The 113,623-nt window shown below is 75.3% G+C and carries 106 protein-coding genes and 1 riboswitch (1 of these 107 cut by a window edge); of the genes, 69 read left to right on the top strand and 37 right to left on the bottom strand.

Translation table 11 applies throughout. The features are described from left to right. Positions 1-19 precede the first annotated feature (19 nt). The 20 genes from pyrR to AC6CH9_RS05145 all read left to right on the top strand — a co-directional run bounded on the left by pyrR (position 20) and on the right by AC6CH9_RS05145 (position 22,245). A complete protein-coding gene (gene pyrR, locus AC6CH9_RS05240; RefSeq protein ID WP_498153961.1) occupies positions 20-682 on the top strand; it encodes a bifunctional pyr operon transcriptional regulator/uracil phosphoribosyltransferase PyrR in 663 nt (220 codons plus the stop codon). Then, the gene (locus AC6CH9_RS05235; RefSeq protein WP_498153960.1) at positions 679-1,773 is read left to right on the top strand and encodes an aspartate carbamoyltransferase catalytic subunit; all 1,095 of its coding nucleotides are present in this window, start codon (positions 679-681) and stop codon (positions 1,771-1,773) included. The genes pyrR and AC6CH9_RS05235 overlap by 4 nt, the downstream gene beginning before the upstream one ends. Then, a complete protein-coding gene (locus AC6CH9_RS05230) occupies positions 1,770-3,134 on the top strand; it encodes a dihydroorotase (RefSeq protein ID WP_498153959.1) in 1,365 nt (454 codons plus the stop codon). The genes AC6CH9_RS05235 and AC6CH9_RS05230 overlap by 4 nt, the downstream gene beginning before the upstream one ends. Continuing rightward, entirely contained in the window at positions 3,131-3,811 is a 681-nt protein-coding gene (locus AC6CH9_RS05225) for a PH-like domain-containing protein (RefSeq protein ID WP_498153958.1), read from the top strand. Before AC6CH9_RS05230 ends, AC6CH9_RS05225 begins: the two co-directional genes overlap by 4 nt. After that, positions 3,808-5,067, top strand: a complete 1,260-nt coding sequence (gene carA / locus AC6CH9_RS05220) for a glutamine-hydrolyzing carbamoyl-phosphate synthase small subunit (RefSeq protein WP_498153957.1) — start codon at positions 3,808-3,810, stop codon at positions 5,065-5,067. The genes AC6CH9_RS05225 and carA overlap by 4 nt, the downstream gene beginning before the upstream one ends. 2 nt (positions 5,068-5,069) lie before the next feature. Next, complete coding sequence (carB, locus tag AC6CH9_RS05215) at positions 5,070-8,441, top strand: carbamoyl-phosphate synthase large subunit (protein WP_498153956.1); 3,372 nt, start codon at positions 5,070-5,072, stop codon at positions 8,439-8,441. After that, positions 8,438-9,307: an orotidine-5'-phosphate decarboxylase gene (gene pyrF / locus AC6CH9_RS05210; RefSeq protein WP_498153955.1), complete on the top strand. Its 870-nt coding sequence runs from the start codon at positions 8,438-8,440 to the stop codon at positions 9,305-9,307. The genes carB and pyrF overlap by 4 nt, the downstream gene beginning before the upstream one ends. A gap of 136 nt (positions 9,308-9,443) precedes the next feature. Continuing rightward, a complete protein-coding gene (locus AC6CH9_RS05205) occupies positions 9,444-10,340 on the top strand; it encodes a tyrosine-protein phosphatase (protein ID WP_498153954.1) in 897 nt (298 codons plus the stop codon). Between the two features lie 222 nt (positions 10,341-10,562). Beyond that, positions 10,563-10,874 carry an integration host factor, actinobacterial type gene (gene mihF, locus AC6CH9_RS05200; RefSeq protein WP_021482878.1) on the top strand — a complete coding sequence of 104 codons (312 nt, stop codon included), beginning with the start codon at positions 10,563-10,565 and terminating at the stop codon, positions 10,872-10,874. Positions 10,875-10,935: 61 nt separating this feature from the next. Further along, positions 10,936-11,622 carry a guanylate kinase gene (gmk, locus tag AC6CH9_RS05195; protein WP_498154123.1) on the top strand — a complete coding sequence of 229 codons (687 nt, stop codon included), beginning with the start codon at positions 10,936-10,938 and terminating at the stop codon, positions 11,620-11,622. Positions 11,623-11,796: 174 nt separating this feature from the next. Then, positions 11,797-12,075 carry a DNA-directed RNA polymerase subunit omega gene (gene rpoZ / locus AC6CH9_RS05190; RefSeq protein ID WP_047234226.1) on the top strand — a complete coding sequence of 93 codons (279 nt, stop codon included), beginning with the start codon at positions 11,797-11,799 and terminating at the stop codon, positions 12,073-12,075. A 104-nt stretch (positions 12,076-12,179) separates the two neighbouring features. Next, positions 12,180-13,466 (top strand): bifunctional phosphopantothenoylcysteine decarboxylase/phosphopantothenate--cysteine ligase CoaBC, encoded by a 1,287-nt coding sequence (gene coaBC, locus AC6CH9_RS05185; RefSeq protein ID WP_498153953.1) that lies wholly within the window; start codon positions 12,180-12,182, stop codon positions 13,464-13,466. A 63-nt stretch (positions 13,467-13,529) separates the two neighbouring features. After that, positions 13,530-14,726, top strand: a complete 1,197-nt coding sequence (gene metK, locus AC6CH9_RS05180; RefSeq protein WP_378218308.1) for a methionine adenosyltransferase — start codon at positions 13,530-13,532, stop codon at positions 14,724-14,726. Then, complete coding sequence (locus AC6CH9_RS05175) at positions 14,723-14,866, top strand: hypothetical protein (RefSeq protein WP_498153952.1); 144 nt, start codon at positions 14,723-14,725, stop codon at positions 14,864-14,866. Before metK ends, AC6CH9_RS05175 begins: the two co-directional genes overlap by 4 nt. Continuing rightward, positions 14,863-17,190 carry a primosomal protein N' family DNA-binding protein gene (locus AC6CH9_RS05170; RefSeq protein WP_498153951.1) on the top strand — a complete coding sequence of 776 codons (2,328 nt, stop codon included), beginning with the start codon at positions 14,863-14,865 and terminating at the stop codon, positions 17,188-17,190. The genes AC6CH9_RS05175 and AC6CH9_RS05170 overlap by 4 nt, the downstream gene beginning before the upstream one ends. After that, positions 17,187-17,846, top strand: coding sequence for an HAD family hydrolase (locus AC6CH9_RS05165; RefSeq protein ID WP_498153950.1), 660 nt, complete (start codon positions 17,187-17,189; stop codon positions 17,844-17,846). Before AC6CH9_RS05170 ends, AC6CH9_RS05165 begins: the two co-directional genes overlap by 4 nt. Before the next feature lie 96 nt (positions 17,847-17,942). Continuing rightward, positions 17,943-18,896: a methionyl-tRNA formyltransferase gene (fmt, locus tag AC6CH9_RS05160; RefSeq protein WP_498153949.1), complete on the top strand. Its 954-nt coding sequence runs from the start codon at positions 17,943-17,945 to the stop codon at positions 18,894-18,896. After that, positions 18,893-20,602: an RsmB/NOP family class I SAM-dependent RNA methyltransferase gene (locus AC6CH9_RS05155; RefSeq protein ID WP_498153948.1), complete on the top strand. Its 1,710-nt coding sequence runs from the start codon at positions 18,893-18,895 to the stop codon at positions 20,600-20,602. The genes fmt and AC6CH9_RS05155 overlap by 4 nt, the downstream gene beginning before the upstream one ends. Before the next feature lie 132 nt (positions 20,603-20,734). Continuing rightward, positions 20,735-20,962 carry a helix-turn-helix domain-containing protein gene (locus AC6CH9_RS05150; protein WP_237842640.1) on the top strand — a complete coding sequence of 76 codons (228 nt, stop codon included), beginning with the start codon at positions 20,735-20,737 and terminating at the stop codon, positions 20,960-20,962. Next, the gene (locus AC6CH9_RS05145; protein WP_498153947.1) at positions 20,959-22,245 is read left to right on the top strand and encodes a type II toxin-antitoxin system HipA family toxin; all 1,287 of its coding nucleotides are present in this window, start codon (positions 20,959-20,961) and stop codon (positions 22,243-22,245) included. Before AC6CH9_RS05150 ends, AC6CH9_RS05145 begins: the two co-directional genes overlap by 4 nt. Positions 22,246-22,859: 614 nt before the next feature. Here the strand turns inward: AC6CH9_RS05145 and AC6CH9_RS05140 are convergent. After that, complete coding sequence (locus AC6CH9_RS05140) at positions 22,860-23,447, bottom strand: GNAT family N-acetyltransferase (protein ID WP_498153946.1); 588 nt, start codon at positions 23,445-23,447, stop codon at positions 22,860-22,862. 53 nt (positions 23,448-23,500) lie between these two features. On the opposite strand from AC6CH9_RS05140, the gene rpe reads away from it, so the two are divergent. The 8 genes from rpe to AC6CH9_RS05100 all read left to right on the top strand — a co-directional run bounded on the left by rpe (position 23,501) and on the right by AC6CH9_RS05100 (position 30,124). Next, complete coding sequence (rpe, locus tag AC6CH9_RS05135) at positions 23,501-24,169, top strand: ribulose-phosphate 3-epimerase (RefSeq protein ID WP_498153945.1); 669 nt, start codon at positions 23,501-23,503, stop codon at positions 24,167-24,169. Between the two features lie 216 nt (positions 24,170-24,385). Beyond that, positions 24,386-24,511, top strand: a riboswitch (FMN riboswitch). Between the two features lie 159 nt (positions 24,512-24,670). After that, entirely contained in the window at positions 24,671-25,795 is a 1,125-nt protein-coding gene (ribD, locus tag AC6CH9_RS05130; protein ID WP_498153944.1) for a bifunctional diaminohydroxyphosphoribosylaminopyrimidine deaminase/5-amino-6-(5-phosphoribosylamino)uracil reductase RibD, read from the top strand. Then, positions 25,795-26,418 (top strand): riboflavin synthase, encoded by a 624-nt coding sequence (locus tag AC6CH9_RS05125; RefSeq protein ID WP_498153943.1) that lies wholly within the window; start codon positions 25,795-25,797, stop codon positions 26,416-26,418. Before ribD ends, AC6CH9_RS05125 begins: the two co-directional genes overlap by 1 nt. Further along, a complete protein-coding gene (ribA, locus tag AC6CH9_RS05120) occupies positions 26,415-27,800 on the top strand; it encodes a GTP cyclohydrolase II (RefSeq protein ID WP_498153942.1) in 1,386 nt (461 codons plus the stop codon). The genes AC6CH9_RS05125 and ribA overlap by 4 nt, the downstream gene beginning before the upstream one ends. Then, positions 27,797-28,264, top strand: coding sequence for a 6,7-dimethyl-8-ribityllumazine synthase (gene ribH / locus AC6CH9_RS05115; protein ID WP_205204177.1), 468 nt, complete (start codon positions 27,797-27,799; stop codon positions 28,262-28,264). Before ribA ends, ribH begins: the two co-directional genes overlap by 4 nt. Before the next feature lie 74 nt (positions 28,265-28,338). Next, complete coding sequence (locus AC6CH9_RS05110) at positions 28,339-28,602, top strand: phosphoribosyl-ATP diphosphatase (RefSeq protein ID WP_024839663.1); 264 nt, start codon at positions 28,339-28,341, stop codon at positions 28,600-28,602. A 109-nt stretch (positions 28,603-28,711) separates the two neighbouring features. Next, entirely contained in the window at positions 28,712-29,566 is an 855-nt protein-coding gene (gene hisG, locus AC6CH9_RS05105) for an ATP phosphoribosyltransferase (protein ID WP_047234218.1), read from the top strand. Between the two features lie 63 nt (positions 29,567-29,629). Next, the gene (locus tag AC6CH9_RS05100) at positions 29,630-30,124 is read left to right on the top strand and encodes a PH domain-containing protein (RefSeq protein ID WP_336722892.1); all 495 of its coding nucleotides are present in this window, start codon (positions 29,630-29,632) and stop codon (positions 30,122-30,124) included. Between the two features lie 101 nt (positions 30,125-30,225). Here AC6CH9_RS05100 and AC6CH9_RS05095 read toward each other — a convergent pair whose 3' ends face one another. Beyond that, positions 30,226-32,139: a DEAD/DEAH box helicase gene (locus AC6CH9_RS05095; RefSeq protein ID WP_498153941.1), complete on the bottom strand. Its 1,914-nt coding sequence runs from the start codon at positions 32,137-32,139 to the stop codon at positions 30,226-30,228. A 399-nt stretch (positions 32,140-32,538) separates the two neighbouring features. On the opposite strand from AC6CH9_RS05095, the gene clsA reads away from it, so the two are divergent. The 10 genes from clsA to AC6CH9_RS05045 all read left to right on the top strand — a co-directional run bounded on the left by clsA (position 32,539) and on the right by AC6CH9_RS05045 (position 43,157). Then, complete coding sequence (clsA, locus tag AC6CH9_RS05090; RefSeq protein WP_498154122.1) at positions 32,539-33,156, top strand: cardiolipin synthase ClsA; 618 nt, start codon at positions 32,539-32,541, stop codon at positions 33,154-33,156. Then, positions 33,153-34,124, top strand: coding sequence for a DUF881 domain-containing protein (locus AC6CH9_RS05085; protein ID WP_498153940.1), 972 nt, complete (start codon positions 33,153-33,155; stop codon positions 34,122-34,124). Before clsA ends, AC6CH9_RS05085 begins: the two co-directional genes overlap by 4 nt. After that, entirely contained in the window at positions 34,121-34,453 is a 333-nt protein-coding gene (locus AC6CH9_RS05080; RefSeq protein ID WP_021483549.1) for a small basic family protein, read from the top strand. The genes AC6CH9_RS05085 and AC6CH9_RS05080 overlap by 4 nt, the downstream gene beginning before the upstream one ends. Beyond that, positions 34,450-35,826, top strand: a complete 1,377-nt coding sequence (locus AC6CH9_RS05075) for a DUF881 domain-containing protein (RefSeq protein ID WP_498153939.1) — start codon at positions 34,450-34,452, stop codon at positions 35,824-35,826. The genes AC6CH9_RS05080 and AC6CH9_RS05075 overlap by 4 nt, the downstream gene beginning before the upstream one ends. A gap of 176 nt (positions 35,827-36,002) precedes the next feature. Continuing rightward, positions 36,003-36,485 (top strand): FHA domain-containing protein, encoded by a 483-nt coding sequence (locus AC6CH9_RS05070; RefSeq protein WP_047234767.1) that lies wholly within the window; start codon positions 36,003-36,005, stop codon positions 36,483-36,485. Continuing rightward, positions 36,482-37,243, top strand: coding sequence for a transcriptional regulator FtsR (gene ftsR, locus AC6CH9_RS05065; protein ID WP_498153938.1), 762 nt, complete (start codon positions 36,482-36,484; stop codon positions 37,241-37,243). The genes AC6CH9_RS05070 and ftsR overlap by 4 nt, the downstream gene beginning before the upstream one ends. A gap of 88 nt (positions 37,244-37,331) precedes the next feature. After that, positions 37,332-37,823 carry a bifunctional nuclease family protein gene (locus AC6CH9_RS05060; protein WP_021482354.1) on the top strand — a complete coding sequence of 164 codons (492 nt, stop codon included), beginning with the start codon at positions 37,332-37,334 and terminating at the stop codon, positions 37,821-37,823. 216 nt (positions 37,824-38,039) lie between these two features. Then, complete coding sequence (locus AC6CH9_RS05055; RefSeq protein WP_047234765.1) at positions 38,040-38,630, top strand: MerR family transcriptional regulator; 591 nt, start codon at positions 38,040-38,042, stop codon at positions 38,628-38,630. A 206-nt stretch (positions 38,631-38,836) separates the two neighbouring features. After that, the gene (locus AC6CH9_RS05050; protein ID WP_498153937.1) at positions 38,837-42,235 is read left to right on the top strand and encodes a pyruvate carboxylase; all 3,399 of its coding nucleotides are present in this window, start codon (positions 38,837-38,839) and stop codon (positions 42,233-42,235) included. Positions 42,236-42,314: 79 nt separating this feature from the next. After that, on the top strand, positions 42,315-43,157 hold the full coding sequence (locus AC6CH9_RS05045; RefSeq protein ID WP_498153936.1) for an MBL fold metallo-hydrolase: 843 nt from the start codon (positions 42,315-42,317) through the stop codon (positions 43,155-43,157). A 37-nt stretch (positions 43,158-43,194) separates the two neighbouring features. Here AC6CH9_RS05045 and AC6CH9_RS05040 read toward each other — a convergent pair whose 3' ends face one another. The 7 genes from AC6CH9_RS05040 to AC6CH9_RS05010 all read right to left on the bottom strand — a co-directional run bounded on the left by AC6CH9_RS05040 (position 43,195) and on the right by AC6CH9_RS05010 (position 49,713). After that, on the bottom strand, positions 43,195-44,448 hold the full coding sequence (locus tag AC6CH9_RS05040; protein WP_498153935.1) for a phospholipase D-like domain-containing protein: 1,254 nt from the start codon (positions 44,446-44,448) through the stop codon (positions 43,195-43,197). 103 nt (positions 44,449-44,551) lie between these two features. Further along, positions 44,552-44,821 carry a DUF7218 family protein gene (locus AC6CH9_RS05035; RefSeq protein WP_498153934.1) on the bottom strand — a complete coding sequence of 90 codons (270 nt, stop codon included), beginning with the start codon at positions 44,819-44,821 and terminating at the stop codon, positions 44,552-44,554. Positions 44,822-44,950: 129 nt separating this feature from the next. Then, on the bottom strand, positions 44,951-46,414 hold the full coding sequence (locus AC6CH9_RS05030) for an outer membrane protein assembly factor BamB family protein (RefSeq protein ID WP_498153933.1): 1,464 nt from the start codon (positions 46,412-46,414) through the stop codon (positions 44,951-44,953). Positions 46,415-46,447: 33 nt separating this feature from the next. Continuing rightward, positions 46,448-47,509 (bottom strand): tyrosine-type recombinase/integrase, encoded by a 1,062-nt coding sequence (locus tag AC6CH9_RS05025; RefSeq protein ID WP_498153932.1) that lies wholly within the window; start codon positions 47,507-47,509, stop codon positions 46,448-46,450. A gap of 113 nt (positions 47,510-47,622) precedes the next feature. Then, entirely contained in the window at positions 47,623-48,327 is a 705-nt protein-coding gene (locus AC6CH9_RS05020) for a histidine phosphatase family protein (RefSeq protein WP_498153931.1), read from the bottom strand. Positions 48,328-48,548: 221 nt separating this feature from the next. Further along, positions 48,549-49,022: a hypothetical protein gene (locus AC6CH9_RS05015; protein WP_498153930.1), complete on the bottom strand. Its 474-nt coding sequence runs from the start codon at positions 49,020-49,022 to the stop codon at positions 48,549-48,551. Positions 49,023-49,140: 118 nt separating this feature from the next. Further along, on the bottom strand, positions 49,141-49,713 hold the full coding sequence (locus AC6CH9_RS05010) for an NUDIX domain-containing protein (protein ID WP_498153929.1): 573 nt from the start codon (positions 49,711-49,713) through the stop codon (positions 49,141-49,143). A 227-nt stretch (positions 49,714-49,940) separates the two neighbouring features. Here AC6CH9_RS05010 and AC6CH9_RS05005 point away from each other — a divergent pair, with 227 nt between their 5' ends. Continuing rightward, positions 49,941-50,363: a hypothetical protein gene (locus AC6CH9_RS05005; RefSeq protein ID WP_498153928.1), complete on the top strand. Its 423-nt coding sequence runs from the start codon at positions 49,941-49,943 to the stop codon at positions 50,361-50,363. 46 nt (positions 50,364-50,409) lie between these two features. Here AC6CH9_RS05005 and AC6CH9_RS05000 read toward each other — a convergent pair whose 3' ends face one another. After that, positions 50,410-50,934, bottom strand: coding sequence for a putative immunity protein (locus tag AC6CH9_RS05000; RefSeq protein ID WP_498153927.1), 525 nt, complete (start codon positions 50,932-50,934; stop codon positions 50,410-50,412). A gap of 262 nt (positions 50,935-51,196) precedes the next feature. Between AC6CH9_RS05000 and AC6CH9_RS04995 the strand changes: the two genes are divergently transcribed. Continuing rightward, positions 51,197-51,955 (top strand): DinB family protein, encoded by a 759-nt coding sequence (locus tag AC6CH9_RS04995; protein WP_498153926.1) that lies wholly within the window; start codon positions 51,197-51,199, stop codon positions 51,953-51,955. Between the two features lie 25 nt (positions 51,956-51,980). Here AC6CH9_RS04995 and AC6CH9_RS04990 read toward each other — a convergent pair whose 3' ends face one another. Together AC6CH9_RS04990 and AC6CH9_RS04985 are read right to left on the bottom strand one after the other, a co-directional pair. Further along, entirely contained in the window at positions 51,981-52,457 is a 477-nt protein-coding gene (locus AC6CH9_RS04990) for a hypothetical protein (RefSeq protein WP_498153925.1), read from the bottom strand. A 12-nt stretch (positions 52,458-52,469) separates the two neighbouring features. Next, positions 52,470-53,255, bottom strand: a complete 786-nt coding sequence (locus AC6CH9_RS04985) for a class I SAM-dependent DNA methyltransferase (protein ID WP_498153924.1) — start codon at positions 53,253-53,255, stop codon at positions 52,470-52,472. A 98-nt stretch (positions 53,256-53,353) separates the two neighbouring features. Here AC6CH9_RS04985 and AC6CH9_RS04980 point away from each other — a divergent pair, with 98 nt between their 5' ends. Next, entirely contained in the window at positions 53,354-53,794 is a 441-nt protein-coding gene (locus tag AC6CH9_RS04980) for a pyridoxamine 5'-phosphate oxidase family protein (protein WP_498153923.1), read from the top strand. Between the two features lie 25 nt (positions 53,795-53,819). On the opposite strand, the gene AC6CH9_RS04975 is transcribed toward AC6CH9_RS04980, so the two are convergent. From AC6CH9_RS04975 to AC6CH9_RS04965, 3 genes are all read right to left on the bottom strand, one after another. Further along, the gene (locus AC6CH9_RS04975) at positions 53,820-54,569 is read right to left on the bottom strand and encodes a hypothetical protein (protein WP_498153922.1); all 750 of its coding nucleotides are present in this window, start codon (positions 54,567-54,569) and stop codon (positions 53,820-53,822) included. 151 nt (positions 54,570-54,720) lie between these two features. After that, entirely contained in the window at positions 54,721-55,359 is a 639-nt protein-coding gene (locus AC6CH9_RS04970) for a CE1759 family FMN reductase (protein WP_498153921.1), read from the bottom strand. A gap of 172 nt (positions 55,360-55,531) precedes the next feature. After that, complete coding sequence (locus AC6CH9_RS04965; RefSeq protein ID WP_498153920.1) at positions 55,532-56,719, bottom strand: LLM class flavin-dependent oxidoreductase; 1,188 nt, start codon at positions 56,717-56,719, stop codon at positions 55,532-55,534. A 362-nt stretch (positions 56,720-57,081) separates the two neighbouring features. Here AC6CH9_RS04965 and AC6CH9_RS04960 point away from each other — a divergent pair, with 362 nt between their 5' ends. Beyond that, positions 57,082-57,426: an RNA polymerase-binding protein RbpA gene (locus AC6CH9_RS04960; RefSeq protein WP_021483180.1), complete on the top strand. Its 345-nt coding sequence runs from the start codon at positions 57,082-57,084 to the stop codon at positions 57,424-57,426. 126 nt (positions 57,427-57,552) lie between these two features. Here the strand turns inward: AC6CH9_RS04960 and AC6CH9_RS04955 are convergent, their stop codons facing one another. The 10 genes from AC6CH9_RS04955 to AC6CH9_RS04910 form a co-directional block, all read right to left on the bottom strand. Further along, on the bottom strand, positions 57,553-58,365 hold the full coding sequence (locus AC6CH9_RS04955; RefSeq protein WP_498153919.1) for a polyprenol monophosphomannose synthase: 813 nt from the start codon (positions 58,363-58,365) through the stop codon (positions 57,553-57,555). Next, positions 58,362-59,945, bottom strand: a complete 1,584-nt coding sequence (gene lnt / locus AC6CH9_RS04950) for an apolipoprotein N-acyltransferase (protein ID WP_498154121.1) — start codon at positions 59,943-59,945, stop codon at positions 58,362-58,364. The genes AC6CH9_RS04955 and lnt overlap by 4 nt, the downstream gene beginning before the upstream one ends. A 418-nt stretch (positions 59,946-60,363) precedes the next feature. After that, entirely contained in the window at positions 60,364-62,004 is a 1,641-nt protein-coding gene (locus AC6CH9_RS04945; protein WP_498153918.1) for an amidohydrolase, read from the bottom strand. A gap of 128 nt (positions 62,005-62,132) precedes the next feature. Beyond that, positions 62,133-65,126 carry a DEAD/DEAH box helicase gene (locus AC6CH9_RS04940; RefSeq protein WP_498153917.1) on the bottom strand — a complete coding sequence of 998 codons (2,994 nt, stop codon included), beginning with the start codon at positions 65,124-65,126 and terminating at the stop codon, positions 62,133-62,135. A 109-nt stretch (positions 65,127-65,235) separates the two neighbouring features. Continuing rightward, entirely contained in the window at positions 65,236-66,342 is a 1,107-nt protein-coding gene (locus AC6CH9_RS04935; RefSeq protein WP_498153916.1) for a diacylglycerol/lipid kinase family protein, read from the bottom strand. A 43-nt stretch (positions 66,343-66,385) separates the two neighbouring features. Continuing rightward, complete coding sequence (tatC, locus tag AC6CH9_RS04930) at positions 66,386-67,129, bottom strand: twin-arginine translocase subunit TatC (RefSeq protein ID WP_498154120.1); 744 nt, start codon at positions 67,127-67,129, stop codon at positions 66,386-66,388. 36 nt (positions 67,130-67,165) lie between these two features. Then, positions 67,166-67,456: a Sec-independent protein translocase subunit TatA gene (gene tatA, locus AC6CH9_RS04925; protein ID WP_498153915.1), complete on the bottom strand. Its 291-nt coding sequence runs from the start codon at positions 67,454-67,456 to the stop codon at positions 67,166-67,168. Positions 67,457-67,564: 108 nt separating this feature from the next. Further along, positions 67,565-67,891, bottom strand: a complete 327-nt coding sequence (locus tag AC6CH9_RS04920; RefSeq protein WP_498153914.1) for a hypothetical protein — start codon at positions 67,889-67,891, stop codon at positions 67,565-67,567. A gap of 10 nt (positions 67,892-67,901) precedes the next feature. Continuing rightward, entirely contained in the window at positions 67,902-68,903 is a 1,002-nt protein-coding gene (locus AC6CH9_RS04915) for a helix-turn-helix transcriptional regulator (protein ID WP_498153913.1), read from the bottom strand. Then, entirely contained in the window at positions 68,896-69,870 is a 975-nt protein-coding gene (locus AC6CH9_RS04910; protein WP_498153912.1) for a helix-turn-helix transcriptional regulator, read from the bottom strand. Before AC6CH9_RS04910 ends, AC6CH9_RS04915 begins: the two co-directional genes overlap by 8 nt. Positions 69,871-70,031: 161 nt before the next feature. Between AC6CH9_RS04910 and AC6CH9_RS04905 the strand changes: the two genes are divergently transcribed. The 10 genes from AC6CH9_RS04905 (at position 70,032) to AC6CH9_RS04860 (ending at position 79,770) form a co-directional block, all read left to right on the top strand. Beyond that, positions 70,032-71,201, top strand: a complete 1,170-nt coding sequence (locus AC6CH9_RS04905; protein ID WP_498153911.1) for a DUF3866 family protein — start codon at positions 70,032-70,034, stop codon at positions 71,199-71,201. After that, positions 71,198-72,001 (top strand): DUF4129 domain-containing protein, encoded by an 804-nt coding sequence (locus AC6CH9_RS04900; RefSeq protein ID WP_498153910.1) that lies wholly within the window; start codon positions 71,198-71,200, stop codon positions 71,999-72,001. The genes AC6CH9_RS04905 and AC6CH9_RS04900 overlap by 4 nt, the downstream gene beginning before the upstream one ends. Beyond that, on the top strand, positions 71,998-72,543 hold the full coding sequence (locus tag AC6CH9_RS04895) for a hypothetical protein (RefSeq protein ID WP_498153909.1): 546 nt from the start codon (positions 71,998-72,000) through the stop codon (positions 72,541-72,543). Before AC6CH9_RS04900 ends, AC6CH9_RS04895 begins: the two co-directional genes overlap by 4 nt. After that, complete coding sequence (locus AC6CH9_RS04890) at positions 72,540-73,547, top strand: AAA family ATPase (protein ID WP_498153908.1); 1,008 nt, start codon at positions 72,540-72,542, stop codon at positions 73,545-73,547. Before AC6CH9_RS04895 ends, AC6CH9_RS04890 begins: the two co-directional genes overlap by 4 nt. Further along, entirely contained in the window at positions 73,544-74,899 is a 1,356-nt protein-coding gene (locus AC6CH9_RS04885; RefSeq protein ID WP_498153907.1) for a DUF58 domain-containing protein, read from the top strand. The genes AC6CH9_RS04890 and AC6CH9_RS04885 overlap by 4 nt, the downstream gene beginning before the upstream one ends. Then, positions 74,896-75,450 (top strand): hypothetical protein, encoded by a 555-nt coding sequence (locus tag AC6CH9_RS04880; RefSeq protein WP_498153906.1) that lies wholly within the window; start codon positions 74,896-74,898, stop codon positions 75,448-75,450. Before AC6CH9_RS04885 ends, AC6CH9_RS04880 begins: the two co-directional genes overlap by 4 nt. Positions 75,451-75,553: 103 nt before the next feature. Then, positions 75,554-76,132 carry a Dps family protein gene (locus AC6CH9_RS04875; protein ID WP_498153905.1) on the top strand — a complete coding sequence of 193 codons (579 nt, stop codon included), beginning with the start codon at positions 75,554-75,556 and terminating at the stop codon, positions 76,130-76,132. A gap of 177 nt (positions 76,133-76,309) precedes the next feature. Continuing rightward, a complete protein-coding gene (locus tag AC6CH9_RS04870) occupies positions 76,310-76,798 on the top strand; it encodes a VOC family protein (protein WP_498153904.1) in 489 nt (162 codons plus the stop codon). A 735-nt stretch (positions 76,799-77,533) separates the two neighbouring features. Then, positions 77,534-78,982, top strand: a complete 1,449-nt coding sequence (gene argG, locus AC6CH9_RS04865) for an argininosuccinate synthase (RefSeq protein ID WP_498153903.1) — start codon at positions 77,534-77,536, stop codon at positions 78,980-78,982. A gap of 131 nt (positions 78,983-79,113) precedes the next feature. Further along, positions 79,114-79,770 (top strand): YigZ family protein, encoded by a 657-nt coding sequence (locus tag AC6CH9_RS04860; protein WP_498153902.1) that lies wholly within the window; start codon positions 79,114-79,116, stop codon positions 79,768-79,770. Between the two features lie 176 nt (positions 79,771-79,946). On the opposite strand, the gene AC6CH9_RS04855 is transcribed toward AC6CH9_RS04860, so the two are convergent. Together AC6CH9_RS04855 and AC6CH9_RS04850 are read right to left on the bottom strand one after the other, a co-directional pair. Continuing rightward, on the bottom strand, positions 79,947-80,510 hold the full coding sequence (locus AC6CH9_RS04855) for a hypothetical protein (protein WP_498153901.1): 564 nt from the start codon (positions 80,508-80,510) through the stop codon (positions 79,947-79,949). A gap of 282 nt (positions 80,511-80,792) precedes the next feature. Then, on the bottom strand, positions 80,793-82,214 hold the full coding sequence (locus AC6CH9_RS04850) for a UTP--glucose-1-phosphate uridylyltransferase (RefSeq protein ID WP_498153900.1): 1,422 nt from the start codon (positions 82,212-82,214) through the stop codon (positions 80,793-80,795). 94 nt (positions 82,215-82,308) lie between these two features. Between AC6CH9_RS04850 and AC6CH9_RS04845 the strand changes: the two genes are divergently transcribed. Continuing rightward, positions 82,309-83,847: a lipase maturation factor family protein gene (locus tag AC6CH9_RS04845; RefSeq protein ID WP_498153899.1), complete on the top strand. Its 1,539-nt coding sequence runs from the start codon at positions 82,309-82,311 to the stop codon at positions 83,845-83,847. Between the two features lie 30 nt (positions 83,848-83,877). Here AC6CH9_RS04845 and AC6CH9_RS04840 read toward each other — a convergent pair whose 3' ends face one another. Both AC6CH9_RS04840 and AC6CH9_RS04835 read right to left on the bottom strand, forming a co-directional pair. Beyond that, positions 83,878-84,498 carry an L-threonylcarbamoyladenylate synthase gene (locus tag AC6CH9_RS04840; protein WP_498153898.1) on the bottom strand — a complete coding sequence of 207 codons (621 nt, stop codon included), beginning with the start codon at positions 84,496-84,498 and terminating at the stop codon, positions 83,878-83,880. Positions 84,499-84,563: 65 nt separating this feature from the next. Beyond that, complete coding sequence (locus tag AC6CH9_RS04835) at positions 84,564-85,544, bottom strand: threonine ammonia-lyase (protein ID WP_498153897.1); 981 nt, start codon at positions 85,542-85,544, stop codon at positions 84,564-84,566. Between the two features lie 94 nt (positions 85,545-85,638). Between AC6CH9_RS04835 and AC6CH9_RS04830 the strand changes: the two genes are divergently transcribed. From AC6CH9_RS04830 to AC6CH9_RS04820, 3 genes are read left to right on the top strand one after another with little or no spacing between them, the layout of a single operon-like run. Next, entirely contained in the window at positions 85,639-86,547 is a 909-nt protein-coding gene (locus tag AC6CH9_RS04830) for a LysR substrate-binding domain-containing protein (RefSeq protein ID WP_498153896.1), read from the top strand. 47 nt (positions 86,548-86,594) lie between these two features. Continuing rightward, positions 86,595-87,707, top strand: coding sequence for a Dyp-type peroxidase (locus AC6CH9_RS04825; protein WP_498153895.1), 1,113 nt, complete (start codon positions 86,595-86,597; stop codon positions 87,705-87,707). After that, positions 87,704-88,564, top strand: coding sequence for a family 1 encapsulin nanocompartment shell protein (locus tag AC6CH9_RS04820; protein WP_498153894.1), 861 nt, complete (start codon positions 87,704-87,706; stop codon positions 88,562-88,564). Before AC6CH9_RS04825 ends, AC6CH9_RS04820 begins: the two co-directional genes overlap by 4 nt. 43 nt (positions 88,565-88,607) lie before the next feature. Here the strand turns inward: AC6CH9_RS04820 and AC6CH9_RS04815 are convergent, their stop codons facing one another. Continuing rightward, positions 88,608-89,462 carry a UbiA family prenyltransferase gene (locus AC6CH9_RS04815; RefSeq protein WP_498153893.1) on the bottom strand — a complete coding sequence of 285 codons (855 nt, stop codon included), beginning with the start codon at positions 89,460-89,462 and terminating at the stop codon, positions 88,608-88,610. 109 nt (positions 89,463-89,571) lie between these two features. Here AC6CH9_RS04815 and AC6CH9_RS04810 point away from each other — a divergent pair, with 109 nt between their 5' ends. The 4 genes from AC6CH9_RS04810 (at position 89,572) to AC6CH9_RS04795 (ending at position 92,824) form a co-directional block, all read left to right on the top strand. Further along, on the top strand, positions 89,572-90,708 hold the full coding sequence (locus tag AC6CH9_RS04810) for a type III polyketide synthase (RefSeq protein WP_498153892.1): 1,137 nt from the start codon (positions 89,572-89,574) through the stop codon (positions 90,706-90,708). Further along, positions 90,705-91,265, top strand: a complete 561-nt coding sequence (locus AC6CH9_RS04805) for an isoprenylcysteine carboxyl methyltransferase family protein (protein WP_498153891.1) — start codon at positions 90,705-90,707, stop codon at positions 91,263-91,265. The genes AC6CH9_RS04810 and AC6CH9_RS04805 overlap by 4 nt, the downstream gene beginning before the upstream one ends. Before the next feature lie 10 nt (positions 91,266-91,275). Next, complete coding sequence (locus tag AC6CH9_RS04800; protein ID WP_498153890.1) at positions 91,276-92,376, top strand: NAD(P)/FAD-dependent oxidoreductase; 1,101 nt, start codon at positions 91,276-91,278, stop codon at positions 92,374-92,376. Between the two features lie 85 nt (positions 92,377-92,461). Next, positions 92,462-92,824, top strand: coding sequence for an ACT domain-containing protein (locus AC6CH9_RS04795; RefSeq protein WP_498153889.1), 363 nt, complete (start codon positions 92,462-92,464; stop codon positions 92,822-92,824). Positions 92,825-92,887: 63 nt separating this feature from the next. On the opposite strand, the gene AC6CH9_RS04790 is transcribed toward AC6CH9_RS04795, so the two are convergent. Genes AC6CH9_RS04790 through AC6CH9_RS04770 form a run of 5 tightly spaced genes read right to left on the bottom strand, consistent with a single transcriptional unit; the run spans position 92,888 to position 101,441 of the window. Continuing rightward, positions 92,888-93,616 (bottom strand): GNAT family N-acetyltransferase, encoded by a 729-nt coding sequence (locus AC6CH9_RS04790; protein ID WP_498153888.1) that lies wholly within the window; start codon positions 93,614-93,616, stop codon positions 92,888-92,890. Next, positions 93,613-95,907, bottom strand: coding sequence for a penicillin acylase family protein (locus AC6CH9_RS04785; RefSeq protein ID WP_498153887.1), 2,295 nt, complete (start codon positions 95,905-95,907; stop codon positions 93,613-93,615). Before AC6CH9_RS04785 ends, AC6CH9_RS04790 begins: the two co-directional genes overlap by 4 nt. Position 95,908: 1 nt before the next feature. Then, positions 95,909-98,389 carry a GNAT family N-acetyltransferase gene (locus tag AC6CH9_RS04780; RefSeq protein ID WP_498153886.1) on the bottom strand — a complete coding sequence of 827 codons (2,481 nt, stop codon included), beginning with the start codon at positions 98,387-98,389 and terminating at the stop codon, positions 95,909-95,911. Then, positions 98,386-99,873, bottom strand: coding sequence for a lysine N(6)-hydroxylase/L-ornithine N(5)-oxygenase family protein (locus tag AC6CH9_RS04775; protein WP_498153885.1), 1,488 nt, complete (start codon positions 99,871-99,873; stop codon positions 98,386-98,388). Before AC6CH9_RS04775 ends, AC6CH9_RS04780 begins: the two co-directional genes overlap by 4 nt. Next, positions 99,870-101,441, bottom strand: coding sequence for a pyridoxal phosphate-dependent decarboxylase family protein (locus tag AC6CH9_RS04770; protein ID WP_498153884.1), 1,572 nt, complete (start codon positions 101,439-101,441; stop codon positions 99,870-99,872). Before AC6CH9_RS04770 ends, AC6CH9_RS04775 begins: the two co-directional genes overlap by 4 nt. A gap of 185 nt (positions 101,442-101,626) precedes the next feature. On the opposite strand from AC6CH9_RS04770, the gene AC6CH9_RS04765 reads away from it, so the two are divergent. From AC6CH9_RS04765 to AC6CH9_RS04745, 5 genes are all read left to right on the top strand, one after another. Then, positions 101,627-103,303 (top strand): NAD(P)/FAD-dependent oxidoreductase, encoded by a 1,677-nt coding sequence (locus AC6CH9_RS04765; protein ID WP_498153883.1) that lies wholly within the window; start codon positions 101,627-101,629, stop codon positions 103,301-103,303. A 50-nt stretch (positions 103,304-103,353) separates the two neighbouring features. Then, positions 103,354-104,877, top strand: a complete 1,524-nt coding sequence (locus AC6CH9_RS04760; protein ID WP_498153882.1) for an ATP-binding protein — start codon at positions 103,354-103,356, stop codon at positions 104,875-104,877. After that, on the top strand, positions 104,874-106,208 hold the full coding sequence (locus AC6CH9_RS04755; RefSeq protein WP_498153881.1) for a low temperature requirement protein A: 1,335 nt from the start codon (positions 104,874-104,876) through the stop codon (positions 106,206-106,208). The genes AC6CH9_RS04760 and AC6CH9_RS04755 overlap by 4 nt, the downstream gene beginning before the upstream one ends. Positions 106,209-106,496: 288 nt before the next feature. After that, a complete protein-coding gene (locus AC6CH9_RS04750) occupies positions 106,497-106,970 on the top strand; it encodes an HNH endonuclease (RefSeq protein ID WP_498153880.1) in 474 nt (157 codons plus the stop codon). A gap of 205 nt (positions 106,971-107,175) precedes the next feature. Continuing rightward, the gene (locus AC6CH9_RS04745; protein WP_498153879.1) at positions 107,176-108,315 is read left to right on the top strand and encodes an endonuclease/exonuclease/phosphatase family protein; all 1,140 of its coding nucleotides are present in this window, start codon (positions 107,176-107,178) and stop codon (positions 108,313-108,315) included. Here AC6CH9_RS04745 and AC6CH9_RS04740 read toward each other — a convergent pair. After that, on the bottom strand, positions 108,291-109,016 hold the full coding sequence (locus AC6CH9_RS04740; protein ID WP_498153878.1) for a nucleoside/nucleotide kinase family protein: 726 nt from the start codon (positions 109,014-109,016) through the stop codon (positions 108,291-108,293). The two genes, AC6CH9_RS04745 and AC6CH9_RS04740, sit on opposite strands and share 25 nt — an antisense overlap. A 133-nt stretch (positions 109,017-109,149) precedes the next feature. Here AC6CH9_RS04740 and AC6CH9_RS04735 point away from each other — a divergent pair, with 133 nt between their 5' ends. Then, positions 109,150-109,728, top strand: a complete 579-nt coding sequence (locus tag AC6CH9_RS04735; RefSeq protein ID WP_498153877.1) for a dihydrofolate reductase family protein — start codon at positions 109,150-109,152, stop codon at positions 109,726-109,728. Position 109,729: 1 nt separating this feature from the next. Here the strand turns inward: AC6CH9_RS04735 and AC6CH9_RS04730 are convergent, their stop codons facing one another. Next, positions 109,730-110,515 carry a helix-turn-helix domain-containing protein gene (locus tag AC6CH9_RS04730; protein WP_498153876.1) on the bottom strand — a complete coding sequence of 262 codons (786 nt, stop codon included), beginning with the start codon at positions 110,513-110,515 and terminating at the stop codon, positions 109,730-109,732. A 170-nt stretch (positions 110,516-110,685) separates the two neighbouring features. Here AC6CH9_RS04730 and AC6CH9_RS04725 point away from each other — a divergent pair, with 170 nt between their 5' ends. The 3 genes in view from AC6CH9_RS04725 to AC6CH9_RS04715 are tightly spaced (at most 43 nt apart) and all read left to right on the top strand, a layout consistent with a single transcriptional unit that may run on beyond the window. After that, the gene (locus AC6CH9_RS04725) at positions 110,686-111,729 is read left to right on the top strand and encodes an ABC transporter substrate-binding protein (RefSeq protein ID WP_498153875.1); all 1,044 of its coding nucleotides are present in this window, start codon (positions 110,686-110,688) and stop codon (positions 111,727-111,729) included. Next, a complete protein-coding gene (locus tag AC6CH9_RS04720) occupies positions 111,729-113,513 on the top strand; it encodes an SIP domain-containing protein (protein WP_498153874.1) in 1,785 nt (594 codons plus the stop codon). The genes AC6CH9_RS04725 and AC6CH9_RS04720 overlap by 1 nt, the downstream gene beginning before the upstream one ends. Before the next feature lie 43 nt (positions 113,514-113,556). Next, a protein-coding gene (locus AC6CH9_RS04715) for a nuclear transport factor 2 family protein (RefSeq protein ID WP_498153873.1) crosses the window boundary here: on the top strand, positions 113,557-113,623 show its start. 299 nt of this gene lie beyond the right edge of the window; 67 of the gene's 366 nt are visible here — the first part of the coding sequence; it begins with the start codon at positions 113,557-113,559; its stop codon lies off the right edge, out of view.

Genomic DNA, 113,623 nt, shown 5'->3' with positions numbered 1-113,623 from the left:
GGGAAGGAGGTCGCCGGACATGAGCTCTGGCGCTGCTGTGCCCGCACCACCCCCATCGACCCCTGAGGCGACGCCCGAAGTCGGGACCGTCGTCCTGACGGCCGCCGACATCTCCCGCGCGCTGACGCGCATCGCCCACGAGATCGTGGAGCGCAACAAGGGGGCCCACGACCTCGTCCTCCTCGGGATCCCGACGCGCGGCGTCCCGCTCGCGACGCGGCTCGCCGAGCGCCTCGCCGCGATCGAGGGGACGCCCGCCGACGGCGCGCCCGACCCCCACGACATCGTCGGCGAGCTCGACGTCACGATGTACCGCGACGACCTCCACCGGCACCCGACGCGCACGATCGGCGCGACGCGGCTGCCCGCGTCGGGCATCGACGGCAAGGTCGTGGTCCTCGTCGACGACGTCCTGTACTCCGGGCGCACGATCCGGGCCGCGCTCGACGCGATCAGCGACCTCGGCCGCCCGCGCGCCGTGCAGCTCGCCGCGCTCGTGGACCGCGGCCACCGCGAGCTGCCGATCCGGCCCGACTTCGTCGGCAAGAACCTGCCCACCTCGACGTCCGAGCGCGTCAGCGTGCGCCTCGCCGAGATCGACGGCGCGCCCGCGGACGGGGACGCCCCGGCGGACGCCGTCGTCATCCGGTCCGCCGTCCCCGGGACGGAGGCCCGCGCATGAGGCACCTGCTGTCCACCCAGGACCTCGCCCGCGCCGACGCGGTGCGCATCCTCGACACGGCCGCGCAGATGGCCGCGACGCAGGCACGCGAGATCAAGAAGCTCCCGACGCTGCGCGGGCGTACCGTCGTCAACCTCTTCTACGAGGACTCGACGCGCACCCGCATCTCGTTCGAGACGGCGGCCAAGCGCCTGTCGGCCGACGTCATCAACTTCTCGGCCAAGGGCTCGAGCGTGTCCAAGGGCGAGTCGCTCAAGGACACCGCGCTGACCCTGCAGGCAATGGGCGCGGACGCGGTCGTCGTCCGCCACCAGGCCTCCGGGGCCCCGCACCTGCTCGCCCACGCGGGCTGGCTCGACGCCGCGGTCCTCAACGCCGGCGACGGCACGCACCAGCACCCGACGCAGGCGCTGCTCGACGCGTACACGCTGCGCCGCCACCTTTCCGGGACGGGGCTCACCGCCCCCGGCGCGAGCGGGCCGGACGACGCGGCCGCGCGCGGCGCGGGCCTCGACGGGCGGCACGTGGCGATCGTCGGCGACGTGCTGCACTCGCGCGTCGCGCGCTCCAACGTGCACCTGCTGCACACGCTCGGCGCGCGCGTGACGCTCGTCGCCCCGCCGACGCTCCTGCCGGTCGGCGTCCAGACGTGGCCGTGCGAGGTCTCCTACGACCTCGACGCGACCCTGGCGGGCGACACCGCGCACGGCGGCCCGGACGCCGTGATGATGCTGCGCGTCCAGCGCGAGCGCATGAGCGGCTCGGGAGCGGGCGGGGGAGCGTTCTTCCCCAACCCGCTCGAGTACAGCCGTAAGTACGGGCTCGACGCCCGGCGCCTCGGGCTGCTCGCCGAGCACGCGATCGTCATGCACCCCGGCCCGATGAACCGCGGGCTCGAGATCTCCGCGCAGGCGGCGGACTCGCCGCGCGCCGTCATCGTCGAGCAGGTCGCGAACGGCGTCGCCGTGCGCATGGCCGTGCTGTACCTCCTCCTCGCGGGCAGCGACGAGGCCGACGCCGCCCCGGCGGCCGCCGCGCCGCTGTCGCCCGCCCAGCCCGTCCCCGCCGTCGAAAGGGTCCCCGCCTCGTGAGCAGCGCCGCAACCACCACGTACGTCCTGCGCGGCGCGCGCCCGCTGGGCGGCGACCCCGTCGACCTCGTGCTCTCCGGCGGCGTGATCGCCGAGATCGCGCCGGTCGGCGCCGCGCTCGCCGGGTCCGAGTACGGCGAGACCGTCGTCGTCGACGCGACCGGCCTCGTGGCGCTGCCCGGCCTGGTCGACCTGCACACCCACCTGCGCGAGCCGGGCCGCGAGGACGCCGAGACGATCGAGTCCGGCACGCGTGCCGCCGCGGCGGGCGGGTTCACGGCCGTCCACGCCATGGCCAACACGACGCCCGTCGCGGACACGGCCGGCGTCGTCGAGCAGGTGTGGCGCCTCGGGCGCGACGCGGGCTGGGTCGACGTGCACCCGGTCGGGGCGGTCTCCGTCGGGCTCGCGGGCCAGCAGCTCGCCGAGCTCGGGGCCATGGCCGACTCCGCGGCCCGCGTGCGCGTGTTCTCGGACGACGGGAAGTGCGTCGACGACCCGATCCTCATGCGCCGGGCCCTGGAGTACGTCAAGGCGTTCGACGGCGTCGTCGCCCAGCACGCGCAGGAGCCGCGCCTCACCGAGGGCGCCCAGATGAACGAGGGCGTCATGTCGGCCGAGCTGGGCCTCGCGGGCTGGCCCGCGGTCGCCGAGGAGGCGATCATCGCGCGCGACGTGCTCCTCGCGGAGCACGTCGGGTCGCGCCTGCACGTGTGCCACCTGTCGACCGCGGGCTCGGTCGAGATCGTGCGCTGGGCCAAGGGCCGCGGCATCGACGTCACCGCCGAGGTCACGCCCCACCACCTCGTCCTCACCGACGACCTGGCGCGCGGCTACGACCCGACCTTCAAGGTCAACCCGCCGCTGCGCACCGCCGCGGACGTCGAGGCGGTCCGCGAGGGTCTCGCGGACGGGACGATCGACATCGTCGCGACCGACCACGCGCCGCACGCGCGCGAGGACAAGGACTGCGAGTGGGCCGCGGCCGCGTTCGGCATGACGGGCCTCGAGACGGCGCTGAGCGTCGTGCAGCAGACCATGGTCGACACCGGACGCATGACGTGGGCCGACGTCGCGCGCGTGCTGTCCGGCGCACCCGCCCGCATCGGTCGGATCGACACCGGCGAGCGCGCCCAGGGGCGTCCGCTCGAGGTCGGCGAGCCGGCGAACGTCACGCTCGTCGACCCGGCCGCGCGCCGCGTCGTCGACGGCGGGGGCCAGGTCACGGCGAGCACCAACACGCCGTTCCAGGGCCGCGAGCTTCCCGGCGCCGTCGTCGCGACGTTCCTGCGTGGGCGCGCCACGGTGCTCGACGGCACGCCCGTCCCGGCGGGTGCCGGCACGCGGGGGGTGCGGGCGTGAACCTGCCCCAGCCCGTCGCGGTCGGCATCTGGGTCGTCCTCGGCGTCGTCCTCCTGACGCTCGTCCTCGTCGGCCGCGGCCGGCTCGTCCGGCGCTCGGCAGGCGTCGTCCCGACGCCGCCGGCGGCGCCCGCCGAAGCGGCGCGGGGCGCGGTGCTCCTCGGGCCGCTCGACGCGCTCTACGTGTCCAGCACGCTCGCGGGCGACTGGCTCGCCCGCGTCGGTGCCCACGGCCTCGGCGACCGCTCCCAGGCCCAGGTCACCGTGCACGACGGCGGCCTGCACGTCGCGCGCAGCGGCGCCCCGGACGTGTGGGTGCCCGCCGCCGCGGTCGGGGGCGCGGCCCTCACGCCGGGCATGGCCGGCAAGTTCGTCGGCAAGGAGGCCATCGTCGTCGTGACGTGGACCGTGCCCGCGGAGCCCGTCCCCGCCGACGCCACCGAGGCTCCGGCGAACCCCGAGGTGCGGCTCGACACCGGCCTCCTGCCCCGTCACGACCACGACGTCGCGCGTCTCCTGGAGGCCGTCCAGGGCCTCGCCGGACGAACCGACGGCGGGTCCCACGAGCGACGACCCGGGGCGCCGCGCGGCGCCGCCCCCGCAGACCCCGCAGACCCGGCGCCGACGCGCGAGAGCGCGACACCCGGCACCGACGAGAACGACGAGGAAGCACCGTGACCGCCTCAGTGAACACAGCGACCACCCAGGTCTCCGCCACCGCACCGCCCGCCGACCGGGCCCTGATCGTCCTCGAGGACGGGACCGTGCAGACCGGGCGCGCCTACGGCGCGCGCGGCACCACGGTCGGCGAGATCGTCTTCAACACCGGCATGACCGGCTACCAGGAGACGCTCACCGACCCGTCCTACCACCGCCAGATCGTCGTCATGACGGCCCCCCACATCGGGAACACGGGCGTCAACGACGAGGACCCCGAGTCGGGCAAGATCTGGGTCGCCGGGTACGTCGTGCGCGACGCCGCCCGTCGTGCGTCGAGCTGGCGCGCGCAGCGGACCCTCGACGAGGAGCTCGCGGCGCAGGGCGTCGTCGGCATCAGCGACGTCGACACGCGCGCCCTCACGCGCCACCTGCGCGAGCTCGGCGTGATGCGCGCCGGGATCTTCTCGGGCGACGCGCTCGTGCGCGACGGCTACCCGCGCACGGTCGAGGACCTCGTCGCCGAGGTGCAGGCCGCGCCCGCGATGGCCGGCGCAGACCTGGCGCGCGAGGTGAGTACCGAGGAGGCGTACGTCGTCGAGCCCTTCGAGGGCACGACGCCGGACGGCGAGCCCGTCGCGACGGTCGTCGCCGTCGACCTCGGCATCAAGTCCATGACCCCGCAGCGCCTCGCCCAGCGTGGCGTGCGGGTGCACGTGGTCCCCGCCGCGTCGACGATCGAGGACATCGAGGCGTACGCGCCCGACGGCGTGTTCTTCTCCAACGGCCCGGGCGACCCCGGGGCGGCGACGCACGAGGTCGAGCTGCTGCGCGGCGTCCTGGACCGCGGCACCCCGTTCTTCGGCATCTGCTTCGGCAACCAGATCCTCGGGCGCGCGCTCGGCTACGGCACGTACAAGCTCGCGTACGGCCACCGCGGCATCAACCAGCCCGTCATGGACCGCCGCACCGGCAAGGTCGAGGTCACCGCGCACAACCACGGGTTCGCCGTGGACGCGCCGCTCGACGGCGAGTCCGTCGCCCCGCACGACGGCGGGCGCTACGGGCGCGTCGTCGTGTCCCACGTCGGGCTCAACGACCAGGTGGTCGAGGGGCTCGAGTGCCTCGACCTGCCCGCCTTCTCCGTCCAGTACCACCCCGAGGCCGCGGCCGGCCCCCACGACGCCGCGTACCTCTTCGACCGCTTCGTCGAGCTCATGGCGTCCCGACGCGCCGAGAGCTCCGCAGCCGCCGACCAGAACACCAAGGAGAGCTGACCGTGCCTCGCAGAACCGACATCTCCAGCGTCCTGGTCATCGGGTCCGGCCCGATCGTCATCGGCCAGGCGTGCGAGTTCGACTACTCCGGCACCCAGGCGTGCCGCGTGCTCAAGGAGGAGGGCCTGCGGGTCGTCCTCGTGAACTCGAACCCGGCCACGATCATGACCGACCCCGAGTTCGCCGACGCGACCTACGTCGAGCCCATCACGACCGAGGTGCTCACCTCGATCATCGCGAAGGAGCGCCCGGACGCGCTGCTGCCCACGCTCGGCGGGCAGACCGCGCTCAACGCGGCGATCGCGCTCGACGAGGCGGGGGTCCTCGCGGAGTACGGCGTCGAGCTCATCGGCGCGAACATCGAGGCGATCCAGAAGGGCGAGGACCGCCAGCAGTTCAAGGACGTCGTCGAGAAGTGCGGCGGCGAGTCGGCGCGCTCGGTCATCGTGCACACGGTCGACGAGGCGATCGCGGCCGCGGGCGACCTCGGCTACCCGATGGTCGTGCGGCCGTCCTTCACGATGGGCGGCCTCGGCTCGGGCTTCGCGTACGACGAGGAGGAGCTGCGCCGCATCGTCGGGCAGGGCCTGCACTACTCCCCGGTGACCGAGGTGCTCCTCGAGGAGTCGATCCTCGGCTGGAAGGAGTACGAGCTCGAGCTCATGCGCGACAAGCACGACAACGTCGTGGTCGTGTGCTCGATCGAGAACGTCGACCCCGTCGGTGTGCACACGGGCGACTCGATCACGGTGGCGCCGTCGCTGACGCTCACGGACCGCGAGTACCAGAAGCTGCGCGACATCGGCATCGCCGTGATCCGCGAGGTCGGCGTCGACACGGGCGGCTGCAACATCCAGTTCGCCGTCGACCCGGACACGGGCCGCATCATCGTCATCGAGATGAACCCGCGCGTCTCGCGCTCGTCCGCTCTCGCGTCCAAGGCGACCGGCTTCCCCATCGCGAAGATCGCGGCGAAGCTCGCCGTCGGCTACACGCTCGACGAGATCCCCAACGACATCACGCAGGTCACGCCGGCCTCGTTCGAGCCCACGCTCGACTACGTCGTCGTCAAGGTGCCCCGGTTCGCGTTCGAGAAGTTCCCCGCCGCGGACCCGACGCTCACGACGACCATGAAGTCCGTCGGCGAGGCCATGGCGCTCGGGCGCAACTTCACCGAGGCGCTCGGCAAGGCGCTGCGCTCGATCGACAAGGGCGGCTCGGTGTTCCACTGGGACGGCGAGCCCGTCTCGGGCGCGGACCTCGACGAGCTGCTCGTGCGCATCGCGCGCCCCACGGAGAACCGCATCATCGGCGTCCAGCAGGCGCTGCGCGCCGGCGCCAGCGTCGAGCAGGTGTTCGAGGCCACGAAGATCGACCCGTGGTACCTCGACCAGATCCAGCTGGTCAACGAGGTCGCGGCGGCAGTCGCCGACGCACCCGCGCTCACGGAGGACGTGCTGCGCGAGGCGAAGAAGCACGGCCTGTCCGACGCGCAGGTCGCGCGCCTGCGCGGCATGGGTCCGGCCGGCGAGGCCACGGTGCGCGAGGTGCGCTACGCGCTCGGCGTGCGCCCCGTCTACAAGACGGTCGACACGTGCGCGGCCGAGTTCGCCGCCCGCACGCCGTACCACTACTCGTCGTACGACCTGGAGACCGAGGTCGCCCCGCGCGAGCGCGAGGCCGTGATCATCCTCGGCTCGGGCCCCAACCGCATCGGCCAGGGCATCGAGTTCGACTACTCGTGCGTGCACGCCGCGCTCACGCTGCGCGAGCGCTACGAGACGGTCATGGTGAACTGCAACCCGGAGACGGTCTCGACGGACTACGACACGTCCGACCGCCTCTACTTCGAGCCGCTGACGTTCGAGGACGTGCTCGAGGTCTACCAGGCCGAGCTCGCCGCCGGGCCGGTCAAGGGCATCATCGTCCAGCTCGGCGGGCAGACGCCGCTCGCGCTCGCGCAGCGCCTCGCGGACGCGGGCCTGCCGATCCTCGGCACGAGCCCCGAGGCGATCGACGCCGCGGAGGACCGCGGCGAGTTCGGCCGCGTGCTCGTCGAGGCGGGCCTGCCCGCCCCGGCGTTCGGCACGGCGCGCTCGCTGGACGAGGCGAAGGACGTCGCGGCCGGCATCGGCTACCCGGTGCTCGTGCGCCCGTCCTACGTGCTCGGTGGGCGCGGCATGGAGATCGTGTACTCGGCCGAGCAGCTCACGGGCTACGTCGAGCGCGCGCTGGCCGCGGCCGCCGCCGAGGACCGCACGGCCGGGACGCTGCCCGCGCCGCTGCTCATCGACCGCTTCCTCGACGACGCGATGGAGATCGACGTCGACGCGCTCTACGACGGCACCGAGCTGTTCCTCGGGGGCGTGATGGAGCACATCGAGGAGGCGGGCATCCACTCGGGCGACTCGGCGTGCGTCCTGCCGCCCGTGTCGCTCTCGGAGCAGGAGATCGAGCGCATCCGCCGCTCGACCGAGGCCATCGCGAAGGGCGTCGGCGTGCGCGGCCTGCTCAACGTGCAGTACGCGCTCGTCTCCGACGTGCTCTACGTCCTGGAGGCCAACCCCCGCGCGTCGCGCACGGTGCCGTTCGTCTCGAAGGCGACGGGCACGTCGCTCGCGAAGGCCGCGGCGCGCGTGATGGCGGGCGAGTCGATCGCCGAGCTGCGTGCCGCGGGCGTGCTGCCCGCCGACGGTGACGGCGGCACCCTGCCGCTGGACGCGCCGATCGCGGTCAAGGAGGCGGTCCTGCCGTTCAAGCGCTTCCGCACCGCGGACGGCGTGGTCGTGGACACGGTGCTCGGCCCGGAGATGCGCTCCACGGGCGAGGTCATGGGCTTCGACCGCGACTTCCCGCACGCGTTCGCCAAGTCGCAGGCCGCCGCGTTCGGCGGGCTGCCGACGTCGGGCCGTGTGTTCGTCTCCGTCGCCGACCGCGACAAGCGCTCGATCGTCTTCCCGGTCAAGCGCCTCGCGGAGCTCGGGTTCGAGATCCTCGCGACGGACGGGACGTCGAGCGTGCTGCGCCGCAACGGCATCGCGTCGCGCGTGGTGCGCAAGTTCTCCGCGGGCCGCGGGGCGGACGGCGAGCCGACGATCGTCGACCTCATCACGGCCGGCGAGGTGGACATGGTGATCAACACGCCGTCCGGCCAGGGCGCGCGCGCCGATGGCTACGAGATCCGCGCGGCCACGACGGCGGCCGACAAGCCGATCGCGACGACGGTCGACCAGCTCGCCGCGGCGGTGCAGGGCATCGAGGCGGTCCTCGCGGGACCGTTCGCGGTGGCCAGCCTCCAGGAGCACATGGCGGGCGAGGGCCTGACGGCCGGCGTGACGCTGCCGGCCGCCGCCGCGGAGCGGGTGGGCGCGTGAGCGGGGGCTTCGGCGCGCGCCTCGCGGCCGCGACCGACGACCACGGTCCGCTGTGCGTGGGCATCGACCCGCACCCGGGCCTGCTCGCGGGCTGGGGCCTGACCGACGACGCCGCGGGGCTGCGCGAGTTCGGCCTGCGGGTCGTCGAGGCGGTCGGCGGGCGCGTGGCCGCGGTGAAGCCGCAGTCGGCGTTCTTCGAGCGGCACGGGTCGCGCGGCGTCGCGGCGCTCGAGGAGGTCCTCGCGGCGGCCCGCGCGGCGGGCACGCTCGCGATCATGGATGCCAAGCGCGGCGACATCGGCTCGACCATGGCCGCGTACGCCGACGCGTACCTGCGCGACGGCTCCCCGCTGGCGGCGGACGCCCTGACGGTCTCCCCGTACCTCGGGTTCGGCTCGCTCCAGCCCGCGGTGGACGTCGCGCTGGAGACCGGGCGCGGGCTGTTCGTGCTGTGCCTCACCTCGAACCCCGAGGGGGCCGAGGTGCAGCACGCGCGGCGCGGCGCCGGCGCGGGCGTGGAGTCGGTCGCGGCGCACGTGGCACGCGAGGCCGCGCGGGTCAACGCGCCGGTCGTCGAGTCGGGCGCCGTGCTGGGCCCGGTGGGGCTCGTGGTCGGCGCCACGATCGCGGACGCGGCGGCCCGCACCGGCACGGATCTCGCGGCGGTGCAGGGCCCGCTCCTGGCCCCCGGCGTGGGTGCGCAGGGCGCGGGAGCGGCCGAGCTCGCGGCCGTGTTCGGGGAGGCGCGCCGCCAGGTGCTCGCGTCCTCGTCGCGCGGCGTCCTGCGCGCCGGACCGACCGTCGACGCCCTGCGCGCCGCGGCACGCGCGGCCACGGACGAGGCGGCGCAGGCCCTGCGCGGCTGAGAGGCCGACCCGGGCGGCGGGGCCGGCACCTGCGGGTGCCGGCCCCGTCGTCGTGCCGTCGTCAGGGCGTGGGCGTGGGCGTCGTCGTCGCGCCAGAACCGCCCTGACCGTCGTCGTGCCGTGCGAGACTGCGCCCATGACCTCCCACGACACCTCCCGCGACGCGGGCCCGAGCACCTCCGGCGCGCCCACGGAGGCGGCTGCCGTCGTACCAGCGTCCGAGGCCGCTGCGGTGCCGGGCGCCCTCGACGTGCCGGGCACGTGGAACGCGCGCGACGTCGGAGGACGCGCGGTCCCGGCCGGCCACGACGAGCCTCTGCGCACCGGCGTGCTGCTGCGGACGGCGAGCCTGTCGCATCTGACGCCTGCAGGCCAGGCGGCGCTCTCCGACCTCGGGGTGACGACGGTGCTCGACCTGCGCGGTGACGACGAGCTCGAGCGCGACGGCGCCGACGCGGTGCCGGGCGGCGTCCGGGTGCTGCGCCGCGGCATGGACCCCGCGCGGGGCATGCAGGTCGGGGGCGGTGACGGCGGGGGAGCGTCGGCCGACCCCGCGGCGCTCATCGCGGGCCTGCTGGCGGCGGACGACCCGACGGCGGTCGCGCGCCGCATGATGCACGGCGTCTACGCGACGTTCGTCCAGGACCCCGGCATCCGCGCGACGGTCGGGCGCGTGCTCGGCGAGGTCGCGTCGTCGCAGGGGGCCGCGGTCGTGCACTGCTCGGCGGGCAAGGACCGCACCGGGTGGGTGGTCGCTCTCGCCCAGTACGTCGCGGGCGTCGGGGAGGAGGACCGCCTGGCGGAGTACCTTGCGAGCCGCGCTGCCGTGGGGGGCCTCGCCGCGCTCGTGCCGCCCATCCCGGGTCTGTCCCCGGACGCCCTGGCCCCGGTCCTCACCGTGGAGCCGGAGTACCTCGAGGCCGCGTGGGAGCTCGCCGCCCGCGAGCACGGGAGCGTGGACGGCTACCTCGTCGCGTGCGGGGTGACCACGGCCGTGCGCGACGCGCTCGTCGCACGCCTCGTGGAGTCCTGAGGGTCTCTCGCGGACGCGTCACATCGCCGCTCGCCGCGCCGACGGCGCGCGACGCGCCCTGCCCAGTCGTTGCCCGATCGGTCGAGGCTCGCTACTTTCGAGGGGTCGGCTCCGTGCGTCGGCGCAGGTCGCCCGGGTGATTCACCCGATTAGGGCTCCTCGTCGGGGAACGCCGGGACGACTGAGTGGGCCCATCCGCCTGACGACGAGTAGGTGACTTGCGTGGCACTTCCACCCTTGACCCCAGAACAGCGCGCGGCGGCGCTCGAGAAGGCCGCAGAGGCCCGACGCGTGCGCGCCGAGGTGAAGAACAGGCTCAAGTACTCCCAGGGCTCCCTGAAGGAGGTCATCGAGCGCGGGCAGACGGACGACATGATCGGCAAGCTCAAGGTGGTCTCGTTGCTGGAGTCGCTGCCCGGCGTGGGTAAGGTGAAGGCTCGGGCGATCATGGAGGAGATCGGGATCGCCGAGACACGTCGTGTCCGCGGCCTCGGCCCCCACCAGTCCGCGGCCCTCATCGAGAGGTTTGGCTGACATTTCCGCGCACCCGTCCGAGCCGACGCCGTCCGTCCCCGCCGAGGGGGCGACGGCGCCGGTGGTCTCACCCAGCCCTGCCCGTCTGACCGTCCTGGCCGGACCGACCGCCGTCGGGAAGGGGACGGTGTCGGCCGACATCCGCGCCCGGTACCCGGAGGTGTGGCTGTCCGTGTCGGCGACGACGCGCGACCCGCGGCCGGGCGAGGTGGACGGGGTGCACTACCTGTTCGTCGGCACGGACGAGTTCGCCCGCATGGTCGCGGAGCGCGAGCTGCTCGAGTGGGCGGTGGTGCACGGTCGCAACAGCTACGGCACGCCCCGGCGCGCGGTCGAGGAGAAGCTCGCCGCGGGCGTGCCGGCGCTCCTGGAGATCGACCTCCAGGGTGCGCGCCAGGTCCGCGCCTCGATGCCCGAGGCGCGGTTCGTGTTCCTCGCCCCGCCGAGCTGGGACGAGCTGGTGCGCCGGCTCGTGGGCCGCGGCACGGAGGACGCGGAGGAGCGCGAGCGCCGGCTCACGACGGCGCGGGTCGAGCTCGCGGCGGAGTCGGAGTTCGACCACGTGATCGTCAACGACGAGGTGCACCGCGCGACGGACGAGCTCGTGCGCGTCATGGGGCTCGAGCCCCGGCCCGTCGAGGGCGGGACGGGCGGCGCCGCGCGAGCAGCGGATCCTGCGCCGTCCGCGCGCACCGAGCAGCGCACCGAGCAGCGCACCGAGCAGCGCACCGAGCAGCGCACCGAGTAGACTGTCCTGCGGTGCCCGCGCGCGGGCCCGCTCCCCGGTGGGCCGCAGGCCCGGTCCGCGGACCCGGCGGCTGCCGGGGCCGCGCCGCCCGGCCCCGGACGGAGCGGTCGCCGCGCCGCCGCCATCGACCAGCTGTAGCCGCGGCTACAGACCCTTGAACCCACGGAGCGAACTGTGTCCGGAACCGTCGCCGCCCCCGAGGGCATCACCGACCCGCCGATCGACGACCTGCTGGAGCACGTCGACTCGAAGTACGCGCTCGTCATCTACTCGGCCAAGCGTGCGCGCCAGATCAACGCGTACTACTCGCAGCTCAGCGAGGGCCTGCTGGAGAACGTCGGGCCGCTGCTCGAGACGCGCAACCAGGAGAAGCCGCTCTCGATCGCGATGCGTGAGATCAACGCGGGCCTGCTGACGATCGAGGCCGAGCCCGACGAGGCCGACGAGGCCTGAGCCCGTACGCCGCGCACCTCCGCAGGAGGGCGCGGCGTTCGTGCGTCCGCGGCCGTGCACGGCCGGGCGGGCGCGGTGTGGAGCCGGACGGCGGGAGGAGCGACATGCGGATCGTGCTCGGGGTGAGCGGCGGGGTCGCGGCGTACAAGGCCGTGCTGCTGCTGCGGCTGCTGCGCGAGCAGGGTCATCGGGTGCGCGTGGTGCCCACGGCGTCGGCCCTGCGGTTCGTGGGCGCCCCCACGTGGGAGGCGCTGTCGGGCGAGCCGGCGACGGACCAGGTGTTCGAGGACGTCGAGCACGTGCCGCACGTCGCACTGGGCCAGGGCGCGGACCTCGTCGTCGTGGCGCCGGCGACCGCGGACCTCCTCGCGCGGGCGGCGTCGGGTCGGGCGGACGACCTGCTCACCTCGACGCTGCTGACCGCGCGCTGCCCGGTCGTGATGGCGCCGGCGATGCACACCGAGATGTGGGAGCACCCGGCCACGCGCGCGAACGTGGCGACGCTGCGCGAGCGCGGCGTGCACGTGATCGAGCCGGCGTCGGGCCGCCTGACGGGCGCCGACACGGGCCCGGGCCGCCTGCCGGAACCGGACGAGATCGCGCGCGTCGCACTGGCCGTCGCGGAGGGCTCCGGTGACGGTTCCCGCGCCGGGGACGACGCTACGGTCCGCGACCTCGCGGGCCGACGGGTCGTGGTGTCCGCGGGCGGCACGCGCGAGCCGATCGACCCGGTCCGCTTCATCGGCAACCGGTCCAGCGGGCGCCAGGGGGTCGAGCTCGCGCGGGCGGCTCGGGCGCGGGGCGCCCACGTGACGCTCGTCGCGGCGAACCTCGCCCCGGACGTCGCCGCGCTGGTGCAGGGAGCCGACCTGGACGACGTGGTCGGGGTCGAGACGACGGCCCAGCTGCGCGACGCGGTGCGCGCCGCGGCGGCGACGGCGGACGTCGTCGTGATGGCTGCGGCGGTCGCGGACTTCCGGCCGGCGCACGCGCCCGGGGCGAAGATCAAGAAGGTGCCGGGTCGTGGTCCCGAGCCGATCGCGCTCGTCGAGAACCCGGACGTGCTCGCCGAGCTCGCGCACGACCGGCTGCGCGCGGGCCAGGTCGTGGTGGGCTTCGCGGCCGAGACGGGGGACGCGGACGGGTCGGTCCTCGACCACGGCCGGGCGAAGGCGCGCCGCAAGGGCGCCGACCTGCTCGTCGTGAACGCGGTGGGTGAGAGCCTCGGGTTCGGCGTCGACGCGAACGACGTGACCGTCGTCGACGGGGCCGGCGAGGTCGTCGCGACCGCGGGTGGCACCAAGCGCGCGGTGGCGGACGCCGTGTGGGACGTCGTCGCGGGCCGGGTGGCCGCGGGGTCCCCGGGCAGCGGGGTCGCACGGGCCGAGTGACCCGCGTCTCGTCTCGCCTACCGGATGCCCGCGCCCACGCCTCGGGACAGTAGGCTGTGCGGCATGGCTGATCTGCGTCTGTTCACGTCCGAGTCCGTCACCGAGGGGCACCCGGACAAGGTGTGCGACCAGATCTCCGACTCCATCCTCGATGCGCTCCTGGCGCAGGACCCGACGTCCCGCGTGGCGGTCGAGACCATGGTCACCACGGGCCTCGTGCACGTCGCGGGCGAGGTGACCACCGACGCGTACGTCGAGATCCCGCAGATCGTGCGCGACGTCGTGCGCCGCATCGGGTACACGTCCTCGGCGATCGGCTTCGACGCGGACTCGTGCGGTATCTCGGTGTCGATCGGGCAGCAGTCGCCCGACATCGCGCAGGGCGTCGACAAGAGCCTGGAGGAGCGCGACGACCAGCGCGACCACGACCCGCTCGACGCGCAGGGCGCGGGCGACCAGGGCCTGATGTTCGGGTACGCGAGCGACGACACCCCGAGCCTGATGCCGTTGCCGGTCTGGCTCGCGCACCGCCTCGCGGAGCGCCTCGCGCTCGTGCGCCGCGACGGGACGGTGCCGGGCCTGCGCCCGGACGGCAAGACGCAGGTCACCATCGGATACGACGGCGACCGTGCGGTCACGCTGGACACCGTGGTCCTGTCCACGCAGCACGACCCGGACGTGCGCCAGGACGCGCTGCACCGGCTCGTCGCGGACGACGTCGTCGCACCGGTCCTGGAGGCCGCGGGGGTGGACCTCGACACCCGCGAGACGCGCCTGTTCGTCAACCCCACCGGGACGTTCGTCGTCGGCGGGCCGCAGGGCGACGCCGGCCTGACGGGCCGCAAGATCATCGTCGACACCTACGGCGGCATGGCCCGCCACGGCGGCGGCGCGTTCTCGGGCAAGGACCCGTCGAAGGTCGACCGCTCTGCCGCGTACGCGACGCGCTGGGTCGCGAAGAACGTGGTGGCGGCGGGCCTCGCGCGCCGCTGCGAGGTGCAGGTCGCGTACGCGATCGGCAAGGCGCACCCCGTCGGCCTGTACGTCGAGACGTTCGGCACGGAGAAGGTGCCGGTCGAGCGCATCACCGCGGCGATCCGCGAGGTGTTCGACCTGCGCCCCGCGGCGATCATCCGCGACCTGGACCTCCTGCGCCCCATCTATGCCGCGACGGCCGCGTACGGGCACTTCGGGCGCGAGCTGGAGCAGTTCACGTGGGAGCGCACGGACCGCGTCGCGGACCTGCAGTCCCAGGTGTGACGAGCCCGGCCCGGCCTCGCACGGCCGCGCCGGTCCGCCTGCTGGTCAACCTGCTGGCGTGCCCGATCGTCCGTGTGCTCGTCGAGGCGCTGCCCGACCGCCCGGTCGTGACGGCGGCGCGTGGTTCGATGACGTCGTGAGAGAGCCGGAGGACACGTCGCAGGCGGTGCAGGACACCCTGCCCGGAGTCTCCGTGGCCCCCGCGCCGCGGCGTCCCGCCGCGGCGCTGTCGCAGGAGGTCGCGGCGCACCTGCCCGTCGCGCGGCTCGCGCTCGACCTGGCGCCCCCGCACCTGGACCGCGCGTTCGACTACCTCGTGCCCGCCACGATGTCCGACGACGCGCGGCCCGGCGTCCGGGTCAAGGTGCGGTTCGCGGGCCGCGACGTCGACGGGTACGTCCTGGAGCGGACCGAGCGGTCCGACCACGACGGCCGTCTGCTGCCGCTGCGCCGCGTCGTCTCTCCCGAGCCGGTGCTCTCGCCTGCCGTGGCCCGGCTCGCGCGCTCGGTCGCCGACCACTACGCGGGCACCCTGTCGGACGTGCTCCGGCTCGCCGTCCCCCCGCGGCACGCGCGCGCGGAGCAGTCGCTCAAGGCCGCGGTCGCCGCGGCGCCCACGAGCGACGCGCGCGGGGGCACGGTTGGGGCCGGCGGGGCGCATCTCGCCCCGCCCGACGCCGAAGGGCCCGGGGCAGCGTCCGGCGGTTCCGTGTGGGCCCCGTACCGCGCCGGCGCGGCGTTCCTCGCGCACGTCGCGGGCGGGGGCGCCCCGCGGGCCGTATGGACCGCGCTGCCCGGCCTCGCGCCGCCCGCCCCTCCTGGCTCGGGCGCAGGCTCGGTCGAGCGCGGGCGTGGCGCCGGGCGGGCGCGCCGGGGCGCGGACCCCCTGCCCGTGACGCACTGGGCCGCCGCGGTCGCGGAGGCGGTGCGCGCCGCGCGGGCAGGCGGGCGAGGGGCGCTCGTCGTCGTGCCGGACGCGCGGGACGTGGACCAGGTGTGCGCCGCCCTGGACGCCGCGGGCCTGCCCGCGTGGGACGCGGCCTCAGGGGGCGAGGTGGTGCGTCTGACCGCGGACGAGGGGCCGGCCCCCCGGTACCGCGGGTTCCTCGCGGTGCTGCACGGGCGGGCACGCGTGGTCGTGGGGACTCGGGCGGCGGCCTTCGCCCCGGTCGCGGACCTCGGCCTCGTGGTGTGCTGGAACGACGGCGAGGACACGCTCGCCGAGCCGCGCGCCCCCTACCCGCACGCGCGCGAGGTGCTCGCGCTGCGCAGCGACCAGGAGGGCGCGGCGTTCCTTCTCGGGTCGCACGGCCGCACGGTCGCGGCGCACGCGCTCGTCGCGCGGGGCTGGGCGCACGACCTGGCCGCGCCGCGCGACGTCGTGCGGGCGCGCGCGCCCCGGGTGCGCGCCCTGACGTCGGTGGAGCTCGCGGCCGAGGGCCCGGGCGCCGCAGCCCGCATCCCGACCGCCGCGTGGCGCGCGGCACGTTCCGCGCTCGAGCAGGGACCGGTGCTGGTGCAGGTGCCCCGCTCCGGGTACGTGCCCGTCGTCGCGTGCGGGCGCTGCCGCACCCCGGCGCGCTGCACCGTGTGCCACGGCCCGCTCGCGCTGTCGGGAGCGGGCGCGACGCCGCAGTGCGCGTGGTGCGGGGCGCTCGCGGGCGGCTGGTCGTGCGCGGAGTGCCACTGGACGGGCCTGCGGTCGGTGCGGGTCGGTTCGCAGCGCACGGCGGAGGAGCTGGGACGCGCGTTCGCGGGCGTTCCCGTGCAGGTGTCCGGCGCTGCCGCCGCGGGCGGGGTGCTGGGCGCGGTGTCCTCGCGTCCGGCGCTGGTCGTCGCGACGCCGGGTGCCGAGCCGGTCGCCGAGGGCGGGTACGCGGCCGCGCTGCTGCTCGACGCCGCGGTGAGCACCGCGCACGTCGGGCTGGACGTCGCGCAGGACGCGCTCGCGCGCTGGCTCGCCGCGGCGGCCCTCGTGCGTCCGGCGACGGAGGGCGGGCAGGTGCTGCTCGTCGGCGACGCCGCCCCGGCACCGACGAACGCGCTCGTGCGCTGGGACCCGGCGCTCCTCGCGGACCGCGAGCTCGACGAGCGGGCCGAGCTGTCGCTGCCGCCCGCCGTGCGGGTGGCGGCGGTGACGGGGGACCGTCCGGCGGTCGCGGCGCTGCTGGGGCGGATCGAGCTGGCGCGGCCCGACACCGTCCTCGGACCCGTGGAGGTGCCCGCGCCCCCGCCGCGCGGGCGTGCGCCGGGAGTCGGGCCGGGCACTGGATCGGGCACGGTGACCGGCGACGGCGCGGGGCCGGGGTTGCTGGACGCCCCACCGGTGCGTGCCGTCGTGCGCGTGCCGGTGCGCGACGGTCGGCGGCTCGCGCGCGAGCTCGCCGCGTCGCTCGCGGTGCGCTCGGCGCGCCGCGAGCCGGGTAGCGTGCGGGTGGAGCTCGACCCGAAGGAGATCTTGTGACGCACCACCCCGCGACGGCTGACGGCACCCCCGCAGGCGCCCCGGCGCGCGCGATCGACGCCGTCCTGTACGACTTCGGCAACGTGCTGGTGGGCTGGGACCCGTACGGCGCGTACGACGGGCTGGACCGGACGGTCGTCGACGCGTTCTTCGCCGACGTCGACTTCCGCGCCCTCAACCACGAGCGCGACGCCGGCGCCACGTGGGCCGACGCCCGCGCCGCCGTCGCGGCCTCCCACCCGCACCACGTCAGGCTCCTGGACCGGTACGTCGCGGAGTTCCCCGCGACGCTCACCGGTCCCGTCGAGGGCTCGGAGGAGCTCGTGCGCGAGCTGCGCGACCTCGGGCTGGGCCTGTACGGCCTGACCAACTGGTCCGCGGAGCTCTACCCGCACGCCGCGCACGCCGCGCCCGCGACGACGCTCATGGACGACGTGCTCGTCTCGGGACGCGAGGGGCTGGCCAAGCCGGACCCCGCGATCTTCGCGCTCGCGCTCGAGCGCTTCGGCGTGGATCCGGCCCGCACGCTCTTCACCGACGATAGTGCCGCGAACATCGACGCGGCGGCCCGGCTCGGCCTGCGCACCCACCTCTTCGACGGCACGCCCGGCCTGCGTGCCGCCCTGCGAGCTCTCGGCGTCCACGTCGCGCCGTGACGGTGACGACGGGCGGTCGGCGGCGGTGCGAGGACGGCGACCGCGACCGGCGACCGTCTGCGGGGCGGGAGCGGTGCGGCACCTAGACTCGGGCCCATGCGCCTGCTGTTCGCCGGGACCCCGGATACCGCGGTCCCGTCCCTCGACGCCCTCCTCGACTCCCGCCACGACGTCGTCGCCGTCCTCACGCGCGCGGACGCGCCGTCGGGCCGGGGACGGCGCCTGACCCCGAGCCCTGTCCGCGTACGCGCCGAGGAGGCAGGGATCCCCTTGATCACCGACCGTCCCCGCGGCGAGGACTTCCTCGCGCGCCTGGCCGAGCTCGGCGTCGACGCGGCGCCCGTCGTCGCGTACGGGGAGATCCTGCGCCCCGACGTGCTCGCGGTGCCCCGGCACGGGTGGGTCAACCTGCACTTCTCCGTCCTGCCCGCATGGCGCGGCGCCGCGCCCGTGCAGCGCGCGATCATCGCCGGGGACGAGGTCACCGGCGCCACGACGTTCCTCATCGAGGAGGGCCTGGACTCCGGCCCCACGCTCGGCACGACGACCGAGACCATCCGTCCCCGGGACACCGCCGGGGACCTCCTGGGTCGTCTGGCCGTGTCCGGCGCGGGCCTGCTCGTCGCGACGCTCGACGCGCTCGAGGACGGGACCCTGCGCCCGCAGCCCCAGCCCGCCGACGGCGTCTCCCACGCCGCGAAGCTCACGCCCGCCGACGCGGAGGTCCGGTGGGACCACCCGGCGCTCGCGGTCGACCGCCTCGTGCGCGGCTGCACCCCGGCGCCGGGCTCCTGGACCTCGGTCCCCGGTCCCGACGGCGCGCCCGTCCGCCTCGGGCTCGGCCCGGTGACGCCGCGCCCCGACGTCACCGACCTCGCCCCCGGGCACGTGCGGGCCGGGAAGAAGGAGGTGCTCGTCGGCACCGCGACGCACGCCGTCCAGCTCGGGGACGTCGCGCCCGTGGGCAAGAAGCAGATGCCCGCCGCCGACTGGGCGCGCGGGGCCCGCCTTCCCGAGGATCTCGTGCTCGGCGCGGAGGTCGCCCGATGAGCGGCGGCACGGCCGCGGACCGCGACGACGCGGCCCGCCGGCCGTCGCCCGGCCGATCGAATGAGCATTCGAACGCGCGTTCGAATGCTCCGGCGAGCGGGGCTCGGCGTGGGGGGCGCGACTCGAACGCGCGTTCGAACGCGCCCGGAGCGACCGGCGACAGCGACTCGAACGCCCGTTCGAACAGCGCGGGCGGTGGCCGGGACAGCCGCGACGACGAGCGCCGCGACGCGCGCGGCCGTCAGCGCGGTGCCGCCCGCTCGCGCGGCGAGACGTCCCGCAGCGCGAACGCACCCTCCGAGCGCCGCAAGGGCACCGACCCGGCCCGCGCCGTCGCGTTCGACGTCCTGCGTCAGGTCGACGGCTCCGACGCCTACGCCAACCTCGTCCTGCCGCCCCTGCTGCGCGAGCGCGGCATCCGCGGCCGCGACGCCGGGTTCGCCACCGAGCTCGCCTACGGCACCCTGCGCCTGCGCGGCCGCTACGACGCGATCCTCGCGCTCTGCCTCGACCGCCCCCTCGACCGCCTCGACCCGCCCGTGCTCGACGTCCTGCGGCTCGGTGCCCACCAGCTCCTCGGCATGCGCGTGCCCCAGCACGCGGCCGTGTCCGAGACGGTCGGCCTGGCCCGGGAGCGCACCGGCGCCGGCAGCGCCCAGCTCGTCAACGCCGTGCTGCGCCGCGTCGCCCGCACCCCCCTCGACGACTGGCTCACCGCGATCGCCGACGACGCCCCCGACGACCTCGCGGCGCTCGCGGCCACCCAGAGCCACCCCGTCTGGATCGCCCGCGCCCTGCGCGACGCCCTCGCGGGCAACGGTCGCCCCGTCGCCGAGCTCGACGCGCTCCTCGCTGCCGACAACGACGCCCCGCGCGTCACCCTCGTCGCCCGCCCCGGCCTCGCCGACCCCGACGAGCTCTCCGGCGGCGACGACCGCGTGACGCCCTCCCGGTGGGCCCCCACCGCACTGCGCCTCGAGGGCGGCGACCCCGCCGCGTTCGGCGCCGTGCGCGACGGGCGCGCCGGCGTCCAGGACGAGGGCAGCCAGCTCGTCGCCCTCGCGCTCGCTGCGGCGCCGCTCGCCGGGACCGACGACGCCCGCTGGCTCGACCTGTGCGCCGGCCCCGGCGGCAAGGCCGCGCTCCTCGCGGCGCTCGCGGCCGAGCGGGGCGCGCGCCTCGTCGCCAACGAGGTTCAGCCGCACCGCGCCCGCCTCGTGGAGAAGGCCCTCGCCGCCGTCCCGGCCGACGCCGTGGAGGCGGTCCGCACGGGCGACGGCCGCGCCGTGGGGCAGGACGAGCCGGGCGCCTACGACCGGGTGCTCCTGGACGCCCCCTGCACGGGCCTGGGGGCGCTGCGCCGTCGCCCCGAGTCCCGCTGGCGCCGCACCCCCGCGGACCTCGCGACCCTCACCGGGCTCCAGCGCGAGCTCCTCGACTCCGCCCTCGACGCCGTCCGGCCCGGGGGAGTGGTCGGCTACGTCACGTGCTCGCCCCACCTCGCCGAGACCCAGGTCGTCGTCGCCGACGTGCTGCGTCGCCGCGACGACGTCGAGCTCCTCGACGCCCCGGCGGTCGTGCGCGACGTCGTGCGTCCCGAGGCGCGCGACGCCATCGAGCTCGGCGACCGCCAGGACGTCCAGCTCTGGCCGCACGTCCACGGCACCGACGCCATGCACCTGACGCTCCTGCGCCGGACCGTGTGACGGCGGAGCCCTCGAAGGGTGTCGGCATATCTCGACAACACCAACGTGTCGGAGTAACCTGACACCCAGGAGCGTCAGGGAATCCTGACGCCGCAGCGCGCGCCCCGTGCGCCCACGGCAGGAGAGCGAAGCATGGCCGACACCTGGACCACCCCCCGCAGCCCCCGCGACCTCGGCGCCTACCTCAGCCGCGTCCGCCGGACCCGAGGGCTCACACAAGCACAGGTCGCCGACGAGCTCGGCATCACCCGCCAGTACCTCTCCGAGCTCGAGAACGGCGTCGAGAACCTCTGGGTCCAACGCCTCTTCGAGCTCCTCGACACCCTCGACGTCGACCTGCGCCTCCAGGAACGCCCATGACCACCGTCACCGCCTGGCTCTACGGCACCCCCGTCGCCACGCTCGCACCCGCCGGCACACGCACCACCGACGGCACCCCCCGCGTCACCCTCACCTGGACCACCGACGCCCTCGACCGCTGGGGACACGACGCCCGCGTCCTGTCCCACCTGCTCCCCATCACCCCACCCGACGAGCCCTCGCCCCACCCCGCGCGCGTCGCAGCCTGGCTCGACGGCCTCCTCCCCGAAGGCCGCACCCGCGACGCCATGGCCATCGACGCCGGCATCGACCCCGACGACGCCCTCGCCTTCCTCGTCCACTACGGCCACGACACCGCCGGCGCCGTCCTCCTCGCGCCCGAAGGGCAGCCCCTCCCCACCCCCGGCACACCCGAACGGCTCGACGACGCCGCCGTCGCGCGACTCCTGCGCGCCGCCGTCGCCCGCAGCGGGGGAGAAGGCCGCAGCGACCACCTCACCAGCTCCCTGCCCGGCATGGAACCCAAGATCACCCTCCTCCACGACGAGCACGGCTGGGCCCGCCCCCACGGCACCGCACCCACCACCCACATCCTCAAGGTCGCGCGCCCCTCCGACTCACCCACCGCCGACCTCGTCAACACCGAAGCAGCCGCCCTCGACCTCGCCCGCCGCGTCGGCCTCACCACCGTCGACGCCCACGTCACCGAGCTCGACGGCGAACGCGCCATCGTCGTCACCCGCTACGACCGCGTCCCTGACCCCACCGAACCCAGCGGTACCGCACGCCTCCACCAGGAGGACACCGCCCAGGCCCTCGGCATCAACACCCGCGACCCCGAACGCAAGTTCCAGCACGGGCGCCGCTTCCCCTCCCTCGCCGCCATCGCCCGCACCCTCCGCGACGACGGCACCCGCCCCGACCCCCTCCTCGCCCTCACCACCTTCAACCTCGCCATCGGCAACACCGACGCCCACGCCAAGAACATCTCCGTCCTGCGCCACGCCGACGGCACCGTCCGCCTCGCCCCCGCCTACGACGTCTCCATGCACCTCCACCACGACCACGCCTCGCGCGTCTTCGCCATGGACGTCGCCGGAGAACGCGACATGGACCGCCTCACCGCCGAGGACCTCGTCACCGAAGGCACCGCCTGGGGACTGCCCCGACGCCGCGCCCAGCGCGCCGTCGCCCAGACCCTCGACGGACTCCTCGCGGCGCTCGCGGACGTCGACCGCGACGCCCACCCCGGCGTCAGCCGCCACGCCTGGCGCACCGTCGAGCAGCGCACCACCGACCTCCGTCGCGGCCTCGTGGCCTGAGCCTCGTCGTCGAGGTAGAGCCGTGGTTGCGCGAGGTAGAGCCGTGGTTGCGCGAGGTAGAGCCGTGGTTGCGCGAGGTAGAGCCGTGGTTGCGCGAGGTAGAGCCGTGGTTCTTGTGCTCGACGGCGTGTGGTCGCCCTGGGTGGGCGGGGTGGGTGGTGGTGCCGCGTCTACCATCCGCCGCTCGTTCCTCGCGGCTCCCGCCAGGCCCGCCACGACGCGGCACCACCACCCACCCCACCCGGCGTCGTCTCGCCCTGGTTGGTGCTCGCCCCGGGGACCGCCCGCTTTGCCGGGATCGCCTCGCCTCGCCTCGCCGTCCGTGCCGTCGTGCACCGACCATCTAGACCCCCAGGCGCGCTGTCTGCCCTGCCAACCCAGTCCGCCGGCGGGATCGACCGCGCCGAGCCGCGTCGCGCAAGCCGCCGACCGTCGTCGGGCACTGTGACCACCGCTCTACCTCGGGCTACCCGGCCTCTACCTCGGCGAGCTGCCGTTCTCCCTCGACCGTCCACGTTTCTCTCGGCGAGCCCCGGGCCCCGGGTTGCGCCTCTGCCGACTTCCACCGCGAGCCCCGACCACGGGTTCTCCCTCGACCGGTCGCGCGGCCCGGGTCAGAGGGAGCGCTGGAGGAGGATCGTGTCGACCCAGCGGCCGTGCTTGTGGCCGACGGCGGTGAGACGGCCCGTCTCGACGAAGCCGAACCGGCGGTGGAGGGGGAGCGATCCCGCCGCCTCGGGGACGTCGGCGACGACGGAGACGACCTGGCGGATCCCCGCAGCTGCACAGGCCCCCAGGAGCGCTGCGAGGAGAGCGGTGCCGACACCGCGCCCTGCATAGGACGGATCGAGGTAGATCGTGTCTTCTGCGGTGTGCCGGTAGGCAGGCTTCGGGCGCCACGCGGACGCGTAGGCGTAGCCCGCGACCACCGGGTCGCTCGTGCCGTCCGGTCGTGTCGGGCCGTCGACCTCGGCGACGAGGAACGGCAGGCCGCGCGCGGTGACGTCGTCGAGCTTGCGCTGCCACGCCGGGACGTCCCAGACCTCCTCCTCGAACGTCACGCACGTGTCGCGGACGAACGGGGCGGCGATCTCGGCGATGCGCCCGAGGTCGTTCGCGGTGGCGGGTCGCACCGCCGCCGGGTGCTCCCCGGTCGACGTGGACGGCGAGGCGGTCGGGCCGGGGGAGGGGAGGGTGCTCACGGGAGGAGCCTACGAGCGCGGCGACCGGCCGGGCGCGCCCTAGGCTGGAGCCCATGGCAGCCCTCATCGCACCGAGCATCCTGTCCGCCGACTTCGCGAACCTCGAGCGCGACCTGAACGCGATCTCGACCGCGGACTACGCGCACGTCGACGTCATGGACAACCACTTCGTGCCGAACCTCACGCTCGGGCTGCCGGTCTTCGAGCGTCTGGCGCAGGTATCGCCCGTCCCGATCGACGCGCACCTCATGATCGAGGACCCGGACCGCTGGGCGCCGGCGTACGCGGAGGCGGGGGCGGCGTCCGTGACGTTCCACGCCGAGGCCGCTGCTGCCCCTGTACGGCTCGCTCGCGAGCTCCGGCGCCTCGGATCCCGAGCAGGGGTCGCGCTGCGCCCTGCGACCCCTGTGGAGCCCTTCCTGGACCTCCTGGCGGAGGTCGACATGATCCTCGTCATGACGGTCGAGCCCGGCTTCGGCGGGCAGTCGTTCATCGACGGGACGCTCCCCAAGATCCGGCGGGCGCGCGAGGCCGTGAGCGAGTCGGGCCTGGACGTGTGGATCCAGGTCGACGGGGGAGTGTCGCGCTCGACGATCGAGCGGGCGGCCGACGCGGGGGCGAACGTCTTCGTCGCGGGGTCGGCGGTGTACGGGGCGGAGAGCGTGCCGGACGAGATCCGGGCGCTGCGCGAGCTGGCGGACGCCTCGGCGCACGCGCACTGACGGCCGACCCGAGAAGGAGCCCGAGCGGAGGGCTCCTTCTCTCGTACCGAGAAAAATAGTGTGCCAAGCGGTCACAACCACCCCACCGAATCGAGAAACCTCACCGACCAGCACGGAGGAGCCGGGGTGGCCCGGTTCACGTTCGCTCGACGGGCGGACGTGTCGGTCCGGAGGAATGCGCGAGTAGCATGCTCGGTTGAAAGCAGCAGTACGCACGAACGTGCTCCGGGGTCGGTGCAATTCCGAGCCGGCGGTGACAGTCCGCGACCCGCGCCCACGCGCGGTTGACCTGGTGGAACTCCAGGACCGACGGTGAAAGTCCGGATGGGAGGAAGCACGTGCGGCGCGGCCACGCCCAGAGCGTGGTGCTCCGGCGACCCGTCGGGGCACCCGTTCGTGACGGCGACGGCCGCACCGTGGTGAGCGACGCCGTCGGGCCGGTCCAGGCCTGACCCCGCCGCCCGCCCTCACCCCGGAGCGCTCGTGCCCGGGAGGAGGACGATGGGCGAGCACCCCAGCACCCTGACGATCGACGCCGCGATGGCGCGCGCGCTCGAGCTCGCGGCTCGCGGGCCCGGGCACGGGCCCAACCCCCGGGTCGGCTGCGTGCTCCTGGGCCCCGCTCCAGGCGGTCGGCCGGTGCCCGACGGCGCCCCACCGGAATCTCTGGACCCGCACCCGCGGCCCGTCCTCGCCGAGGGATACCACCGTGGTGCGGGCACGCCCCACGCCGAGGCCGCGGCCCTCGCCGACGCCCGGGAGCGCGGCGTCGACGTCGCCGGTGCGACCGCCGTCGTCACGCTCGAGCCGTGCGCCCACACGGGCCGCACCGGACCGTGCGCCGACGCGCTCGTCGCCGCGGGTGTCGCCGAGGTCGTGCACGCCGTCGCCGACCCCAACCCTGTGGCGACGGGCGGCGCCCACCGCCTGCGTGCGGCGGGTGTGCGAGTCGTGCGGGGTCTGCGCGCCGCGGAGGGCGAGGAGCTCCTCCGGGTGTGGCTCACGTCCGTGCGCCGGGGCACGCCGTACGTGACGCTCAAGATCGCGACGACGCTCGACGGCTACGTCGCCGCCGAGGACGGGACGAGCCGCTGGATCACCGGACCCGCGGCACGCGAGCACGCGCACCGCGTGCGGGCCGAGGTCGACGCGATCCTCGTCGGCACGGGCACTCTCCTCACGGACGACCCGGCGCTCACCGCCCGGGTTCCTGCCCGTGACGCCGCGAGCGCCGGGCGTCTCGCGGCGCACCAGCCGCTGCGGGTCGTCGTCGGGCTGCGCGGGATCCCCCCGTCGGCGCGGGTGCGCGGGGAAGGGGGCGAGCTGGTGCACCTGCTGACGCGCGACGTCGGTGAGGTGCTGGCCCGGCTCGGGGACCGTGAGGTGAGGCACGTGCTCGTGGAGGGGGGTCCGACGCTCGCGACGGCGTTCCTCGCGGCGGGCGCGGTGGACGAGCTGCACGCGTACGTGGCCCCGGTGCTGCTGGGGGGCGGTCGGCGGGCCGTGGACGGACTGGGCGTGGCGACGATCGGCGACGCGCACCGGTTCCGCACGGTCGAGGTGAGGCGCGTCGGGGACGACGCGCTGGTGGTGTCCAGGAAGCGCACGGAAGGACGGGGCGGCTGATGTTCACGGGGATCGTGGAGGAGATCGGGAAGGTCCGGGACATCGGGTTCCCGGGCGGCGAGGGGGAGGACGCGGTGCTCACGGTCGAGGGGCCGCTCGTCACGTCGGATGCGACGCTGGGCGACTCGATCGCCGTGAACGGTGTGTGCCTGACGGTCGCGAGCCTCGGAGGTGACGGGTCGTTCACGGCGGACGTGATGCCGGAGTCGTTGCGTCGCACGGCCCTCGGTGATCTCGTGGCGGGGTCGCCGGTGAACCTGGAGCGGGCCGTCCGGGCGGACGCGCGGCTGGGCGGGCACGTGGTGCAGGGACACGTCGACGGCGTCGGGACGCTCGTGAGCCGGGACCCGGGGGAGCGCTGGGACGACCTGGTGCTCTCCGCTCCGGCCGGGCTGACACGCTATGTCGCAGAGAAGGGCTCGATCGCGGTGAGCGGGGTGTCGCTCACGGTGACGCACGTGGACGACGAGACGTTCGGCGTCTCGCTGATCCCGACGACGCTCGAGGCGACGATCCTCGGTGCGCTCGCCCCGGGCGACCGGGTGAACCTCGAGGTCGACGTGCTCGCGAAGTACGTCGAGCGCCTGCTCCTGTCTGGCGTCGTCCCCGGGAGCGCGTCGTGACGGGCGCGGGGTCCGCGAGCGCCGCCGTGCCGGAGGGGTCGGGGGCCGTGCGACTGGGGTCGGTCGAGGAGGCGCTGGCGGAGATCCGGGCGGGTCGACCGGTTCTGGTGGCGGACTCGCCGGACCGGGAGAACGAGGCGGACGTGGTGTTCGCGGCTCAGGGGGTGTCGGCGGAGTGGGTGGCGTGGACGATCCGGCACTCGTCGGGGTACCTGTGCGCGCCGATGCCGGCGGCGCGGGCGGACGCGCTGGAGCTGCCGTTGATGGTGCCGCACAGCCAGGACCCGCGGCGCACGGCGTACACGGTGACGGTGGACGCGGCGACGGGGGTGACGACGGGGATCTCGGCGGAGGACCGGGCGCGGACGTTGCGGGTGCTGGCGGACCCGGCGTCGGGTCCGGTGGACCTGATCCGGCCGGGGCACGTGCTGCCGTTGCGGGCGGTGCCGGGGGGTGTGCTGCACCGGGCGGGGCACACGGAGGCGGCGGTGGACCTGGTGCGCCTGGCGGGGATGGGCGAGGTCGGCGGGATCGCGGAGCTGGTGCACGACGACGGGACGATGATGCGTCTGGGGGACGCGGCGGCCCTGGCGGAGCGTGACGGGCTGGTGCTCATCACGATCGCGGACCTGGTGGCGTGGCGGCGGGTGCACGACCCGGCGTCTGCGGTGGCCGCGGAGGTTCCGGGTCGGGAGGCGTTGGCGCGGCGGGTGCACCGCACCGCCTCGGCGGATCTCCCCACGGCGCACGGCCGGTTCCGGGTGGTGGGGTACCGGGACCTGCGCACGGGGGCGGAGCACGTCGCTCTCGTCCCCGCGGGGGCCGCGAGCGCCGTCGGGCGGGAGGGGGTGCCGGTGGTGCGGGTGCACTCGGAGTGCCTGACGGGTGACGCGTTCGGGTCGTTGCGGTGCGACTGCGGTCCGCAGCTGCAGGCGGCGATGGAGCGGGTCGCGGCGGAGGGTGGCGCGGTGGTGTACCTGCGGGGGCACGAGGGGCGTGGCATCGGGTTGCTGGCGAAGATCGGGGCGTACGAGCTGCAGGACGCGGGTCTGGACACGGTGCAGGCGAACCTGGAGCTGGGGTGGCCGGTCGACCGCAGGGAGTACGGGGCGGCGGCGGCGATCCTGGCGGACCTGGGGCTGTCGCGCGTGCGGTTGCTGACGAACAACCCGGCGAAGGTGACGGGCCTGGTGGCCTCGGGCATCGAGGTCGAGGGGACGGAGCGGATCGAGGTGGGTCACGGTGAGCACAACCGGGCGTACCTGGTGACGAAGAAGGTGGCGATGGGTCATCTGCTGGACACGGTGGCGGTCCCGGAGGGGGCCGGCTTGGTGGAGCCCGGCGAGGGGCCGGGCGTCGAGACGAAGGAGGACGAGGGATGAGCGGGGCAGGTGCGCCGACCTTGAGCGTGGACGGGTCGGGGCTGCGGGTGACGGTGGTCGCGGCGAGCTGGCACACGGAGGTGATGGACGGGTTGCTGGCAGGGGCGCGCCGGGCGTTGGCGGCGGCGAACGTGTCGCACGTGAGCGTGGTGCGGGTGCCGGGGTCGTTCGAGCTGCCGGTCGCGGCGGCGCGGGCGGTGGAGCACGGTGCGGACGCGGTGGTGGCGCTGGGGGTGGTGATCCGTGGGGGGACGCCGCACTTCGAGTACGTGTGCCAGGCGGCGACGTCGGGTCTGACGGACGTGAGCGTGCGGACGGGGGTGCCGGTGGGGTTCGGTGTGCTGACGTGCGACGACGAGCAGCAGGCGCTGGACCGGGCGGGCCTGGAGGGGTCGCGCGAGGACAAGGGTGCGGAGGCGGCGGAGGCGGCGGTCGCGACGGTCGTGGCGCTGCGCGACCTGTGACGGGGGTGGTCGGGGCGTGCCCGCTGGGCGGACCGCGCCCCGGCCCCGCCCGGGTGGCGGATACCCTGGGGCGCGTGAAGACGTTCGAGTCCCTGTTCGCGGAGCTGTCCGAGAAGGCCACGACGCGACCTGCCGGTTCCGGCACGGTCGCGGAGCTGGACGCCGGCGTGCACGCGATCGGGAAGAAGGTGGTCGAGGAGGCCGCCGAGGTGTGGATGGCGGCCGAGTACGAGGGCGACGTGAAGACGGCGGAGGAGATCTCGCAGCTCCTCTACCACCTGCAGGTCCTCATGCTGGCGAAGGGTCTGAGCCTGCAGGACGTGTACGAGCATCTGTGAGCGGCCGTGCCGGTGAGCGTCCCCGCTCCCGGACGCGAGCGCCGCTCGCCCCTCGCTCGTCCCTGCCGTTCCCCGCTCCCTGCCCGATCCCCTGAACGAAGGTCCTGTCATGCTGCGTATCGCCGTCCCCAACAAGGGGTCCCTGTCCGAGCCCGCCGTCGAGATGCTGCGCGAGGCGGGGTACCGCCAGCGTCGTGACTCGCGCGAGCTGGTGCTGGCCGACCCGGACAACGACGTCGAGTTCTTCTTCCTGCGTCCGCGCGACATCGCGGTGTACGTGGGGTCGGGCACGGTCGACGTGGGGATCACGGGCCGGGACCTGCTGCTGGACTCGGGTGCGGACGCGGTGGAGCACATGCAGCTCGGCTTCGGCGGGTCGACGTTCCGGTACGCGGCCCCGGCGGGCACGGTGACGTCGCTGGAGCAGGTGCAGGGGCTGCGCGTCGCGACGTCGTACGAGGTGCTGGTCGAGGGGCACCTGCGTTCGCACGGGGTGGAGGCCACGGTCGTGCACCTGGACGGCGCGGTGGAGTCGGCGGTGCAGCTCGGGGTGGCGGACGTCGTCGCGGACGTGGTCTCGACGGGGACGACGCTGCGGGGTGCGGGCCTGGAGGTGTTCGGGGACCCGATCCTCGTGTCGGAGGCGGTGCTGATCCGTCCGCGCGCGGTCGCGGAGGCGGACGTCCCGGCGGGGGTGGAGGTGCTGAGCCGTCGCCTGCAGGGCGTGCTCACGGCCCGCCAGTACGTCCTCATGGACTACGACGTCCCCGTCGCGCTCGTGGAGCGCGCGGTCGCGATCACGCCGGGCTTGGAGTCGCCGACGGTTTCCCCGCTGCACGACCGTGACTGGGCGGCGGTGCGGGCGATGGTGCGGCGCGACCAGACGAACCAGGTCATGGACGCCCTGTACGACGTGGGGGCGCGCGCGATCCTCGTGACGCGGATCCACGCGTCCCGCCTCTGACCCGGCTCACCCCCCCCGGGAGAGGCGCCGGTGAGCGTCGTGCGGGTGTGAGACGGTGGCGGCATGAGCACCGACCCGTTCCCTGATCCTGGCCTGCCGGGGGAGCGCCGCGATGACCCGTACCGGCCGTTCCGTCCCCGGTTCGGGCTGGTGTCGGCGTGGGCGACCGGTGTCGTGGTCGTCGGCGGGTGCGTCGTCGTCGGGCTGTCCGCGACGGGCCCGCTCGGTACCTCGTGGGTGAACCGGCTGTCGCTGGCGGCGTTCGCGTTGTTCGCGGCGTGGCTGCTGTGGCGTCTCGGGGGCGTGCACGCCGTCCCGACGCGCGAGGGGCTGCGGGTGCGCAACGTCATCTACACGCGCGAGCTCGAGTGGGCGCAGGTCGTGTCGGTCCGGTTCGGCAGCGGCGACGCGTGGGTGCGCCTGGACCTCGCGGACGGGTCGACGCTCGCCGTCATGGGGATCCAGCGGGCCGACGGCGCCCGCGGGGACGCTGAGGCGCGGCGCCTCGCGGCCCTGGTCCAGGCGCACGGCGAGGCGCACGAGGAACCGCGCACCTGACACGCGACGGCAGGGAACGGTACGCGAACGGCCCCGGGTCCAGTGGATCCGGGGCCGTTCGTCTGCTCGCGTCGCGTCGCCTCGCGGCAGACGCCGGAGCGTCAGTACGCGGTGCGGTGGCGGGGCTTGCGCTCGCCCCGGTCGTCGGCACGGTCGAAGCGGTCGCGACGCTCGTCGCGACGACCGGACGGACCGTGCCCGCCGCGCGGCCCGCGCGACGCGGGCGCGCCCTCGTCCAGGCGGATGCGCAGCGCCTTCCCGGCGACCCGGGCGCGAGAGATGCGGTCCATCGTCTCCGCGTCGAGCGGCGCGGTGATGTCCACGAGGGAGAACGACGGGAAGATGTCGATCTTGCCGACGTCCGACCCGGCCAGGCCGGCCTCGTTCGTCAGCGCGCCGACGATCCCACCGGGCATCACGCCGTCCTTGTGGCCCACGGACAGGCGGTAGCGAGTACCGACGGCGTCGCGGCGGATGCCGCGTGTGCCGTCGCCCTCGCGACGTCCCGACGCACGCTCGCCGCGCGGACGCTCGCCCGTGCGCTCGGTGCGGCGCGCCTTCGCCTGCTCCCGCGCCGCGGCACGCTCGGCCTCGAACCGCTCCTGCTCCTCGCGGGCACGCGGGCCGTCGTCGCCGACCGCGAGCGCCGCCATGGCCGCGGCGAGGTCGACGGGGTCGACGTCGTGCTCGGCGAGGAACGTGCGCACCATGTCGGCGTACATGGACAGGCGGCCTGCCTCCTGGCGGGCGGGGACCTGGCCGAGCAGGGCCCGCACCTTGTGCGCCGAGACGTCCGCGGGGGAGGGGATCTCGATCTCCTCGAGCGCGGTGCGGGTGGTGCGCTCGATGGCGCGCAGGCGACCGCGCTCGTGCGGTGTGACGAAGCTCAGGGCCTCTCCGGTGCGCCCGGCACGGCCGGTGCGGCCGATGCGGTGCACGTAGGCCTCGGGCTCGCCCGGCAGGTCGAAGTTCACGACGAGGCCGATGCGGTCGACGTCGAGGCCGCGCGCGGCGACGTCCGTCGCGACGAGGACGTCGAGCGCACCGGAGCGCAGACGCTCCACGATGCGCTCGCGCTCCTTCTGCGCGACGTCGCCCGAGATGGTCGCGGCCGAGATGCCGCGCTCGACGAGCGCGGACCCGACCTCCTCCGCGGCGCCGCGCGTGCGGGTGAACACGATCGCGGCCTCGGCGTCGGACGTGGCCAGGACGCGCACGAGGGAGCCGGTCTTGTGCCGGAACGGGACGACGGCGTACGTCTGGCGCACGCTCGTGACCGTGGAGGACTGGCGGGCGACGGCGATCTCGACCGGGTCGGTGAGGTGCTCGTTCGCGACCCGGCGGATCGGGGCGGGCATCGTCGCGGAGAACAGCGCGACCTGACGCTCGCGGGGCGCGCGGGAGAAGATCGTGTCGACGTCCTCCGCGAAGCCCATGCGCAGCATCTCGTCAGCCTCGTCGAGCACGAGGAAGCGCACGTCGTCGAGCACGAGGGTGCCGCGCTCGATGTGGTCGATGACGCGCCCGGGCGTGCCGACGACGACCTGCGCGCCGGCCGCGAGCGCCCGCTGCTGCGGCTGGTAGGGGGAGCCGCCGTACACGGCGACGACGTCGACCTTGGGCAGGTGGGCCGCGAACGACTCGACGGCGTCGGCGACCTGCATGGCGAGCTCGCGCGTCGGGGTCAGGACGACGGCCTGCACGCGGCGCAGGGACGGGTCGATCGCGGCGAGCAGCGGGAGGCCGAACGCGGCGGTCTTGCCGGTACCGGTCTGCGCGACACCGGTGATGTCGCGGCCGGCGAGGAGCGCCGGGATGGCCTCGGCCTGGATCGCGGACGGCGTGACGAAGCCGAGGTCGGCGACGGCGCGCTCGAGAGGAGCGGGCAGGCCGAGCTCGGCGAACACGGGTCCGGTCGGGGCGGTCGGCTCCGGGCGGGCCTGCTCTGCGCGCTCGGGGGCGGCGTCGGTGGACTGGTCGAGGGCGTGCGAGGGCGCGAGGACGTCAGCAGTCATGAAAGGGTGAGGACCGTTCGTTTCGGGGTGTGGAGTGGCGTGCGGTCACCAGGACGGTTCTCGCAGGTCGCACTCCCGAACACACCAGGCCGGCCACCAGGACGATCAGGGATGATCGAGGGGACGGCCGCTCTCACGGACACACGCGGGACGAGCGACGAACTCCAGAGGTATCGCCATCCTACCGGAGGACGGAGGTGGGCAGCGGGGCGGACCCGGTGACGTCCCTCACCCACGGTCGCCGTCCCCGGTCGGCCAGGCCGGACGAAGCGGGTGATTTCCACCCGGGACGGGCGCCGCGCCGCGAAATGAGGGCCGGGGTTCGGGGGCCCGGTACGTAGGATGGTCCGCGCGCGGCAGGTCGCCGCGCCGGCGCGACGTGAGCACGGGGCGGTGGGTGTGTCAGCAGGGCAGCAGGTCAGCTCCCGCGTCCTGACCGTCCCGAACGTCATCAGCCTCCTGCGGCTGCTCCTCGTGCCGGTGTTCGCGGTCCTCATCGTGCGCGGCCACGACGTGTGGGCGCTGGTCGTGCTCGCGGTGTCGGGGGCGTCGGACTGGCTCGACGGAGTCCTCGCGCGGCGCCTCGACCAGGTGAGCCGCCTCGGGCAGATGCTCGACCCGGCCGCGGACCGGCTCTTCATCCTCGTGACCCTTCTCGGTCTCGCGTGGCGCGACGTCGTCCCGCTGTGGCTCGTCGTGGTCATCGTCGGGCGTGACCTGCTCCTCGCCGCGCTGCTGCCCTTGCTGGCGCGCCACGGGTACGGGCCCCTGCCGGTGAGCTTCGCGGGCAAGGCCGGGACGTTCGCGCTGCTGTACGCGTTCCCGCTCCTGCTCCTCGCCGAGATGCCCGGGTGGCTGGGCGACGTCGCCGCGGTCACGGGATGGGCCTTCACCTGGTGGGGCGTCGGCCTGTACTGGCTCGCGGGCGCCCAGTACGTGCTGCAGACGCGCGCGCTCGTCGTGCGCGACCGGGCGGCCACCGACGAGACCGGCACGACGACGCAGGAGGCGCCGTGAGCGAGAACCGTCCGGACCCGGGCGGCGCCCCGCGCCGCGCCCCCGTCGACGCGTCGATGACGCTCCTCAACGAGGTCATGCACCGCCCGCTCGACCCCGGGTACGCGGACGCCGCGGCGCGCCGCGCCGCGGGCCGGTCGCCGCACCGCGGCCGCACGGGCACCGTGGCCCTCGTCGCTCTCGCGGTCGTCCTCGGCGTCGTCACGACGGCGGCCGCGGTCGAGCTGCGCGCCCCGCAGCCGGGCGTCATCGCGGCCCGCGAGACCCTGGAGCAGGAGATCCTCGACCGGCAGGGCGCCGCCGAGGAGCTCACCGCCCGCGGTGCGGAGCTGTCCGCCGAGATCGAGCAGCTCCAGGGCGCCGCGCTCAGCGGCGCGAGCGCGGACGTGCTCCAGGGCCTCCAGGAGGAGGGCGCGCTGACCGGCACGCAGGCGGTCGAGGGCCAGGGCGTCGTCGTCACGCTCGACGACACCAGCGGCGGCCTGTCGTCCGACACCGTGGACGCGAACTCGCTCGTGCACGACTCCGACCTCCAGCGGGTCGTCAACGCGCTCTGGGCCGGCGGCGCGGAGGCCGTCGCGATCAACGGCCAGCGCCTCACCGGGCTGTCGGCCATCCGCTCCGCCGGGGACGCGGTGCTCGTCGACCTGCAGCCCCTCGTCGGTCCCTACCGGGTCGAGGCGATCGGCGACCCGGACGCCCTGCGCACCTCGCTCCTGCGCTCGGGGACGTCGGACTACCTGCAGATCCTCGGGACCCAGTACGGCATCCGGTCGAGCGTGACGACGCAGAGCCGTCTCGACCTTCCCGGACGGTCCGCACCCACGCTGTTCTTCGCGCACGCACCGGCGGCGACCGTAGACTCCGACACGCCCGCCGGGAGCACCGACAGCACGACGGACGGCACGACCGACGAGTCCGGGACGGGCTCGCAACCGCACGAGACAGGGCAGGAGATCGTCGAATGATCGCAGTCGTCGGACTGGTGGTGGGCATCGTCGCGGGCCTCGTCCTGCAACCCACCGTGCCGGTGTCGCTGCAGCCCTACCTGCCCATCGCCGTCGTGGCCGCGCTCGACGCCCTGTTCGGGGGCCTGCGCGCCCGCCTCGACGGGCTGTTCGACGACAAGGTCTTCCTCGTCTCGTTCCTGTCGAACGTCGTCGTCGCCGCCCTCATCGTCTTCCTCGGCGACCAGCTCGGCGTCGGGAGCCAGCTCTCCACCGCCGTCGTCGTCGTGCTCGGCATCCGCATCTTCTCCAACGCCGCCGCGATCCGGCGCCACATCTTCAAGGCGTGAGCGTGACCCGCGACCCCCAGGACCCCCGCGACCCGGGCACCGACGACGTGACCCCGGACTCCGCGACCACCGACGAGGCTCCCGAGACCACCGACGACGTCGCGACCTCCCTGCCGGACCCCGCCGACGTCGCGACCTCGCTGCCGGACCCCGCCGACGTCGCGGACCCCGCGGAAGCGACCGAGCCCGAGACCCCGGGGAAGGCCGACGCTCCGCACGCGACCGGCGCCGACGACCGCGATCCCGCGGTCGATCCGGCACCCGAGCGCGGCGTCGGCCCCGAGGCGCCGCAGGACGCAGGCGACGACGACGACGTCCGTGATGACGACCGTGGCGACGACGAGCCGCCCGTGGCCGACACCACCTCCGTCGACGAGGACCCGGACGCCGACTCGGCAGGGGCCGGTCCGCGCGACGGCGCCGACCACGGCTCCGAGGACGGGGACGCCCCGGACGATCCGGCGGGCGACGGCCTCGCACCGGACGACGACCCGCAGCACGCCGCGCCGCACGGTGACGACGACGCGGCCACCACGGACGCGACCGGGACGGACGCCTCGGCGCCCGCGATGCCTTCCGCGACGACGGAGCCCCCCGCGACGACGGGGACGATCGGCGCCGTGGGCCGCCACGGCTCCCCGACACGACCGGAGCCGCGCGGGCTGCGCGGTCTCGGCCGCGCGCTGCGCCCCCGCGCGTCCCGGTCCCAGATCGTCGTCGGCGTCCTGTGCGCGCTGCTCGGCTTCGCGCTCGTGGTCCAGGTGAGCCAGACGCAGGAGGACCAGCTCTCGTCCCTGCGCCAGAGCGACCTCGTGCGCCTCCTCGACGACGTGACCCAGCGCTCCGGCGAGCTCGAGGACCAGGTCTCCTCCCTCGAGTCGACGCGGGACGAGCTCCAGTCCGGGTCCGGGCGCGAGCGGGCCGCCCTCGAGCTCGCCGAGCAGCAGGCGGAGACGCTCGGCATCCTGTCCGGCCGCCTCCCTGCCGAGGGTCCGGGCGTCGAGATCGAGGTCGTCGAGGGCCCGGAGGCGCTCGACGCGTTCGCGCTCTTCAACGTGCTCGAGGAGCTGCGCAACGCAGGCGCCGAGGCGATGGAGGTCAACGGGGTCCGCCTCGTCGCGAGCAGCTACTTCGAGGACTCGGCCGACGGCGTCGTGGTCGACGGGCAGACGATCACCTCGCCGTACCGGTGGAACGTCATCGGCGACCCGTCCACGCTCGAGACCGCCCTCGAGATCCCCGGCGGCGCGATGGCGTCGCTGCGCGCGGACGGGGCGCGCACGACGATCACCCAGCAGGACCGGGTCGAGGTCGCCGCGACCGTCGAGCCCGGGGCACCGCAGTACGCGACCCCGGTCCCGGCCGACGAGTGACTGCGGCTTCCCGCATCCCCGCAGGCCGGGGTAGGTTGGGACGACCGAGGGTCGCGCGCACCGCGTGACCTGCGGGTGTAGTAGTTTTCGAGCACTGTTCCGCACGGCGGGGCCATGGCCCCGTGGTGCGGTGTTCCGAGGTCGAGCACGACGTGCGTGAGCCCCGAGGAGGCGAGATGAGTGTCCCAGGCGGTCCTGAGGTGCCGAACCGGGCGGGTAGCGACACGACGGTCAGCTTCGGCCGGATCGAGGCCCCGATCGAGGAGGGCGTGCAGCCCGGTGGCCTGAGCCCCGAGGAGCACGCCGCGGTCGCGGCGCTGCCGCGCCACTCCGCCCTGCTCATCATGCAGCGCGGTCCCGGGCAGGGGTCCCGCTTCCTCCTCGACGCCGAGCGCACCGTCGCCGGCCGGTCGGAGCGCGCGGACATCTTCCTCGACGACGTCACCGTCTCGCGCAAGCACGCCGAGTTCGTGCGCGAGGGCGAGCACTTCCTCGTGCGGGACGTCGGCTCGCTCAACGGGACGTACGTGAACCGCAGCCGGATCGACGCCGTCGCGCTCTCGACGGGCGACGAGGTGCAGATCGGCAAGTACCGGCTCACGTTCCACGCCAGCCCGCACGCGGGGGCACCGGCGGGCGGCACGGCCCCTCGGTCGTGAACGCCTCGACGGGCGCCGCGCACGCCACGGCCCCCGAGCCCGCCGACGGTGCGGAGCCATGGCCCCAGGGCATCTCGCGTCGCGCGACCATGCGGATCTCCGACGTGCTGCGCGCGCTGCGGGCGGAGTTCCCGAACGTCAGCCACTCCAAGCTGCGCTTCCTCGAGGAGCAGGGGCTCATCGAACCCGTGCGGACCGCGTCCGGCTACCGCCAGTACAGCCCCGCGGACGTCGAGCGGCTGCGGTTCGTGCTCGTCGAGCAGCGCGACCGCTACCTCCCGCTCAAGGTCATCAAGGAGCGCCTCGCCGCGCTCGACGCGGGCGCCGACGTCGAGGCCCTGGCCCCGCGCCTGGCGACGACCGACGGCGAGCCCGGCGCGGCGGCCGTCCGCCAGCGCTACACGCTCGACGCGCTCGTGTCCGCGGCGGGGGTGGAGCGGGAGCTCGTCGAGGGACTCATCGAGGCCGGCGTCCTGCGCCAGGCGCCCGGGGGCCAGCTCGATGCACGCTCGCTCGACGTGGTCGTGCTCGCCGCCGGGCTCTCGGAGTACGGCATCGAGCCACGCCACCTGCGCTCCCTGCGCACCGCCGCCGACCGGCACGTGAGCCTCGTGCACCAGGTCGTCTCGCCGTGGCGCGGACAGCAGAGCGCGTCCGCGCGCGCCCACGCGGGCACCGTGGCCTCGGAGGTCGGCGAGCTCTGCGCGCAGCTGCACACCGTGTTCGTGCGCCAGGGGATCGACGACCTCACGCGTTGACGCACCCGCCCGTCCGCCGTCCGCGAAGCGCCCGCGCGGTCCCGCCCCACCCCCTGCCGGATGCCGGCGGGAGACGTACCGTGGTGTGGTGAGCGACGACGTCCCGATGGTCCCGGTCGAGGTGCTCGGGGTCCGTCAGCAGCAGCGCGACCAGGAGATCGTGGTGCTGCTGCTCGACGACGCGTCCGAGCTCGTGGTGCCGATCGTCATCGGGCCGCGGGAGGCGAGCGCGATCGCGATGGCGCAGGCAGGTCTGCCGACGCCGCGGCCCATGACCCACGACCTGCTGCGGGACCTGCTCGACGCGGTCGGGGTGCGGCTGGAACGGGCGGAGATCGTCGCGCTCGACGGCGGCATCTTCTTCGCCGAGCTGGTCCTGAGCAACGGGGTGCGGCTCGACTCCCGCGCGTCGGACGCGATCGCGGTCGCGGTGCGCACCGGCAGCCCGGTGCTGTGCTCGGCGGAGGTCGTCGCGACGGCGGGGGTCGAGGTCGTCGACGTCGCGCAGCAGGAGGAGGTCGAGAAGTTCCGCGACTTCCTGGACCACGTCCAGCCGGAGGACTTCTCGGTGGACGAGTAGGTGGATGGTCCGCACCGCCGGGGGACCGACCGTCGAGCGAGGGTCGAGGCTTGCGGGCACAACGGACAACACGGACGTTCGACCTCAGGTCGAGGGTTGAGCGGCCGACTCGCCGGACGCACGGGCGCGACACGCCCGCGCGCTCGGGTCGTCGGTCGTTGACGACCCCCGACGGCGCCCATAGCGTGGTCGTGGACATCACCCCAGGAGGCGACAGTGAACAGCAGCGGTGAGGCGAGCGTCGGTGTCGGCGCGACCGTTCCGCACGGTGCGCAGGGCCTCCTCTTCGGGGAGGACATCACCGAGCAGGACACGACGACCGGCTACCGCGGCCCGACCGCGTGCCGTGCCGCGGGCATCACGTACCGCCAGCTCGACTACTGGGCCCGCACCGGGCTGGTCGAGCCGACCGTCCGCCCCGCGTCGGGCTCGGGCTCGCACCGCCTGTACAGCTTCCGGGACATCCTCGTCCTCAAGGTCGTCAAGCGCCTCCTCGACACCGGGGTCTCGCTCCAGCAGATCCGCACTGCCGTCGAGCACCTGCGCGAGCGCGGCGTCGACGACCTCGCGCAGATCACCCTCATGAGCGACGGCGCGAGCGTGTACGAGTGCACCTCGCCCGACGAGGTCGTGGACCTCGTCCAGGGCGGTCAGGGCGTGTTCGGCATCGCGGTCGGGCGGGTGTGGCGCGAGGTCGAGGGCACGCTCGCGGAGCTGCCCACCGAGTCGCTCGACGACGAGGACGGCGCGGCGGTGAGCCCGCAGGACGAGCTCGCGCAGCGCCGTCGGGCCCGCTCCGCCGGCTGAGGCCGCGAGCGCCGCCGACCCGGGGACGGATCGGCGGTCCCGTCCGGGCCAGGGCGCCCGGCCGGCGCGTCGCGGCACCCGCCGGCCTGTGGAGCACGTCACAGCCGGTGCGACGGCCTGCCCGACGAGGCCGTGGGAGGATCGCCCGGTACGCGGCGCGTCACGCCCTCCCCGGCGGCGCCGCACGGTCGACGGATGGAGTGCCGGTGTTCTCGAAGGTCCTGGTCGCCAACCGCGCGGAGATCGCCGTCAGGGCGTTCCGCGCTGCCTACGAGCTGGGGGCCCGCACCGTCGCGGTGTTCCCGCAGGAGGACCGCAACTCCGAGCACCGGCTCAAGGCAGACGAGGCATACCTCATCGGAGAGCCCGGTCACCCGGTCCGCGCTTACCTGGACATCGAGGAGATCGTGCGCGTGGCGCGCGAGGCGGGGGCGGACGCGGTCTACCCGGGTTACGGGTTCCTCTCGGAGAACCCCGACCTGGCGCGCGCGTGCGCGGACGCGGGGCTGACGTTCGTCGGGCCGCCGCCGGAGGTGCTCGAGCTCGCGGGCAACAAGGTGCGCGCGCTCAAGGCCGCCCGCGAGGCCGGGCTGCCGGTGCTGGCGTCGAGCGAGCCGTCGTCGGACGTCGACGAGCTCGTCGCGGCGGCGGACGCGATCGGGTTCCCCGTGTTCGTCAAGGCCGTCGCGGGTGGAGGCGGACGTGGCATGCGTCGCGTGGACACGCGCGACGACCTGCCCGAGTCGCTGGCCGCCGCGATGCGTGAGGCCGACGGCGCGTTCGGCGACCCGACGGTGTTCCTCGAGCAGGCGGTGCTGCGCCCGCGGCACATCGAGGTGCAGATCCTCGCGGACGGCGCAGGCAACGTCGTGCACCTGTACGAGCGGGACTGCTCGTTGCAGCGCCGACACCAGAAGGTCGTCGAGATCGCGCCCGCACCCAACCTCGACCCGGCGATCCGGGACGCGCTGTGCGCGGACGCGGTGAAGTTCGCCCGGCACATCGGGTACCAGAACGCGGGCACGGTCGAGTTCCTCGTGGACACCGTGGGCGAGCGGGCCGGGCAGCACGTGTTCATCGAGATGAACCCGCGCATCCAGGTCGAGCACACCGTGACCGAGGAGGTCACCGACGTCGACCTCGTGTCCGCGCAGATGCGCATCGCGTCGGGCGAGACCCTGGAGGACCTCGGGATCCGGCAGGAGGACGTGCGCGTCAACGGCGCCGCCCTCCAGACGCGCATCACGACCGAGGACCCGGCGAACGGGTTCCGTCCCGACACGGGCCGCATCATCGCCTACCGCTCCCCGGGCGGGGCGGGCGTGCGGCTCGACGGCGCGACGGCGACCGCCGGGTCCGTCGTGTCGGGCCACTTCGACTCGATGCTGGTGAAGCTCACGTGCCGCGGCCGCGACTTCCCGACGGCGGTGCGCCGCGCTCGCCGCGCGCTCGCCGAGTTCCGCATCCGCGGCATCCGCACCAACATCCCGTTCCTCCAGGCCGTGCTCGCCGACCCGGAGTTCGTCGCCGGGAACGTGGCGACGTCGTTCATCGACGAGCGGCCCGAGCTCCTCGCGGCGCGCGAGAGCGCCGACCGCGGGACGCGCCTGCTCGCGTACGTGGGGGACACGACGGTCAACCGCCCGCACGGCGAGCCGCGGCGCACCACCGACCCCGCGACGAAGCTGCCCGCGCTCGACCTGTCGGTCGCACCTCCGCCCGGCACGCGCCAGCAGCTCCTCGAGCTCGGCCCCGAGGGCTTCGCGCGCGCCCTGCGCGGCGAGCAGCGCCTGCGGGTCACGGACACCACGTTCCGCGACGCCCACCAGTCGCTGCTCGCGACGCGTGTGCGCACGCACGACCTGGCCGCCGTGGCTCCGTACGTCGCGCGGGCCACGCCGCAGCTCTGGTCGGTCGAGGCGTGGGGCGGGGCGACGTACGACGTCGCGCTGCGCTTCCTCGGCGAGGACCCGTGGGAGCGGCTCGCGACGCTGCGCGAGGCGATGCCGAACCTCGCGATCCAGATGCTGCTGCGCGGCCGCAACACGGTCGGGTACACGCCGTACCCGACGCGCGTCACCGAGGCGTTCGTCGAGGAGGCCGCCGCGACGGGCATCGACGTGTTCCGCATCTTCGACGCCCTCAACGACGTCGACCAGATGCGCCCCGCGATCGAGGCCGTGCGCGCCACGGGCAGGACGGTCGCCGAGGTCGCCCTGTGCTACACGGGCAACCTGCTCGACCCGGCCGAGGACCTGTACACGCTCGACTACTACCTGCGTCTCGCGGACCGCATCGTCGAGGCCGGCGCGCACGTGCTCGCGATCAAGGACATGGCCGGGCTGCTGCGCCCCGCGGCGGCGACGCGCCTCGTGACGGCGCTGCGCGAGCGTTTCGAGCTGCCGGTGCACCTGCACACGCACGACACGTCGGGCGGGCAGATGGCGACGCTGCTGGCCGCGGCGGCGGCGGGCGTGGACGCGGTCGACGCCGCGAGCGCCGCCATGGCGGGCACGACGAGCCAGCCGTCGCTGTCCGCGCTCGTCGCGGGCCTGGAGCACACCGAGCGCGACACCGGCCTGTCGCTGGCCGCGGTCGCGGACCTCGAGCCGTACTGGGAGGCGATCCGCCGCCTCTACGCGCCGTTCGAGTCGGGCCTGCCCGGGCCGACGGGGCGGGTGTACGAGCACGAGATCCCGGGCGGGCAGCTGTCGAACCTGCGTCAGCAGGCGATCGCGCTGGGCCTGGGGGACAAGTTCGAGCAGATCGAGGCGATGTACGCGGCGGCGGACCGCATCCTGGGGCGCCTGGTGAAGGTGACGCCGTCGTCGAAGGTCGTGGGCGACCTCGCGCTGCACCTCGTGGCGGCGGGCGCGGACCCGGCCGAGTTCGCGGCCGACCCGCAGGCGTTCGACATCCCGGACTCGGTGATCGGGTTCCTCGGGGGCGAGCTCGGCGACCCGCCCGGCGGTTGGCCGGAGCCGTTCCGTTCCCGCGCCCTCGCCGGTCGGGCGGCGCGCGGCGGCGTGACGCCGCTGTCGCCGGACGACGAGGCCGAGCTCGCGCAGCCGGGGGAGGTGCGGCGCCGGCGGCTGAACCACCTGCTCTTCGCGGGCCCGACCAAGGAGTTCGAGCAGGTGCGTCAGGCGTACGGGGACGTGTCGGTCCTCGACACCTCGACGTACCTGTACGGGCTCGAGCCGGGTCAGGAGGTCGCGGTCGCGCTCGGCAAGGGCGTGCGCCTGCTCGTGGGGCTCGAGGCGATCGGCACGCCCGACGAGCGGGGGATGCGCACGGTCATGTTCACCCTCAACGGCCAGCTGCGCCCGATCCAGGTGCGCGACCGTGCGGTCGACGTGGACGCGCGCACGGCCGAGAAGGCGGACCCCACGCAGCCGGGGCAGGTCGCGGCGCCGTTCGCCGGCGCGGTGACGCCGGTCGTCGTCGTCGGGGATGCCGTCGAGGCCGGGCAGACGGTCGCCACGGTCGAGGCGATGAAGATGGAGGCCGCGATCACGACCCCGGTCGCGGGCACGGTGCAGCGCGTCGCGATCGGCGCGGTGCAGCAGCTCGAGGGCGGCGACCTGGTCCTCGTCGTGGGATGAGCGGTGGGCACCCGCGTGGTGGGGGTAGCAGCCTGAGGCGACGGCCGTCGTGCCGGGCACGGCGAGCGGAGGAGGATCCATGCGAGTCACGTTCCACGGCCACGCGTGCGTCACGGTGCGGCACGGCGGTCAGGTCGTCGCGATCGACCCGGGCACGTTCAGCGACGCCGCGGGCGCGCTGCGCGACGCCGACACCGTGCTGGTCACCCACCAGCACCCGGACCACGTCGATGCGCCCGCGCTCGGTGCCGCCCTCGCGGCCCGGCCCGGGCTCACGGTCTGGGCGCCCGAGACCGTGGTCGCGGCGCTGCGTCCCTCCCTGCCGGAGGACACCTCCGCGCGCGTGCACGTCGTCGTACCCGGCGACGGTCTCGACCTCGGCGGCCTGGAGGTCGTGGTGGGTGGCGGCCAGCACGCGGTGATCCACCGCGACGTTCCCCGGATCGCCAACGTCACCTATCTCGTCCGAGGCGACGGTGCGACGCTCCTGCACCCCGGCGACTCGTTCGACGCGCCGGACGGCGACGCGCTCGGGGGCGAGCGGCTCGACGTGCTCCTGGCACCGGTGTCCGCGCCGTGGCTCAAGCTCGCCGAGACGATCGACTTCGTGCGCGGCCTCGACCCGCGCGTCGTGGTGCCGATCCACGACGCGCTGCTGTCCGCGGTCGGGCACGGTCTCGTCGACCGGCTCCTCGGTGAGCAGCGCACCGGCGGGACGTACGCGTACCGGCCGCTCACCCCCGGCGAGGCGCTCGATGTCGCCGCGGGGAGCCTGGACGGGACCGGGGACGCCGCGGCCCGCGCGCTGCGCGACGAGCACCCCGAGTACGGCGAGGTGACGCCGCTCGAGGCCGACGAGACCGTGCCGCCACGCCCCGAGGAGGAGGCGGCGGACACGCTGCGCTCCGACCCGGCGCGCTGAGACCGGCGCCGGTCCCGCCGCCGCCCACCCGCGAGGCCTACAGCAGCGGGCGCAGGGGCGTGAGGACGACCTCGCTGAGCTTGGCCGCCATCGAGCGGGAGTCCCACTCGCCGAGCGTCAGCTCGCGCGAGTTCGACAGGTCGACGTCGAACACCTTCTCCATCTGCTCGGCCACCCCGGGGTCGGTGATCTCGAGGTTCACCTCGTAGTTCCCCGTCAGGGAGAGCCGGTCGATGTTGGCCGTCCCGATCGTCGTCCACGCGCCGTCGATGGTCGCGGTCTTGGCGTGCACCATCGCGTCCCGGTACAGGTGGATGCGCACCCCGCCCTTGAGCAGCGCCGTGTACAGGCCGCGCGAGAGCCAGTCCGCGAGCACGTGGTTGGAACGCTCGGGCACCAGGACGCGCACGTCGACCCCGCGCGCGGCGGCCGCGAGGAGCGCCGCGAGGATCTCCCTGTCCGGGATGAAGTACGCCTGCGTGATGTAGACGTGCGAGCTCGCGCGGTCGATGGCGTCGAGGTAGATGCCGCGGATCGGGAAGACGAGGTGCGCCGGCGCGTTGCGCGCGGCCCGCAGGCGCGGCTCCCAGTGCACCGACCCCGGGTCGGCGAGCAGCGGCTGGCCCGGCTTGCGGTTGGCGTTCCAGAAGTCGACGAACGCGTTGCGCAGCTCCCACGCGCTCGGGCCCACGAGGCGGATGTGCGTGTCGCGCCACTGCGTCGCGTACAGGGCGCCGATGTTGTACCCGCCGACGAACGCGATCTCGTCGTCGACCACCAGGATCTTGCGGTGGTCGCGACCCGACTTGCGCACGTTGAGCATGAGCACGCCGGGGCGGAAGACGGGGTAGCGGATGACGTGGATCGGCTCCGGCAGGTCGAAGAAGGCCTGCGGGACGACGAGGTTCGCGAACCCGTCGTAGACGACGAACACCTCGACGCCGCGCGCGCTCGCCTCGACCAGCGCCTGCTTGAACTCCTCGCCGAGCGCGTCGGCCTTCCAGATGTACGTCTCGAGCAGGATGCGGCGCTGCGCCCCGCGGATCGCGCCGAGCATCTCCCGGTAGACGTCCTCGCCGTACGTGAAGACGGTCGTCGTGGTGCCCGCGACCTCGACGTCGGCGGGGGAGGAGCGGGGGAACGACGCCTCGGTCGTGTTGCGACGCTTGCGGATCGCGTCGGCGGTGACGAGCACGCCCGCGACCGTGATCGGCGCCGCGACGGCGACCACGAGCGCACGGGAGAGCAGGCGGCGGGCGGTGCGCAGGGCGGAGTCGGCGGACAGGTGCACGGACTCACCGTAGCGGGCACGTCTCCGCGCGCGACCGCAGGACGGGTGCGCCGCGGGTGAGATCCCGCACCCCGGCCGCTCCCGGGCTCTCCGACAGCCCGGGTCAGTGCGAGCGGAGGGCCTTGATGAGCTCGGCCTTGCGCATCGAGGAGCGGCCCTCGATGCCGATCTCCGCGGCACGCTTGCGCAGCTTCTCGACCGTCCAGTCGTCGTAGTCGCCGGCCTTGCCGCCCTTGCGGCCGACGTTCTTGCGAGACGACCCGGCCGCGGCGTTCGCGATGCGCGCCGCCTTCTCCTTCGAGTCGCCCTCGTCGCGCAGCTTCTCGTACAGCTCGGGGTCCTTCACGCTCGGTCCCGGGTCACGCTTCGGCACGACGCCCTCCTCGTCTCGTGCCGGCCACCTCGGCGCGCGGCCGGTCTCCCGTCAGGCTCGCCCCGCCGTCGTCCACTCGCACGCGGACCCTCACCCGGGCGTCTCACCTCGGCGCCTCGTCCGAGCGCCTCACCCGAGCACCGTGACGCGGGACGTGCTGGAGTCCACGTGCACGACCCGCCCCGCCACCGCGGCGAAGCCGTGCGGGTCCGCGTCGTACCCGGCCTGCCAGCGCACGACCCCGTCCTCGAGCGACAGACCCACGAGGAGCGCGCGCCGCGGGGAGTCGGGGTCGGGGGCGACCACGGTGAGGGTGGCGCCGTCCGTGAACGCGGCCGTCACGCCCCGCGCGAGGTCCGGCCCGGCGTCGAGGCCACCCGCGGACGACCTCGACGCGGAGCGCGGCCACGTCCACACCCGCTCGCCCGTGCGGGCGTCGAGGGCGACGAGCGCGTCGCCCGTGGCGAGGACCGCGCGGCCGTCCGCGAGCGCCACGGCCTGCGCGACCGGCAGGTCGACGCGCCACAGCTCGTCCGGCGGGTCCGTGGCCCCGCCGGACGGTGACGCGAGCGCGCGCACCCCGCCCGGGGTCTCGACGAGCCAGGTGGTCGCGGTGCTGCCGGGTCCGACGAGTGGCACGAGGAGGCGCCCGGCGAGAGAGGCCAGGACCGTCCCGTCCGGGGCGACGAGCTGGGTGGCCCCCGTACGGTCGGGGGGTCGGACGGTCGTGCGCCAGAACGTGCCGTCCGGACGGGGTGTGACGCTCGCCGTGATCGCGTCGCCGCGGGCGTCCAGGCGGGTCCCGGCGACGGTGAGGAATGCGCTGAGGCGGCACCCGCGCACGACGAGGAGGTCGTCCTCGACCGTGACCGCGGCCTGGCCCGCGACCTGGGGCCGGCACATCGCGGTGCGTCCCGCGTCGTCCGGCTCGACGTCCTGCCGCCAGCGCACCTGTGCGGTCCGGGCGTCCTGGAGCGCGAGGTGGACGACGCCGCCGGTGCGGGACCAGCGCAGGACCGTGCCGCCGGGGGCGGGGACCGCGCGGCCGAGGTCGTCGCCGAGGGGCACCGGGTCGGTCGTCGGTCCGCCCGGGCCGAGGACGTGCGCGACGGGCGCGAGCACGGGGCCGGTCAGGCACGTGACGACGACGGGTCGCGGCGCGGGGGCCGACGTCTCGCCCGTGGCCGGGCCGCACCAGGCCGTCGGGTCGAGCGCCCGCCAGGACCGGGTTCCGGTCGCGACGTCGCGTCCCTCCACGCCGTCGCCGGTGACCACGGCGAGGACCGTGCCGTCGCCGACCACGGCGAGCCGCGGTGCCGCGGCGTCCCTCTCCCACGCCGGCTCGGGAGGGACCGCGAGGGAGACCACGGACCCGGGCAGGGCGAGGCGTTCACGCTCCGCGGTGGCCGTGCGCCACGTCCCGACGGCGGCGAGGACGAGGGCGAGCACCACGAGGGGTGCCCCCACGCGCAGGAGCAGGGCACGTCGTCGGGCCGGTGCCGCGGGCCCGTGGGCCCCCTCCGCGGGTGCGCCGCGCCCGGTCGGTGCGGGCTCGTCGTCCGGGACGAGCTCCACCCGGTGGAGCGAGGCCATACCGGTGACGCTACGCGCCCCGCGAGGCGGGCGTCAGGTCTCGGCGGGCTCGAGCGCCGCGGAGAGCGGGTGGGCGCGGATCGCGGCGGCGAGCTCGCCCTCGATCCGGTCGAGGTACACGCCCGTGGTCGCGATGGACGCGTGCCCGAGGAGCTCGGCGACCACCTTCACGTCCCATCCTTCGGCCGCCAGGAGGGTCGCGGTCGTGTGGCGCAGGGCGTGCGGCGTGGCCTCGCGCCGGTACTGCGCGGGCATGCGCGCGACGCACCGCCGCAGGAGTCCGCGGACCGCCTGCGCGTCGATGCGACGGCCGCGCCAGGACAGCAGGAGCGCGCGCCGCGCGTCCGGGTCGTCGGGGCGGCGGGCGAGGAGCGCGGGGCGCAGGCGTTCCAGGTACTCCTCGAGCGCGGCGGCGAGCGGGGGAGAGAGCGTCACGGTGCGGACGTGTCCGCCCTTGCCCTGGATGCGCCAGCGTGTCTGGTCGGGCTCGCGGGAGAAGTCGTCGAGGTTCGCGCGCTCGAGCTCGGAGACGCGGGGGCCGAGGACGAGCAGTAGCGCGACGACGAGGCGGTCGCGGACCTGGAGGTCCTGGTCGCGGCGTCCCGCGGCCGGGTCTCCCGGCGCCCGTGCGGCAGAGACCTCGAGCAGCGACGCCGCGGAGCCTGCGGACAGCGCCGTGCGCGCGACGCGCAGCCCGTCGCGCAGGCGGGCCGGGGGAGAGGCCCACTGCATCGGGTCGGCCTGGACCCAGCCCTCGCGGGCCGCGTGGGAGAAGAAGCGCGTGACCGACTGGCGGAAGCGGTTGACCGTCGCCGCGGAGCGGCCCGAGCCGCCCTCCTTGCGGGACGCGTCCGCGTACCGGCCGTCGGGAGTGGTCTGGTAGCGCAGGAGGACGTCGTCGACGTCCTCGCCGGCGACGTCGTCCAGCACCCGGTCCGGGCCCGCGAGCCGCGTGAACTCCGCCACGTCCCGCTCGTAGCTGCGACGCGTCGTCGGCGACAGCACGCCGCGCAGGGTCTGCGCGGCGACGGACGCGAGGTAGCGGTCGGCCGCCTCGGCGACGGTGATCCGCTCGAGGCGGGGCGGGGCGACCATGAGCGAGCCTCCTTCAGGTGCGGTCGCGGCCAGCCTAGGTCGTGCCACCGACAACGACACGGCCGGGCAGCGCCCTGACCTGCACCGACGCCGGAACTCTCGGGGTCGACGGCTCAGTGCCCCTCGTCGAGGTGCGCGACGTCCCCGACGGACAGCACCGCGCGGTTGTGGAAGAACCCGTCCTCGCGCAGGGTCGTGATGCTCCCGGAGGCGACGGGGAACGCGACGTGCCCCGCGGCCTCGACCGGCATCCCGATCCATGCCGCGACGACGAACGTCGCCGCGAACCCGTGCGTGACGACCACCTGGTGGTCCACGGCGTGGCGGAGCAGGTCCGTCGTCGCGGCGTACACCCGCAGCGCGACGTCGAGCCTCGTCTCCGCGCCCGCGACGCCCACGTCGTGCCGCAGGCGGTCGCCCACCGCCGGCGGTGGGACGAACCGCGCGTCGAGCCACGCCTGCGGACGCCCGCCCGCGTCTCCGTAGGACGCCTCGCGCAACCGGGCGTCGAGCCGTGGTGGCATGCCGAGCGCCTCGCCGATCGCGGTCGCGGTGCGGCGTGTGCGCAGGAGGTCGGACGTGACGACGTCGACCGCGGCGTCGCGCGGGACCCGGGCTCGCAGCGCCGCGGCGACCAGAGCCGCGTGCCGCATGCCGGTCGTGGTGAGGTCGGAGTCGTGGACGCCGCCGACGAGACCCTCGACGTGGTGCGTCGCCTCGGGGTGCGTCACGACGTGCACCGTGCGCTCGCGCGCGCCGACGACGTCGGGCAGCGGCGGGGGAGGGAAGGGCGTCCAGGGACCGTCGGCGTCGGGCACGTGCCCAGGCTGGCACATGCGCGGGGTGGCGGGAGACCTGGACGCGGGAGCAAGCGCGCGAGCGGGGGACGCCGGGGGGACGTGCCCGAGGTGTGTCCGGGGGACGGTTCGTACGAGGCGGCGCTGCGACAGGATGGGCCGTGCGGTGGTCACGCCGGGCATCGGCGGTGCGTCACCACGCTGTTGACCTAAACACAATGGTTTGCGTTGTATGTCCGATTCTAGGCATCGTAGCCCAGCGTGCGGTCCCGCACCAGGCGTCGCCCGCGGGGCCCGACCGCCGCAGCCGTCGAGGCGGCCGGCGGTTCGAGCTCGCCTCGGGGCGCGTCGGCGTCGCTCGGCCCGGCCTGCGGCACCCGCGCGGGGGACACCGAGCGCCAACACCACACGGCAGCGGTCGCCAGGCCTGCCGCGACGCCGACGACGGCGAAGGCCACGAGGGTCAGCGCGAGCACCGGGACCCAGGCCAGCGTCGCCAGCATCGTCGCGACGACCCGTCGAGGCGGACGTCCGTCCGGAGCGAGCTCGGCGAACGGTGACGTCGCGGCGAACGTCCCGGAGACGGTTCCTGACGACACCCGGGACGGCGCGAGCGCCACGAGGCCCGCGAGCAGCCGCCTGCCGTCGCTCCGGTCCGCGGTACGGGCGGCAGGGCGGTGCGTGGCGAGCCGGGGTGCGTACGTCGACGTGCTCATGTCGAAGGGGAGCGTGCGAGGGATCCTCGTGATGCGTCGGAGGCCACCTCTCTTCCGGCGAAATGACATAATGTACATTATCGGCGCTCCGACCAGTGCCGGTCGTCACCACAGAAGGTCAGCCTCCGGTGCCATCGCCCGCAGAGACGCTGCGCCGGCCGTCACCCGTTCCACGACTCCGTGTTGCTCGTTCCACCCGGGCCTCAGTGAGGACCGGAGCCGGCGCCCAGAGCCCGTCACCGTTGATGCGGTGTGTCATCACGAACGAGATCGGCTCGTTCGGCCAGCCGGCGAGTTCCTGCTCGATCAACGGCGCGATGAACGGGCTCACCACGTCCAGCGCGAACGGATCGACCCATGCCGCCTCGAGGACGCCTGGCTCGTTCTCCGGCGCCCGGGGCACATCGCCACCGACCGCTGTCGCGTCAAAGAAGCAGACCAGCTTGCGCCGGCGTCGTTCGTGCCACTCGTGGACGCAGGTGGCGACCAAGCGACCGACCTCGACCGCTACCCCGGTCTCTTCAGCCGTCTCGCGCGCCGCAGCCTCCTCGAGCGTCTCGCCACGCTCGACGTGACCGCCCGGCAGCTCCCAGCTCGTGACGCCGAGTCGTTCGTGCCGGATCATCAGCCACCCCCGATCCATGCGTGTCATCGCGAACGCGGTCACTGTCGTCACCCACGGCTCAGCCACAGCCCGACCCTAAGGGCTCCCCGCAACCGGGCTGCGACGTGGGCCGACCGCGCGCGCCTGAGCTACCTGCGGACCGTGCCGACAGATCGTCGCGCACCGATCCCATGCAGCCCCGCACGGAGCGCTCCGTCCCAGACCTGCCCGCTTCTCACACCGCTCCGGCGTCTCGCTCGCTCCCACGGGCGGTTCCCGGGCCGTCGTGGGTCCTCGGGTGTCTACTGGCTGCCATGGGATCCGTCGTTCTCGAACCGTCCACCCGGTGCGCGATCGACGCCGTCACCGCGCTGCGCCTCGTGCGGGACGACGTCGGCCTCGGTGCGCGTCGCCCGCTCGTCGGCCCTGCCGTGCTGCGCAGCCACGCGCTCTCGATGCTCTACCGCGACGTGCGCCGCGGCGTCCTGGACGAGAAGACGGCGCGCGCCCGCCTGGACGGCATCGCCACGCTGAAGATCCGCCTGCTCGGCGACCGTGTCTCCCGGGCCACGGCGTGGCGGATCGCCCGCGAGCTCGACGCGGACGACACGACGGTCGCCGAGTACGTGGCGGTGGCCGTGCTCCAGGCCGACGTCCTCGTGGCCGGCGACGAGGACGTCGCTGCCGCGGCGGAGGGCCGCATCCCCCTCGCCACGTACGACGACCTCCTGCGCTGAGGCCTGGGACACCCGACCGGCCCGCGTTCCGACGACCGGCCCGGCCTCAGTCGTCGAACACGTCCCAGCAGATCGAGCTCCGGCGCCGCTGGTCGTCGAGGACGAGCTCGCGCAGCTCCGCCGGGATGCGCTCGCGCTGCCAGTCCCGCTCCGCGAGGCGCACCGCCTCGGGGTCCTCGCCCCGCGCCGCGGCGTCGGCGGCCGCTGCCCGGATCGCGTACGCGGCCGCGCCGAGGTCGTGCGCCGCGACGTGCGCGACCGCCACCGCCTGCCCGGCCGCGAGCGCCGCGTACTTGACGGGTGCGGGCTGGTCGCGCCCGGCGGCGTTCGCGACGAAGGCGGTGCTGTGGACGGTCTTCATGGGGACCTCGCCGCGGATCCAGGCGCGGGCCACGTCGAGGGCGTCGCGGGGTCGGGTGTCGTCGGGTCGGGCGTCCTCGAAGATCGGCAGGACGTGCTCGGTGCACTCGACGGCCCACCGGGCGAGCTGGCGGTGGTGGTCGTCGGTGAGCGTGCCGCCTCGGCGGACGGTGACGAGTCGGGGGTCGCGTTCGGCGGGCAGGATCGGCATGGTCCGATGCTCCCCGGTTCGGTGCCCGCCGACCAGCCCGTGTCCGGGGGAACGGTGTCGGGGCGGCGGTGTGGGGCGCGGTGGCCGCGTGGTCGTCTGGTGGGTGTGGGTGGGGCGGCGTACGGTGCGTTCGTCGTCCCCGCTCGTCGAGGCGCACGCCTCTCCCCTACCCGGTACCCGTGCGTGGCGCTGTCGCCACGTCAGGGCCTCTCCCCCGGGTTGGTCGGGCTCTCGGGCGGGTCACATCCACGAGGAGGCGCTCATGGCCCGGTTCACCCGTTCGGACGATCTGCGGCGCGCGACGTTCGACGGCGTAGACCTGCGGGGTGCGCGGTTCGTGGAGTCCGACCTGTCCGGAGTGGTGATGCGGGGCGTGCAGGTGGAGGGGCTGGACGTCGACGCGCCGTGGCTCGCGGACGGTGACGCGACCTTCCGCGTGAACGGGGTCGACGTGACGGACTTCGTGGAGGCGGAGCTGGACCGCCGGTTCCCGGGGCGGGAGCTGCGTCGGGCGGGCGACCCGGAGGGGCTGCGCGCGGCGTGGGCGGCGCTGGAGCGGACGTGGGCGGCGACGCTCGAGCGGGCGGCGGCCCTGCCCGCGAGCGCCGTGGACGTGTCGGTGGACGGCGAGTGGTCGTTCGCGCAGACGTTGCGGCACCTGGTGCTGGCGACGGACGCGTGGTTGGGGCGGGCGGTGCTGGAGGTGGAGCAGCCGTTCCACCCGTTGGGGCAGGCGGGCCCGCAGGCGGCGGAGGACGGGCTGGACGTGTCGTTGTTCGTGACGGGGACGCCGTCGTACGCGGAGGTGCTGGAGGCGCGCGCGGGCCGGGTGGCGATGGTGCGGGACTTCCTGGCGGGCGTGACGCCCGAAGCGCTGGCGGTGGTGCGGCGCAACCCGTGGTCACCGCAGTACCCCGAGACGACGTTGTCGTGCGTGCACGTGATCTTCGAGGAGGAGTGGGAGCACCACCGCTTCGCGGTGCGCGACCTGGACACGATCGAGGCGTCGTCCGGAGGGTGAGCGGGGCGGCCTGAGCCCACGGGGTTCAGGGGGTGCGTGAGACCACGGCGGCGAGGTTGGGTGTGACGCGGGTGAGGTCGCCATCGGTGGGGAGGCCGTCGGGGACGAGGACCGCGGTGACCTGCGTCCCGTCCGGGGCGAGGAGGCTGAGCGGGAGGTCGGAGTCGTCGAGGTCGGTGACGAGGCCGCACGTGGCGGCTCCCGCGTCGTCCTGCGGGGTGTCTCCTGGCACGACGGTGACGAGGCAGACGACGTCCTGCCCGTCGCGGCTGCCGGTCCCGGTGTAGAAGGTGACCCCGTCGAGCTCGCCCAGGCGTCGGGCCGAGTCGGGGTCCATCTCGTCGGGCGTCATCGTGCCGGGGAGGGCGTCGTCGGGGACGGGCTCGTCGGCGAGGCGGGTCACGAGGTCGTGGGCCGTCACCGCGCCGGAGCAGGCGGTGAGGGCGGCGAGCACGGCGGTGGCGAGGACGACGGGTCGGGTGCGACGACGGAGTTGGTCCATCGGGCTGGGATATCACGACGCCGAGGAGGGATGCGGCGGGCGCCGGTACACGGACACGTGGGAGCGGGACTCGGCGGTGAACGGCTCCCCCGCCCATCCTGCGTGCCGGGTCTCGAGCTCGAGGCCGGCGAGGCGGGCCATGAGGTCGAGCTCGGCGGGCCAGACGTACCTGTGGGGCGTGCGTCCCACCTCGGCGCGGCCGTCGTCGTCGAACCGGACGTGGTGGGACACGACGCGTTGGTGCAGGACGTCGTAGGTGTCGACGCCGAGGTAGCCGGGCTCGTCGTGCCAGACGGTCGCGGTGCGGCCGGGCGGGAGGGCGCGCAGCTCGGGGACCCAGAGCTCGACGGCGAACCGGCCTCCGGGGGCGAGGTGGCGGGCGGCGTTGCGGAAGCACGCGACCTGGGCGTCCTGGGTGAGCAGGTTCGAGATCGTGTTGTACACGAGGTAGACGAGCGTGTGCTCCCCCGGGACCCGGGCGGTGGCCATGTCGCCGACGACGACGGGCAGGGTCGTCTCGTCGGCCTTCTCGCGCAGCCGGGCGACCATGTGCCGGGAGATCTCGATGCCGGTGACGGGCACACCGCGCGCGGCGAGCGGGATCGCGACCCGGCCGGTGCCGACGGCGAGCTCGACCGCGCTCCCCCGGCCTGCGAGTGCCGCGAGCCGGTCGATGGCGGGGTCGAGGACGTCGGGTGCGAACATGCCCTCGCCGGGGGTGTCGTACCGGGCTGCGGCGCCGGCGTCCCAGAGGCGTTCCTGGTCGGTGCCGGCGAGGTCGGTGCGGGAGTCCGTCATCGTGCGACGGTGTCAGGTGGCGTCCGTGGCGGTCCAGGGTTTTCGTGTCGATGTCTTCCCTGTCTCCGGTCCAGCGGGCGGGGCGCTACGGTGGCGCCATGGACCGGGAGACGTTCGTCGGCTATGTCCGTTCTCAGGGGTGGGGTGTGGTCGCGTCGCTGGGCGACGACGGCAGGCCCCAGGCCGCCTTCCTCGCGGTGGCGGCGACGGGCGCGGGCGAGCTGGTGTTCGACGCGCGTGCGACGTCGCGCAAGGTGGCGAACCTGGCCCGGGACCCGCGCGTCGCGGTGACCGTGGGTGGCACGGACGGGACGACGCTGCAGTGCGAGGGCACGGCGGACGTGCCGGTCGGCGCGGACCGGGAGCGCTGCGCCGCGGCGTACGTGGCGGCGTTCCCCCAGTTCGCGGGGTCGCTGGCCGACGACGGCATCGTCCTGCTGCGGGTCGTGCTCGCCTGGGCACGCTACGGGGACTTCCGCGACGGCCGGTCCGTCATGACGGAGGTCGACGTGCCCGGGTGGGGCCAGACCGGGGACTGACGGCAGCTGGTCCCTGGTCGGCCCGTCAGCCGAGCAGCGCCTGCTTCGCGCGCGCGAACTCGGTGTCGGTGAGGTCGCCGGCGCGGTGCAGGGCGGCGAGCCGTTCGAGCCGGGCGACCAGCGCCGCTCCCCCGTCACCCGGGGTGGCGCTCGTGGCGGGTGCGCCGCGACCGACGACGCGCCACAGGGCGCGGGCGAACACGCCGGGGCGTCGGGCGGTGCCAGCCTGGTCGGGCTGCAGGCGCGGCACGCGTGGCGAGGGGACGGTCCGGTCGTCGACGACGACGCTCCCGGGTCGCGTGTCCGCGAGGGAACGCGCGAACCGGGCGAAGCGGGCGGATGACCCGTCGAGCAGGACGGCGCGGGTCGTCCGGGCACCGGGGTGCTCGTCGCGCCAGGTCACGACGACGGTCGGCCCGTCCCCGGTCACGGTCACGACGGGTCGTCCGGCGGGCTCGAGGACGGTGCCGTCGCCGCGGACGAGGCGCAGCCGTGCGCCGTCCCACACGAGCCGCCCGCCCGCGACGTGGAACATGGCCGGGTAGCGGGGCGCGGCGGCGAAGCGCGACGTGTCGGGCGCCCGGCCGGGGACCGTCACGACGCCGACGGGTCGCCGCCGCGGCGGGGCCGGGGGGCGGGGGCCGTCCGCGTGCGTGGCGAGCGCCTCGACGACCGGGACCGCGACCGTCACAGGGGCGGCGGGCTCGAGGCCGGGCTGCGGGGCGGGTCCCGCCGGGTGCGCCTCGGTGTGGCCCTCGGTCGCGCTGGTGCTCATGGTGCTCCCCCGTCGTCGTCGGTCCCCCGATCCTGCCGCGCGACACCCGCCGGGGGCAACCCCTCGGGTGGCGTCGCCGCAGGTCAGGGAGACGCGAGCGCGCCCCCGGCCGGGAGCACCGGTGGCCGGGGGCGCGCAGTCGGGAAGCGGGTCAGAGCCCGCCGAGGAGCGCCGTGAAGTCGGGCGTGGCCGCGAACGGGTCGGCGGGGCCGGTGTTCTTGCGCAGGGCGACCTTCTCCGCGAGCTCGCGTCCCGCGCGCGCGATCCGGGCGGGCAGCCCGCCGCCGGCGTCGGCCTCGGCGGCCGCCCAGTCGTCGGTCGCGGCGAACACGGACGTCGTGGCGACGTCGGCCCGCAGGTAGGTGAACAGCGGGCGCAGGGAGTACTCGAGCGCGAGCGAGTGGCGCGACGTGCCGCCGGTCGCGCCGAGCAGCACGGGCGTGCCGGTGAGCGAGTCCTTGTCGAGGACGTCGACGAACGACTTGAGCAGCCCGGAGTACGTGGTGGTGAACAGCGGGGTGGTCACGATGATCCCGTCGGCGGCCGCGAGGCGCTCGAGGACCCCGGCGAGCTCGCCCGTCGGGAACCCGGTGAGCATGGCGTCGACGACGGCGTGCGCGTGGTCGCGCAGCTCGACGGTCTCGACCTCGGCGCTCACGCCGAGGCCCTGGAGCTCGCGCACGGTGGCCTCGCCGAGCCGGTCGGCGAGCAGGCGCGTGGAGGACGGCTTGGACAGCCCGGCGGAGACCACGACGAGGCGGCGGTCCGGGGCGGGGGTGCTGGCGGTCATGCGGTGCTCCTGGGGTGTGGCGTGTGGTGCGGGGGTCGGCCCGTCGCCGGGCCGGACGGTGCGGGGGTGCCCGACGGCGGCACGTCGAGCGGGTGCGCGGGGCACCCCTCGACCGTACGCCGTCGGGCGACCGGTCCCGCGGCTGGTGACGTCGGCCGCGGGACGGTGCGGGTCACAGCCCGAACGCGGCGCCGGCCTTCGCCGGCTCCTGGTCGTCCTCGGCGGTGCGCCCGGTCCAGCGGTCCTCGGTGCCGCCGACGTGCGCGGCGCCCTCGGTCCCGGCGGCGCGGGCCGCGGCGACGCGCTCGGTGTGGCTCGGCGGGTTCGCCGGCACGTGCGCGGGGCGTGCGGCCTCCATCTCCTTGCGGAGCACGGGCACGACCTCGCCCGCGAGGAGGTCGATCTGCTCGAGCACCGTCTTGAGCGGCAGGCCGGCGTGGTCCATGAGGAACAGCTGACGCTGGTAGTCGCCCACGTGCTCGCGCATCGCGGCGTACCGGTCGATCACCTGCTGCGGGGAGCCGACGGTCAGCGGCGTCTCGCGCGTGAAGTCCTCCATCGACGGGCCGTGCCCGTACACGGGCGCGTTGTCGAAGTAGGGGCGGAACTCGTCCCACGCCTTCTGGGAGTCCTTGCGCATGAACACCTGGCCGCCGAGACCGACGATCGCGGTGTCCGCGGGGCCGTGGCCGTGGTGCTCCCAGCGCTGGCGGTAGAACTGCACCATCTGCTTGGTGTGGCTGATGGGCCAGAAGATGTTGTTGTGGAAGAACCCGTCGCCGTAGTACGCGGCCTGCTCGGCGATCTCGGGGCTGCGGATCGACCCGTGCCACACGAACGGCGGCACGCCGTCCAGCGGGCGCGGCGTGGAGGTGAAGCCCTGCAGCGGGGTGCGGAACTTGCCCTCCCAGTCCACGACGTCCTCGGTCCACAGACGCCGCAGCAGCGCGTAGTTCTCGATCGCGAGCGGGATGCCGTTGCGGATGTCCTGACCGAACCACGGGTACACCGGGCCGGTGTTGCCGCGGCCCATCATGAGGTCCATGCGCCCGTTCGAGATGACCTGGAGCATCGCGTACTCCTCCGCGAGGCGCACCGGGTCGTTCGTCGTGATGAGCGTCGTGGACGTCGACAGGACGATGTTCTTCGTCACACCGGCGAGGTAGCCGAGCATGGTCGTCGGCGAGGACGGGACGAACGGCGGGTTGTGGTGCTCGCCCGTGGCGAAGACGTCCAGGCCCGCCTCGTCCGCGTGCTTGGCGATGGTCAGCATCGCGCGCACGCGCTCGGTGTCGTCGGGGGTCCGGCCCGTCGTGGGGTCCGTCGTGACGTCGCCGACGGTGAAGATGCCGAACTGCATGGTGTGCTCCCGTGAGTCCTAGGTCGATGCGTTTGCATGTACATGCCGCTCAACCCGGCACCCTCCGAGTTTGTTCCCGGGCCCGTCCAGCGCCGGTGTGAGCGTGCGCACGTCCGGGCCGTGGCGGCCGTGACGAGTTGCGTCGGGCATCGAAACCCGGGAGCCTGGGACCGCGACGCGCCGAGGCGGACCGGGCGCCGTGGGGGGCGGCGAGGCCGCAGACACCCCGCGACGTTCACCGGACCTTCACGACGCGCCGGAACACCGACCGACGGTGAGGCGTTGCCTCTCGTAGACCGGGCCGCTGCCCGCACCCCACCGGGCGCGCCCACCCACCCCCGAAGACCCCTCAGGAGGACACCATGGCCGACCGTTCGCTGCGCGGGATGAGCATCGGTGCGAAGAGCATGGAGTCGGACGAGGGCGTCGACTTCGCCCCCCGCTTCCAGGCGCACTACGACTGCCCCAACGGGCACACCATCATCTTGCCGTTCTCGACCGACGCCGAGGTCCCCCCGGTGTGGGAGTGCCGCTGCGGCGCCGAGGCGCTGCTGCGCGACGCGGAGCGCCCCGAGCCCAAGGCCGGCAAGCCCGCCCGCACCCACTGGGACATGCTGCTCGAGCGCCGCACCATCTCCGAGCTCGAGGAGCTCCTCGACGAGCGCCTCGGCCTGCTGCGCGCCGGCAAGCTGCGCCGCAGCGCCTGACACCGCGCGGTCGCCCGACGACCGGAGAGGCCCGGACCCCGCAGGGTCCGGGCCTCTCGTGCGTCACAGGCAGAGCACCCGATCCCGCCCGGCTCTCGTACCGCCCCGTCCCCGCTGCGCCCGACCTCAGCGAGCGGCCCGGCTCCCCCGCCCCCGGACCGCGCCCGCGAGCTGGGCGGCGCGGCGTCGCGCACCCCAGACCGTGACCTTCCACAGCGCCTCGGTGACGATGGCGCGGCTCATCTTGGACCGGCCCGCGGTGCGCTCGACGAACGTGATCGGCACCTCGACCACCCGCCCGCCCGCGCGCACGACCCGCCAGGCCATGTCCACCTGGAAGCAGTAGCCGTGCGACTCCACGCTCGCGAGGTCGACGGCGCGCAGCGCCTCGGCACGGTACGCGCGAAAGCCCGCCGTCGCGTCGCCCAGGCCCAGCCCGAGCGCGACGCGCACGTACACGTTCCCCGCGCGGGAGAGCACCTCGCGGTGCCAGGGCCAGTTCTCCACCCGCCCGCCCGGCACCCAGCGCGACCCGATGACGAGGCCCGCCCCCGCGGCGTCCCCGGGCTCCCCCGCCGGGGCGAGCGCCGCGAGCAGGGACGGCAGCTGCTCGGGCTGGTGCGACCCGTCGGCGTCCATCTCGACCAGGACGTCGTACCCGGCGTCCAGGCCCCAGCCGAACCCCGCGACGTACGCGGCGCCCAGGCCCTCTTTGCCCGCCCGGTGCAGCACGTGCACACCCGGGTCCGCGGCGGCCGCGGCGTCGGCGAGGTCGCCCGTCCCGTCGGGGCTCGCATCGTCCACGACGAGCACGTCCGCGTCGGGCACCGCGGCGCGCAGGCGCGCGAGCGTGCCCGGCAGGGTCAGCGCCTCGTCGTACGTGGGCACGACGACGAGCACACGGCCTGGCGCGGCTGGCCCCCAGGGACGCTCGCTCACGGCGCCTCGTCCCCGGTCGCGGCGGACGACCGGGTCGCGCGGCGCTCGCGGACGACGCTCACGACACCCGCCGTGAGGAGGCCCAGGGCGAGGAGCTCGACGACGCACCCGGGCCAGTCCCCCGCCCGCACGGCCGGGGTCAGGCTCGTGCGCAGCGGCAGGTCCGCGACCAGCTGGTCGGCGGTGAACAGCTCGGTGCTCTGCAGCAGGGCGCCGTCGGGGGCGATGACGCCGCTCACGCCGACGGTCGAGACCTGCACGGTCGCGCGCCCGGTGGACACGGCGCGCAGCCGCGACATGGCGAGCTGCTGCGTGGACTCGGCGGTGTACCCGAAGGAGGCGTTGTTGGTCTGCACGACGAGCACCTCGGCGCCCGCGTCCACGGCGTCGTTCACGAGGCCGTCGTAGGCGACCTCGAAGCAGATGACGACGCCGAGCGGCACGGTGCGCCCGAGGCGGTCGGACGCGAGGTCGACGACCCCGGTCTCCGTGCCGGGGATCATGTCGATGCTCACGCGGTCGACCTGGTCGGAGAAGATCCGCAGCAGCGATCGCAGCGGGATGTACTCGCCGAACGGCGCGGGGTGCTGCTTGGCGTACCGGTCCACGACGCCGGCACCCGGCTCCCACAGCAGCGACACGTTGTACCGGCCGCCGGTCTCGGGGTACTCCTGGGCGCCGACGAGGATCGGGGCGCCGACCTCGCGAGCGGCGTCGTCGATGGCGCGCGCCACGTCGGGCGCGGTCTGCGGGTCGAGGTCGGACCCGTTCTCGGGCCACAGCACGACGTCGAGGTCGCCGGGCTCCACCTGGCCCAGCAGCGCGACGGTCCCCTGCAGGTGGTTGTTCAGCACCTCGGCCCGGTTCGCGAACGACCCGAGGCCAGGCTCGCCCACGTTGCCCTGCACGGCCCCGACGGCGAGCGTCCCCGCCTCGGCGCGCGTGTCGAGCGGCACGAGCACAGGCGCCGCGACGAGAGCCCCGGCCACGGCAACCGGGACGACGGCGCCCGTCACGACGTCCCGACGGCGTACCAGCGCGAGCACGGCGACCGCGAGCAGCGACCCGGCGAGCGCGACGAGCAGGGACACGAGGACCTCGCCCCCGAGCCACGCCGCGCGCCCGAGCGGGGAGTCGGCCTGGGAGAACGCGAGCCGGCCCCAGGGGAAGCCGCCGAACGGAACCTCGGTCCGCGCCTGCTCGACGCCGACGAACAGCAGCGCGAACCCGACGGCCTGCGCCCACGGGCGCGCGGCCAGCCACGGCCAGCGCCGCGCCCACACCCACGCGGCACCGAGCACCGCGACGAAGCACGCCTCCATGACGGACAGCGCGACCCACGGCACGGTCTCGGTCGCGTAGTTGGCCCACCACAGGTGCGGAAGGAAGAACGCGAGCCCCCACACGAGCCCGACGAGGAAGCCCCACCTCGCGCCGTCGCGCCGCAGCGCCCAGAACAGCGCGGCGACGCCGACGAACGCGAGGGGCCACCACCCGCGGTCGGGGAACGCCGCGTCGGTGACGAGCCCGCCCGCGAGGGCCAGGAGCAGCGTGAGCGGCCGCGGCGGCGCCCCGACCAGCGTGCGCGCGCCCGCCGCGCCGGAGGCGTCGGGACCGGTCTCCCTGGGTCCGGCCGCGGGTGCCGACGAGATCGTGGCGGGGGCGTCAGGTCCGGCGCGGCGGGATCGCCCGGCCGGGGCGGCCGTGGGCTCGGGGGCGTGCACGGGTGCACCCTACGCCACGCACCTGCACGGACCCGGGTCCGCAGCGACGGCACTGCGGGTGAACGAGAGGTGGTGCGTGCGGGCCCGCGCGCCCTTCGGCCCGTACGCCGCCGCCACCGGCGGAGCACGTTTTCTACTGAGCGCGCGGGCCCGGCCAGGTACCCGGCGCGGCACGCCGAGGGGTCGTCGTCGGTGGCTGATCCCCCTGCGGCCGCGGGGGCCGGAACACCCTGTCGAACCTACTCCGGCTCAGGGTCCTGTCAAGCGGGAGCGGTCAGACGAACGTGTCGAACAGGGGGACGCCGTCGCGCACCGTCTGCAGGCACCGCGGGCGCGGCACGTCCGGGCCGAGCTCCGGCAGGAGCGGCTGCCCGGCGCGCGCGTCCGTGCTCCACGACGACGTCGTGCGCCCGAGCGCGCCCTGCACGACCAGGTGCTCGCCCCGCCACACCGCCAGGTGCGCAGGCGCCCCGACGCGCAGCTGCCCGGCACCCGTGTGGTCCAGACCCGCGATGCGCCACCCGCCGCGCGTGTGCGCGCGGAACGCGGCCCGCGCCGAGATCTGCTGGTCCGGGTCCACGTGCGACATCGCCGCGAGCACGCCCGCCCAGGGGTCGAGCCGCGTCACCGGCGCGTCCGACCCGAACGCGAGCGGGACGCCCGCGCCCGCGAGGTCCGCGAACGGGCTCAGGCCCTCCGCCCGGGTCGCGCCCACGCGCGCCGCGTACATGCCCTGCGGGCCACCCCACGCGGCGTCGAACCCGGGCTGGATGCTCAGGCTCACACCGAACAGCAGCAGGGACGCCAGCGCCGACGCGTCCACGAACAGCGCGTGCTCCACCCGGTGCCGCGCCGCGCGCACCGCGCCCTGGCCGTGGACCTCCGCGGCGACCTTGAGCCCGAGCACGAGCTCGTCCATCGCGCGGTCCCCGATGACGTGGAACCCGCCCTGCGAGCCCGCCGCGCCCACCGCGGACAGGTGGTTCGCGATCTGCTCCGCGCTCAGGTAGAGGTTCCCGCGGTCAGTCCGGTCCGGCCCGTCCTGGTAGGGCAGGCGCATCGCCGCCGTACGCGACCCGATCGACCCGTCCACGTTGAGGTCGCCCGCGATGCCCGTCAGACCCGGCACGTCCGCGAGGAGCTCGCGCGCATCGTCGACCGTGGTGCACAGCTCGCCCCGGTACCCGACGACGTGCGCCAGCCCCGAGGACGCCTCGCCCGTCAGCGCGAGCAGCTCGCGCAGCCCCGCGCGCGTGTCGATGTGCGGTGCGCTCATCTCGTGCACCGACACGATCCCCTGCTCCGCCGCGGCACGCAGCGCCGCCCGGTACAGGTCGGTGCGCCGCGCCGGCGACACGTCGCGCGCGACGTCCCGCGCCACGTGGTGCGCCTCCCCCGTGACCCAGCCGGACTCGTCCCACCCCGGCCGCTCCGCCAGGGCGCAGCGCCGCGCGAGCGTCGTGGAGACCACGGCCGAGTGCACGTCGACCCGCGCCGCGTACACCGCGCGCCCGCCCGACGCGGCGTCGAGCTCGTCGCGCGTCGGGGGGCGGCCCTCGGGCCAGGACCGCTCGTCCCACCCGAACGCGAGCACGACGTCGTCGTCCCCGACGTCCGCGGCGGCCTTCGCGACCGCCTCGAGCGCCGCGGCGAGCGTCGTGACGCCGGCGCTCGCGGACAGGTCGACGCCCGCGAGGGCGAGCCCGACCTCGAACAGGTGGACGTGCGCGTCGACGAACCCGGGCGCGACGAGCGCGCCGTCGAGGTCGATCACGCGGTCGGCGCGAGCGGCGAGCCCGTCGGCCGTGTCGTCGGCGCCGATCCAGGCGATGACGCCGTCGTCGACGAGGAGTGCTTCCGCGAACGGGTCAGCCTGGGAGTGGATCACGCCGCCGCGGTACAGGGTTGAGGCCACAATCCTTCACGATACCGCCACAACCGCCCGAACCTCGCCTGTGCGACTCTGCGTCCACGCAGGTGGGACCGGGTGTCGTGCACGTCACGCCGACGCCTTCCCCGGCGCGGCCGGGCGCCGCCGTCGGCTCAGACGCTCGAGTACGCGACGACGCCCCGGCGCAGCTTCTCGATCGCCTGGTGCGCGGTGCGCCGCACCGCGGGCGTGGGCGCGGCGGTCGCGACCTGGTCGAGGACGTCGATCACCTGCTTGCACCAGCGCACGAAGTCGCCGGCCGCGATCTCCGAGCCGCGCAGCACGGCGTCGAGGCTGCGGCCCACGGCCCACCGGTGCACGGCGGTGACGAGGCCCTCGTCGAGCGCGCCGGTCGCGTCGATGTCGTGCGCCTCCTCGAGGTCGTCCACCTCGGACCACACGCGCGTCGTCGCCTCCAGCGCGCGGGCGAGCCTGCCGTGGGGACCGCCGGGCACGTCGGGCTCGCCGTGGTCCTCGCGCCGCCCCGCGTACACGCACGTGGACACCACCGCCGCGAGGGCGGGGGCGTCGAGGTCCTCCCACACGCCGCGACGCAGGCACTCGGCGAGCAGCAGGTCGTTCTCGGCGTACAGGCGCCGCAGCCACTGCCCGTCGCGCGTGACGCGCAGCCCCGCGCGGCCCGCCCCCCGTCCGCCCGCGCTGCCGGAGCCGTCCTCGTCGTCAAGGGACCGGCCCGCGGGTTCCTCCGCGTCCAGGGCGTCCTCGAGCGGAGCGACCGGGTCGTCCGCGGCGTCGCCCGGGGCGAGGTAGCCGAGGGTGAGCAGGACGTCGCAGATGCGGTCGAACACGCGCGCGATGGACCCGGTTCGGCCCTCGACGCGGCGCACGAGCTGGTCGTGCTCCTTCTTGAGCCGCGCCCACCGTTCGGCCCAGCGGGCGTGGTCCTCGCGGTCGGGGCAGTCGTGGCACGGGTGGGCGCGCAGCTGCGCGCGCAGGCGCGAGAGCTCGGCGTCGTCCGCGGCGGCCGACCGGGCACGGGTGGTGCGCCCGGGCCGGGCGCCGGGCTCGTCGAGCGCCCCGAGGGCGTTGCGCAGCGTGGACGCGAGGTCGCGGCGCTGCGCCGGGACGCGCGGGTTGAACGACTTGGGCACCCGGACCTTGGCGACGGTGCGGATGCCGCCGGGCGCGTCGGCCACGGTGAGCTTCTTCACCTGCCGGTCCTGGGTGAGCACGGTGGGGCGCGGACCGTCGAACCCGGCGCCCTCCCCCGGGTCGAGCACGACGACGTAGCCCGCGCGCCGCCCCGACGGCACCTCGACGACGTCCCCGGGACGCAGCCGCTCGAACGCGGCCACGACCTCCGCGCGGCGGGACCGGCTCGCGGCGCGCGACAGGTCGCCCTCGCGGGCGGTGATGCGCCGCCGCAGCGCCGCGTACTGGGCGAAGTCCCCCCGGTCGCACGTCATGGCCTGGGCGTACCCGTCGAGCGCCTCGGCGTGCGCCTGCGCCTGCTTCGCGAGCCCGACGACGCCGCGGTCCGCCTGGAACTGGGCGAACGACGTCTCCAGCACCTCGCGCGCCCGGTCCCGCCCGACCTGCGCGACGAGGTTGACCGCCATGTTGTACGTGGGGCGGAAGCTGGAGCGCAGCGGGTACAGGCGCTTGGACGCCAGGCCCGCGAGGTGCACGGGGTCGAGGCCCGCGTGGTCGACGACGACGGCGTGCCCCTCGACGTCGATGCCGCGCCGCCCCGCCCGCCCCGTGAGCTGCGTGTACTCGCCGGGGGTGACGTCCACGTGCGCGGTCCCGTCCCACTTGACGAGCTTTTCCAGCGCGACGGACCGGGCGGGCATGTTGATGCCGAGCGCGAGCGTCTCGGTCGCGAACACGACCTTGACGAGGCCGCGGCTGAACAGCTCTTCGACGGTCTCCTTGAACACGGGCAGCATCCCGGCGTGGTGTGCCGCGATCCCGCGCGCGAGCGACTCGGTCCACGTCCAGTAGCCGAGCACCTCGAGGTCCTCCGCGGGGATGGTCGCGGTGCGCTCCTCGGCGACCCTGCGGATCTCCGCCTCCTCCGCGGGCGAGGTGAGGCGCAGCCCCGCGGCCAGGCACTGCTGCACGGCACCCTCGCACCCGGCGCGGGAGAAGATGAAGTAGATCGCGGGCAGCAGCCCGTCGGCGTCCAGGGCGTCCACGACGGCGAACCGCGCCGGGGTGCGGCGCGCCCCGAGCCCGGACCGGTCGGGGCCGGGACGCCGCCCGCCCCGCCCCCGGTACCCGCGGTCGCCCGGGCCGCGCCGCCCGCCCGGACCCGACGCGCTCGTGCGCGGGGCCGCGCGGAACGCGGCCAGCAGGTCCGGGTTGATGGGCGGGTTCACGCCCGGGTCCGTCGGGTCGACGTGCCCCGCGTACAGGTCGAGCAGGTCCGCGCCGAGCGCCCGGCCGCCGCCCGCGTGCGCGACCCCGGTCGCCGGGTTCGCGGACGCGACGAGGACGTGCTGCCACAGCGGCACGGGCCGGCGCTCGCTGACGACGACGGTCGTGTCGCCGCGCACCATCTCCAGCCAGTCGCCGAACTCCTCCGCGTTGGACACCGTCGCGGACAGGGACACGAGCTGGACGTCGTCGGGCAGGTGGATGATGACCTCCTCCCACACCGGTCCGCGGAACCGGTCGGCGAGGTAGTGCACCTCGTCCATGACGACGAACGCGAGGCCCTCGAGCGTGCGCGAGCCCGCGTACAGCATGTTGCGCAGCACCTCGGTCGTCATGACGACGACGGGCGCCTCCCCGTTGATCGTCGTGTCGCCGGTGAGCAGGCCCACCGAGTCGGCGCCGTACCGGCGCACGAGGTCGCCGTACTTCTGGTTGGACAGCGCCTTGATCGGGGTGGTGTAGAACGCCTTGCGCCCGCCGGCGAGGGCGAGGTGGACCGCGAACTCGCCCACGACCGTCTTCCCGGCACCCGTGGGCGCCGCGACGAGCACGCCGCGCCCCTCCTCGAGCGCCTCGCACGCGCGCTCCTGGAAGTCGTCGAGCGGGAAGTCGAGGACCTGCCGGAACTCCGCGAGCCGGGTGCGGGACGCCGCCTGGCGGGCCCGGGACGCGGCGTAACGGGCGGCGGGCGATTCAGCGGCCGTCATGGTGCCAGCCTACGGTCCGGCGCCGACCTCGCCGGTCGGCGCGCGAGGTGCGGCGTCGCGGGCCCGCGGGAGGCGACCGGCGCGTCGAGGGCGGACGGCCGGCGCAGAGTCAGGGTGCGGCGGGGCCGGCCGTGGCGTCCAGGACGTGCAGCGCGCCAGGGACCACGTCGACCCGCAGCGGCAGGGGACCCAGGTGCTCCCCGTCGGCGAACGCGTGCGGCGGGGCCGCGCCCGCCTCGGTCGCCGCGACCGTCACCGACGTCGCGCGCAGGGTCCCGACCCCGGGGTTCGCCAGGTGCCGCCCCGCGTACATGCCGGGGAAGATGCGCGTCGCGCCCCAGCGCCCGAACGGGCCCGCGACCACGACGTCGAGCAGGCCGTCGTCGAGCGCCGCGCCCGGCGCGATCCGGATGCCGCCGCCGATGCGAGGGCCGTTCGCGACCGACACGAGCGCGCCCGGCGACTCCCAGACCACGGTCCGCCCGCCCTGCGCGTCGTCGGGGCTCGTCCCGAGGGCGGCGCCGTCGAGCAGGAGGGGCGCCCCGGCGAGCAGGTCGGGCAGCTCGTCGCCCGAGGGCACGCCGCGCAGCGTGACCCGGTACCCGTACGGGCGGTAGCGCGTGATCTCCGTGAGGGCCGAGCGTGCGTACCGCGACCGCCCGCGGGGCCAGGTGGCCGCGTTCGCGTGGGCGTTGACGGCGGCGTCGATCCCCGCGGACAGCACGCCCGCGTACCAGCGGTGCGCAACCATGTGCTCGCCCGTGACGCGGGCGGCGTCGACCGCGCGCACGGACGGCGGCGCGCTCGCCGAGGACGTGGTGCTCGCGGCGGTGCCGAGAGCCGCGAGGAGGGCGTCCACGCACCGGTCGGTGCGGGTGGTGGGCAGCCCGAGGCCGTGCGCGAAGTCGTTGCCCGTCCCGACCGCGACGATGCCGAGCGGGACGCCGGTCCCGGCGGTCGCGTTGACGCCGAGGTGCACCATGCCGTCCCCGCCGACGACGACGAGGGCGTCCACCCCGGGTCGGGCTCCCGCGCCGTCGCCGTCCGTGCCGCGCACGGCGGCGTCGGCCGACTCCTGGGCGAGGGGCAGGCTCGGGGCGCTGAGGTCGACGACGGCGTGCCCGGCCGCGCGCAGCGCCTCGGCGGTGCGTGTTCCCGCGGTGCGACCGCGTCCGCGCCCCGCCGTCGGGTTGACGACGAGCGCGACCGTGCTCACGCGCGGCCCCCGCGCCCGGTGGGGCGCGGTCGGGGCGTGGCGCTCACAGGGCCAGCCGTGCGGCGTCGCGCTTGTCGACGCGCCGGTCGTGCAGGACGCTGACGCCGTACGCGGCGAAGTAGAGCGCGCAGATGGGCAGCGCGACCGTGAACATCGTCAGCACGTCAGGCGTCGGCGTCATGATGGCGGCGAACAGGAACGAGATGAGCACGGCCCACCGCCACCCCGCGAGCCACGTCGAGGCGCGCACGACGCCCATCGTGTTGAGCGCGACCATGATCACCGGCACGAGGAACGCGATGCCGAAAGCCAGCATGAGCCGCATGACGAACCCGAGGTACATCTGAGCGTTGATGAGGTTCGCGCTGCCGTCGGGCACGAACTCGTTGAGCAGCGCGACCGCGCGCGGCAGCATCACCCAGGCGAGAGCGATTCCGCCCAGGAACAGCGGGACCGCGGCGCCGATGAAGCCGAACGCGTACCGCTTCTCCTTCGACGTCAGCCCCGGCGTGATGAACGCGAAGAGCTGGTACAGCCACCACGGGCTCGTCAGGATCACGCCCAGGAACAGGGAGACCTTGACCTTCATGTCGATGGCGGTCGCCACGCCCTCGAAGTTGAGGCCCGTGAGGACCTCTCGCCGTTCGGCTGCGTCGATCAGCGGCTGCTGGAGCGCCTGAAGAACGGGGTCGTACACCATCCATCCGACGACGGCGCCGACCAGGAGGCCGATCGCGGACAGGAAGAGGCGCTTGCGGATCTCGACGAGGTGCTCGCGCAGGGGCATGCGCCCCTCGGGGTCACGGGTTGATCGTGACACCGACTATGCCTTCGGCGTGTCGTCCTGCGTCGACGACGTCGTGCCTCCCGCCACGGTCGTCGCGCCGCCCGGGGCGGTCGCGCTCGCGCCGGACTGCGTCGTGGCGCTGCTCGTAGGCGGCGTCGCCGTCGTCGACGCGTCGTCGTCCTCCCGGAGGTCCTTGACCTCCTTCTTGAAGATCTTCAGGGACTGCCCCACGGAACGGGCCATGTCCGGGAGCCTCTTGGACCCGAACAGCAGCACGACGAGGAGGATGAGGACGACGATCGTCGCGGGGTGACGAAGGATGTTCACGGCGAGAACCTACTACTCGTGGGCGGCATGGGCGACGGTGCTCTACGCGCCATCATAGGTCACGCGGTTGGTCCCGAACGGGCCGTGCTCGACGGGCTCGCAGGCCGTTCAGGCGTTGAACCGGCGCCAGCGCGACCAGACCTGCTCGTCGCGCCGCCGCCGCTCCACGCGCCGCTCGGCGCGCTCGGCGCGCAGCAGGTCCACGCGCTCCTGGAGCACGACCGGGTCGTCGAACAGCGTCGGCGCGGTCGACGGCTGCGCCTCCTCCAGGGCGCGTGACAGCTCGTCCGCCCGCGCGCTCATGTCCGCCGCGACCTGCGAGGCGCGCGACAGCTCGCGCCCCAGGCCCTTCACGGACCGCCACAGGCGCCGCGCGAGGAAGAACGCGCCCACGAGCGTGCCGACCGCGAGCAGTGTCCAGACCCAGAACCACATGCCGCCCACCCTAGCCAGCAGCCTGCGCGTCGCCCGCCCCGCCGTCGGGCTCGCCCGGCAGGTGCGCGTACGCGGACAGGGCGGCGCTCGCGGCGTCGCGCACGTCGCGCGCGACCGACGCCGGCTCGACGGCGAGGACGTGCCGCGCCCGCTCGGTGAGGAGCTGGCGCAGCCACACCGGGTTGGTGACGCGCAGGCGCACCTCGAACGCGCCGTCGGGCAGGTTGCGCACGGACTCGACGGGGACCTGCTCGGCGACGGCGCGCGCGGGGCTGGCGAACGTGATCGTCGCGAGCGGCGCGTCACCGGTGGGGGTGAAGTCGACGTCGGGGTCCACGTCGTGACCCTCGACGGGCTGGTCGAGCTCGGTGGCGGCGAGGATGCGGTCGACACGGAACGTGCGTCGACCCTGCGCGCGGTGGCACCACGCGAGCAGGTAGGCGTGCTCGTCCTGCGTGTGCAGGGACACGGGGTCGACGTCGCGCTCGGACTCCTCGTCCGCGGCCGTCACGTACCGGATCCGCAGCCGGTGTCCCGCGACGAGCGCGCTCGTGATCGCCGCGACCACGCGCGGGTCGCCCTCGGGTGCCAGCTGCACGTCGAGCGCCGCTGCGGCCTCGCCGGTCGCGTCGGTGAGCTTGCGCAGCACCGACTCGACGACGCCCGCGCGCTCCGGGTCGGCCTGCACCGCCGCGGTCTCCCGCATGGCACGCAGCGCGGCGATGAGCGCGACCGCCTCGCGCGTGCCGAGCCGCAGGGGCCGCGTCATGCCGCGCGCCTCGGTGAGCCGCACGACGCCGCGCTCGATCGAGTCCGCGTCGAAGTCGATGAGGTCGTCCGGCCAGTATCCGGGCGTGCCGGACACCCACAGGGCGTCGACGTCGTCCAGGACCTGGCGCTCGCTCACGCCGAAGTGCCGGGCGAGCTCGCCCACCGGCACCGGGCCCGCGCCGTCCAGGTACGCGACGATGCCCAGCAGGCGCACCAGCCGATCGTCCGCGCGCTCAGCCACGCCCCGTCACCTCCGTCGACCCCTCGCTCTTGCCCGCGCCGGCCCCGGCGTCCTGCGCGGAACCCAGCACCGCCGCGTCCCGCAGCCGCCGCACGACCGCAGCGCGCAGGTCCGGCGGCCCGAGCACCAGCACCGCGTCCCCGTACCCCACGACCTCGTCCGCCAGCGCGTACCGCACGTCGTACGCCACCTCGAGCACGTCACGACCCGCGCTGTCGCCCGCTCGCGCGTCCGGTACCGACCCGACCACCGTGCCGCGCGCCCGCAGCGCGCCCGCCCGCTCCGGCACGACCGCCAGGCGCGCGACCCCGCCCGCGTCGCGAGTGCCCAGCGCCGCGTCCACGTCCACGTGCGCCGGCACCTCGAACGCCTCGCGCGGGCCCGTCGCACGCACCCGGCCCTCGACCCGGCTCAACCGGTAGGACCGCGGCGCCCCGCGGTCCAGGTCGAACCCCACCAGGTACCAGCCGCCGCGCCGCGCCGCGATCCGCCACGGCTGCGCGCGCCGCGCCCGCACCTCCCCCGTGCTCGCCGCCCGGTACGTGAACGACACCGCGCGCCGCGCCGAGATCGCGTCCATGAGGGTCGCGTACGCGTCGCCCACCGGACGCACCTGCGGCGCCAGACCCGCCACGACGTCCATCGCGGTCTCCCCCGCGCCCGCCGCGCGCAGCTTCGTCAGCGCCCGCGAGATGTCCGTCCGCAGCGTCTTGTCCTGCCAGAACTGCGCCGCCAGCGCCAGCACCCCCAGCTCCGCCGGCGTCAGGTCCACCGCGGGCAGCGCATACGCGTCCTGGTCGATCCGGTACCCCACCTCGTCCGCGTGCCCGCCCGCGTCGACCGTGACGATCGGGATCCCCAGGTCGCGCAGCGTGTCCTTGTCACGCTCGAACATGCGTTCGAACGCGTCCGGAGAGGGCGCGTCGCCGTACCCCGCCACGCTGACGCGGATCTGCTGCTTCGTCATCGACGCGTTCGTGTTCACCAACGCGATCACCAGGTTCAGCAGGCGCGCCGACGGATTCGTCGGCGACGACCCCGACGACGAGGGCGCGGGATCGGGCGCGACGGAAGGGGGCGTGGGCTCGGACATCGGCACCACGCTAGTCGGTCGATAGGGTGTGCCGCGTGATCACGTGGCGGACCGCGACCGTGGTGTCGCACGCGAAGGCCTGGACCGGCGCCCAGGAGCTGCACGTGCGGCTCCACGACCCCCTCCCCGGGCGGGACGACGACCCCGACGCCACCGTGCGCGCCCTCGCCTACACCCAGCTCGTCGGCACCCCCGACCCCGGCGACCACGTGCTCCTCAACGTCTCCGCCCTCGCGCGCGGCCTCGGCACCGGCGGGTACGCCCTCGTCGTCGGGCCCGCCCAGCCCGACACCCCCCTCCCGCCCGACCCCGCACCCGGGCCCGGCCACCTCGTCAAGGCCCGCTACACCCCCCTCCAGGCCCTCGTCCTCGGCGTCGACGAGCAGGAGTCCCCCCACCACGACACCCTCCGCGACGCCGACGACCTCGACGCGACCCCCGTCGTCGTCGCCGACCTCCACTCCGCCCTGCCCGCCGTCGTCGCCGGCGCCCGCCACGCCGCGGCGCTCGCGGGCCGCCCCGCGCCCCGCGTCGCCTACGTCATGACCGACGGCGGAGCCCTGCCCGCCGCGTTCTCCCGCACCGTCGCCACCCTGCGCGACACCGGCTGGATCGACACCTGCCTCACCGTCGGGCAGGCGTTCGGCGGCGACCTCGAGGCCGTCACCGTGCACACCGGCCTCCTCGCCGCGCGCCACGTCACCGGCGCCGACCTCGTCGTCGTCGCCCAGGGACCCGGCAACCTCGGGACCGGCACCCGCTGGGGCTTCTCCGGAGTCGCCGCCGGCGAGGCCCTCAACGCCGTCGCCGCCCTGGGCGGACGGCCCGTCGCGTCCCTGCGCGTCTCCGGCGCCGACGCCCGCGACCGCCACCTCGGCGTCTCCCACCACTCCCTCACCGCCTACGGCCGCGTCGCCCTCGCCCCCAGCGACGTCCCCGTGCCCGTCCCCACCCCCGACGTCGAGCGGCTCGCCGGGTGGGGCGCCGACCTCACCCGCCGCGTCGCCCAGCAGGCCACGACCCTCGCCACCCCCACCGGCCGCCACCACCTCGTCGACGTCCCCGCCGACCCCGCCCTCCTCGACGCCCTCCACGACGTCCCCGTCCGCCTCTCCACCATGGGCCGCGGCCTCGACGCCGACCCCGCCGCGTTCGTCGCCGCCGCCGTCGCCGGCGTCCACGCAGAGTCGCTCCGGCCCGCATGACCGCACCGCAGGGGGAGAACCATCGCCGGCCCGGACCGGCACGCTTCGCCGCCGTCGCCGCACTGGCGCTCGCGGCCGTGCTCGCCGCGGCCGTCGGCGCGCCGTGGGGCTGGGAGGCACCGGGCTGGCTCGGCGACACCGCGCAGGAGGTCACGCCGCCACCGGTCACCCTGGCGTCCGACGTCCTGTCCGACGCGCGGGAGGACGTCCGGTCGCAGACCGACTCGGGTGGCCTGTCCGTCGATGCCTTCATCCTCTGGATCGTTGGCGTCGTCGCCCTCGTCGCCCTCGTCGTGCTCGCGCGCCGGCACCTCCCGGCCCTGCTCGCGCGACGACGCCGACGAGAGCTCCTCGTCACGGCAGCGGGCGACGTCTCCGTCCACGCCGCGGAGGACCCGGTCGCGCCGGAGCTGCGAGAGGCCGTCGAGCGGGCCCACCACGACCTGCGCGCGCCGGACGCCGACCCGCACGACGCGGTCGTCGCCGCATGGGTCGCGCTCGAGCGCGCCGCGGATCGGGCGGGCACCCGGCGCGATCCCGCGCAGACCCCGACCGAGTTCACGACCGCCGTCCTGGCCAGCACCCGGGCGGACGCGGACGCCGTCGCGACCCTCCGAGGCCTCTACCACCGGGCCCGGTTCGGGGAGGCGCCGCTCGGCGAGCGCGACCTGGACGACGCTCGCGCCGCGCTGGCCCGCATCGCGGCGGACCTCGCGACGCACCCGGGCCGCCCGACGGTCGCGGTCTCCGACGCGGCCGTGCCCCACGACCACCCGTTGCACGGCGAGGCACGGCCGTGAGGGCGCGCGCACGCTGGGGGCGCCTGCGCCCGGCGGACCGGCGCGCCCTGCTCGCCGCCGGGATCGTCGTCGGGCTCGGCGCGCTCCTCGTGCTGATCGGGTCCTCGCCCGCGCACGCCCTCATGCTCACGGCCCTCGGCGTCGCGGGCGTCCTGCTGTGGCACCGCACCGGCTACGCCGGGGACACCGTGTGGCCGCGCGTCCCCGACGTGCGGCGCGACGGCAACCGGCGCGACGTGTCCGACCTCGGGTGGTCGGTCCTGGGCCGCGACGGGCGCGTCACGGTCGCCGCCGCGCGCCGGGTGCGGCGCCTCACGGAACGTCGCCTCGCCCACCACGGGGTCGACGACCTCGACGACCCCGGCGCCGCGAGCGACCTGGCACGGCTCCTCGGTCCCCGCACTGCCCGCACCGCCCACGGCCTCGTCACCGACGGCCGACTCCCGACGCCCGCCGAGCTCGACACCTGGCTCGTGGCGCTCGACCAGCTCGACCAGGCCCCCAGCACCCCGGACCGCCCCGACGGAGGGACACCCCGATGACCGCCGACCCCGCCGCCCGCACCGAGGCGCAGCCCGCGACCCTCGACGTGCCGACCGTCGCCGCGCACGGCCGCGCCGTCCTCGACGAGGTCGCGACCGCCGTCGTCGGCGCCCGCGAACCCCTCACGCTCGCGCTCGCCACCGTGCTCGCCGGCGGGCACGTGCTGTTCGAGGACGTCCCGGGTCTCGGCAAGACCCTCGCCGCCCGCAGCCTCGCCCGCGCGCTCGGCCTCGACTTCACCCGCCTCCAGTGCACCCCCGACCTCCTGCCCTCGGACGTCACCGGCTCCTCCGTGTACGACCCCGCGACCCGCACCTTCGAGTTCCGCCCCGGGCCCGTCTTCACCGGACTGCTGCTCGCCGACGAGATCAACCGCACCGCCCCCAAGACGCAGTCCGCGCTCCTGGAGTCCATGGCCGAGCGCCAGGTCACCGTCGAGGGCACCACCCACGTGCTCCCCAAGCCCTTCCACGTCGTCGCGACGTCCAACCCCGTCGAGCACGAGGGCACCTACCCGCTCCCCGAGGCGCAGCTCGACCGCTTCATGGTGCGCCTGTCCGTCGGGTACCCCGGACGCGACGAGGAGCGCGAGGTCCTCACCCGCCGCATCGCCCGCCGCCACGACGACCCCGCCGTCCACCAGGTCGTCGACCGCGACACCGTCCTCGCCATGCAGGCCACCGTCGAGCAGGTCGACGTCCACCCCGACGTCATCGCGTACTGCGTCGACCTCGCCGCCGCCACCCGCACCCACCGCGACCTCGAGGTCGGCGCGTCCCCGCGCGGATCCCAGAACCTCGCCCTCCTCGCGCGCGGCGTCGCCGTGCTCGACGGGCGCGACGTCGTCCTGCCCGAGGACGTCAAGCGCGTCGCCGTCCCCGTGCTCGCCCACCGCCTCACCCTCACCCCCGGGGCGTGGGCCGCCGACCTGAAGCCCGAGACCGTCGTCGCCGGCATCCTCCAGACCGTCCCCGGCCCCGCCACCGTCGGCGACCGCGGATGAGCACCCCCGCCGCGGACCGCGACACCGACCCGGCCCGCTGGCGCACCACCGTCCACCTCGCCGCGGGCGTCCTCCTCGGCACCACCCTCCTCGGCCTCGGCGTCCTCTTCCGCCGACCCGACGCCGCCCTCCTCGGGCTCGCGCCGCTGCTCGGCGCCGTCTGGGGCTGGACCCACCGCCCCCACGGACCCGTCACCGTGCGGGTCGTCCTCGACACCGACGCCCCGTCCGGGACCCTCGCCGCCCGCACCGTCACCGACGTCCCACCCGGCGTCGAGCTCCTGCGGCTGCGGGCCCTCGCACCCGGCGGCCTCGTCACCGAACGCCTGGTCCGCACCACCGCCGGGACCCACGAGCTCTCCTGGCACGCACCCTCCGCCCGCACCGGCGTCACCGACACCCTCCGCGTCGACTACGCCGCGTACGGACCCGACGGCATCGAGGAGCAGGTCCCCCGCGTCGCCCGAGGCCCGCGCCGCCTCGTCCTGCCCCGCCCGACCCCGCTCGGACGCCTGCCCCTCTCCTCCCGCCTGCGCGGGCTCTCCGGCCCTCACACCTCCCGACGCCCCGGCGACGGCACCGAGCTGCGCGACGTCGACGCCTTCCGCCCCGGCGACCGGCTCCGCCGCATCGACTGGCGCGCCACCGCCCGCCGCTCCCCCACCCTCGACACCCTCTACGTCCGCCGGACCTTCGGGACCGCCGAGGCGACCGTCGTCCTCGTCGTCGACTCCCGCGACGACGTCGCCCCCGACCTCGCCACCTGGAGCGGCGTCGGCGCCCAACGCCCCGACGAGGCCACGTCCCTCGACCTCGCCCGCCACGCCGCCGCCTCCGTCGCCCAGGCCGTCCTCGCCGACGGCGACCGCGTCGCCCTCGACGACCTCGGCCGCCTCGCCCGACCCGTCCGTCCCGGCGGCGGACGACGCCACCTGCGCCGCATCCTCCACGGCCTCGCCCTCACCCGACCCGTCGGCGACCCCTCCGCCCGCCACCGCCCGCCCCAGGTCCCCACCGGCGCCGCCGTCTACCTCTTCTCGACCCTGCTCGACGACGAGGCGCCCCGCCTCGCCCGCCAGTGGCACGACACCGGACACGTGGTGGTCGTCGTCGACGTCCTCCCACCCGTCTCCGTCGTCGAGGTCGACGACCACGTCGCGACCGCCTGGGCCGTCACCCGCCACGAGCGCGCGGACCGCGTCCACGACCTGCGCGAGCGCGGGATCGTCGTCGCACGCTGGCACGACGGCACACCCGGCGCCGACGGCGCTCGCGGGACGCTCGAGCTCGCGGCACGACGGCTCGACCGGCAAGGACCCGGTCGCCCGAGCCCGGCCGGAGCCACCCGATGAGGCGGCTCGCCCGACGCGAGGTCGTGACCGCCGGACCGCGCCCCCGCCTCCAGGTCGAGACCGAGCGCACCTTCCCCGGGTGGTGCCCGCGCATCCTCCTCCTCGTCCTCGCCACCGCCTTCGCCGGAGCCGCGCTCCAGGCGACCGGGCTCGCACCGTCGTTCGTCTGGGCTGCCGCGCTCGGCCTCGGAGCCGTCACCGCCTACCTGCCCGCACCGCCGGTGCCCCACCTCCTCGTGCTCCTCGGCGGGCTCGTCCTGCTCATGGACGGTGACGCACCCTTCGACCCCGTCGTCCTCGCCCTCCTCCCGCTGGGTCACCTCGTGCTGCGCACCGCCTGGTGGTCGGACCACGTGCCCGCCGCAGCACGCGCGGAGCTGCGCGCCGTCGTGCCCGACCTCCGCAGGGTCGCCGTGCTCCAGGCCGCGCTCCTCCCCGTGGCGCTCGCGGTGCAGGCGATCACCGCGGGAGACGTCTCGTCGGCGGTCGCCACCGCCCTCGGCGGGATCGCCGTGCTGGGCCTCGTGCTGCTCGTCACGCCGCGGGACTGACCTCGCGCTGCGAGCGGCCGGGGACCGCCCGACGATGGCGGGACGGCGCCCGACGCCGTCCCGCCACCACGGCGGCGACCGCACCCGACCCGAGGAGGCACCCATGGCCGCTCGCACCGACCTGCCCAAGTACACCGTCCCGTCGCTCACCCCCGAGGAAGGGGCGAAGGTCGCCGGGATCCTCCAGGAGCGCCTGCACGCGCTCAACGACCTGCAGCTCACGCTCAAGCACATCCACTGGAACGTCGTCGGACCCCACTTCATCGCGGTGCACGAGATGATCGACCCGCAGGTCGACGCCGTCCGCGCGATGGTCGACGCCGTCGCGGAGCGCATCGCGACCCTGGGCGTCTCGCCGAAGGGCACGCCCGGCGCGCTGGTCGCCGAGCGGAGCTGGGAGGACTACTCGCTCGGCCGCGCCTCGACCATCGCCCACCTGGGGGCTCTCGACGAGGTGTACGTCGGGGTCATCACGGCACACCGCGAGGCCGCGACCGCGACCGAGGAGCTCGACGACGTGACCAACGACCTGCTCGTCGGGCACCTGCACGACCTCGAGCTGTTCCACTGGTTCGTCCGCGCGCACCTCGAGTCGACCAGTGGCGACCTCTCCACCGACGGCGCGCGCACCGAGACCGGTGCCGCGCGCAAGGCCGAGCAGGCGGCAGCCCGCCAGCCCTGACGCCCGATCCCCGCCGGGGTGCTGCTCCGCAGCACATGAGCCGGCCGCACGCCGTGGTCTACCCGACGCGGCGTGCGGCCGGCTTTTCCGTGCTGTGTGGTGACGGTCGTAGGGAGGGTGGGCTTGTTGAGACCGCTTGGCACACTATTTCTGCGGGAGGTGTCATAGGGTCGTCGGATGAGCGACGACACACCTCAGCGGCCCGCCGTCCGCCAGCTCCGCCTCGTCGTGGAGGCCGACGACTACGACGCCGCCCTCGCCTTCTACCGCGACGTCCTGGGCCTCCCCGAGCGCATCGCGTACGCCGACGGCGAGGACGACCGGGTGGCGATCCTCGACGTCGGCCACGCGACGCTCGAGATCGCGAACCCTGCCCACAAGCGGGCGATCGACGACGTGGAGGTCGGACGCCAGGTCGCGGGCCACCTGCGGGTCGCGTTCGAGGTCGACGACGCGCGGGTCGCCACCGACCGAGCGGTCGAGGCCGGGGCGGAGCTCGTCGCTCCCCCGACCCGCACCCCGTGGGGTTCGCTCAACTCACGGCTGGACGCCCCCGCCGGCCTCCACGTCACCCTGTTCCAGGAGCTCGGCGGCGAGGAGGGCGTCCCGCCCGGCGTCGTCGCCGAGCCCGGGACCGGCGGCGATCCCGCTCCCGGCGGGCGCTGACGCCTCGACCCACGCCCGCCGGACCTGCTCGAAGCGCGTCGGCAGCGGCGCCCGCACGGCACCGTAGCGCGCGTTGGTGCGGTGCACGAACCGCCGCCACGAGAGCACGAGCCCCTGCTTCGTGATGGGCAGGCCGCTCGACACCGTGACGCCGTTGTCGTGCGTGTGGTGCACCGTGAGCAGCAGCGCGCGGGGCACCGATCCCTCGAGGTCCGCCGCGAGCACCTCCCGCACGGCCATCCAGCGCCGCAGCACCACGACGACGCTCGCGCTGAGCACGTGCTCGCGGACCGTGCGGTGCTTGCCGTGCGTGAGGACGACCCTCCCCTCCCCCGCGCGGGCCGTCGCGGGACCGAGGTCGATCGCGTCCGCGGTGCAGCGCAGGAGGTCGCCGTACCGGGCGCCCGTCGCTCGCGCGAGCCCCGCGATCACGGCGAGCCGCACGGTCTCCGGCTTCGCCGACTCCACCATCGCCTCGGTGGCGAGCGTCCGCCACACCCACTCGGCCTCGTCCACCGAGACCGTCGGTCGGGGATAGCGCGACGGCGAGGCCACGGGGCTGACACCCGTCTCGCCGGGGCCTTCGGGAGGTGGGATGGTGGCGTCGGTGGTCACGGGATCGAACCTACCGGCTTGGCACACTATTACCAGCACAGACGCGCCGGGCAGTGCACACGGAGGCATGGCGCATCGCGCGAGATTGAATACCTATGCAGAATCGCGCATACTTTGACCATGTCCAAGGTTCTCACCTCCCTCCCCGTCGGCGAGCGCGTCGGGATCGCGTTCTCCGGCGGCCTCGACACGTCAGTCGCCGTCGCATGGATGCGCGACAAGGGCGCCGTGCCCTGCACCTACACCGCCGACATCGGCCAGTACGACGAGCCCGACATCGCGTCGGTGCCGGGACGCGCCACCGCGTACGGCGCGGAGGTCGCGCGCCTCGTCGACTGCCGCGCGGCGCTCGTCGAGGAGGGCCTCGCGGCCCTGGCCTGCGGTGCGTTCCACATCCGCTCCGGCGGGCGCGCGTACTTCAACACCACTCCCCTGGGCCGGGCCGTCACCGGCACCCTGCTCGTGCGCGCGATGCACGAGGACGACGTCCAGATCTGGGGCGACGGGTCGACCTTCAAGGGCAACGACATCGAGCGGTTCTACCGCTACGGCCTGCTCGCGAACCCGGCCCTGCGCATCTACAAGCCGTGGCTCGACGCCGACTTCGTCGCCGAGCTCGGGGGCCGCAAGGAGATGTCGGAGTGGCTCCTCGCCCACGACCTCCCCTATCGCGACAGCACCGAGAAGGCCTACTCGACGGACGCCAACATCTGGGGCGCCACCCACGAGGCGAAGACGCTGGAGCACCTCGACACCGGCATCGAGACCGTCGACCCCATCATGGGCGTGCGGTTCTGGGACCCGTCGGTCGAGATCGCGACCGAGGACGTGACGATCGGCTTCGTCCAGGGCCGCCCCGTCACGATCAACGGGCGCGAGTTCGAGTCCGCCGTCGCCCTGGTCCAGGAGGCGAACGCGATCGGCGGGCGCCACGGCCTCGGCATGTCCGACCAGATCGAGAACCGCATCATCGAGGCCAAGAGCCGCGGCATCTACGAGGCGCCCGGCATGGCGCTCCTGCACGCCGCGTACGAGCGCCTCGTCAACGCGATCCACAACGAGGACACCCTCGCGCAGTACCACACCGAGGGCCGCCGCCTGGGTCGCCTCATGTACGAGGGCCGCTGGCTCGACCCGCAGGCGCTCATGATCCGCGAGTCGCTCCAGCGCTGGGTCAGCACCGCCGTCACGGGCGAGGTCACGCTGCGCCTGCGCCGCGGGGAGGACTACTCGATCCTCGACACCACCGGGCCCGCGTTCAGCTACCACCCGGACAAGCTCTCGATGGAGCGTACCGAGGACTCCGCGTTCGGTCCCATGGACCGGATCGGCCAGCTCACGATGCGCAACCTCGACATCGCCGACTCGCGCGCCAAGCTCGAGCAGTACGCCGGGATCGGCATCGTCGGCACGGCGCACGCGGCGCTCATCGGAGCAGGGGCCGGGGCGACGACCGAGCTCATCGGCGCGATGCCCGAGGGTGGCGCCGAGGTCATCGCGTCGCGCGGCATGGCCGAGGGCGACGACGCGCTCCTCGACCGGGCCGCCATGGAGTCGGGCACGGACTGACCCGACCCCGACCACGCGCAGCGACGCACGGCCGCGGAGACTGGTTCTCCGTGGCCGCGCGTCGCCCTTCCGGCGGCAGGTCGCCCTCGCAGAGGACGTGGCGCGTGCCCGTGCGCGGATAGGCTCGCGGGATGAGCACGGGCACCGGTGAGCTGTGGGGCACGATCGCCGGACCGGTCGACCACGAGCTCGTCGTCAAGAAGTCCCGGTTCCTCGCGCACCTCTCCCCCGTCGCGTCCGTCACCGACGCTGACGCCGTCATCGCCCGGATCCGCAAGGAGCACTGGGACGCGCGACACCACTGCGTCGCCCTCGTCGTCGGCGCGCACGCCGACCAGCAGCGCTCGACCGACGACGGCGAGCCGTCCGGCACCGCGGGCGTCCCGATGCTCGAGGTGCTGCGGCACCGCCAGGTCACCGACGTCGTCGCCGTCGTCACGCGCTACTTCGGCGGCGTGCTGCTCGGCGCGGGCGGGCTCGTCCGGGCGTACTCGTCCGCGGTGAGCGAGGCGCTCGACGTGGCGCGGCCCCTGCGGCGCGCGGTCCTGACCGCGGTGCGCGTCGACGTCCCCCACGCCGACGCCGGCCGCCTCCACGGCGTCCTGCGCGACTGGGCCGCCCAGCACGACGGCTCGCTCGATGCCGTCGTCTACGGAGCCGAGGCGGAGTTCACCGTCCTCGTCCCGCCCGCCGAGCTGGCCCGGTTCGACGCCGACCTCGCCGCCGCCACCTCGGGCTCCCTCACGGCGCTCCGAGGCACCGACCGCGTCGTCGACCTCCCCGGCTGACCCCACCCTGCCGAGGTAGAACCCTGGTCCGCCGAAGTAGATCCCTGGTCGGTCGAGGTAGAGGCGTGGTCACGGTGCCCGACGGCGCACGGCTGCGTGGGGGTGGTCGTGGTGGGTGGTGGCGCTGTACCTGTGATTCGCCGCCCGTCTGCGAAGCCGCCCGCCCCCGCACTGGTCTACACGACAGCGCGCCAGCGGCTGACGATCGACTCGGTGGGACGACCCCAGTCGTCGTCGATCCAGAGGCAGTCGGCGAACGCGTCGGCAGGGGCCGGTGCGACTCCTTGACGCTGAGCGAGAGCGATCACCGTGGCCAGCTCGCTGAGCGACCATCGGCTCTCGATCCGACCGAAGAGTCCGCCGTAGGTGATCTCGATGAGAGAGACGATGACCGACGTGAGCTCCACCGGATCGATGCCGGATGCTTCGAGCGAGCGGAACAGCGGCGCAGGTAGCGACCCGGACGAACCCAGTCCCGTCAGGGGATCCGCCTCGTGCCACGCGTCGAACGTCTCGGGGGTGACGAGCGCGTACTGCCACAGGTGCTCCTCGAGCGCATCGAGCTCAGTGGCGGACAACCCGACGGAAGCTCGCCAGCGACGAAAGGTCACGAGCCCCGCCGCCTGGCGGGCCCGGACAGAGAGGTCGGAGTACACCGCCGGAGGCGCCCAGGTCAGGTTCTCTCGGCCGATCGCGTAGACCGTTTCATCGTCACCGATCCCCCACGGTGACAAGTCCACGGCGTTGACCCTGCCCCGAGCGTCGAGTCCGGGGTACTGCGTACGAGGTCGGCAGGCGAGGCCGACAGCGATCGGGAAGTTCCCGTCACGACGGACGACCCCAGTCGAGTCGACGACCGCGGACTTCTCGACGAGGCGGTGCGTGCGGCCGTCGACATCGTCGAGCTGGATCTCGACCAGCCCTGGCTGCGGCACGTCGGTCAGCCACCGCGTGACGCGCGCGCCCAGGAAGATCACGACGGCATCCTCCCAGGCTGGGCAGTGTTCACGTTTCCCTCGGCGTCAGTCGCTGACCCCGTCCGGGCCGACGACGGCGCCGTCGGGGACGCGCGAGGAGCCGCCCGGGTCGGCGAGCTCGGCGTCGCCCGTGACGGTGACGCCCGAGCCGAAGGTCCAGTCGCCGCGGACCGTCAGCGAGCGCGCTGCGCGCAGGGACGGCGTGCCGTCGTCGAACCGGGCGTCGAACGCGGCGATGGTCTTGTAGTACGCCGGGTCGAGGTCGACGAGCGGCGCGTCGGTCCGGGCGACGAACCGGTACCGGTCGTCGAGGTCGTAGACGTCGGAGCGCAGGACGAGGAGGTCGTTCGTCGTCTTGACCGGCAGGAAGCGGTCGCGGCCCACCTCGATGGCGAGGGCGCCGTCGAACACCTCGACGGCGGCGCCCATGGCGGACTCGATCTGCACGACCTCGGGCGACGACGGGTCGGTCGGGTCGACGGTCTTGGTGTTCTTGATGAGCGGGAGCTCGAGCACGCCGCCGGTGCGGTCGAGCTCGACCGCGAGCGCCTCGAGGTCGAACCAGAGGTTGTTGGTGTTGAAGTACCGGTGCCGGCTGATGTCGGCGGCGGCGTCCTGGTCGTCGGCCGGGGTCTGCGCGGTCTCGCGCAGGACAAGGCGTCCGTCGCTTCGGCGCACGACGAGGTGGCCGCCCTTGCGGTCGGCGGGGGTGCGGCGGGCGACCTCGGCGGCGAAGGGGGCGCCGCTCGCGGCGAACCAGCCGGCCATGGCGGCGTCGGGGGCGGCGCCGAGGTTGTCGGAGTTGGAGACGCTGGCGTACCGGTAGCCGGCGTCGAGGAGGGCGCGGAGAGCGCCGGAGGCGTAGAGGGCGGCGTAGAGGTCGCCGTGCCCGGGCGGGCACCACTCGAGCTCGGGGTCGGCGGGCCAGTCGACGGGGGTGAGGTCGTCGGCGCGGAGCTTGGGCTCGCGGTTCTGGAGGAAGTCGAGCGGGAGGCCGGTGACGGGGAGGTCGTCGTAGGGGGCGAGCGCGGTGAGGGTGTCGCCCTGGGTGCGGAACGAGTTCATGAGGAGCAGGGGCAGGGGTGCTCCGGTGGCGTGCCGGGCGGCGCGGACCTGGGCGACGATGACGTCGAGGAAGGTGAGGGGGCCGCTGTCGGGGCGTTGCGGGTCGGCGTCGCGCACGGTGAGGAGGGACTTGGCGCGGTCCATGCCCATGGAGGTGCCGAGGCCGCCGTTGAGCTTGATGATCGCGGTGCGCTGGAGGGCGTCGCGGGCGGCGGCGTCGGGGACGTCGAGCGCGTCGCGGTGGGCGACGTCGGTGAGGGGTTCGACGTCCGCCTCGGGGATCATGCCGGTCGCGCCGGACTCGAGGAGCCGGTAGAAGCGGATGAAGACGTCGATGGCGGCGGGGGCGACTCCGGCGTCGCGCATGCGGTCGGTGGACTGGGTGAGGCCCTGGCTGCTCATGGCTCGATCGTAGGGGCGGGGCATCGTGCGGGGCAGGGCGGCGGGTGCTCACCGCGGCCGGGTGAGACACGGGTCACACGCCTACCGTGGAGGGATGGCGGACGGGTGGCCCGGCCGCGCGGCGACGTGGCTGGGGTCGTGGTTCTGGGCACCGGACTACGACGTGGCGCGCGAGGTGCTCCAGCGGGGCACGGCGGCGGTGCTGGTGGTGGCGCTCGTCGTGGTGGTGCGGCAGTGGCCGCCGCTGCTGGGCGAGCACGGGCTGCTGCCGGTGGGGGTGTTCGTGGCGCGCACGTCGTGGCGGGACGGGCCGAGCGTGCTGCGGCGGTGGTGCTCGGACCGGTTCGTGGTGGGGATGGCGTGGTGCGGCGTCGTGCTCGCGGGGCTGCTCGTGGTGGGGGTGCCGCAGCGGGGCCCGTGGTGGGTGACGACGCTCGCGTTCCTGCTGCTGTGGGCGGCGTACCTCTCGGTGGTGAACGTCGGGCAGCGGTTCTACGGGTTCGGGTGGGAGTCGCTGCTGTGCGAGGTGACGTTCCTGGTGGGTTGGCTGGGGTCGTCGGGCGGGGGCGCCGCTCCCCCGGTGCTGGTGCTGCTGCTCGCGCGCTGGTGCCTGTTCCGGGTGGAGCTGGGTGCGGGGCTCATCAAGATCCGCGGCGACCAGGCGTGGCGGGACCTGACGGCGCTGGACTACCACCACGAGACGCAGCCCCTGCCGGGCCCGTTCTCGTGGCACGCGCACCACCTGCCGCGCTGGTGGCACCGGGTGGAGGTGGCGGGCAACCACGTGACGCAGCTGGTGGTGCCGTTCGCGCTGTTCGCGCCGCAGCCGGTGGCGAGCGTGGCGGGCGGGGTCGTGGTGCTCACGCAGGCGTGGCTGCTGGTGACGGGGAACTTCGCGTGGCTGAACTGGCTGACGGTCGTGCTCGGGCTGGGGGTGGTGAGCGACGGCGCGTGGGCGGCGGTGGGGTCGTGGCTGGTGCCGGCGCTCGGGAGGGGTGAGCAGGTGCCCGACGGCGGGGCGGGCCTGGGCGGCCCGGTCGCCCTGGTCGTGGCGGTGCTCGCGGTGTCGGGGCTGTCGCTCGTGCTGAGCGTGCGCCCGGCGCGCAACCTCGTCGCGCGCCGGCAGCTCATGAACGCGAGCTTCGAGCCGTTCCGGCTCGTCAACGCGTACGGGGCGTTCGGCTCCGTGTCGCGGCGGCGGGACGAGGTCGTGATCGAGGGATCGACAGCTCGTTCTCCCGGGCCGGACGACTGGGCCGAGTACGCGTTCCGCGGCAAGCCCGGGGACGTGGGGCGGCGCCCGCCGCAGGTCGCGCCGTACCACCTGCGCCTGGACTGGCAGATGTGGTTCCTCGCACTCGGGTCGCCGGGGACCCGGTGGTTCGAGGTGCTGCTGCTGCGGCTCCTGGAGGCCGACCGACCGACCCTGCGCCTGCTCGCAGCGGACCCGTTTGCGAACGATCCTGCCAGCCCGGCCCCGCGGTGGGTACGGGCCCGCGTCTTTCGCTACCGGTACACGACGCGCGACGAGCGGCGGCGCTCGGGCGACTGGTGGGTGCGCGAGGAGCGCGGCACGCTCGTCGACCCGATCGACCTCGCGCGCCTGCGCCGCCTCCTCGGGCCGGCGGCATGAAGGGGGCCGCCCGTCGGCGCGCGTCCTGCCCTACTCGAAGCGGGAGGGGTCGCCCGCGCCCGCACGGACGACCTCGGGGGCGCCGTCGGAGAAGTCCACGACCGTCGTCGGCTCGCTGCCCCGCTCGCCGCCGTCGACGACGGCGTCGACGACGTGGTCGAGCTCCTCCTTGATCGCCCACCCGTCCGTGAGCGCCGCGGTGGAGCCGGGCAGGATGAGCGAGCTCGACAGGATGGGCTCGCCGAGCGCGGCCACGATGGCCTGCGCGACCGTGTCGTCGGGGATGCGCACGCCGACGGTCTTCTTCTTGGGGTGGGCGAGGCGCCGCGGCACCTCGGACGTCGCGCGCAGGATGAACGTGTACGGGCCGGGCGTCGCGGCCTTGATGGAGCGGAACGCGGAGTTGTCGACCATGACGAAGTGGCCGAGCTGCGCGAAGTCCGCGCACACCAGCGTGAAGTGGTGCCGGTCGTCGAGGTGGCGGATCCGGCGGATGCGGTCAGCACCCTCCCGGTCGTCCATGCGGCACCCGAGCGCGTAGCCGGAGTCGGTCGGGTAGGCGACGAGCCCACCGTCCTCGAGGAGGGCGACGACCTGCGCGATCGCGCGCGGCTGCGGGTTGTCGGGGTGCACGTCGAGGTAGCGGGCCATGGCTCAGAGCCTAGGCCCGGCCCCGATTCCGACCGGTGCTCGTGCCCGGCGTGCCGCGACCCCGGCTACGCGGGCAGGTGCGCCGCCACGCGCCGCAGCTCCGCCGGGCTCGCGTTGCCGCCCGAGCACACGACCCCGACCCGCCGGCCGGCGAACCGCTCCGGGTCGGCGAGCACGGCCGCGAGCGCCGCGGCGCCCGCGCCCTCGGCGACGGTGTGCGCGGCGGTGAGGTAGAGCGCCGCCGCGCGGTCGATCGCGTCGTCGTCGACGAGGACGAAGTCGGCGAGGTGCTCGCGCAGCATCGCCTGGGTGAGCGCGAACCCCGTGCCGGTCGCCAGGCCTTCGGCCCGCGAGGCGTTGGGCCGCGCGACGAGGTCCCGGGCGCGCCAGGAGTCGTGCGCGGCCGGCGAGGCGGCGGACTGGACGGCGACCACGTCGAGGTCGGGTGCGAGCGCGCGGGCGACGAGGCATGCGGCCGCGGCGCCGCTGCCTCCGCCCACCGGGACCACGAGCACGTCGAGGTCCGGCGCGCGTTCGAGCAGCTCGAGGTAAGCGGTCGCGACGCCCGCGACGAGGAGGGGCTCGTTGGCGGCGCTGACGAGGCGGGACCCGTCGTCGGCCGCGAGCGCCGTGGCGTGCTCGCGCGCGTCGTCGAAGGTGCTGCCGGCGAGGACGAGGCGGGCGCCGAGGTCGCGCACGGCGTCGGCTTTGGTGGGGTTAGGGCTCGTGGGCATGACGATGGTGCAGGGGGTGGCGGTGGTGCGGGCGGCGTAGGCGACGGCCTGGGCGTGGTTGCCGGTGGAGAACGCGGTGACGCCGCGGTCGCGCTCGTCGGGCATGAGGCGCTGGAGGAGGTTGAGGGCGCCGCGGACCTTGAACGCTCCGGTGGGCTGGAGGTTCTCGTGCTTGACGACGAGGTTCGCCCCGGTGGCACGGTCGAGCGCGGCGTAGGTGCGCGCGGGCGTGGGGTCGAGGTGCGCGGCGAGGAGGCGGCGGGCGTCGAGGACGTCGCGCATCGTGGGCGGGGCGAGGGCTGCGTGGGCCATGTGTCCACGGTGCCGCGCACCGTCCCATAGGTCCAATGCCTGTTCTGACTGGATCGATCGATCGGATCTATGCTTCGTCGGTGAGGGAGTCGAGATGGACCTGACGCGGCTGCGCGTGCTGGCGGCCGTGGCGCGCGAGGGGTCGGTGACGGCGGCGGCGCGGTCGCTGCACTACGCGCAGCCGTCGGTGAGTCACCATCTGGCGCGCCTGGAGGCGGAGGTGGGCGTGGCGCTGCTGGAGCGGCAGGGGCGCGGGGTGCGTCTGACGGCGGCGGGGCGGCTCCTCGCCGCGCGGGCGGAGGAGATCCTGGGGCGCGTGGGCGCGGCCCGCGACGAGCTGGACGCGCTGGTGTCGCTCTCGGCAGGCCGGGTGCGCCTGGCGGCGTTCCCGTCGGCGCTGGCGACGCTGGTGCCCGACGTGGTGGCGCGGCTCGCGCGGGACCATCCGGGCCTGGGCGTGGGGCTCGTGGAGGCGGAGCCACCGGAGGCGCTGGACGCGCTCCGGCGTGGCGCGGCGGACGTGGCGCTGGTGTTCGAGCACGACCGCTCCCCCGTCGACGTGGAGGGCCTGCGCGCGGTGCCGGTGCTCGCGGAGGAGCTGTTCCTCGTGCGGGCCACGGCCGCCGCGGTGGCCTCGGGCGGGGGTGAGCGCGCGCCGTCGGCGGACGCCGTGCCGGTGGACCTCGCGACGCTGTCGGACGCGGCATGGATCGCGGGCTGCGAGCGGTGCCGCGCCGACCTGGTGGGCCGGTGCGAGCGCGCGGGCTTCACCCCGAGAGTCGCGTTCGAGACGGACGACTACGTCGCGGTCCAGTCCCTCGTGGCGGCCGGGGTCGGGGTCTCGCTCCTGCCCGCCCTGGCGCTGCGCGCCCACCGCGACCCGCGGGTGGACGTGCGTCCCCTGCCCGGCGCCGCGCGCCGGGTGCTCGCGGTCACCTACGGGGAGCGCCCCGCCCCGGGCGCGGCTGCCGTGGTGGAGGGTCTGGTGCGCGCGGCGGCGTGACCTCGCGCGCGGGTGCGCTCCCCCGGCACGCGTGGCACGCTCGCCTCGTGCCGCAGAACACCACCCAGGGGACCGGCGCGAGCATCGCCGTGCCGGCCGACGTGCCCGAGCCGCAGCCCGTCCTGGGCGGGCTCACCGAGTCCGCCGTCTTTCTCGTCGTCAGCGCCACGGGGTCGCCCGGGTCGCGCGCGCACCTGCTGGACGTCGCGTCGTCGGTGAACGACCTCGTGCGCGCCGTGGGGTTCCGCCAGTCGGCCGCGGGGCTGACGTGCGTCGTCGGGCTGGGGTCGGCGTTCTGGGACGCGGTGCGCCCGGCCGGGGCGCCGCGGCCCGAGGGGCTGCACCCGTTCCGTCCCGTGCAGGGCGCCGTGCACGACGCGCCCTCGACCCCGGGCGACGTGCTGTTCCACGTCCGGGCCGACCGGGCCGACCTCACGTTCGAGCTGACCCGGCAGGTCATGGCCGCGCTCGGAGGCGCGGTACGCGTGGACGACCACGTGACGGGCTTTCGCTACTTCGACTCGCGCGACCTGCTCGGCTTCGTCGACGGCACCGAGAACCCGACGGGACGGTCGGCCGCGGGCGCCGCGATCATCCCGGACGGACCGTTCGCGGGCGGCAGCCACGTCGTCGTGCAGAAGTACGTGCACGACCTCGCGGCGTGGGGCGCGCTGCCCGTGGAGGCGCAGGAGCGCATCATCGGGCGGACCAAGCTCGACGACGTCGAGCTCGCGGACGACGTGCAGCCCCCGGACTCGCACGTGTCGCTCAACACGATCGTCGACGAGGACGGCACCGAGCGCGACGTCCTGCGCGACAACATGGCGTTCGGCGACCCGTCCACGGGCGAGTTCGGCACCTACTACATCGCGTACGCCGCGGACGTCGGCGTCGTCGAGCGCATGCTGGACAACATGTTCGTGGGGAACCCGCCGGGCCGGTACGACCACATCCTCGACGTGTCCACGGCGCTCACCGGGACGTCCTTCTTCGTCCCCTCGCTCGACCTGCTCGAGTCGCTGGCCGACGACGCCCCGGACGTCCCCGGCCAGGACACGCCCGCCGACCCGGGTCCCGCGACCGCGGGACCCGCCGCACCCGCCACCACCGCGCCCGTCGGGTCTCTCGCGATCGGGTCGCTGAAGGGAGAACCGTCGTGAGCACCTCGGAACCGGACCTCGGCTCGGTCCTCCCCACGAGCGGCGCGGGCGCGCCCGGGGACTCGAACCTGCACCGCTGGCTCGCGCCCGTCACGGACGCGGCGTGGGAGGAGATCGCCGACGAGGCGCGGCGCACGTTCGTGCGCAACGTCGCCGGGCGGCGCGTGGTCGACGTGACGGGCCCGCTCGGCTTCGGCACGGCGTCCGCCCGCACGGGCCACGTGACGGACGTCGAGGCGCCGCACGACGGCATCCGGGCGCGCTTGCGCGACGTCGTGCCGCTCGTCGAGCTGCAGGTGCCGTTCACGGTGTCCCGGCAGGCGGTCGACGACGTCGCGCGCGGCTCGAAGGACTCCGACTGGCAGCCCGTCAAGGACGCGGCCACCGCGCTCGCACGCGCCGAGGACCGCGCCGTGTTCGAGGGGTACCCGGCAGCCGGGATCCGCGGCATCGGCCCGGGGTCGGACAACCCCCCGATCGCGGTCCCTACCGACCCGCGCGACCTGCCGGACGCCGTCGCCGCCGCGCAGACCGAGCTGCGCCTCGCAGGCGTGGAGGGACCGTACGCGCTCGTGCTCGACGCCGACCTGTACACCGCGGTGTCCGAGACCCGCGACCACGGGTACCCGATCCGCGAGCAGCTCGAGCGCATGGTGCAGCGCGACATCGTGTGGGCGCCCGCGCTGCGCGGCGGCTACCTGCTCACCACGCGCGGCGGGGACCACGAGCTGACGATCGGGCAGGACGTGTCGATCGGCTACCTCGACCACACCGCCGACGAGGTGCGCCTCTACCTGTTCGCCTCGCTCACGTTCCAGACCTACACCGCCGAGGCGTCGGTCCCCCTCACGCGCTGACCCGCGACCCGGGCGCGCGTCAGCCGCCCCCTCGGCCGCCCACTCAGCCCGGGAGGACGACCGCGGGCGCCGCGAGCACGAGCAGCACGACGCACACGCCCGCCACCGCCATCGACAGCGCGAACGGAGCACGGCTGCGCGGGCGCACCACGCCCACGACCCCGGCGGCGACCGCGAGCCCGACGGCGGCCCCGCCCAGGGCCGCGCGCGCGGCGTCCGGCGCTCCGGGCGGTGCGAGCACGACGAGCACCGCGGCGACGCCGAGCAGCACGGGGGCGAGCGCGCTGCTCGCGCGCCGCCCGAGCCGGTGCGGCAGGCCCCGGACACCGGTCGCGGCGTCGTCCTCGAGGTCCGGCAGCGTGTTCGCGACGTGCGCGCCCACGCCGAGCAGCGCCGCGGCGGCCACCGCCCACGGCGCGGGCCGGCCGGCCCCGGGCGCGGCGAGCACGACGAACACCGCGAGCAGGCCGAACGAGAGCGCGTAGGGCACCCACGACCACCACGTCGACTTGAGCACCGCGTTGTACGACCACGCGCTCGCGACCGCGACGACGTGCACCAGCCCGGGAACGACGCCCGTCGCGAGGGACAGCACCACGCACGCGGCGAGGGCCGCGAGCGCCGCCGTGCGCAGGGTCGCGGGCGTGACGAGACCGCTCACGACGGGCTTGTCCGCACGCCCGACCGCGAGGTCGCGCCGCGCGTCGAGCCAGTCGTTGCTCCACCCGACCGAGAGCTGGCCGGTGAGGACCGCGAGCGCGACGAGCGTCGTCGTGCGGGCGCCCGCGCCGATGCCGGCCGAGAGCGCGAGGGCGAACGCGGTGACCATCACGGTCGGCGGGAAGTGGCTCGCGACGACCAGCCCCCGCACGAGCCCCCGCGGGCGACCGGTCACCATGGCGGCAACCTAGCCCGCCGGCGGGCCCCGCGCCCGGCACCGGAGCCGTGTCCGCCATCGGGCCCCTCCACCCCGCGCGGGCCGACCGGGCCGGTGGGACGATGCGGGCATGTCGCGCGTCGTCGCCGTCGGGACCTCTCTGCCCGACCATGCGTACCGCCAGGACGAGATCTCCCGGGTCACGAGCGAGCTGCTCACCGACGACCCGGTGCGGCGTGCGCTCACGCGCCGCCTGCACGCCCACGCGGGCGTGGAGACCCGTCATCTCGCGCTGCCGGTCGAGGACTACGGCGGGCTGTCGTTCGGGTCGGCCAACGACACGTTCCTCGCGCTCGGCACGGACCTCGCCGAGCGTGCCTGCCGGGCCGCCCTCGACGACGCGGGGCTGCGCGCGGACGAGGTGGACCACGTCGTCCTCACGACGGTCACGGGCGTCGGCGCGCCCACGCTCGACGTCCTCGTGGCCGCCCGGCTCGGCCTGCGCACCGACGTGCGGCGCACGCCGTCGTTCGGCTGGGGCTGCGCCGGGGGCGCGGCGGGGCTCGCCCGGGCGGACGACCTGCTGCGGGGGCGGCCGCGCGACGTCGCCCTCCTGGTCGCGGTCGAGCTGTGCTCCCTGACGTTGCAGCGCGGCGACCCGTCGACGGCGAACCTGGTCGCGTCGGGCCTGTTCGGCGACGGCGCTGCTGCGGCCGTCCTCGTGGGCGACGAGCACCCGCTCGCGCGGCGCCCCGGCCCGTACGGGCGGGCCGCGCGCGACGGCGGGCGGGCGCGCGGGGCGCGCGTCGTCGACTCCCGCTCGCACCTGCACCCGGGCACCACGGGCGATCTGGGGTGGCGCGTCGGCGACACGGGGTTCGAGATCGTGCTGTCCGCGCGCCTGCCCGAGCTCATCGGGGCGCACCTGCTCGGGGACGTCAAGGCGCTCCTCGCCGAGCACGACCTCGAGCCGGTCGACGTCGGCGCCTGGGTCGTGCACGCCGGGGGCCCACGCGTCCTCGACGCGGTGCGGGACGCGCTGGGGCTCGCGGAGGAGGACCTCGCGCTGAGCCGGGCCTCGCTGCGCGACGTCGGGAACCTGTCGTCCGCGTCCGTGCTGCACGTGCTCGCCGCGACGCTCGGACGTGACCGCACCCCGTCCGGCACGCCCGCCGTCCTCATGGCCTTCGGCCCCGGGGTCAGCACCGAGCTGGTGCTCCTGCGCCTCGACGGGCGCGGGGCACCTCGCGCGGGGGCCTCCGGATGAGCCTCGCCTGGTACGTCGCGCTCGTCGGCGCCACCGCTGTCGAGCGGCTCGCGGAGCTGGTCGTGTCCGCGCGCAACGCCCGCTGGTCGTTCGCGCGCGGCGGCGTGGAGTCGGGTCGGGGGCACTTCCCCGCCATGGTCGCCCTGCACACCGGGCTCCTGGTCGCGTGCGTCGCCGAGGCGTGGCTCGCGGACCGCCCGTTCCTGCCCTGGCTGGGCTGGCCCATGCTCGTCCTCGCGCTCGCGAGCCAGGGACTGCGCTGGTGGTGCATCGCGACGCTCGGCCCGCGCTGGAACACGCGCGTCATCGTCGTGCCCGGCCTCCCGCTCGTGGCCCGGGGCCCGTACCGGTGGCTGCGCCACCCGAACTACGTCGCGGTCGTCGTCGAGGGCCTCGCCCTCCCGCTCGTGCACTCGTGCTGGGTCACGGCGCTCGCGTTCACGGTCCTCAACGCCGTGCTCCTGGCCCGTTTCCGCATCCCGGCCGAGGAGCGCGCGCTCGCGCTCGCCACCGCGGCGGGGTCGTCCGCCGACGGCCCGGCGCGCCCCCGCCCGTGACGGGCGCACCGTGAGCGTCCCGGCGCGCACCGAGGTCCTCGTCGTGGGCGGCGGCCCCGTCGGCCTGGCGGCCGCGCTGCACGCACGACGGGCCGGGCGCGAGGTCGTCGTGGTCGACCGGCGCGCGGGCGTCATCGACAAGGCGTGCGGGGAGGGCCTGCTGCCCGGAGCGCTCGCCGCGGTGCTCGACCTCGGCGTCGACCCGCCCGGGCACCGGCTCGTGGGCATCAGCTACCGGGACGCGACCCGCCACGCCGACCACCCGTTCGCCGCCGGCCCGGGGCGCGGCGTGCGGCGCACCGCCCTGCACGCGACGCTGCGCGAGCGCGCGCTGGCCGAGGGCGTCCTGATCGAGCAGGCGACCCTCCGGGGGCTGAGCCAGGACGCCCACGGCGTCGACGTCGCGCTCAACACCGCGCACCACCCCGACCAGGACGCGGGCGGCACGCGCACGCTCGTGCGCGCGTCCTGGGTGCTCGGGTGCGACGGTCTGCACTCCACGGTCCGACGCCTCACCGGGCTCGACGTCCCCGCCCACGGCCGTGCCCGGTTCGGGCTGCGCACCCACTACCGCACGACGCCGTGGAGCGACCTCGTCGAGGTGCACTGGGCCCCGCACGCCGAGGCGTACGTGACGCCCGTCGCGCCCGACGTCGTCGGCGTCGCCGTGCTGGCGCGCCGCCGCGACGCGAGCGGGGCACGCGCGGACCACGACGGCGCCTCGGTGGGGCTCGACGCGTTCGCCGAGCTCGCGGACCGGCTGCGCGACGCCCCCGTGGTGGGGCGCGTGCGCGGCGCCGGGCCGCTGCGCCAGCGCGCCCGACGGCGCACCGCCGGGCGGGTGCGCCTCGTCGGTGACGCGTCCGGCTACGTCGACGCGCTCACGGGCGAGGGCGTGCGCGTCGGGCTCGCCCAGGCGGATGCCGCCGTGCGGCACCTGGACGACGCGGCGGCGTACGAGCGGGCATGGTCGCGCGCGACGCGCGACTACCGGGTCCTGACGACCGGGCTGCTCGCCTGGGCGGGCAGCCCGGCCCGCGGGGCGATCGTGCCCGCGGCGAGCGCCGCTCCGTGGCTGTACGGCGCGGTCGTCGAGCGTCTCGCGCGCTGACCGCTGCTCCTGCCGGAACGTGTCGCACACGGGGCACACGCGGGGAGCCGACATCGTGTGGGTGCGGGCGGCTACGGTTCCGCGCATGACCTCGCTGGACCTGCACGTCGTCCCCGACCGCTTCCTCCTCTCCCACGTCCCGGGCGCGACGTTCCCCGAGGACGACGAGTGGGTCGCGCTCGTGCGCGCCCCCGAGGGCCTGACGGTCGTGCGGCACGCGTCGCCGTTCGACGAGGCCGAGCGGTGGGCCGGGTTCTACGGGTCGGCGCACGACCTCGACGCGACCGGGATGCTCGCAGCCGTCGTCGGCCCGCTCGCCGAGGCCAGGGTCCCCGTCTTCGTCGCGTCCACGTTCCACGCCGACCTCGTGCTCGTGCCCGAGGACCGCCTCGACGCGGCCACGCGCGCCCTCCGCGACGCTGGGCACGCCGTCGCCGCCCCGCGCTGAGGGCCGCCCGGGCCGTGCCCCGCGTCGTCGTCGTACCGCCGACGGTTCCGATCAGGTCCGGTTTCAGCCGCGCACGGCCGCGGCCGCGGCGAGGAGGCCGCGGGCACGCTCGCGGGTGAGGAACGCCAGCACCGCGTCCTTCTCCCCCACGCGCACGCGGTCGGCGACCTCGAAGCCGAGCGCGCGCATCCGGGCGTGGGCGCGCGCGTTCGCGGCGTCCGGCTCCACGACGACGCGGTCCACGCGCGCGTCGGCGAAGCAGAGCGCGACGAGCAGCGGGCCGACCGCGCCCCACAGGTCCGTGCCCCGGGGCCCGCGCGCCCCGAGCAGGAAGTGCGCGCCGACGTCGCCGGGCCGCACCGGGTACGCCTCGCCGACCGGGTCGTGCTCCGGCTCGTACGTCTGGAGCAGCGCCACGGGCGTCTCGTCCCACCGCACGAGGAACGCGTGGTGCGTGGAGAGGGAGCCGACGTACGCGTAGAGGTCGCGCAGCTCCGTCCGCGACAGCTCCGCGAGCCCCCAGAAGCCCGCCCAGGGCCGGGTCACCCAGTCGTGCAGCACGTCGAGGTCGGCGTCGGGGTCGAGCACCTGAAGCGTCAGCCGCCCGCCGCCGGGGGCGTCGTGCGCGAGCAGGAGCTCGCCGGGAGCACCCGTCCGCAGCCGGCCCCCACGCGGGGCGGTGCGGCCAGGAGCGGTGGGGCCCGGGGCGGCGGTGCCCGGGCGCGCGGCCGTCGCCGGCCCGTCGGGCGCCAGGTCCGGGGTCCGTCCGGTCGTCGGGGCGGGGACGGTCATCGGGTCTCCTCGTGGCTCAGCAGGGCCCAGTCGGTCACGATCGGCACGGTCTCGGCGTCGGCCCACGCGGCGAGCTGGTCGGCGAAGTGCGGCGAGCGCGGGTCCCCGCTCGCGCCGAACGGCACGCCCCAGCGGCTCGCGTCCCGGTCGGCGAGGTCCCACACCCAGCGCGCGACCGACCCGCGCACGCACACGTCGCTGATCCCGGGCACGCTCGCGGTGCAGCGCACGGTGTCCGTGTCCCCGCCGAGCGGCAGCGACGGCACGCGCGGCACCGCGGCGCCCGGCACGTCCAGGAGCACGTGCAGGCCGAGCACCCGGTGGGTGTCGCCCCACACGGGCGCGGCGTCCGTCGGCCTCGGGTCTCTCGTGTCGTGGCCGTCCTTGTGCCCGAGCCCGCGGACGACCTCGCCCAGCGCGTCCCACGCCTCGCAAGCACCGTCGATCCCCAGCCAGTCAGCACCGAGCAGCGCGGGCAGCGCGTCCGCGACGCGCGCCGTGACCGAGAGCCACGGGGCGAAGACCGGGTCGAGCCCGTGCGGCGCGTGCAGGGGCGCGAGCGCCGGGTGCGCGGCGACCCGGCGCGCGAGCGCGGCGCGCCACGCGGCGAACAGGGCCGCGTCGGCGCTGTCGGAGTCCATGCGGCGGTCCCACGCGCGCAGGCGGCGGGCCGCCCGGACCGACCAGAGGTCGCGCCCGTCCGCGGAGACGACGACGGGTCCGGGGGCGCCGACGCCACCGGCTTCCTCGTCGTCCCTCGGCCCGTCGCCCGTGGACTGGTCGAGCCAGCGCAGCAGGTCGCCGGCACCGCCGAGCAGCGTGTCGGCGTGGACGCGCGACTGGTCCGCTGCCGTCGCGTCGTCGCCGGCCGCGTCGAGCAGCGCGCGGATGCGCCGCGCGCGGTGCGGCGGTGCGTAGGTGTGACCGAGGTCTATCTCCGGGCGCGCGGGTCGCTCGTTCGCGTCGACCGTCACGTCCTCCACCATCACGGGACCGGGCGGCACGACCCACGGGCGGGCACGTGCGGCGTCTGACCACGCGGGCAGCGGCAGGGCCCGCCCCGCCACGTCTCGGTGCGGCACGCGGCCCGCCGTGACCGACAGCACCGTGTCCCGGTCCGCCGCCAGGACGCGGTCCACCGGGTCGACCCACGTCGCGAACGCGTCCGTGACGTCGCGCGCCGAGCGGGCGCGCAGCAGGCGCCGCCACGCGGCGACGCCGAGGTCGGCGTCGACGCGCGCGGGCAGGCGGACCGAGAACGTGCGGTCGGGCTCGTCCGGGCCGCCGGTCACGACGACGCCGCGCGCCGTCTCGACCGTCTCCACCCGGTGCTCCACGGGCCCGCCGGCGGCGCGCACGCGCACGGTCGCGACGACGACGTCCGCGCGCTCCGGCCCGCACGGCCCGAGCGCCTCGACCCCGCCGCCGGCGGTCCGGTGCAGGCGCTCGGCGACGACGTCGACGTGGTGCGCCATCGCGTTCGTCACGCCCCAGGCCGCAGCCCCGGCGTGGCCGAAGTGCGGGAGCCCGGGCACGCCCGGGAACGCGAGACCCACCACGTCGTAGTCGTCGCACGCGAGGCGCACCTGCTGGTAGACGCCCGGCAGCTCGAGCAGCCGGTGCGGGTCGCCCGCGAGGAGCGGCGCCCCGCTCCGGGTTCGTGCTCCCGCGAGCGCCCACGCGTTCGACCCCGAGCCGGGGCCCCCGTCCACGGCGAGCAGGTCGAGCACGTCGGTGAGCGGCACGTCGGGCCGCGTCCGCGCGACGGCGGACCCGAGCGTGCGGGCGACGTGGTCGCGCCACAGCACGTGCGGGAAGCCGGAGAAGAGGACGTGCGCGACGAGGAACACACCGAGCGGCGCCCACGCGGGCCACGGCTCGTGCGGCGGCAGGTCGCCCCCGCCGGGCCATCCCGGGTCGGCGAGCGCGTGCAGCTCGGGCACGTCGCGTCCCCGCGCCAGGCCCTCGTTGACGCCCGCCGTGTATGCGTCGACCCAGGCGCGGTCGTCGTCCGCGAGCGCCGCGTAGGCGCGGCGCGCGGTGTCGGCGAGGCGCACGCGGTGGGCGAACCGGTCCCACGCGAGGCCGGGCTCGCCGAGTCGCTCGGCGAGGCGTCCCTCGGCACGCCACCGGTCGACCTCGATCTGCCAGCCGCGGTCGAGCGCGGCGACGTACCCCTGGCCGCGCGCGAGCGCGAGCTCGTCGGCGGCGCGCACGTGCGGCACACCCCACGCGTCGCGGTGCACGGCGAACCCGCCGGGCGGGACGCCCGGCAGCCCCGGCGTGCCCACGTCAGGCGTCCCGCGCGGCGGGGTTGGCGAGCGTGCCCGCGTACAGGAGGGACGCGGACTGGTCGGCGAGGTCGACCATCTGGAGCGTGTTGCGCAGCTGGAGCCGGTTGAGGCACGAGTGCGCGAACCGCGGTGCCCGCAGGTCGACGCCGCTGCGCAGGTCGGGGTGGTCCGCGCGGTGCGCGTCGAGGCACTCGGCGACCAGACCCCAGAACCGGTCCTCGGGCAGCACCCCGTCCCCGGCGAGGATCGCGGCGAGGTGGCGCAGGACGCCGTCGTACACGTCGGTGAACACCGCGAGCGCCTTCTCCTCGTCGTCGACGACGGCGCGCACGCGCTCGACCCCGGGCGGGAGCGGGGCGTCCCCGAGGACGGCGATCTCCTCGCCGACGTCCTTCATGACCGCGCGGACGACGACGTGGTCGCGCAGGACGAGGATGAGGTTCTCCCCGTGTGGCATGAACGCCAGGTCGTGCGCGAGCAGGGCGTGGGCCAGGGGCCGCAGGTAGGCGTCGAGGTAGGCGCGCACCCAGTCGGCGGGGTCGAGCCCGGAGGCCCGGACGAGCGCGGTCGCGTGGGCGGCGCCGTCAGGGTCGCGGTGCAGGAGCGAGGCCATGGTGACGAGACGCTCCCCGGGCGCGGTGCGCGGCACGGGGCTCTCGCGCCACAGCGCGGCGAGCATCTTGCGGTGCGCCGAGGGGGTGGCGGTGCGGTGGTAGACGTCGCCGGTGTACCCGATCGAGGCGAGCTCGCGCAGCACGGTGAACCCGCGGCCGCCGAGCTCGGGGTCGGCGGCGACGAGGTCGGCCACCCAGTCGTTGATCGCGGGGGTGTCGCGCATGTAGGCGGGCGACAGCCCGCGCAGGAACCCCATGTTCTGGATCGCGAGCGCGACCTTGACGTAGTGGCGGTCGGGACGGGTGAGGTTGAACAGCGTGCGGATCGACTGCTGCGGCTGGTACTCGTCGGCCCCCTGGCCGACCGGCACGAGGTCGCCGCGCGCGACGTCGGCGGCGAACGTGATGGGCACGCGGTGCTCCCACTGCCACGGGTGCACGGGCAGGTAGAGGTAGTCGGCCGGGTCGAGGCCGCGCGCATCGAGGCGGTCCGCGAACGCGGCGCGCTCGTCGTCGGACAGCTCGCCGGCGTAGTGCGACGCCTCGTCGAGCCCTGCGCCGAGCGCGAGGTGCGTGTGCTCGCGGCGGGCGGCGAGCCACACGAGGCGCACGCGCCCGCCGTTCTCGGGCGCGTACGCCCGGTACTCCGCGAGACCGAACCCGATGCGCCCGTTGTTCGCGACGAACCCCGGGTGGCCCTCCGTCATGGCCGCCTCGACCTCCTGGAAGGAGGCGCCGAGCAGGTCGACGGCGCTCGGGCCGCCGGCGCGCTCGTACAGCTCGATCTTGGCGGTCGCGCTCGCGAGCGTCGAGGACACCTCCTCGAGGTAGGTGGCGAGCAGGTCGTCGGGGATGTGGAGGTCGGGCTGGAGCTCGACGACGAGGTCGAGCGCGTCGACGGGCAGGTCGCGCGGCGCGGCCGCCTGCGTGGACGGCCCCGGGGGCACGGCGGTGCGGCGGATCGACGCCTCGTCGAGCACCCAGTGCTCCAGCGCGTAGCGCCGCGCGCCGAACCGGTACTCGACGGTGCCGCCCGCGACGGGCAGCACGTACTCGCCCGGGCCGTCCGCCTCGACCGGCCAGACCTCCGCGCGCGGCGCGAGCAGGCGCTCGTGCGTGAGCTCGGCGATCGCCTTGGCGACGAGGTGGCGGTGCGCCCGGTCGGCCAGGTCGGGCCGCAGGTGCGGGGCGAGGTCGACGCCGTCGCCCAGCGGGCTCGCGTCCAGGTCGGCGCGGGTCGCGACCGCGAGGTGCGCCGTCTTGCCGGGCAGCTCGAGCTCGCGCAGCACGCGGAACCCGGCCGCGGCGTTCTTCGCCGCGATCGCGGCGTTGCGCACGTCGGGCTCGACGACGACGCGCCGCGCCCCGCGCCCGGCGGGGTCGAGGCAGAACCGCACGACGGCTCCCATCACCGCGGACGTGAAGCCGCTGCGCGCGGGGCCCGACGGCGGCGCGACGAGCAGGTGCATCCCGACGTCGCCCGGCTCGAGGAGCGCGACGGCGGCGGGGACGCCGGCGAGCGTGACGCGCGCCGGGTCGTAGGTCTCGACGAGGAACGCGGGCTCGCCGTCGACGCGCCCGAGCCACGCGTCCTGGTGCGGGTCGGCGGTCACCGCGGCGAGGTAGGCGCGCACGCCGTCCACGTCGAGGTGGTCGAGCTGCCAGAACGCCGAGCGCGGGTGGGCGAGCCAGCCCTGCACGAGCGCGGCGTCGCGCGCCGGGTCGACGGCGTCGAGCGAGACGTCCGCTCGGCCCGCGCCGAGGCGGACCCGCACCGCGAACGCGGGTTCCGGGGTCGCGGCCGGGGCGCGGTCGCCCGTCGGGACCGCGGACGACGGCGGGGTGGTGGTGGTCACCGTGCTCATCGGGCCTCCCCTCCTGCGCGCTCGCCGGCGGGCACGGGCGCGCCCGCAGGGTGCGTGGCGGCAGACGTGGCCGCGTCGGCGGGCAGGCCGAACGTCTGGAACGCGATGCGCTCCTCCACCGGGTACACCTCACGTCCCGTCACGGTGCGCAGCACCACCGCGTTGCGCCACGCGGCGAACCCGAGGTCCGGCGCGGTGATGCCGTGCGTGTGCTCCTCGCCGTTGAGCACGTGCACGCGGCGCGCGTCGTCGACCGTGTAGTCGCGCGCGACGTCGAACCGCCCGAGCTCGTCGAACCGCAGGAGGTGGCGCACGGGGTCGAGGAACGCGGGCACCGCCGCGGCGTAGCCCGTCGCGGCGACCAGCGCGCGCGTGCGGCGCTCGACCTCGCGCCCGAGCTGGGCGTGGCGCAGGCGCACCACGTACTCCCCCGCCTCTCCGGCACCCGGCTCGTAGCGCGCGGCCACGACCTCGGTGTCCGTGAGCAGCGTCGTCGGCACCGGACGGTCCAGGCTGAGCCGGTAGAGCGCGTCGTAGATCTCGTCCACGAGGTCGCCGCTGATCCCCTTGTACAGGCCGCGCTGCTCGCGGCCGAGGAGCTGGCGCAGCTCGAGCGGCAGCGCGTGGAAGTGGTCGGTGTACTCCGGCGACGTCATCTCGAGCGTGAGCTTGGTGTACTCCATGGGGAAGAAGCGCGGCGAGCGCGTCACCCAGTCGAGCCGGTACCCGGGACGGTGCGCGTCGCCGTGCACGCCCTCGAGCAGGTCGCGGTACACCTCGGCGGCAGACTGGCCGCTGCCCACGACCGTGACCGACCCGGAGGCGGCGAGCGCGTCGCGGTGGGGCAGGTACTGCGCGCTGTGCACGAGCGGACCCGCGCCCGGGTGCTCACCGCGCGCGATCTCGTCCGCGAGCGCCCGCAGCGCGGGCGGCAGCACCGGCGCGGTGCCGACGCCGAGCACGAGGTGACGACCCCGGTGCTCCTCGGTACCCGTGACGGCGCCATCCGCGTCGAGGACCTCCGACCGCACGACGAACGCGTCGGCAGCAGCGTCGTGCTCGACGGCGACGACGCGCCGCGACCAGCGCAGCGACGTCAGCCGCGCCGCGACCCACCGGCAGTAGGCGTCGTACTCGGCGCGCAGCGGGTAGAACGACTCGCGGATGTAGAACGGGTAGAGCCGGCCCGTGGCCTTGAGGAACGCGAGGAACGAGTACGGCGACGTGGGGTCCGCCATGGTGACGAGGTCCGCGAGGAACGGGACCTGGATCGTCGCGCCCTCGATCATCATGCCGGGGTGCCAGCGGAACTCCGGCGCGGCGTCGAGGAAGACGGCGTCGACGTCGTCGAGCGGCGCGGACAGCGCGGCGAGGCCGAGGTTGAACGGCCCGATGCCCACGCCGACGACGTCCCGCACGCGGGCGGGGTCGTGGCTCGCGGCGTCGTGGCTCACGGCGTCGTGGCTCACGGTCGCGGCGCTCATCGGGCCACCGCCCCGGCGGTCGCGAGCGAGGCGATCAGGTCCGCGGCGTGCGCGTCGTCGCCGTCCTCGTCCGACAGCAGCGCGTCGCGCTCGACGAGCGCCTGCGCGGTCGTGCGCACGAGGTCGAGCACATGGCGCACGTCGGCGAGGGTGACCGTCGGGTTGAGGAGCGTGAGCTTGAGGCACGGGACGCCGTCGAGCACGGTCTTGGCGACGACCGCGCGCCCGGACTCGAACAGGACGCGCCGCACGAGCGGCACGAGCCGGTCGGCGTGCTCCGCGGCCAGGCCCGGCGGCTCGTAGCGGAACAGGACCGTGGAGAGGTCGGTGCGCCCGAGCACGCGCAGGTCGGGATCGTGGGCGAGGTCGGCGTGCACCGCCGCGGCGAGGTCGCACACCGCGTCGACCATCGCGCCGACCCCGTCCGGACCGAGCGCGCGCAGCGTCGCCCAGAGCTTGAGCGCGTCGAAGCGACGGGTCGTCTGGAGCGACACGTCGACCTGGTTGGGCTCGGCGTTCTCGCGCGGGTTGAGGTAGTCCGCGTGGTGCGCGACGCGCTCGAGGTCGGTGCGGTCGCGCACGACGAGCGCGCTCGCGGACACGGGCTGGAAGAACGCCTTGTGGTAGTCGACGGTCACCGACCGCGACCGCTCGATCCCGTCGAGCAGGTGCCGGCGCGTCGGGGACACGAGCAGCCCGCAGCCGTACGCGGCGTCCACGTGCAGCCACACGTCCGTCGCGTCGCACACGTCCGCGACCGCCGCGAGGGGGTCCACGCAGCCGCGGTCGGTCGTGCCCGCGGTCGCGACGACCGCCATGACGAGGTCGCCCGCCGCGCGTACCGCGCCGACCGCCGCCGCGAGCGCCGCGGGGTCGAGGCGGCCGTCGGCGTCGGCCGCGACGTGGACCACGGCGTCGTCGGCCAGGCCCAGCAGCAGAGCCGAGCGGGCCACGCTGAAGTGGCTCGACGCGGACGCGAGGACGCGCAGGCGCGGCAGCACGGCCGACCGCCCCGGTCCGCCCGCGCGGGCCGCGCGCTCGACGGCGCACTCCCGGGCGAGGAAGAGCGCGTGCAGGTTGGACTGCGTGCCCCCGGAGGTGAGCACCCCGTCGCCCGCGGCGTACCCGAGCCGGCGCGCGGTCCATGCGACGACGCGGCGCTCCATGAGGGTCGCCACCGTCGACTGGTCGAACGTGTCGACGGACGTGTTGATCGCCGCGAGCACGGCCTCGGCGCCGACGGCGGGCAGCGCGACCGGGCAGTTGAGGTGGGCGGCGTACGCGGGGTCGTGGAACCACACGGCGTGCGTCGCGTAGAGGTCGGCGGCCTCGCGGAGCGCGGCGTCGGTGCCCACGCCCGGGGCGTCGAGGTCGACCGCGTCGACGAGCTCCGCGAGCTGCGCGCGGCTCGCGCCGGACCACGGCTGCGTCACCGCCGCGACCCGCGACGCCACGTCGTCGACGACGGCGTGCAGGGTGCTCGCGTAGTCGCCCGCGGTCGCGCCCGTGAGCAGGGCCGTGACCGTCGAGGTACCGTGCGCAGGCGCGACGGATCGTGCTGAGAGCATGGCGAGGCTCCAGGTACGGGGAGAGGACCGCCACGGATCGCGACGGGGCAACCTGAGGTTTGCCTTGCCTAACCTAGCGCAGCGGGGGCGGCCGTCAAGAGTGACCTGTGCCACGCCGCCGTGGACGGGAGACCCCGGCGGCGGGAGGATGGCACTCGCCCGTCCGTGGCTCCCGAGGAGGCCGTGTGGAACCGACCGTCGCGACGACCCGCCCCGCCATCGTCACCGTGGACGACGACCCCGGGGTCTCGCGCGCGGTCGCGCGCGACCTGCGCCGCCGCTACGGCGACCGGTACCGCATCGTGCGCGCCGAGTCGGGCGCCGAGACGCTCGACGCGCTGCGGGAGCTCGCGCTGCGGGGCGAGGACGTCGCCGTCGTGCTCGCCGACCACCGCATGCCCGGCATGACCGGCGTCGAGCTCCTCGAGCAGGCGATGGACCTCTTCCCCGCCGCCCGGCGCGTCCTGCTCACCGCCTACGCGGACACCGAGGCCGCGATCGAGGCGATCAACGTCGTCGACCTCGACTACTACCTGCTCAAGCCGTGGGACCCGCCCGAGGAGAAGCTCTACCCCGTCGTGGACGCCCAGCTCGAGGCGTGGTCCGCCACCGACCGGCGCCGCCCGGCCGAGACGGTGGTCGTCGGGCACCGGTGGTCGGCACGCTCGTCGCAGGTGCGCGAGTTCCTCGCGCGCAACCGCGTGCCCTACCGCTGGTACCCCTCGGAGTCCGCCGAGGGCGCGCGCCTGCTCACCGCCGCGCAGACCGACGGCGAGGTCCTCCCCCTCGTGGTGACGCCGGAGGGCGAGGCGCTCGTCGCGCCCGACGACGCGACGCTCGCCGAGCGCGTCGGCCTCGCCACCCGCCCCACGGCCGACTTCTACGACCTCGTCGTCGTGGGCGGCGGCCCTGCCGGCCTGAGCGCCGCGCTCTACGGGGCGTCCGAGGGGCTGCGGACCGTCCTCGTCGAGCGCACCGCGACCGGTGGCCAGGCCGGGCAGAGCTCGCGCATCGACAACTACCTCGGCTTCCCCGACGGGATCTCCGGCGCGCAGCTCGCCGAGCGCGCGCGGCGCCAGGCGGTGCGGTTCGGGGCGGAGATCGTCACGACGCGCGACGCGGTCGAGCTCGACGTCGAGGGGCCGGCACGCAGCGTGCGCTTCCCGGACGGCACGTCGATCGACGCGCACACCGTCATCCTCGCCTCGGGCGTGTCCTACCGGCTCCTCGACGGCCCCGGGCTGGGCGACCTCGTGGGACGCGGCGTCTTCTACGGGTCGGCTCTCACGGAGGCCTCGGCGTGCCACGACCAGGAGGTGTACGTCGTCGGCGGGGCCAACTCCGCGGGGCAGGCGGCGCTCTACCTGGCCCGCGAGGCCAAGCGGGTCACGCTCGTGATCCGCGGCGACTCCCTCGCCCGCTCGATGTCGTCCTACCTCGTCGAGCAGGTCGAGGCCCACCCGCGGGTGCGCGTCCTGACCCGCACGGAGGTCGTCTCCGCGTCGGGCGACGGACACCTGGAGCACCTCGAGCTGCACGACGTCGACACCGGCGAGACCACGCGCGTCGAGTGCGGGTGGGCGTTCGTGTTCATCGGCGCCGCGCCCCGCACCGACTGGCTCGACGGCGTCGTCGCGCGCGACCCGCGCGGGTACGTCCTCGCCGGGCCCGACCTGCTGCGGGACGGCGCCCCGCCCGCCGGGTGGTTGCTCGACCGCCCGCCCTACCACCTCGAGACGTCCGTGCCCGGCGTGTTCGCCGCCGGCGACGTGCGCTCGGAGTCCGCCAAGCGCGTCGCGTCCGCCGTGGGCGAGGGCGCCATGGCCGTCATGCTCGTGCACCGCTACCTCGAACAGCTCTGACCGCCCCGTCCCGCGCGACACAGCCCCGACCCGAACCCGGAGGCGACACCGTGACCAGCACCGAGGACCCCACCACGACCCCGCCCACCCCGGGCACCTCCGCCGCGGCGGCCGCCCGCGGGTGGCTGCCGTGCGACGTCGACGAGCTGCGCGCGACGTTCCTGTTCGAGCACCTCACCGACGACCAGCTCGCCTGGCTGTGCGCGACCGGCCACGTCGAGCGGCACGACGCGGGCTGGCTGTTCCACGAGGGCACGCCCGCCGAGGCGTTCTACGTCCTGCTCGACGGCGGCGTCGCGCTCTACCGGCGCGTCGGCGAGGACGAGGTCGAGGTCTCGCGCACGCACCAGGTCGGCGTGTACCTGGGAGCGTGGAACGCCTACCTCGGCGACCGCCTCCCCCAGACGTACCTGCACTCGGCACGCGCCCTGGAGCCGTCACGCTTCTTCGTGCTCGAGGCGCACGACTTCGCCAAGCTCATGACCGAGTGGTTCCCCATGGCCGTGCACCTGCTCGAGGGCGTGTTCTGGGGCACGCGCGACGCGCAGCAGCTCGTCGGGCAGCGCGAGCGGCTGCTCGCCCTCGGGTCGCTCTCCGCAGGCCTCACGCACGAGCTCAACAACCCCGCCGCGGCGGCGGTGCGCGCGACCGGGACGCTGCGCGAGCGCGTCGCCGCCATGCGGCACAAGCTCGCGCTCATCGCCGACGGCCCCTACGACCGCGCCACCCTCGCCGAGCTCATCCGGCTCCAGGAGGAGGCGCTCGAGCGCTACACGGACACCCGCACGGCGGACGCCGTCGGCGCGCTGGAGACGTCCGACCTCGAGGACCGCCTCACCGACTGGCTCGACGACCACGGCCTGCCCGAGGGCTGGCGCGTCTCCCCCGCGCTCGTCCAGGCCGGGATCGACGAGCCGTGGCTCGACCGCGTCGCCGAGCGCGTCGACGCCGGCGCGCTCACGGGGGCGGTGAGCTGGCTCGCGTACACGATCGAGACCGAGCAGCTCATGGCCGAGATCGAGGACGCCACCGTGCGCATCTCGACGCTCGTCGGCGCGGCGCGCCAGTACTCCCAGCTCGACCGCGCGCCCTTCCGGCCGGTCGACCTGCACGAGCTCCTGGACTCGACCCTGACGATGCTCGACCACGCGCTCGCTGGGGTCGAGGTCGTGCGCCACTACGACACCTCCCTGCCGCCCGTGCCCGTCTACGCCGCCGAGCTCAACCAGGTCTGGACCAACCTCGTCGAGAACGCCGCGCAGGCGATGGGCGGGTCCGGCACGCTCACGGTCACGACCCGCCGCGCCGACGACCGTGCCGAGGTCGAGATCGCCGACACGGGCCCCGGCATCCCCGACGACGTGCGCCCCCGGATCTTCGAGCCGTTCTTCACGACCAAGCCGGTCGGGCAGGGCACCGGGCTCGGCCTCGACATCTCGTGGCGGATCGTCGTCAACAAGCACCACGGCGACCTCACGGTGACGTCCGTGCCCGGCGACACCCGGTTCGTCGTGCACCTGCCGCTCGAGCCCGCACAGACCCCGGCGCAGCCCCCGCAGGCCCCGCAGCCGTGACGGTCCCCGCCCCCGCCGCGGGGACGTCGCCCGTCGGGGAGGAGCGCCACGCGTCGTGGCTCGAGCTCTTCTTCGACCTCGTCGTCGTCGCGGGCATCGGCATGCTCGCCCACCTGCTCCAGGAGGACCACGACGGCGGCGGGCTCGCCCTCTACGTCGTCGCGTACACGGCGTTCTGGCTCGTGTGGGCCTGCTTCACCACGTACGGGAACGTCGCGGGCGAGGGCGCCCGGGCGCTGCCGATCCTCGCCGGGATGGCCGCGCTCGCCGTGATGATCGCCGCCGTGCCCGGCATCCACGACGAGCACGCGCAGGCGTTCGCCGTCGCGTACGTCGTGGGCCGGCTCGTCGCCGCGCGACCCTGGCGCCGCACGACCGTCGTCGTCGACCTGCCCGTCGTGCAGGCGCTGACCGGCGTCGTGCCGTGGATCGTGTCGTGGTGGTTCGACGGCCAGACCCGGTACACGCTGTGGGCCGTCGGTCTCGGGATCGACCTCCTCCTGCTGCTCACCCTCTCGGGCGAGCGCCTCGTGGAGCGAGCCCAGGAGCGCCTCGACGAGGTCCGCGAGCGCCGGGGTCGCGGGCGCGGCGGCCGGCGCGACCGCCCGGGGAGCGTCGCCCGGCGACGTGCGGGGCGCGCGCCCGAGGGGCGTACGGACGAGGAGCGAGGCCGCGGCGGACGGCGCGGCGCAGGCGGCCCGGCAGGCGATCGGGGCCTCGACGTCCCGACGACGGTCGACGCGGCCGTGAGCGACGTCCCGCACCTCGGCGAACGGCTCGGCCTGTTCGTCATCATCGTGCTCGGCGAGGGCCTCATCCAGGCGATCGACGCCGCGAGCGAGGCCGAGTGGGACCGCACGCTCCTCGTCGCCGGAGCCGGGGCGTTCACGCTGCTGGTGGGCCTGTGGGCCCTCACCGTGCGGTCGGGCTACGCGGGCGTCGCGCTGCTGCGTCCCGGCGGGGTGCCGCCCCGGTCGGCGTGGTTCCTGCACCTGGTGACCACCGGGGCGCTCGCGACGCTCGCGGGCGCGCTCGGGGGCGTCCTGGACCGTCCGGCGCGCGCGCTCGACCCCGGCGAGCTGGCGCTGCTCGTCGGCGCGTTCGCCGTGCACGGGCTCGTGTCCGCGGGGGTGCACGCCACGCTGCGCGACGCGCGCACCGCCGTCCTGCTCGCCCTCCCCGTCGTGGGCGCCGGCGCGGTCGCGTGGCTCGCCGGCGGGACGATCTCGGCCGCCGGCCTGGTCTGGGTGCTGTCGGGTGCGCTGCTGGTGCAGCTCGCCCTCGCCGTCCGGCCTCGCGCGGTGCCCGCCCCGGCCGGGGCGGGCACCTGACGCCGGCGACCTGCCCGGGCAAAACCGTGGACGTCGGACGATCGCGGGCATAGCCTCGTGGCGTCCGGTCGAACCCGCCCGGACGCTCGACCATGACGACCGGTGAAGGAGAGGTGGACCCGCGTGCTGCACCAGTGGTCCACCGACCCGTCCCGAAGGGCGCTCCTCAGGTAGACGACGTACGTCGTCCACCTGCAGAGCCGTCCTGGGGCACCGTCCTGGGGCGGCTCTCGTCGTCCCACCCGCTGTGCGGCCATGACGGCCACCGACACGACAGGAGGCGCGACGATGAGCGAGGTGGTCATCTACAACCTCGGCGGCAGCCAGGAGCTCGGCCGCGTGTCGTTGCGCCACGCGATCCGCATGCTGCACCGGCGGGTCGCCGAGGTGCTCGAGGCCGTCGAGGGCGAGACGTTCGGGCCCTACCAGCGGCCGAGGTCGGTCGCGCTCGTGCGGTACGTGCACGCGCGGTGGGTGTACGAGCGCCAGGGTCGCGTGCCGTACTCGCGCGCGGCGCTGCTGCGCCGTGACCGGTACCGCTGCGCGTACTGCGGCGGGACGGCGACGACCATGGACCACGTGGTCCCGCGCTGCCAGGGCGGGACGACGACATGGCTCAACGCCGTCGCCGCGTGCGAGCCGTGCAACGCCGCCAAGGGCGGCCGCACCCCCGACCAGGCGGGTCTGCGGATGCTCAGACGCCCGTTCGAGCCCGCGTTCCGCGACATCTACCCGTCGGCCCCTGCCCCGCGCAGACGCTGACGGGTCCCCGACCGGGCCCCCGGTCGGCCCCAGGCCGCCCGGTCGGTGGCGGTGACACCGGCCGGGCTTCCCCACGCCCGCGGCCCTGCGTCCCGGGCACGACGCCGTCGAGCGTCCGGGACCGGTCGGCGCGCCCTCCCTCCCGGTAGAGCCGGTCCGCGTCTCGCACCCACCCCGGGTCCCGGACCGCGAGAGGGAGACCACGATGGCGAGGTTCCGGATCGGGACGTTCAACGTCGAGAACCTGTTCGAGCGCCCGCGCGCGATGGCGGGCCCGCTCACGGGCGGCAACGCGGTCCTGGCCGCGCACGCCCGGGTCAACGCGCTCATCGCCGAGGAGCAGTACGGGCCGGGCGTGCGGGCGGAGATCCTGGAGCACCTGGAGACCCTCGGCCTGCTGCGCTCCGACGCCGCGGCGCTCGCGGTGCTGCGCCAGGTGCGCGGCCGGCTCGTGCGCCGCACGGGTTCCCAGGCGTCGGGCACGGCACGCACCGAGGTCGTCGCGACCGGGCGCGGCGACTGGGTCGGCTGGGTCGACCTCGTCAAGGACCGGGTCGACGAGCTCGCCATGACGCACACCGCGCGCGTCGTCGCCGACGTCGACGCCGACGTGCTGGCCGTCGTCGAGGCGGAGAGCCGCGTCGCGCTCAAGCACTTCACGGACGCGGGGGTCGTCACGAGCGCCGGCCGTCCGGTCTACCCCCACGTCATGGTCATCGACGGCAACGACGACCGCGGGATAGACGTCGGGCTGCTCACGACACGCCCGTACCGGATCGGGACCGTGCGCTCGCACGTCGACGACCGCGACTCGCGCGGGCGCCTCGTGTTCGGGCGCGACTGCCCGGAGTACGTCGTCGAGCTGCCCGGCGGCGGCACGCTCACCGTGCTGGTCAACCACTTCAAGTCCAAGGGCTACGGCACGCAGGCCGAGTCCGACGCGACCCGGCGCCGCCAGGCGACCCGCACCGCCGCGATCTACGCCGCGCTGCGCGCCCGCGGCGAGGAGAACGTCGTGGTCGTGGGCGACCTCAACGACACCCCGTCGTCCACCCCGCTGCGACCGCTGCTCGAGGGGACCGACCTGCGCGACGTGAGCGAGCACCCGGCGTTCCTCGGCGACGGAAGACCGGGCACGTACGGCAACGGGACCGCGAGCCAGAAGATCGACTACGTGCTGCTGTCCCCCGCGCTGTTCGACCGTACCGTCGGCGGGTCGGTGTTCCGCATGGGCGTCTGGGGCGGCACGAAGGGGACGCTGTTCCCCCACTACGACACGATGACGTCGGCGACGCACGCCGCCTCCGACCACGCCGCCCTCTACGCCGACGTGGACCTCGCCTGAGGCACGGCCTCGAACCGGATCGCGCCGGACACCACGAGGTCGGCACGCGAGCGGGTCGACTCCACGAGGAGCGCGTTGCGCCCGTCGACCTCGTGCGCCCAGGCGGTCGCGGCCTCCACGCTGCGCCCGTGGCGCGTGTGCCGGTCGACGAGGCGCCGCTCGCGCTCGGCGCCGTCGGTGCCGCAGAACCACGCCTCGTCGAGCAGGTCGCGCACCCCACCCCACGGCTCCCCCGGAACCAGGAGGTAGTTTCCCTCGACCACGACGACCGCGTGCGACGGCTCGACGGCGATCTCCCCGGCCACGGGCTCGTCCACCTCGCGGTGGAACGACGGCGCGTACACGGTCCGGTCGTGCTCCTCGCGCACCCGGCGCAGCAGGGCGACGAAGCCGTCACCGTCGAACGTGTCGAGCGCACCCTTGCGGTCGTGACGGCCGAGCCGGTCGAGCGTCGCGTTCGCGAGGTGGAACCCGTCCATGGGCAGGTGCACCGCCTCCGGTCCGATCGCCCCCACGAGCCGGAGCGCGAGCGTCGTCTTCCCCGCGCCAGGGCTGCCCGCGATCCCGACGACGACGCGCCCGCCGCCCGACCGCTCGCGGAGCGCGCGCACGCGCGCGAGGAGGGCGCCCGGGTCCGCGACCTCGGCAGACGGCTGCGCGGTTCCGGGCACGAGGTCCACGGCGTCCTTCTCGACGGTCATGCACCCAGTGTCCCGTGCCCACGGCTCGCGGGTCGCGGGTCGGCGGTGCCATGACCGATGAGTCGGCGGCGCGGGACGGGTCACCCCCCACGACCCAGGATCACGAAACCACGATCACGAACGAGGAGGACGCATGGCCACGGTGGTCGCAGGAGCGGCGGTGTCGCTCGACGGGTACGTGCGGGACGCCGACGGGAGCATCGAGGCGCTGTACGCGGACTTTGAGGAGCTGGCGAGCAGCGCGTACCTGCGCGAGCTCCAGGAGCGCACCGGCGCCGTCCTCATGGGCCGGCGCACGTACGACATGGCCCCGGACCCCGACGGCTACGCGGACGGCTACGAGTTCCAGGTGCCGATCTTCGTCGTCACCCACACGCCGCCTCCGGTCGCGCCGAAGCGCAACGAGCGGCTGTGGGTCACGTTCGTCACGGACGGCGTCGAGTCGGCGGTCCGGCAGGCCCGCGACGCCGCGGGCGAGCGCGACGTGACCTTCATCGGCGGGGCCGACGTCTTCCGCCAGCTCTGGGCCGCCGGGCTCGTCGACGAGCTCGCGGTCGAGGTCATGCCGGTCCTGCTCGGGGGCGGCGTCCGGCTGTTCGACGGCGAGGCGCCCGCCGCGCTGGAGAAGGTGCGGGTCGACGAGCTCGGCGCGCGGACCGCGCTGCGCTACCGGGTCGTCCGGACGGCAGGTCCGACGGCCGCGCAGCCGTAGCTCAGGCGCTCGCCGGCACGACCTGGTCCCCCGACCCCTCGGGCGGACGGGCCGCGAGCGCCGCGACCGGGTCGCGCGCGAGGTCGGCGACCGGCAACCCGGTCTCCCGGCTCAGCGCGCGCAGCAGCCCGGCGCGCGACGCGTAGCCCGCGGCGCGGGCCGCGGCGTCGAGGTGCGACCCGCCGCGCAGCCGGGCGACGGCGACGTTGAGGTGGGCGCGCGTGCGCCAGCGCCCGAACGCGAGCCCGGTCTCCTCGACGAAGAGGCGCTGGACGTGCCGCGCGCTGGCGCGGCGCCGGTCCGCGAGCTCGTCGAGCGTCGCGACGCCCCGCCGGGCCTCCTCCGCCACGGCCCGCGCGACGGGGTGCACGGGGAGCCGCAGGACGAAGTAGTCGCCCGCGAGTCCCCGCAGCACGTCCTCGAGCGCGGCGCGGAACGGCGCAACCTGCTCCGGCGTCGCCGGGGCCGCGCACAGGACGGCCGTGAGCACCGTGGTGAGCGCGGGCACGACGCCGAGGCGGTGGACGCGCGTCGGCGGCTCGACCCCGGGCGAGAGCACCGGGCCGATGGCCATCGAGTCGCCCGGGAGGCGCATCGCGTGCGGGACGCGCGGGGCGAGCCAGAGGTTCTCGTGGGTCCGCAGGGTCAGGGCTGCGCCGTCGACGACGAGCTCCGCGGTGCCGGCGACGACGTGGACGAGGTGCGGCTCGTCGTGCGCATGGGTGTCGTGCCCGAGGAAGCGGACCGAGTGCTCGGGGACGACGGCGCCCAGCGCGGTCCGGGTCATGCTGCCCCTCTCCCCCGGGCTCTCGGGCCCAGGTCGCCGTGTCGTCTTCGGGACGAGCCGTGTCACGTTCGGACGCGGTTCGTCCGCCAGGTGTGGTTAGCCTAACCTCGCGAGGTGCGCCCCGGTACGCCGTGCGGCCCCCGCATCCCTGCTGCCGAGTGTGAGGTTCCATGCTGCCGTCACGTCGCCCCGCCCGCCGTCCCCTCGCCGCGCTGAGCGTGCTCGTCGCCGCCGCGACGCTCGCGCTGGCGGGCTGCTCCGCCGACACGACGCCGTCCGACGCGGGCGCCGGGGCGTCCGCGGAGCCCGGCGCGACCGCCTCCGAGACCGCCACCGAGCGGGTCGTGACGACCGACCAGGGCGACGTCACCGTCCCGACCGACCCGCAGCGCGTCGTCGTGCTCAACCACGCCCTCGCCGGGTACCTGTACGCGCTCGACGTGCCGGTGCTCGCCACGGTCCCCGAGGTGACCGACGACCCGGACCCGAAGTTCTCCACCTTCTGGGCCGAGGAGGCCGAGGCCGACGGCACCGAGCTCATCGAGTGGAGCGCCGACGGCTTCAACCTCGAGGCGATCCTCGCCCTCGAGCCGGACCTCATCGTGGGCGGCGGCTGGGGCTTCCCGCTCAAGCAGGCCACCGACGTCTACGACGGCCTGAGCCAGATGGCCCCCACCGTCCTCGTCAGTGGCACGTACACGACGTGGCAGGAGCAGTTCGCGTTCCTCGCGCAGGACGTGTTCGACGACGCCGCGACGTACGACGAGCTCGTCGCCGGGTACGACGCGCGCGTCGCCGAGGTGGCGGACGCGATCACCGTCCCCGAGGGCGACACGGCCTTCCTGGCGCTGACGTCGGAGGGCAAGACGTTCGCCCTCATCGAGGGCGAGGCGCTGCCGAACACGTTCGCGGACCTCGGCTTCGCGATCCAGCCGATCCAGGAGCAGACCGGCGCCGAGCCCTACACGCCCGGGGGCGACATGTTCGAGGTCTCGGCAGAGCAGGTGACGTCCGTGGTCAGCGCGCCGAACGTGTTCGTCATCGGGTTCAACGGCGCCGAGATCGACGTCGACGCCCTCGCCGCCGACCCGGTGTTCGCGGGCCTGCCGTCGTTCGCGGCCGGCACGGCGCACGAGCTGCCCACGTGGACGATCCGCGGGGACTACCACGAGGCCATGGCCCTGCTCGACGTCGTCGAGGAGCAGTTCTCCTGATGGCCCAGCACCGCCTGCGCACGCACCCGCTGGTGCTGCGGCGCGTCGAGGTCGCGCGCGTCGTCGACGTCACGCCCCGCATGCGCCGGGTCACGCTCGTCGGGCCCGAGCTCGGGGCCTTCGAGCGCCACGGGCTGCCGATGCCCGCGTTCGACGCGCCGTGGTTCGACGACCACGTGAAGATCGTGCTCGCGTCCGACGGCGACGTCGCCTCCGCGCTGCCCGTGCAGCGCGCGCACGGGATCGACTGGCCGTCGGCCCCCAACCGACAGGGTCGCGACTACACGCCGCGCCGCTGGGACGCGGCGGCGGGCGAGCTCGACCTCGACCTCGTGCTGCACGGCGACGGCCCGGCCGCGACGTGGGCCCAGGCGGCGCGCCCGGGCGGCGAGCTGTGGTTCGTCGGGCCCAAGGCGTCGACCGTCTGGCCCGACGACGTCGACTGGGCGCTGCTCGCCGGCGACGAGACGGCGCTGCCCGCGATCGGACGCTTCCTCGACGAACGACCGGTCGACGTGCCCGTGCAGGTCGTCGTGACGATCGGTGCCGAGGCGGCCCGGCAGGACCTCGCGCTGCGCGCGGGCGACACCGTGCGGTGGGTCGTCGCACCGGAGGGCGACCGCGCCGCGCTCGACGACGCCGTGCGCGACCTCGACTGGTGGCCCGGCCAGGTCTACGCGTGGGCGGCGAGCGAGAGCCGCACGCTCCTGCCTGTGCGGCGCTACCTGACGCGCGAGCGCGCCGTGCCGCGCACGCACGTCGACGTCACGGGCTACTGGCACGCCGAGCCGGCTGCCGCCCCGGCGCCGGCCCAGGGGCCTGCGGCCGAGGCGGAGTCGCAGCCCACGGGGGTCCCGTCTCCCGTGCCCTGGTTCGCGACCCGCGCCGCGCTCCAGCTCGGCCTGCTCGACGAGCTGGGCGCGGGGCCTCGCGACCTCACGACCCTCGCCGAGGTGGCGCGCGTCGCGCCGGGCGCGGTCCGCGCCCTGGTGGGCGTGCTCGCGGCATCGGGCGTCGTGACCCGCGACGGCGACGAGGTCGCCCTGGACGACGCGGGTGAGGACCTCCTCGACGACGAGCACGAGCGCGAGGAGTACGAGGGGCTCGAGGCGGACGCCGTCCTGGCGCTCGCCGCGCTCGCCCCCGCGCTGCGGGACGGCGGCCCGGCCTGGTCACGCGCGCGCGGCCGGTCGTTGCGCGCCGAGGTCGAGGCGGACGCCGACCGCGCCGCGGAGGTCGTCGAGGGCGCCGACGTGCTCCCGTACGTGCTCACCGGTCTCGGCACGTGGCCGGTCTGGGCGGACGCCCGGTCCGTCGCGGTCGGCGGTCCCGGCGCGCTGGCCGTCGCGGACCTGCTCGCCGAAGTCCCGGGCGAGCGCTCGACGACGCTCGTCGAGGAGGCGGTCCCGCTCGGAGTCCTGCGCGAGCAGGCCGGAGCGTCCACGACGCACGCCACGGCCGAGACGTGGCCCGCGACCGACGTCGGCGTGAGCGCGCTCGGGACAGGCCACCGCACGGACGACGAGGTCGTCGACCTCCTCGTCGCGATGCGCGCAGCCGCGCCGCGCGCGGTCCTCGTCGAGGACTTCACGCCCGACGGGCTCAGCCCCCACGCGCACGAGCACGCGCTGCTCACGCTGGCGACGACCGGTGCTGCGCCACGCACGCCCGACGACGTCGCCCGGCTCGCGGAGCGCGCGGGCTGGAGCGTCGTACGGCACGAGGCGCTCGGCTGGGGCGTCGAGCGCGTCGAGCTCACGGCCCTGGACGACCCGGCGCAGTGAGTCGCACCGGCATGCGACGAGTCCCGGTCCGTAGACTCGCGCGATGAGTCTTCTCGCTGCTGAGCATGCGCTCCAGGCCGCCCAGCGCGCCGGTGACGTCGACGCGCTGG

The organism is Cellulosimicrobium sp. GQ32 (assembly GCF_059758455.1).
The sequence above is the reverse complement of the archived record's forward strand: the minus strand, read 5'-3'. Positions and strand labels throughout refer to the sequence as shown.

Excerpts from the sequence above, each read along its gene's own strand:
- pyrR (WP_498153961.1), top strand. The coding sequence starts at position 20 with ATGAGCTCTGGCGCTGCTGTGCCCGCACCACCCCCATCGACCCCTGAG.
- AC6CH9_RS05235 (WP_498153960.1), top strand. The coding sequence starts at position 679 with ATGAGGCACCTGCTGTCCACCCAGGACCTCGCCCGCGCCGACGCGGTG.
- AC6CH9_RS05205 (WP_498153954.1), top strand. The coding sequence starts at position 9,444 with ATGACCTCCCACGACACCTCCCGCGACGCGGGCCCGAGCACCTCCGGC.
- coaBC (WP_498153953.1), top strand. The coding sequence starts at position 12,180 with ATGCGGATCGTGCTCGGGGTGAGCGGCGGGGTCGCGGCGTACAAGGCC.
- metK (WP_378218308.1), top strand. The coding sequence starts at position 13,530 with ATGGCTGATCTGCGTCTGTTCACGTCCGAGTCCGTCACCGAGGGGCAC.
- fmt (WP_498153949.1), top strand. The coding sequence starts at position 17,943 with ATGCGCCTGCTGTTCGCCGGGACCCCGGATACCGCGGTCCCGTCCCTC.
- AC6CH9_RS05155 (WP_498153948.1), top strand. The coding sequence starts at position 18,893 with ATGAGCGGCGGCACGGCCGCGGACCGCGACGACGCGGCCCGCCGGCCG.
- AC6CH9_RS05150 (WP_237842640.1), top strand. The coding sequence starts at position 20,735 with ATGGCCGACACCTGGACCACCCCCCGCAGCCCCCGCGACCTCGGCGCC.
- AC6CH9_RS05145 (WP_498153947.1), top strand. The coding sequence starts at position 20,959 with ATGACCACCGTCACCGCCTGGCTCTACGGCACCCCCGTCGCCACGCTC.
- rpe (WP_498153945.1), top strand. The coding sequence starts at position 23,501 with ATGGCAGCCCTCATCGCACCGAGCATCCTGTCCGCCGACTTCGCGAAC.
- ribD (WP_498153944.1), top strand. The coding sequence starts at position 24,671 with ATGGGCGAGCACCCCAGCACCCTGACGATCGACGCCGCGATGGCGCGC.
- AC6CH9_RS05125 (WP_498153943.1), top strand. The coding sequence starts at position 25,795 with ATGTTCACGGGGATCGTGGAGGAGATCGGGAAGGTCCGGGACATCGGG.
- ribH (WP_205204177.1), top strand. The coding sequence starts at position 27,797 with ATGAGCGGGGCAGGTGCGCCGACCTTGAGCGTGGACGGGTCGGGGCTG.
- hisG (WP_047234218.1), top strand. The coding sequence starts at position 28,712 with ATGCTGCGTATCGCCGTCCCCAACAAGGGGTCCCTGTCCGAGCCCGCC.
- AC6CH9_RS05100 (WP_336722892.1), top strand. The coding sequence starts at position 29,630 with ATGAGCACCGACCCGTTCCCTGATCCTGGCCTGCCGGGGGAGCGCCGC.
- AC6CH9_RS05095 (WP_498153941.1), bottom strand. The coding sequence starts at position 32,139 with ATGACTGCTGACGTCCTCGCGCCCTCGCACGCCCTCGACCAGTCCACC.
- AC6CH9_RS05080 (WP_021483549.1), top strand. The coding sequence starts at position 34,121 with ATGATCGCAGTCGTCGGACTGGTGGTGGGCATCGTCGCGGGCCTCGTC.
- AC6CH9_RS05070 (WP_047234767.1), top strand. The coding sequence starts at position 36,003 with ATGAGTGTCCCAGGCGGTCCTGAGGTGCCGAACCGGGCGGGTAGCGAC.
- AC6CH9_RS05045 (WP_498153936.1), top strand. The coding sequence starts at position 42,315 with ATGCGAGTCACGTTCCACGGCCACGCGTGCGTCACGGTGCGGCACGGC.
- AC6CH9_RS05030 (WP_498153933.1), bottom strand. The coding sequence starts at position 46,414 with ATGGCCTCGCTCCACCGGGTGGAGCTCGTCCCGGACGACGAGCCCGCA.
- AC6CH9_RS05025 (WP_498153932.1), bottom strand. The coding sequence starts at position 47,509 with ATGGTCGCCCCGCCCCGCCTCGAGCGGATCACCGTCGCCGAGGCGGCC.
- AC6CH9_RS05015 (WP_498153930.1), bottom strand. The coding sequence starts at position 49,022 with ATGAGCACGTCGACGTACGCACCCCGGCTCGCCACGCACCGCCCTGCC.
- AC6CH9_RS05005 (WP_498153928.1), top strand. The coding sequence starts at position 49,941 with ATGGGATCCGTCGTTCTCGAACCGTCCACCCGGTGCGCGATCGACGCC.
- AC6CH9_RS05000 (WP_498153927.1), bottom strand. The coding sequence starts at position 50,934 with ATGCCGATCCTGCCCGCCGAACGCGACCCCCGACTCGTCACCGTCCGC.
- AC6CH9_RS04995 (WP_498153926.1), top strand. The coding sequence starts at position 51,197 with ATGGCCCGGTTCACCCGTTCGGACGATCTGCGGCGCGCGACGTTCGAC.
- AC6CH9_RS04990 (WP_498153925.1), bottom strand. The coding sequence starts at position 52,457 with ATGGACCAACTCCGTCGTCGCACCCGACCCGTCGTCCTCGCCACCGCC.
- AC6CH9_RS04985 (WP_498153924.1), bottom strand. The coding sequence starts at position 53,255 with ATGACGGACTCCCGCACCGACCTCGCCGGCACCGACCAGGAACGCCTC.
- AC6CH9_RS04980 (WP_498153923.1), top strand. The coding sequence starts at position 53,354 with ATGGACCGGGAGACGTTCGTCGGCTATGTCCGTTCTCAGGGGTGGGGT.
- AC6CH9_RS04975 (WP_498153922.1), bottom strand. The coding sequence starts at position 54,569 with ATGAGCACCAGCGCGACCGAGGGCCACACCGAGGCGCACCCGGCGGGA.
- AC6CH9_RS04970 (WP_498153921.1), bottom strand. The coding sequence starts at position 55,359 with ATGACCGCCAGCACCCCCGCCCCGGACCGCCGCCTCGTCGTGGTCTCC.
- AC6CH9_RS04965 (WP_498153920.1), bottom strand. The coding sequence starts at position 56,719 with ATGCAGTTCGGCATCTTCACCGTCGGCGACGTCACGACGGACCCCACG.
- AC6CH9_RS04960 (WP_021483180.1), top strand. The coding sequence starts at position 57,082 with ATGGCCGACCGTTCGCTGCGCGGGATGAGCATCGGTGCGAAGAGCATG.
- AC6CH9_RS04940 (WP_498153917.1), bottom strand. The coding sequence starts at position 65,126 with ATGACGGCCGCTGAATCGCCCGCCGCCCGTTACGCCGCGTCCCGGGCC.
- tatC (WP_498154120.1), bottom strand. The coding sequence starts at position 67,129 with ATGCCCCTGCGCGAGCACCTCGTCGAGATCCGCAAGCGCCTCTTCCTG.
- AC6CH9_RS04920 (WP_498153914.1), bottom strand. The coding sequence starts at position 67,891 with ATGTGGTTCTGGGTCTGGACACTGCTCGCGGTCGGCACGCTCGTGGGC.
- AC6CH9_RS04910 (WP_498153912.1), bottom strand. The coding sequence starts at position 69,870 with ATGACGAAGCAGCAGATCCGCGTCAGCGTGGCGGGGTACGGCGACGCG.
- AC6CH9_RS04900 (WP_498153910.1), top strand. The coding sequence starts at position 71,198 with ATGACCGCACCGCAGGGGGAGAACCATCGCCGGCCCGGACCGGCACGC.
- AC6CH9_RS04890 (WP_498153908.1), top strand. The coding sequence starts at position 72,540 with ATGACCGCCGACCCCGCCGCCCGCACCGAGGCGCAGCCCGCGACCCTC.
- AC6CH9_RS04885 (WP_498153907.1), top strand. The coding sequence starts at position 73,544 with ATGAGCACCCCCGCCGCGGACCGCGACACCGACCCGGCCCGCTGGCGC.
- AC6CH9_RS04880 (WP_498153906.1), top strand. The coding sequence starts at position 74,896 with ATGAGGCGGCTCGCCCGACGCGAGGTCGTGACCGCCGGACCGCGCCCC.
- AC6CH9_RS04875 (WP_498153905.1), top strand. The coding sequence starts at position 75,554 with ATGGCCGCTCGCACCGACCTGCCCAAGTACACCGTCCCGTCGCTCACC.
- AC6CH9_RS04870 (WP_498153904.1), top strand. The coding sequence starts at position 76,310 with ATGAGCGACGACACACCTCAGCGGCCCGCCGTCCGCCAGCTCCGCCTC.
- argG (WP_498153903.1), top strand. The coding sequence starts at position 77,534 with ATGTCCAAGGTTCTCACCTCCCTCCCCGTCGGCGAGCGCGTCGGGATC.
- AC6CH9_RS04860 (WP_498153902.1), top strand. The coding sequence starts at position 79,114 with ATGAGCACGGGCACCGGTGAGCTGTGGGGCACGATCGCCGGACCGGTC.
- AC6CH9_RS04850 (WP_498153900.1), bottom strand. The coding sequence starts at position 82,214 with ATGAGCAGCCAGGGCCTCACCCAGTCCACCGACCGCATGCGCGACGCC.
- AC6CH9_RS04845 (WP_498153899.1), top strand. The coding sequence starts at position 82,309 with ATGGCGGACGGGTGGCCCGGCCGCGCGGCGACGTGGCTGGGGTCGTGG.
- AC6CH9_RS04840 (WP_498153898.1), bottom strand. The coding sequence starts at position 84,498 with ATGGCCCGCTACCTCGACGTGCACCCCGACAACCCGCAGCCGCGCGCG.
- AC6CH9_RS04835 (WP_498153897.1), bottom strand. The coding sequence starts at position 85,544 with ATGGCCCACGCAGCCCTCGCCCCGCCCACGATGCGCGACGTCCTCGAC.
- AC6CH9_RS04830 (WP_498153896.1), top strand. The coding sequence starts at position 85,639 with ATGGACCTGACGCGGCTGCGCGTGCTGGCGGCCGTGGCGCGCGAGGGG.
- AC6CH9_RS04815 (WP_498153893.1), bottom strand. The coding sequence starts at position 89,462 with ATGGTGACCGGTCGCCCGCGGGGGCTCGTGCGGGGGCTGGTCGTCGCG.
- AC6CH9_RS04810 (WP_498153892.1), top strand. The coding sequence starts at position 89,572 with ATGTCGCGCGTCGTCGCCGTCGGGACCTCTCTGCCCGACCATGCGTAC.
- AC6CH9_RS04805 (WP_498153891.1), top strand. The coding sequence starts at position 90,705 with ATGAGCCTCGCCTGGTACGTCGCGCTCGTCGGCGCCACCGCTGTCGAG.
- AC6CH9_RS04795 (WP_498153889.1), top strand. The coding sequence starts at position 92,462 with ATGACCTCGCTGGACCTGCACGTCGTCCCCGACCGCTTCCTCCTCTCC.
- AC6CH9_RS04790 (WP_498153888.1), bottom strand. The coding sequence starts at position 93,616 with ATGACCGTCCCCGCCCCGACGACCGGACGGACCCCGGACCTGGCGCCC.
- AC6CH9_RS04780 (WP_498153886.1), bottom strand. The coding sequence starts at position 98,389 with ATGAGCACGGTGACCACCACCACCCCGCCGTCGTCCGCGGTCCCGACG.
- AC6CH9_RS04775 (WP_498153885.1), bottom strand. The coding sequence starts at position 99,873 with ATGAGCGCCGCGACCGTGAGCCACGACGCCGTGAGCCACGACGCCGCG.
- AC6CH9_RS04770 (WP_498153884.1), bottom strand. The coding sequence starts at position 101,441 with ATGCTCTCAGCACGATCCGTCGCGCCTGCGCACGGTACCTCGACGGTC.
- AC6CH9_RS04750 (WP_498153880.1), top strand. The coding sequence starts at position 106,497 with ATGAGCGAGGTGGTCATCTACAACCTCGGCGGCAGCCAGGAGCTCGGC.
- AC6CH9_RS04745 (WP_498153879.1), top strand. The coding sequence starts at position 107,176 with ATGGCGAGGTTCCGGATCGGGACGTTCAACGTCGAGAACCTGTTCGAG.
- AC6CH9_RS04740 (WP_498153878.1), bottom strand. The coding sequence starts at position 109,016 with ATGACCGTCGAGAAGGACGCCGTGGACCTCGTGCCCGGAACCGCGCAG.
- AC6CH9_RS04735 (WP_498153877.1), top strand. The coding sequence starts at position 109,150 with ATGGCCACGGTGGTCGCAGGAGCGGCGGTGTCGCTCGACGGGTACGTG.
- AC6CH9_RS04730 (WP_498153876.1), bottom strand. The coding sequence starts at position 110,515 with ATGACCCGGACCGCGCTGGGCGCCGTCGTCCCCGAGCACTCGGTCCGC.
- AC6CH9_RS04725 (WP_498153875.1), top strand. The coding sequence starts at position 110,686 with ATGCTGCCGTCACGTCGCCCCGCCCGCCGTCCCCTCGCCGCGCTGAGC.
- AC6CH9_RS04720 (WP_498153874.1), top strand. The coding sequence starts at position 111,729 with ATGGCCCAGCACCGCCTGCGCACGCACCCGCTGGTGCTGCGGCGCGTC.